The 110,500-nt window shown below is 70.9% G+C and carries 116 protein-coding genes and 1 tRNA gene (2 of these 117 cut by a window edge); 53 read left to right on the top strand and 64 right to left on the bottom strand.

Going from position 1 to position 110,500, the window contains the following annotated elements; translation table 11 throughout:
- The 7 genes from ACGFIB_RS09205 to rpmG all read right to left on the bottom strand — a co-directional run.
- Positions 1-1,069, bottom strand: partial view of a tyrosine-type recombinase/integrase gene (locus ACGFIB_RS09205; protein ID WP_393369888.1) — the 5' portion only. 284 nt of this gene lie to the left of the window's left edge; 1,069 of the gene's 1,353 nt are visible here — the first part of the coding sequence; its start codon is at positions 1,067-1,069; the stop codon falls past the left edge of the window.
- 269 nt (positions 1,070-1,338) lie between these two features.
- Entirely contained in the window at positions 1,339-1,794 is a 456-nt protein-coding gene (locus tag ACGFIB_RS09200; protein WP_357263888.1) for a YkvA family protein, read from the bottom strand.
- Positions 1,795-2,004: 210 nt separating this feature from the next.
- The gene (gene rpmF, locus ACGFIB_RS09195) at positions 2,005-2,172 is read right to left on the bottom strand and encodes a 50S ribosomal protein L32 (RefSeq protein ID WP_030508570.1); all 168 of its coding nucleotides are present in this window, start codon (positions 2,170-2,172) and stop codon (positions 2,005-2,007) included.
- Positions 2,173-2,174: 2 nt separating this feature from the next.
- Positions 2,175-2,474, bottom strand: a complete 300-nt coding sequence (gene rpsN / locus ACGFIB_RS09190) for a 30S ribosomal protein S14 (RefSeq protein ID WP_191053190.1) — start codon at positions 2,472-2,474, stop codon at positions 2,175-2,177.
- Positions 2,474-2,710, bottom strand: a complete 237-nt coding sequence (gene rpmB / locus ACGFIB_RS09185; RefSeq protein WP_191053191.1) for a 50S ribosomal protein L28 — start codon at positions 2,708-2,710, stop codon at positions 2,474-2,476. Before rpmB ends, rpsN begins: the two co-directional genes overlap by 1 nt.
- Positions 2,710-2,955 carry a type B 50S ribosomal protein L31 gene (locus ACGFIB_RS09180; RefSeq protein ID WP_142573358.1) on the bottom strand — a complete coding sequence of 82 codons (246 nt, stop codon included), beginning with the start codon at positions 2,953-2,955 and terminating at the stop codon, positions 2,710-2,712. Before ACGFIB_RS09180 ends, rpmB begins: the two co-directional genes overlap by 1 nt.
- The gene (gene rpmG, locus ACGFIB_RS09175) at positions 2,952-3,116 is read right to left on the bottom strand and encodes a 50S ribosomal protein L33 (RefSeq protein WP_142573357.1); all 165 of its coding nucleotides are present in this window, start codon (positions 3,114-3,116) and stop codon (positions 2,952-2,954) included. Before rpmG ends, ACGFIB_RS09180 begins: the two co-directional genes overlap by 4 nt.
- A gap of 81 nt (positions 3,117-3,197) precedes the next feature.
- Here rpmG and ACGFIB_RS09170 point away from each other — a divergent pair, with 81 nt between their 5' ends.
- The 5 genes from ACGFIB_RS09170 to ACGFIB_RS09150 all read left to right on the top strand — a co-directional run bounded on the left by ACGFIB_RS09170 (position 3,198) and on the right by ACGFIB_RS09150 (position 7,446).
- Entirely contained in the window at positions 3,198-4,337 is a 1,140-nt protein-coding gene (locus ACGFIB_RS09170) for a CobW family GTP-binding protein (protein WP_393369884.1), read from the top strand.
- Entirely contained in the window at positions 4,334-4,561 is a 228-nt protein-coding gene (rpsR, locus tag ACGFIB_RS09165) for a 30S ribosomal protein S18 (protein WP_357238411.1), read from the top strand. Before ACGFIB_RS09170 ends, rpsR begins: the two co-directional genes overlap by 4 nt.
- A 190-nt stretch (positions 4,562-4,751) precedes the next feature.
- Positions 4,752-5,723, top strand: a complete 972-nt coding sequence (locus ACGFIB_RS09160; RefSeq protein ID WP_393369881.1) for a metal ABC transporter solute-binding protein, Zn/Mn family — start codon at positions 4,752-4,754, stop codon at positions 5,721-5,723.
- Positions 5,720-6,571, top strand: coding sequence for a metal ABC transporter ATP-binding protein (locus ACGFIB_RS09155; protein ID WP_393369878.1), 852 nt, complete (start codon positions 5,720-5,722; stop codon positions 6,569-6,571). Before ACGFIB_RS09160 ends, ACGFIB_RS09155 begins: the two co-directional genes overlap by 4 nt.
- Complete coding sequence (locus ACGFIB_RS09150; RefSeq protein WP_142573349.1) at positions 6,568-7,446, top strand: metal ABC transporter permease; 879 nt, start codon at positions 6,568-6,570, stop codon at positions 7,444-7,446. The genes ACGFIB_RS09155 and ACGFIB_RS09150 overlap by 4 nt, the downstream gene beginning before the upstream one ends.
- Positions 7,447-7,507: 61 nt before the next feature.
- Here ACGFIB_RS09150 and nhaA read toward each other — a convergent pair whose 3' ends face one another.
- The 3 genes from nhaA to ACGFIB_RS09135 form a co-directional block, all read right to left on the bottom strand.
- Positions 7,508-9,385, bottom strand: a complete 1,878-nt coding sequence (gene nhaA, locus ACGFIB_RS09145) for a Na+/H+ antiporter NhaA (protein ID WP_393369873.1) — start codon at positions 9,383-9,385, stop codon at positions 7,508-7,510.
- A complete protein-coding gene (locus ACGFIB_RS09140) occupies positions 9,345-10,541 on the bottom strand; it encodes an MFS transporter (protein ID WP_393369870.1) in 1,197 nt (398 codons plus the stop codon). The genes nhaA and ACGFIB_RS09140 overlap by 41 nt, the downstream gene beginning before the upstream one ends.
- 591 nt (positions 10,542-11,132) lie before the next feature.
- Entirely contained in the window at positions 11,133-11,465 is a 333-nt protein-coding gene (locus ACGFIB_RS09135) for a TraR/DksA family transcriptional regulator (RefSeq protein ID WP_142573345.1), read from the bottom strand.
- A 126-nt stretch (positions 11,466-11,591) separates the two neighbouring features.
- On the opposite strand from ACGFIB_RS09135, the gene ACGFIB_RS09130 reads away from it, so the two are divergent.
- From ACGFIB_RS09130 to ACGFIB_RS09120, 3 genes are all read left to right on the top strand, one after another.
- Complete coding sequence (locus ACGFIB_RS09130) at positions 11,592-12,179, top strand: GNAT family N-acetyltransferase (RefSeq protein ID WP_357238398.1); 588 nt, start codon at positions 11,592-11,594, stop codon at positions 12,177-12,179.
- Between the two features lie 209 nt (positions 12,180-12,388).
- On the top strand, positions 12,389-12,862 hold the full coding sequence (locus ACGFIB_RS09125) for a hypothetical protein (RefSeq protein WP_393369867.1): 474 nt from the start codon (positions 12,389-12,391) through the stop codon (positions 12,860-12,862).
- A complete protein-coding gene (locus tag ACGFIB_RS09120) occupies positions 12,862-13,488 on the top strand; it encodes a TetR/AcrR family transcriptional regulator (protein ID WP_393370053.1) in 627 nt (208 codons plus the stop codon). The genes ACGFIB_RS09125 and ACGFIB_RS09120 overlap by 1 nt, the downstream gene beginning before the upstream one ends.
- 120 nt (positions 13,489-13,608) lie before the next feature.
- Here the strand turns inward: ACGFIB_RS09120 and ACGFIB_RS09115 are convergent, their stop codons facing one another.
- The 5 genes from ACGFIB_RS09115 to ACGFIB_RS09095 form a co-directional block, all read right to left on the bottom strand.
- Complete coding sequence (locus ACGFIB_RS09115; RefSeq protein WP_393369864.1) at positions 13,609-13,959, bottom strand: GNAT family N-acetyltransferase; 351 nt, start codon at positions 13,957-13,959, stop codon at positions 13,609-13,611.
- A gap of 47 nt (positions 13,960-14,006) precedes the next feature.
- Complete coding sequence (locus tag ACGFIB_RS09110; protein ID WP_142573338.1) at positions 14,007-14,312, bottom strand: DUF427 domain-containing protein; 306 nt, start codon at positions 14,310-14,312, stop codon at positions 14,007-14,009.
- Positions 14,313-14,354: 42 nt separating this feature from the next.
- On the bottom strand, positions 14,355-14,675 hold the full coding sequence (locus tag ACGFIB_RS09105) for a DUF6510 family protein (protein ID WP_393369860.1): 321 nt from the start codon (positions 14,673-14,675) through the stop codon (positions 14,355-14,357).
- Entirely contained in the window at positions 14,672-15,397 is a 726-nt protein-coding gene (locus ACGFIB_RS09100) for an FAD-binding oxidoreductase (protein ID WP_393369857.1), read from the bottom strand. The genes ACGFIB_RS09105 and ACGFIB_RS09100 overlap by 4 nt, the downstream gene beginning before the upstream one ends.
- A gap of 88 nt (positions 15,398-15,485) precedes the next feature.
- Positions 15,486-16,082, bottom strand: coding sequence for a sulfite oxidase-like oxidoreductase (locus tag ACGFIB_RS09095; RefSeq protein ID WP_357020807.1), 597 nt, complete (start codon positions 16,080-16,082; stop codon positions 15,486-15,488).
- Positions 16,083-16,428: 346 nt separating this feature from the next.
- Between ACGFIB_RS09095 and ACGFIB_RS09090 the strand changes: the two genes are divergently transcribed.
- Positions 16,429-17,292, top strand: coding sequence for an RNA polymerase sigma factor (locus ACGFIB_RS09090; RefSeq protein WP_393369853.1), 864 nt, complete (start codon positions 16,429-16,431; stop codon positions 17,290-17,292).
- Positions 17,293-17,371: 79 nt separating this feature from the next.
- Here ACGFIB_RS09090 and ACGFIB_RS09085 read toward each other — a convergent pair whose 3' ends face one another.
- The 6 genes from ACGFIB_RS09085 to ACGFIB_RS09060 all read right to left on the bottom strand — a co-directional run bounded on the left by ACGFIB_RS09085 (position 17,372) and on the right by ACGFIB_RS09060 (position 23,840).
- A complete protein-coding gene (locus ACGFIB_RS09085; protein WP_393369851.1) occupies positions 17,372-17,734 on the bottom strand; it encodes a nuclear transport factor 2 family protein in 363 nt (120 codons plus the stop codon).
- 220 nt (positions 17,735-17,954) lie between these two features.
- Positions 17,955-19,154 carry an RNA ligase RtcB family protein gene (locus tag ACGFIB_RS09080; RefSeq protein ID WP_393369848.1) on the bottom strand — a complete coding sequence of 400 codons (1,200 nt, stop codon included), beginning with the start codon at positions 19,152-19,154 and terminating at the stop codon, positions 17,955-17,957.
- 246 nt (positions 19,155-19,400) lie between these two features.
- Entirely contained in the window at positions 19,401-20,462 is a 1,062-nt protein-coding gene (locus ACGFIB_RS09075; protein ID WP_393369845.1) for a PDDEXK family nuclease, read from the bottom strand.
- 277 nt (positions 20,463-20,739) lie between these two features.
- Positions 20,740-21,738: an RNA polymerase subunit sigma-70 gene (locus ACGFIB_RS09070; protein ID WP_393369843.1), complete on the bottom strand. Its 999-nt coding sequence runs from the start codon at positions 21,736-21,738 to the stop codon at positions 20,740-20,742.
- Positions 21,739-21,802: 64 nt separating this feature from the next.
- The gene (locus ACGFIB_RS09065; protein ID WP_393369840.1) at positions 21,803-21,943 is read right to left on the bottom strand and encodes a hypothetical protein; all 141 of its coding nucleotides are present in this window, start codon (positions 21,941-21,943) and stop codon (positions 21,803-21,805) included.
- A complete protein-coding gene (locus ACGFIB_RS09060) occupies positions 21,927-23,840 on the bottom strand; it encodes a glycoside hydrolase family 15 protein (RefSeq protein ID WP_393369837.1) in 1,914 nt (637 codons plus the stop codon). Before ACGFIB_RS09060 ends, ACGFIB_RS09065 begins: the two co-directional genes overlap by 17 nt.
- Before the next feature lie 174 nt (positions 23,841-24,014).
- On the opposite strand from ACGFIB_RS09060, the gene ACGFIB_RS09055 reads away from it, so the two are divergent.
- Positions 24,015-25,418, top strand: a complete 1,404-nt coding sequence (locus ACGFIB_RS09055) for an FAD-dependent oxidoreductase (protein ID WP_142573328.1) — start codon at positions 24,015-24,017, stop codon at positions 25,416-25,418.
- 118 nt (positions 25,419-25,536) lie between these two features.
- On the opposite strand, the gene ACGFIB_RS09050 is transcribed toward ACGFIB_RS09055, so the two are convergent.
- The 8 genes from ACGFIB_RS09050 to ACGFIB_RS09015 all read right to left on the bottom strand — a co-directional run bounded on the left by ACGFIB_RS09050 (position 25,537) and on the right by ACGFIB_RS09015 (position 31,362).
- Positions 25,537-26,190: a TetR/AcrR family transcriptional regulator gene (locus tag ACGFIB_RS09050; RefSeq protein WP_357238377.1), complete on the bottom strand. Its 654-nt coding sequence runs from the start codon at positions 26,188-26,190 to the stop codon at positions 25,537-25,539.
- 43 nt (positions 26,191-26,233) lie between these two features.
- Entirely contained in the window at positions 26,234-26,698 is a 465-nt protein-coding gene (locus ACGFIB_RS09045; RefSeq protein ID WP_142573324.1) for a YkgB family protein, read from the bottom strand.
- Between the two features lie 160 nt (positions 26,699-26,858).
- On the bottom strand, positions 26,859-27,446 hold the full coding sequence (locus ACGFIB_RS09040; protein ID WP_393369833.1) for a sensor histidine kinase: 588 nt from the start codon (positions 27,444-27,446) through the stop codon (positions 26,859-26,861).
- On the bottom strand, positions 27,434-27,604 hold the full coding sequence (locus ACGFIB_RS09035) for a hypothetical protein (RefSeq protein WP_393369831.1): 171 nt from the start codon (positions 27,602-27,604) through the stop codon (positions 27,434-27,436). Before ACGFIB_RS09035 ends, ACGFIB_RS09040 begins: the two co-directional genes overlap by 13 nt.
- The gene (locus ACGFIB_RS09030; protein ID WP_393369829.1) at positions 27,568-27,969 is read right to left on the bottom strand and encodes a hypothetical protein; all 402 of its coding nucleotides are present in this window, start codon (positions 27,967-27,969) and stop codon (positions 27,568-27,570) included. The genes ACGFIB_RS09035 and ACGFIB_RS09030 overlap by 37 nt, the downstream gene beginning before the upstream one ends.
- 34 nt (positions 27,970-28,003) lie before the next feature.
- Positions 28,004-28,921 carry an NADP-dependent oxidoreductase gene (locus tag ACGFIB_RS09025; RefSeq protein ID WP_393369827.1) on the bottom strand — a complete coding sequence of 306 codons (918 nt, stop codon included), beginning with the start codon at positions 28,919-28,921 and terminating at the stop codon, positions 28,004-28,006.
- Between the two features lie 192 nt (positions 28,922-29,113).
- Complete coding sequence (sigJ, locus tag ACGFIB_RS09020; protein ID WP_393369824.1) at positions 29,114-30,004, bottom strand: RNA polymerase sigma factor SigJ; 891 nt, start codon at positions 30,002-30,004, stop codon at positions 29,114-29,116.
- A 143-nt stretch (positions 30,005-30,147) separates the two neighbouring features.
- The gene (locus ACGFIB_RS09015) at positions 30,148-31,362 is read right to left on the bottom strand and encodes a sensor histidine kinase (RefSeq protein ID WP_393369821.1); all 1,215 of its coding nucleotides are present in this window, start codon (positions 31,360-31,362) and stop codon (positions 30,148-30,150) included.
- A gap of 519 nt (positions 31,363-31,881) precedes the next feature.
- On the opposite strand from ACGFIB_RS09015, the gene ACGFIB_RS09010 reads away from it, so the two are divergent.
- Positions 31,882-32,856, top strand: coding sequence for a sensor histidine kinase (locus ACGFIB_RS09010; RefSeq protein WP_142576142.1), 975 nt, complete (start codon positions 31,882-31,884; stop codon positions 32,854-32,856).
- Positions 32,857-32,982: 126 nt separating this feature from the next.
- Positions 32,983-33,243: an SAV_915 family protein gene (locus tag ACGFIB_RS09005; protein WP_393369817.1), complete on the top strand. Its 261-nt coding sequence runs from the start codon at positions 32,983-32,985 to the stop codon at positions 33,241-33,243.
- Positions 33,244-33,327: 84 nt separating this feature from the next.
- Here the strand turns inward: ACGFIB_RS09005 and ACGFIB_RS09000 are convergent, their stop codons facing one another.
- Together ACGFIB_RS09000 and ACGFIB_RS08995 are read right to left on the bottom strand one after the other, a co-directional pair.
- Positions 33,328-33,957, bottom strand: coding sequence for an HD domain-containing protein (locus tag ACGFIB_RS09000; RefSeq protein WP_393369814.1), 630 nt, complete (start codon positions 33,955-33,957; stop codon positions 33,328-33,330).
- 155 nt (positions 33,958-34,112) lie between these two features.
- Positions 34,113-35,090 (bottom strand): L-threonylcarbamoyladenylate synthase, encoded by a 978-nt coding sequence (locus ACGFIB_RS08995; protein WP_357238359.1) that lies wholly within the window; start codon positions 35,088-35,090, stop codon positions 34,113-34,115.
- A 509-nt stretch (positions 35,091-35,599) separates the two neighbouring features.
- Between ACGFIB_RS08995 and ACGFIB_RS08990 the strand changes: the two genes are divergently transcribed.
- The 4 genes from ACGFIB_RS08990 (at position 35,600) to ACGFIB_RS08975 (ending at position 42,142) form a co-directional block, all read left to right on the top strand.
- Positions 35,600-39,787, top strand: a complete 4,188-nt coding sequence (locus tag ACGFIB_RS08990; RefSeq protein ID WP_393369809.1) for a SpoIIE family protein phosphatase — start codon at positions 35,600-35,602, stop codon at positions 39,785-39,787.
- The gene (locus ACGFIB_RS08985) at positions 39,787-40,089 is read left to right on the top strand and encodes an STAS domain-containing protein (RefSeq protein WP_393369806.1); all 303 of its coding nucleotides are present in this window, start codon (positions 39,787-39,789) and stop codon (positions 40,087-40,089) included. Before ACGFIB_RS08990 ends, ACGFIB_RS08985 begins: the two co-directional genes overlap by 1 nt.
- Positions 40,090-40,253: 164 nt before the next feature.
- Positions 40,254-41,459 (top strand): cytochrome P450, encoded by a 1,206-nt coding sequence (locus ACGFIB_RS08980; protein WP_393369803.1) that lies wholly within the window; start codon positions 40,254-40,256, stop codon positions 41,457-41,459.
- 53 nt (positions 41,460-41,512) lie between these two features.
- Positions 41,513-42,142: a TetR/AcrR family transcriptional regulator gene (locus tag ACGFIB_RS08975; protein ID WP_357263804.1), complete on the top strand. Its 630-nt coding sequence runs from the start codon at positions 41,513-41,515 to the stop codon at positions 42,140-42,142.
- 12 nt (positions 42,143-42,154) lie between these two features.
- On the opposite strand, the gene ACGFIB_RS08970 is transcribed toward ACGFIB_RS08975, so the two are convergent.
- Positions 42,155-43,003, bottom strand: a complete 849-nt coding sequence (locus ACGFIB_RS08970; protein ID WP_357170952.1) for a helix-turn-helix domain-containing protein — start codon at positions 43,001-43,003, stop codon at positions 42,155-42,157.
- Positions 43,004-43,088: 85 nt separating this feature from the next.
- Between ACGFIB_RS08970 and ACGFIB_RS08965 the strand changes: the two genes are divergently transcribed.
- The 5 genes from ACGFIB_RS08965 to ACGFIB_RS08945 all read left to right on the top strand — a co-directional run bounded on the left by ACGFIB_RS08965 (position 43,089) and on the right by ACGFIB_RS08945 (position 50,007).
- Positions 43,089-43,916, top strand: a complete 828-nt coding sequence (locus ACGFIB_RS08965) for an SDR family NAD(P)-dependent oxidoreductase (protein ID WP_393369798.1) — start codon at positions 43,089-43,091, stop codon at positions 43,914-43,916.
- 251 nt (positions 43,917-44,167) lie between these two features.
- Positions 44,168-45,364: an ROK family transcriptional regulator gene (locus tag ACGFIB_RS08960; RefSeq protein ID WP_142576157.1), complete on the top strand. Its 1,197-nt coding sequence runs from the start codon at positions 44,168-44,170 to the stop codon at positions 45,362-45,364.
- A gap of 89 nt (positions 45,365-45,453) precedes the next feature.
- Positions 45,454-46,902 carry an argininosuccinate synthase gene (argG, locus tag ACGFIB_RS08955; RefSeq protein WP_357238349.1) on the top strand — a complete coding sequence of 483 codons (1,449 nt, stop codon included), beginning with the start codon at positions 45,454-45,456 and terminating at the stop codon, positions 46,900-46,902.
- Positions 46,903-47,143: 241 nt separating this feature from the next.
- Positions 47,144-48,961 carry a glycoside hydrolase family 15 protein gene (locus ACGFIB_RS08950; RefSeq protein ID WP_457852307.1) on the top strand — a complete coding sequence of 606 codons (1,818 nt, stop codon included), beginning with the start codon at positions 47,144-47,146 and terminating at the stop codon, positions 48,959-48,961.
- Complete coding sequence (locus ACGFIB_RS08945; protein WP_393369793.1) at positions 48,961-50,007, top strand: glucose 1-dehydrogenase; 1,047 nt, start codon at positions 48,961-48,963, stop codon at positions 50,005-50,007. The genes ACGFIB_RS08950 and ACGFIB_RS08945 overlap by 1 nt, the downstream gene beginning before the upstream one ends.
- A gap of 29 nt (positions 50,008-50,036) precedes the next feature.
- Here the strand turns inward: ACGFIB_RS08945 and ACGFIB_RS08940 are convergent, their stop codons facing one another.
- From ACGFIB_RS08940 to ACGFIB_RS08920, 5 genes are all read right to left on the bottom strand, one after another.
- Positions 50,037-50,840, bottom strand: coding sequence for an STAS domain-containing protein (locus ACGFIB_RS08940; RefSeq protein ID WP_357238341.1), 804 nt, complete (start codon positions 50,838-50,840; stop codon positions 50,037-50,039).
- Positions 50,830-51,699, bottom strand: a complete 870-nt coding sequence (locus tag ACGFIB_RS08935; protein WP_357238339.1) for an MEDS domain-containing protein — start codon at positions 51,697-51,699, stop codon at positions 50,830-50,832. The genes ACGFIB_RS08940 and ACGFIB_RS08935 overlap by 11 nt, the downstream gene beginning before the upstream one ends.
- 102 nt (positions 51,700-51,801) lie before the next feature.
- On the bottom strand, positions 51,802-52,815 hold the full coding sequence (cydB, locus tag ACGFIB_RS08930; protein ID WP_393369789.1) for a cytochrome d ubiquinol oxidase subunit II: 1,014 nt from the start codon (positions 52,813-52,815) through the stop codon (positions 51,802-51,804).
- Positions 52,816-52,828: 13 nt separating this feature from the next.
- Positions 52,829-54,103, bottom strand: coding sequence for a cytochrome ubiquinol oxidase subunit I (locus ACGFIB_RS08925; protein ID WP_393369786.1), 1,275 nt, complete (start codon positions 54,101-54,103; stop codon positions 52,829-52,831).
- A 157-nt stretch (positions 54,104-54,260) separates the two neighbouring features.
- Positions 54,261-54,899: a TetR/AcrR family transcriptional regulator gene (locus tag ACGFIB_RS08920; protein ID WP_393369783.1), complete on the bottom strand. Its 639-nt coding sequence runs from the start codon at positions 54,897-54,899 to the stop codon at positions 54,261-54,263.
- Positions 54,900-54,994: 95 nt separating this feature from the next.
- Here ACGFIB_RS08920 and ACGFIB_RS08915 point away from each other — a divergent pair, with 95 nt between their 5' ends.
- Positions 54,995-55,639, top strand: coding sequence for an isochorismatase family protein (locus ACGFIB_RS08915; protein WP_393369780.1), 645 nt, complete (start codon positions 54,995-54,997; stop codon positions 55,637-55,639).
- A 104-nt stretch (positions 55,640-55,743) separates the two neighbouring features.
- Here ACGFIB_RS08915 and ACGFIB_RS08910 read toward each other — a convergent pair whose 3' ends face one another.
- The gene (locus tag ACGFIB_RS08910; RefSeq protein WP_393369777.1) at positions 55,744-56,862 is read right to left on the bottom strand and encodes a helix-turn-helix domain-containing protein; all 1,119 of its coding nucleotides are present in this window, start codon (positions 56,860-56,862) and stop codon (positions 55,744-55,746) included.
- A 371-nt stretch (positions 56,863-57,233) separates the two neighbouring features.
- Here ACGFIB_RS08910 and ACGFIB_RS08905 point away from each other — a divergent pair, with 371 nt between their 5' ends.
- Entirely contained in the window at positions 57,234-57,404 is a 171-nt protein-coding gene (locus ACGFIB_RS08905; RefSeq protein ID WP_393369775.1) for a hypothetical protein, read from the top strand.
- Between the two features lie 35 nt (positions 57,405-57,439).
- On the opposite strand, the gene ACGFIB_RS08900 is transcribed toward ACGFIB_RS08905, so the two are convergent.
- Positions 57,440-57,865, bottom strand: coding sequence for a DUF3147 family protein (locus ACGFIB_RS08900; protein ID WP_393369772.1), 426 nt, complete (start codon positions 57,863-57,865; stop codon positions 57,440-57,442).
- Positions 57,862-58,332: a DUF3147 family protein gene (locus ACGFIB_RS08895; RefSeq protein ID WP_393369769.1), complete on the bottom strand. Its 471-nt coding sequence runs from the start codon at positions 58,330-58,332 to the stop codon at positions 57,862-57,864. The genes ACGFIB_RS08900 and ACGFIB_RS08895 overlap by 4 nt, the downstream gene beginning before the upstream one ends.
- Before the next feature lie 357 nt (positions 58,333-58,689).
- On the opposite strand from ACGFIB_RS08895, the gene ACGFIB_RS08890 reads away from it, so the two are divergent.
- The 6 genes from ACGFIB_RS08890 to ACGFIB_RS08865 are packed head-to-tail and all read left to right on the top strand — an operon-like array spanning position 58,690 to position 66,851.
- The gene (locus ACGFIB_RS08890) at positions 58,690-58,779 is read left to right on the top strand and encodes a potassium-transporting ATPase subunit F (protein ID WP_051762707.1); all 90 of its coding nucleotides are present in this window, start codon (positions 58,690-58,692) and stop codon (positions 58,777-58,779) included.
- Positions 58,779-60,440 carry a potassium-transporting ATPase subunit KdpA gene (gene kdpA, locus ACGFIB_RS08885; RefSeq protein ID WP_393369766.1) on the top strand — a complete coding sequence of 554 codons (1,662 nt, stop codon included), beginning with the start codon at positions 58,779-58,781 and terminating at the stop codon, positions 60,438-60,440. Before ACGFIB_RS08890 ends, kdpA begins: the two co-directional genes overlap by 1 nt.
- A complete protein-coding gene (gene kdpB / locus ACGFIB_RS08880) occupies positions 60,440-62,599 on the top strand; it encodes a potassium-transporting ATPase subunit KdpB (protein WP_393369763.1) in 2,160 nt (719 codons plus the stop codon). The genes kdpA and kdpB overlap by 1 nt, the downstream gene beginning before the upstream one ends.
- A 14-nt stretch (positions 62,600-62,613) precedes the next feature.
- Positions 62,614-63,507: a potassium-transporting ATPase subunit C gene (locus ACGFIB_RS08875; protein ID WP_393370047.1), complete on the top strand. Its 894-nt coding sequence runs from the start codon at positions 62,614-62,616 to the stop codon at positions 63,505-63,507.
- A gap of 6 nt (positions 63,508-63,513) precedes the next feature.
- Positions 63,514-66,186, top strand: coding sequence for a DUF4118 domain-containing protein (locus ACGFIB_RS08870; RefSeq protein WP_393369761.1), 2,673 nt, complete (start codon positions 63,514-63,516; stop codon positions 66,184-66,186).
- Positions 66,183-66,851 carry a response regulator gene (locus ACGFIB_RS08865; protein WP_393369757.1) on the top strand — a complete coding sequence of 223 codons (669 nt, stop codon included), beginning with the start codon at positions 66,183-66,185 and terminating at the stop codon, positions 66,849-66,851. Before ACGFIB_RS08870 ends, ACGFIB_RS08865 begins: the two co-directional genes overlap by 4 nt.
- Before the next feature lie 15 nt (positions 66,852-66,866).
- On the opposite strand, the gene ACGFIB_RS08860 is transcribed toward ACGFIB_RS08865, so the two are convergent.
- Entirely contained in the window at positions 66,867-67,481 is a 615-nt protein-coding gene (locus ACGFIB_RS08860; protein ID WP_393369754.1) for a DUF6461 domain-containing protein, read from the bottom strand.
- A gap of 109 nt (positions 67,482-67,590) precedes the next feature.
- On the opposite strand from ACGFIB_RS08860, the gene ACGFIB_RS08855 reads away from it, so the two are divergent.
- Positions 67,591-67,818, top strand: a complete 228-nt coding sequence (locus tag ACGFIB_RS08855; protein WP_393369751.1) for a hypothetical protein — start codon at positions 67,591-67,593, stop codon at positions 67,816-67,818.
- Positions 67,819-67,915: 97 nt separating this feature from the next.
- Positions 67,916-68,209: a hypothetical protein gene (locus ACGFIB_RS08850; RefSeq protein ID WP_142568037.1), complete on the top strand. Its 294-nt coding sequence runs from the start codon at positions 67,916-67,918 to the stop codon at positions 68,207-68,209.
- Here the strand turns inward: ACGFIB_RS08850 and ACGFIB_RS08845 are convergent.
- Positions 68,137-68,376 (bottom strand): XRE family transcriptional regulator, encoded by a 240-nt coding sequence (locus ACGFIB_RS08845; RefSeq protein WP_223853817.1) that lies wholly within the window; start codon positions 68,374-68,376, stop codon positions 68,137-68,139. The two genes, ACGFIB_RS08850 and ACGFIB_RS08845, sit on opposite strands and share 73 nt — an antisense overlap.
- A gap of 95 nt (positions 68,377-68,471) precedes the next feature.
- Entirely contained in the window at positions 68,472-68,894 is a 423-nt protein-coding gene (locus ACGFIB_RS08840; protein ID WP_393369747.1) for a type II toxin-antitoxin system RelE/ParE family toxin, read from the bottom strand.
- Positions 68,895-68,968: 74 nt separating this feature from the next.
- Between ACGFIB_RS08840 and ACGFIB_RS08835 the strand changes: the two genes are divergently transcribed.
- Entirely contained in the window at positions 68,969-70,246 is a 1,278-nt protein-coding gene (locus tag ACGFIB_RS08835) for an NAD(P)/FAD-dependent oxidoreductase (protein ID WP_393369744.1), read from the top strand.
- Entirely contained in the window at positions 70,243-71,160 is a 918-nt protein-coding gene (locus tag ACGFIB_RS08830) for an RNA polymerase sigma-70 factor (protein ID WP_393369741.1), read from the top strand. The genes ACGFIB_RS08835 and ACGFIB_RS08830 overlap by 4 nt, the downstream gene beginning before the upstream one ends.
- A gap of 8 nt (positions 71,161-71,168) precedes the next feature.
- Here the strand turns inward: ACGFIB_RS08830 and ACGFIB_RS08825 are convergent, their stop codons facing one another.
- From ACGFIB_RS08825 to ACGFIB_RS08800, 6 genes are all read right to left on the bottom strand, one after another.
- Positions 71,169-71,876 (bottom strand): hypothetical protein, encoded by a 708-nt coding sequence (locus tag ACGFIB_RS08825; RefSeq protein WP_393369738.1) that lies wholly within the window; start codon positions 71,874-71,876, stop codon positions 71,169-71,171.
- Between the two features lie 15 nt (positions 71,877-71,891).
- A complete protein-coding gene (locus tag ACGFIB_RS08820; RefSeq protein ID WP_393369735.1) occupies positions 71,892-72,473 on the bottom strand; it encodes a GNAT family N-acetyltransferase in 582 nt (193 codons plus the stop codon).
- A 44-nt stretch (positions 72,474-72,517) separates the two neighbouring features.
- The gene (locus ACGFIB_RS08815) at positions 72,518-74,746 is read right to left on the bottom strand and encodes a penicillin acylase family protein (RefSeq protein WP_393369733.1); all 2,229 of its coding nucleotides are present in this window, start codon (positions 74,744-74,746) and stop codon (positions 72,518-72,520) included.
- Positions 74,747-74,821: 75 nt separating this feature from the next.
- A complete protein-coding gene (locus tag ACGFIB_RS08810) occupies positions 74,822-75,646 on the bottom strand; it encodes an ABC transporter ATP-binding protein (RefSeq protein WP_393369730.1) in 825 nt (274 codons plus the stop codon).
- 41 nt (positions 75,647-75,687) lie between these two features.
- A complete protein-coding gene (locus tag ACGFIB_RS08805) occupies positions 75,688-76,752 on the bottom strand; it encodes a FecCD family ABC transporter permease (protein WP_393369728.1) in 1,065 nt (354 codons plus the stop codon).
- 76 nt (positions 76,753-76,828) lie between these two features.
- On the bottom strand, positions 76,829-77,872 hold the full coding sequence (locus tag ACGFIB_RS08800) for a FecCD family ABC transporter permease (protein WP_208762074.1): 1,044 nt from the start codon (positions 77,870-77,872) through the stop codon (positions 76,829-76,831).
- A 152-nt stretch (positions 77,873-78,024) separates the two neighbouring features.
- Here ACGFIB_RS08800 and ACGFIB_RS08795 point away from each other — a divergent pair, with 152 nt between their 5' ends.
- From ACGFIB_RS08795 to ACGFIB_RS08775, 5 genes are all read left to right on the top strand, one after another.
- Positions 78,025-79,029 carry an ABC transporter substrate-binding protein gene (locus tag ACGFIB_RS08795; protein WP_393369725.1) on the top strand — a complete coding sequence of 335 codons (1,005 nt, stop codon included), beginning with the start codon at positions 78,025-78,027 and terminating at the stop codon, positions 79,027-79,029.
- 88 nt (positions 79,030-79,117) lie between these two features.
- A complete protein-coding gene (locus ACGFIB_RS08790) occupies positions 79,118-80,635 on the top strand; it encodes a pyridoxal phosphate-dependent decarboxylase family protein (protein WP_393369722.1) in 1,518 nt (505 codons plus the stop codon).
- A complete protein-coding gene (locus ACGFIB_RS08785) occupies positions 80,622-81,917 on the top strand; it encodes a lysine N(6)-hydroxylase/L-ornithine N(5)-oxygenase family protein (protein ID WP_357265868.1) in 1,296 nt (431 codons plus the stop codon). The genes ACGFIB_RS08790 and ACGFIB_RS08785 overlap by 14 nt, the downstream gene beginning before the upstream one ends.
- On the top strand, positions 81,914-82,582 hold the full coding sequence (locus ACGFIB_RS08780; protein WP_393369719.1) for a GNAT family N-acetyltransferase: 669 nt from the start codon (positions 81,914-81,916) through the stop codon (positions 82,580-82,582). Before ACGFIB_RS08785 ends, ACGFIB_RS08780 begins: the two co-directional genes overlap by 4 nt.
- On the top strand, positions 82,579-84,438 hold the full coding sequence (locus ACGFIB_RS08775; protein WP_393369716.1) for an IucA/IucC family protein: 1,860 nt from the start codon (positions 82,579-82,581) through the stop codon (positions 84,436-84,438). The genes ACGFIB_RS08780 and ACGFIB_RS08775 overlap by 4 nt, the downstream gene beginning before the upstream one ends.
- A gap of 7 nt (positions 84,439-84,445) precedes the next feature.
- On the opposite strand, the gene ACGFIB_RS08770 is transcribed toward ACGFIB_RS08775, so the two are convergent.
- The 5 genes from ACGFIB_RS08770 to ACGFIB_RS08750 form a co-directional block, all read right to left on the bottom strand.
- Complete coding sequence (locus ACGFIB_RS08770) at positions 84,446-84,730, bottom strand: DUF1540 domain-containing protein (RefSeq protein WP_191052780.1); 285 nt, start codon at positions 84,728-84,730, stop codon at positions 84,446-84,448.
- Positions 84,731-84,842: 112 nt separating this feature from the next.
- Positions 84,843-85,469 carry a GAF domain-containing protein gene (locus ACGFIB_RS08765; protein WP_142568023.1) on the bottom strand — a complete coding sequence of 209 codons (627 nt, stop codon included), beginning with the start codon at positions 85,467-85,469 and terminating at the stop codon, positions 84,843-84,845.
- Entirely contained in the window at positions 85,456-86,379 is a 924-nt protein-coding gene (locus ACGFIB_RS08760) for a S8 family peptidase (RefSeq protein ID WP_393369713.1), read from the bottom strand. The genes ACGFIB_RS08765 and ACGFIB_RS08760 overlap by 14 nt, the downstream gene beginning before the upstream one ends.
- The gene (locus ACGFIB_RS08755; protein WP_393369710.1) at positions 86,376-89,456 is read right to left on the bottom strand and encodes an AAA family ATPase; all 3,081 of its coding nucleotides are present in this window, start codon (positions 89,454-89,456) and stop codon (positions 86,376-86,378) included. The genes ACGFIB_RS08760 and ACGFIB_RS08755 overlap by 4 nt, the downstream gene beginning before the upstream one ends.
- The gene (locus ACGFIB_RS08750) at positions 89,453-89,665 is read right to left on the bottom strand and encodes an aroma-sacti cluster domain-containing protein (RefSeq protein ID WP_142568020.1); all 213 of its coding nucleotides are present in this window, start codon (positions 89,663-89,665) and stop codon (positions 89,453-89,455) included. The genes ACGFIB_RS08755 and ACGFIB_RS08750 overlap by 4 nt, the downstream gene beginning before the upstream one ends.
- Before the next feature lie 210 nt (positions 89,666-89,875).
- Here ACGFIB_RS08750 and ACGFIB_RS08745 point away from each other — a divergent pair, with 210 nt between their 5' ends.
- The gene (locus tag ACGFIB_RS08745; RefSeq protein WP_393369707.1) at positions 89,876-91,213 is read left to right on the top strand and encodes an MFS transporter; all 1,338 of its coding nucleotides are present in this window, start codon (positions 89,876-89,878) and stop codon (positions 91,211-91,213) included.
- On the opposite strand, the gene ACGFIB_RS08740 is transcribed toward ACGFIB_RS08745, so the two are convergent.
- A complete protein-coding gene (locus ACGFIB_RS08740; RefSeq protein ID WP_357265880.1) occupies positions 91,160-92,962 on the bottom strand; it encodes an AfsR/SARP family transcriptional regulator in 1,803 nt (600 codons plus the stop codon). The two genes, ACGFIB_RS08745 and ACGFIB_RS08740, sit on opposite strands and share 54 nt — an antisense overlap.
- A 38-nt stretch (positions 92,963-93,000) precedes the next feature.
- A complete protein-coding gene (locus ACGFIB_RS08735; protein ID WP_357265882.1) occupies positions 93,001-94,164 on the bottom strand; it encodes an ATP-grasp domain-containing protein in 1,164 nt (387 codons plus the stop codon).
- A 598-nt stretch (positions 94,165-94,762) separates the two neighbouring features.
- On the opposite strand from ACGFIB_RS08735, the gene crcB (ACGFIB_RS08730) reads away from it, so the two are divergent.
- From crcB (ACGFIB_RS08730) to crcB (ACGFIB_RS08720), 3 genes are read left to right on the top strand one after another with little or no spacing between them, the layout of a single operon-like run.
- Entirely contained in the window at positions 94,763-95,299 is a 537-nt protein-coding gene (gene crcB / locus ACGFIB_RS08730; protein WP_393369703.1) for a fluoride efflux transporter CrcB, read from the top strand.
- Positions 95,296-95,649, top strand: a complete 354-nt coding sequence (locus ACGFIB_RS08725) for a DUF190 domain-containing protein (RefSeq protein WP_191052772.1) — start codon at positions 95,296-95,298, stop codon at positions 95,647-95,649. Before crcB (ACGFIB_RS08730) ends, ACGFIB_RS08725 begins: the two co-directional genes overlap by 4 nt.
- Entirely contained in the window at positions 95,646-96,017 is a 372-nt protein-coding gene (gene crcB, locus ACGFIB_RS08720; RefSeq protein WP_357238275.1) for a fluoride efflux transporter CrcB, read from the top strand. The genes ACGFIB_RS08725 and crcB (ACGFIB_RS08720) overlap by 4 nt, the downstream gene beginning before the upstream one ends.
- Positions 96,018-96,053: 36 nt before the next feature.
- Here the strand turns inward: crcB (ACGFIB_RS08720) and ACGFIB_RS08715 are convergent, their stop codons facing one another.
- The 3 genes from ACGFIB_RS08715 to ACGFIB_RS08705 all read right to left on the bottom strand — a co-directional run bounded on the left by ACGFIB_RS08715 (position 96,054) and on the right by ACGFIB_RS08705 (position 97,972).
- A complete protein-coding gene (locus ACGFIB_RS08715; protein WP_142568013.1) occupies positions 96,054-96,887 on the bottom strand; it encodes an alpha/beta fold hydrolase in 834 nt (277 codons plus the stop codon).
- Between the two features lie 209 nt (positions 96,888-97,096).
- Positions 97,097-97,567 (bottom strand): MarR family winged helix-turn-helix transcriptional regulator, encoded by a 471-nt coding sequence (locus tag ACGFIB_RS08710; RefSeq protein ID WP_191052770.1) that lies wholly within the window; start codon positions 97,565-97,567, stop codon positions 97,097-97,099.
- 108 nt (positions 97,568-97,675) lie between these two features.
- Positions 97,676-97,972 (bottom strand): hypothetical protein, encoded by a 297-nt coding sequence (locus ACGFIB_RS08705; RefSeq protein ID WP_357238271.1) that lies wholly within the window; start codon positions 97,970-97,972, stop codon positions 97,676-97,678.
- 170 nt (positions 97,973-98,142) lie between these two features.
- Here ACGFIB_RS08705 and ACGFIB_RS08700 point away from each other — a divergent pair, with 170 nt between their 5' ends.
- A complete protein-coding gene (locus tag ACGFIB_RS08700; RefSeq protein ID WP_357238269.1) occupies positions 98,143-98,463 on the top strand; it encodes a hypothetical protein in 321 nt (106 codons plus the stop codon).
- A gap of 191 nt (positions 98,464-98,654) precedes the next feature.
- Here the strand turns inward: ACGFIB_RS08700 and ACGFIB_RS08695 are convergent, their stop codons facing one another.
- From ACGFIB_RS08695 to ACGFIB_RS08685, 3 genes are all read right to left on the bottom strand, one after another.
- A complete protein-coding gene (locus ACGFIB_RS08695; protein WP_357265886.1) occupies positions 98,655-99,941 on the bottom strand; it encodes an ArsB/NhaD family transporter in 1,287 nt (428 codons plus the stop codon).
- Positions 99,938-100,375, bottom strand: coding sequence for a CBS domain-containing protein (locus ACGFIB_RS08690; protein WP_142568008.1), 438 nt, complete (start codon positions 100,373-100,375; stop codon positions 99,938-99,940). The genes ACGFIB_RS08695 and ACGFIB_RS08690 overlap by 4 nt, the downstream gene beginning before the upstream one ends.
- A 120-nt stretch (positions 100,376-100,495) precedes the next feature.
- Positions 100,496-101,998: an NUDIX hydrolase gene (locus tag ACGFIB_RS08685; RefSeq protein WP_393369698.1), complete on the bottom strand. Its 1,503-nt coding sequence runs from the start codon at positions 101,996-101,998 to the stop codon at positions 100,496-100,498.
- Between the two features lie 112 nt (positions 101,999-102,110).
- Here ACGFIB_RS08685 and ACGFIB_RS08680 point away from each other — a divergent pair, with 112 nt between their 5' ends.
- The gene (locus tag ACGFIB_RS08680; RefSeq protein WP_393369695.1) at positions 102,111-103,046 is read left to right on the top strand and encodes an aldo/keto reductase; all 936 of its coding nucleotides are present in this window, start codon (positions 102,111-102,113) and stop codon (positions 103,044-103,046) included.
- Positions 103,047-103,271: 225 nt separating this feature from the next.
- Here ACGFIB_RS08680 and ACGFIB_RS08675 read toward each other — a convergent pair whose 3' ends face one another.
- Together ACGFIB_RS08675 and ACGFIB_RS08670 are read right to left on the bottom strand one after the other, a co-directional pair.
- Complete coding sequence (locus tag ACGFIB_RS08675; RefSeq protein ID WP_191052765.1) at positions 103,272-104,093, bottom strand: SAM-dependent methyltransferase; 822 nt, start codon at positions 104,091-104,093, stop codon at positions 103,272-103,274.
- 256 nt (positions 104,094-104,349) lie between these two features.
- Complete coding sequence (locus ACGFIB_RS08670; protein WP_167748106.1) at positions 104,350-104,754, bottom strand: ATP-binding protein; 405 nt, start codon at positions 104,752-104,754, stop codon at positions 104,350-104,352.
- A gap of 295 nt (positions 104,755-105,049) precedes the next feature.
- Between ACGFIB_RS08670 and ACGFIB_RS08665 the strand changes: the two genes are divergently transcribed.
- The 9 genes from ACGFIB_RS08665 to ACGFIB_RS08625 all read left to right on the top strand — a co-directional run.
- The gene (locus tag ACGFIB_RS08665; RefSeq protein WP_357238258.1) at positions 105,050-105,298 is read left to right on the top strand and encodes a DUF397 domain-containing protein; all 249 of its coding nucleotides are present in this window, start codon (positions 105,050-105,052) and stop codon (positions 105,296-105,298) included.
- Positions 105,299-105,375: 77 nt separating this feature from the next.
- Positions 105,376-106,281, top strand: a complete 906-nt coding sequence (locus ACGFIB_RS08660) for a helix-turn-helix domain-containing protein (RefSeq protein WP_393369692.1) — start codon at positions 105,376-105,378, stop codon at positions 106,279-106,281.
- Between the two features lie 143 nt (positions 106,282-106,424).
- Positions 106,425-106,820, top strand: coding sequence for an ATP-binding protein (locus ACGFIB_RS08655; protein WP_357238255.1), 396 nt, complete (start codon positions 106,425-106,427; stop codon positions 106,818-106,820).
- Positions 106,821-107,124: 304 nt separating this feature from the next.
- The gene (locus tag ACGFIB_RS08650; protein WP_208802288.1) at positions 107,125-107,244 is read left to right on the top strand and encodes a DLW-39 family protein; all 120 of its coding nucleotides are present in this window, start codon (positions 107,125-107,127) and stop codon (positions 107,242-107,244) included.
- A gap of 39 nt (positions 107,245-107,283) precedes the next feature.
- Complete coding sequence (locus ACGFIB_RS08645; RefSeq protein ID WP_142568003.1) at positions 107,284-108,000, top strand: HAD family hydrolase; 717 nt, start codon at positions 107,284-107,286, stop codon at positions 107,998-108,000.
- 150 nt (positions 108,001-108,150) lie between these two features.
- Positions 108,151-108,223: transfer RNA gene (locus ACGFIB_RS08640), tRNA-Ala, on the top strand.
- Between the two features lie 275 nt (positions 108,224-108,498).
- Positions 108,499-109,071, top strand: a complete 573-nt coding sequence (locus ACGFIB_RS08635) for a DUF6461 domain-containing protein (protein WP_393369687.1) — start codon at positions 108,499-108,501, stop codon at positions 109,069-109,071.
- Positions 109,072-109,547: 476 nt separating this feature from the next.
- A complete protein-coding gene (locus ACGFIB_RS08630) occupies positions 109,548-110,156 on the top strand; it encodes an RNA polymerase sigma factor (RefSeq protein WP_357238251.1) in 609 nt (202 codons plus the stop codon).
- On the top strand, positions 110,153-110,500 hold the 5' portion of the coding sequence (locus tag ACGFIB_RS08625) for a hypothetical protein (protein WP_357238249.1). 294 nt of this gene lie beyond the right edge of the window; 348 of the gene's 642 nt are visible here — the first part of the coding sequence; it begins with the start codon at positions 110,153-110,155; its stop codon lies off the right edge, out of view. The genes ACGFIB_RS08630 and ACGFIB_RS08625 overlap by 4 nt, the downstream gene beginning before the upstream one ends.

Raw genomic sequence — 110,500 nt, 5'->3', positions numbered from 1 at the left:
CGCGAATACGGCGCCCGCGAGGGCTGTTCTTGCCTTCGGTCTGGCGGCGCTGTGCTCGGTAAAGAGCGATGGCGGCACGGCAGTGCTCGCAGCGGCACTTGCCGGAGTTGTAGCCCATCAGCGTCCCGTGCTGATACTGCCGACCTGCCGCATTCGGGGGAGTGAGGCCCAGCTGCTCAGGATCGGGAACCACACGTAGCTTCGTGCGAGGAGCGGACTCCTGCCGCCACATGAAGAGCAGGTCGTTCGGTCCCAGCTCTCGCTCCTCGATGTGCAGGCTCAACTTGTCGACGAGTTGCCTCGTGAGCTTGAGACGCCGGAACTCCTTGTCCTTGGGGTATTCCTTCACCAGGAAACGGCCGCCGGTCGGGTGGAACTGAGGATTGACCTCGACGACTGCCCGGCTGACGGTAAGGATGCGCGAGCCTGTATCGAGATCCTTGACTCGTAGTTCGGTCAGCTCGCCCCAACGGAGGCCGGTCTCGATGTCGGTCTCGACCAGGAGCTTGGTGTCCGCGTCTAGGAGGGCCCTATAGAGCGTCTCGAACTGCTCCGGGGAGATGATCGTCCGCGGTTTGGCCACCACCGGTGGTGACTTGACCCCCTTGCAGGGGTGGATGAAGGTTACTTGGTCATTCAGTGCGGTCGTGAAGATCGCGCTCAGGACGATCTTCGTCTTCTGGATCGTCACGGGCGACGCGCCCTTCTTCTTCATCGCGACGATCCAGGCCCGGACATGTTCGGGCATGATGTCGATCATTCGCATGGCGCCGAACTCGGGCAGAAGATGCTTCCCGATCGCATAGGTGTAGGTCTGCCGAGTCGTTGCTTCCATCTCGTGGTTGGGCAGCCAGGTGCCTTCGACGTAGCTCTTGAAGGTCTGCCGTCCGCGCTTGGGATCGCCGATCCGGCCCTTGGCCACCTCTGCCTCGGCCATCTGCCAGGCTCTGTCGGCGTCCTTCTTATTGGAGAAGGTGCCCGCCGAGAGGATGTTGCCTTTCAGGTCTTGGTAGCAGGCCGTGTATCGCGGCTTGCCGTTGCGATCGAGCCGCTTGAACGAGTAGCCCACTCAACCTCGCCTTCATGATCCTTCGTTAGTGACTCGTTAGTGGAGCTCGCGTCAGTGGGTGACACTCCGCGAGATCTCCCGACACGAAATCATGGCTTCTACCTGGGATTATAAGCCGATAGTCACTAGAAGACCACGAAGGGTTGAACGCCAAGGCAAGGCTGATAAGGAAGAGGTCCCAGGTTCAAGTCCTGGTAGCCCCACCAACCAAAACGCCCCGGAGCGATTAAGCTCTGGGGCTTCTTGCTGCAACGGGTACTGCGACGGCCTCATTCAGGTGACCCCTCAGGCTCCTTGGCTGTGTCCCCAAGGCTCTGTTCGTTTCCTTGCCTGAGACCGGTGAGTCGGCACAGCGCGGCGAAGCCGTCGTCACTGCCGGGCCAGTGCTGCCGGACCGCGTCCAGGCCGGCCCGGCGCACCACCCCACGCAGTACGGCAGTAACGATGATCGCGTCGTCCGCGTAGCCAAGAACGGGGATGAAGTCGGGGATCAGATCGATCGGGAACGCCAGATAGGCGAGCAGTAGGCCAAGCCGGACCCTGACGCCACGGGGCAGGGAGCGGTCAGCGGCCAACCGGCGCAGCAAACGCAGGAGATCGGGCAGGATCCGAAGCGCTTCCTTCAGTAGCGGCCCCTTGGGGCGCACGACTGCCAGTGCGATGACCAGTGACGCCCAGCTCACCGCTACCGCGATGAGAACGGCGCGGAGAACCTCCCACCACATACCCGATCCCCTAGTCCTCGCAACCCTTGCACCCACCGGCGGACGATCGGTAGCCCGACAGCCGCAGGCGCCGTGCTCTCCCGCACTGGCGCACCGCGGCACCGAACTCGTGACGTTCCACCGCCCAATTGTGCGGGACTGTACGGTTTTCGCTTAACTCCCTCGGCTTCTGCTCACCCGCCCCGGCAGGCCGCGCGAGGTCGGCTGTCGTCAGTCGGGGACGATGAGCCCGCGCTGGTAGGCGCGGACCAGCCGGCGGGGCACCAGGAGCTCGCGTCCGTTCACAGTGATCGGCACCAAGTCAGGCGGAGTCGCCTTCCACTGGCTACGGCGATGCCGGGTGTTGCTGCGCGAGGTTCTGCGCTTCGGGACAGCCACGATCACCAGCTCGCCTTCGTCACACCCGGCAGCTCGCCCCGGTGGGCCATCTGCCGGAAACGGATCCGGGACAGCCCGAACGTGCCGAGATAGCCCCGCGGGCGGCCGTCCACCGCGTCCCGGTTGCGCACGCGCGTCGCGCTCGCATCACGCGGCTGGCGCGCCAGCTCGCGTACAGCCGAGGCCCGCTCCTCCGGAGCGCCGGTGCGTACGACCTCCTTCAGCTCCGCACGCCGTTGGGCGTAGCGGGCGACCACGGCCTTGCGCCTCTCGTTGGCGGCGATCTTGCTCTTCTTGGCCATCAGATCTTCTCTCCCCGGGCCCGGATCCGGGTGACGACGGCCTCGACGCCGATCTTGTCGACGGTTCTGATCGCACGGGCGCTGAGCGTGAGCCGGACAAAGCGGTTCTCGCTGGGCAGCCAGTAGCGGCGCTGCTGAATATTGGGGTTCCATCGCCGGCGGGTGCGCCGGTGGGAGTGGGAGACGCGGTTGCCGAAGACCGGCGCGGCTCCCGTGAGCTGGCAGTGCGCGGACATCAGGACCTTCCGTAGCGCTGGTTGAATCGCTCGACGCGCCCGGCGGTGTCGAGCACTCTGCTGCGCCCGGTGTAGAAGGGGTGGCTCGCGGAGGAGACGTCGACGTCCACCACGGGATAGGTGGTGCCGTCCTCCCACTCGATCGTCTTGCCGCTGGTGATGGTCGAGCGGGTGAGGAAGGCGAACCCGGCGCCCGGGTCGCGGAACACGACCAGGTGGTAGTCGGGGTGGATGCCCTTCTTCATCGTTCCTCCTTGAAGGCGACGTGTCTGCGGATGATCGGGTCGTACTTGCGGATCGTGAGCCGGTCGGGGTCGTTGCGGCGGTTCTTGCGGGTCACGTAGGTGTAGCCGGTCCCCGCGCTCGATCGCAGCTTGATCACGGGGCGTAGCTCGTTTCTGGCCACGGGCCCTTCCTCTCTCGCCATCAGCCTGTGCGATGATAACGATAATCATTGTCATTTCTATTCCGCAATTCGGAGGCCCTCATGTCCACCCCCGTCGTCCTGGTCGCGGGCCTGCATGCCTCTGCACGCACGGCCGTCGTCGACCGCCTCCTGCGCGACCACCCCGGCTCCGTCGCCGTCCACCACGATCTGCGGGAGGTGACCGCCGGCCGGGTGGAGCGCGTGGTCCGCGACGCCTCCACCGTGCTCGACCTGGCCGACGTACGGCTCGCGCACGGCTGTGTCACCTGCACCGTGCGCGAGGACCTTCTCCCTCAGCTGGTGCGGCACGCCGCCACCGCGTCACTGCTCGTGGTCGATCTGTGGGACTCGGTTGAGCCGCGCTCGGTCGCCGAGGCCCTCGATTGCGAGGAGGCACACGGCATCCTGCGGCTGACCTGCGTGCTGACCGCGCTGCACGCCGAGCACATGCCCATCGACATCACCCGCGGCGACCTCCTCGGCGAGACCGGCCAGCCGGCCGCGGCAGGCGACCAGCGCCATCTCGCCGAAGTCCTGACCCGGCAGATCGAGTACGCCACCGCCCTGACGTTGCACGGAGGCGATGAAGAGGACGCGGAGCTCTCCCGCGCCGTGCTCGCCCACCTCGCGCCCTGCACCCCGGTCTTCGCCGAGTCGCTGCCGGGCGTGACCGGCGCCCGGCTGTGCTCGCGGGAACTGGCCGAACGCGTCGACCCCGCCACCGCCCAGCTTCCCTGCGACGCGCAGACCGACGAGATCACCACGGTCGTCTGGCGCCGGCTGCGCCCGCTGCACCCCGCTCGCCTCTTCGAGGCCGTAGACGAGCTGGTCACCGGGTCGGTGCGCTCCCGCGGGCGGTTCTGGCTGGTCAGCCGGCCGGATCGGTTGCTCGCCTGGGACGCGGTCGCCGGCGTCGTGTCGGTAGAGGACGCCGGGCCCTGGCTGGCCGCGCTGCCGGAGGCCGCCTGGGACATGGTCTCCCCCGCCCGCCGCGCGGCCGCCGGCCTCGACTGGGACCACGTCACCGGCGACCGGGTCCAGCACCTGGTGTTCACCGGCCCCGACCTCGACCGGGAGCGCCTCCATTCTCTGCTCGACTCCTGCCTGCTCACCGAGGAGGAGGCCCTGGCGGGCTCCGACGTGTGGGCCGGCTACGACGACCCCTTCGCCCACATCCTCGACCTCAAGGAGATCGCATGAAGCCCCGCCGCACCCTACGTAAAAAGGGCAACCCGCTGCAGGGGGTGCACTACATCGACTACAAGGACACCGACCTGCTACGGAAGTTCATCTCCGACCGCGGCAAGATCCGCAGCCGCCGCGTCACCGGCGTCACGGTGCAGCAACAACGCCAGATCGCCCGTGCCGTCAAGAACGCCCGCGAGACGGCGCTGCTCCCTTACGCCTCCCGGCCGCGTTCATGACCGGCTTCCTGCTGTGGTCGGCTTCCATGCCGAGGAGATGTACGGCGTGCGCACGTCGTGCTGGACAGACGCGACGGAGCCCTCGACGGCCATGCGGTGACCTTCCGTGCCTCCTGCCCATTGCAGCCGGTCCGGATGGCGATGCTAGCTTTGGAAATGAAAACCATTGTCATTATCGACAAGGATCGACATGAACACCTCCCCCTTGCGTCGTCCCTCCCTGCTCGTCCTCACGGGCCTGGCCTCTGTGCTGCTGACCGGCTGCGGCGGCTCATCTTCTCCCTCGTCCTCTCCCTCGTCCTCTTCCTCGGCATCTCCCGAGCCGGCCGTGAGCGCGTCCACCGGCCCGGGCGCGGTCGCCGTGGTGACCTCCACCAACGTGTACGGCGACATCGTCCGGCAGATCGGCGGCGACAAGGTCGCGGTGACCTCGTTCATCGCCAGTCCCGACCAGGACCCGCACTCCTACGAGGCCAATCCGCAGAACCAGCTGGCGCTGTCCAAGGCCAAGGTGATCATCGAGAACGGCGGCGGCTACGACGACTTCATGGACACGATGCGCGACGCCGCCGGCAACACCTCGGCCCCGGTGCTGAACGCGGTCGACATTTCCGGGAAGACGGCGGCCGCCGGCGAGGAGCTCAACGAGCACGTCTGGTACGACTTCCCGTCCGTCGCGCGGCTGGCCGACTCGATCGCCGCCGCGCTGGGCAAGGCCGACCCCTCCGGGGCCGCCGCCTTCACCGCCGGAGCCGAGACCTTCAAGCAGAAGCTCAAGCCGCTGGAGGAGCAGGAGGCGGCCATCGCGCAGACGGCGAAGGGCACCGCCGTGGCGATCACCGAGCCGGTCCCGCTGTACATGATCGAGGCGTGCGGTCTGACCGACGCCTCCCCGGAGGAGTTCAGCGAGGCCATCGAGGAAGGCAACGACGTCTCCCCCCGCGTCCTGCGGGACACCCTGGCCCTGTTCACCGGCAAGAAGGTGCAGGCCCTGGTCTACAACTCCCAGACCGCCGGCCCGGAGACCGAGAAGGTCCGCGACGCGGCGACCGGCAACGGCATTCCCGTCGTCCCGGTCACCGAGACCCTGCCCTCCGGTGAGGACTACATCGGCTGGATGACCGCCAACCTCGATTCGCTCGGCAAGGCCCTGGGCCGATGATCGAGCAGTCGGGCACCATCGCACCGCAGGCCGCCCCCGCCGGCCGAACACCCGTCGTCCTCAGCCTGACCGATGCGGAACTGCGCCGTGGTGAGCGTGTGCTGTGGTCCGGGCTGGATCTGGAGCTGCGCCGCGGTGAGTTCATCGCCGTGCTTGGGCCCAACGGATCGGGCAAGACCAGCCTGCTGCACGCCATCCTGGGCCAGTTGCCTCTCTCCGCCGGGGCCCTGCTGATCGACGGCCGCCCGCCCCGGCGGGGCAGCGAACTGATCGGCTACATCCCCCAGCAGCGCGCCCTCGCCCCGCACACTCCATTGCGCGCCCGCGACCTGGTACGGCTCGGCGTCGACGGCCATCGCTGGGGCCTGCCCCTCGGCGGCAAAGGGCTGCGGCGGCGCATCGACGACCTGCTGACCGAGGTGGGCGCGCACGAGTACGCGGACATGCCCCTCGGCCTGCTGTCCGGAGGCGAGCAGCAGCGGGTGCGCATCGCGCAGGCCCTGGCCACCGATCCCGCGCTTCTGCTGTGCGACGAGCCGCTCCTCTCGCTCGACCCGCACCACCAGCACGCGATCGTCGACCTGCTCGACCGGCGACGGCGCGCCTACGGCACCGCAGTCCTCTTCGTCACCCACGAGCTCAATCCGGTCCTGCCACTGGTCGACCGGGTGCTTTACCTGGCCGGCGGCCGGTTCCGCGTCGGCACGCCCGACGAGGTGATGAGGTCTTCCGTTCTGTCCGAACTGTACGGCGGCTTGGTCGAGGTGATCCGGGCCCGCGGTCGCTACGTGATCGTCGGCGCTCCCACCCCGCACCACCCCGATCCCGCTGGAGGGGTCCAGCCATGAGTCCCGATATCTGGCACCAGATCTTCAACTACGACGACTACGGGCAGCTGCTGGCCCTCGTCGCCAACTCGATCATCGCCGCGGCCGTGCTCGGCGTGGTCGGCGGCCTGATCAGCACCTTCGTGATGATGCGAGATCTGGCCTTCGCCGTGCACGGGATCGCCGAGCTCTCCTTCGCCGGCGCGGCGGCCGCACTCCTGCTCGGGGTGAATGTGGTGGCAGGGTCCCTGGCCGGATCGGTCCTGGCCGCCGTGGTGATCGGCGCCCTGGGCGTACGTGTCCGGGACCGCAACTCCGCCATCGGTGTCCTGATGCCGTTCGGACTGGGACTCGGCGTGCTGTTCCTGTCGCTGTACAAAGGCCGCGCCGCCAACAAGTTCGGCCTGCTCACGGGGCAGATCGTGGCCGTGGACACCCCGCAGACGGCCTGGCTGATCGGCGTGTCGGTCGTCGTCCTGCTCGTCCTGGCGGTCATCTGGCGTCCGCTGACCCTCGCCAGCCTCGATCCCGACGTCGCCGCCGCCCGCGGCGTGCCCGTTCGGGCGCTGTCCCCCGTGTTCACCCTGGTGCTGGGTCTCGCCGTGGCCACGACCATTCAGATCGTCGGCGCTCTGCTGGTGCTCGCCTTGGTGGTCACCCCTGCGGCCGCCGCCACCCGGGTGACCGCCTCCCCTCGCCTGATCCCCCTGCTCAGCGTCCTGTTCGCCGTCACGTCCGTGGTCGGCGGCATCCTCATCGCGCTGGGCAGCAGCATCCCGATCAGCCCGTATGTCACCACCATCGCCTTCGTCATCTACCTGACCTGCCGCGCCGTCGGCGCTGTTCGTACCCGCAACGGCTGGGCGCGCAGACCCTCGGCCGCGGTCGCCGGTTGAGGCGACTGCCGTCGAGGTGGCGGTCGCATCCCGTCGCCAATCTGAGACGCGTCGTCGTCCGTCACTCGGCGACCGGTGTGCCGCCCGCGGTCGTCAGCGCTCGGAGCAGCGATCGCGCGTCGTACGGGCCGACGTGCCGGCGGCCGTTGATGAATAGCGTGGGGACGGCGGTGATGCTCATGGCCTCGGCGTCGAGCATGTCGTCGCGCACCCGGCCCGCGACCTCGGCCGAGATGAGGTCCTTCTCGAACTGATCGAGGTCCAGGCCCAGGTCGTCGGCGATCCGGATGATGTCGGACGGCCGCTGGTTGTCCTGATCGTCGAGGAGCGCACGCGCGAAGTCGAAGAATCTGCCCTGCGCCGCCGCCGCCTCGCTCGCCTCCGCGGCTGCGAGGGCGTTGGGGTGGATCTGCACGAGCGGGGCGTGGCGCCACACGTAGCGGAGCCGGTCTCCGAGCACGCCGCGCACCTCCAGGATCGATCCGGACGCCTTGAGGCAGAAACCGCACTGGAAGTCGCCGTACTCGACGATCGTGAAGGGGGCGTACGGGTCTCCGAGCACGTGGTCGCGCACCGGGTCGACCGGGCGCGCGAGCGTCATGCCGGAGTCGTCGTCGGGGCGCACGGCATCCGAGATCCGGAAGATGATCGTCGCGAGCACGAAGGCGATGACAGACGCCGCGAGCACACCCACCCGCGCCTCGTTCTGCGCGAGCTCGTCGTCGATCGCGAGGTCCACGATGAACAGCGAGATGGTGAATCCGATCCCGCACACCGCGGCGCCGCCGAGGACGCGATCGAGGGTGAGACCCGCTCCGAGCTCGCCGAGCTTCAGGCGTCGCAGGAGCGCGCTCGATCCGAAGACGCCGAGGAGCTTGCCGACGACGAGGCCCACGACGATGCCCCACGTCAGGGTGGAGCCGGCAGCGCCGGCGAGGACCTCGGGGGTCAGCACGACGCCCGCGTTGGCGAGGGCGAACAGCGGAAGGATGACGTACGCGACGTACGGGGCGTAGGCCGACTGGAGTCGCTCGTTGATCGAGATGGATTCGCGGAGGCTGTTGGCGGCGGCGCGGGCGTACTCGGTGGTGGGCGACTGGCGAAAGGTGCGCGCGAGTTCCAGCGCGCGCTCGACGTCGCTGCGGTTGGGGCGATACACGGGGACCAGCAGCGCGATCGCGACGCCCGCGAGGGTCGGGTGCACACCCGAAGCGAGGAAGGCCAGCCACACCACGATCGCGAGAGTTACGTACACCGGCCCGCGGCGGCTACGGAGATAGCGCGTGAGATAAACCCCCACGAGCCCGGCGGCGGCGATGAGGAGCGGCAGCGGAGTGAAGTGCTCGGTGTAGACCAGCGCGATGATGCTGAGCGCCCCAATATCATCGACGACCGCGAGCGCCAGGAGGAAGACACGCAGGCGTCCGGGGACGCGGGGGCCGATCAGGGCCAAGGCGCCCACGAGGAAGGCCGTGTCGGTCGAGATCACCAGTCCCCACGCCTGCTCGTTTCCGGAGCCCCTCGCGATGAGGACGAAAAGGAGCGCGGGCGCCACCAGGCCCGCGATGGCGGCGGCGACGGGCACCAGGGCACGGGACCAGCTCGTCAGCTCGCCGATCGCGAACTCCCGGCGCACTTCGAGCCCGACGGTGAAGAAGAAGACCGCCATCAGCGCGTCGTTCACCAGTGCGTGAAGCGTGAACTGCAGATGCAGGTCGCCGACGCCGGCCATCAGACGGGTCCGCCAGAACGTCCCGTACGACGCCAGGGAAACGTTGGCCCAGACGATCGCTGCAAGCGTCGCGACGAGGAGGAGCAGGGCGCCGATCCGGCTTTGGCCCATCGCGCTGATCCGCGCGGCGATCGACGGACGCCGGCGAGCGCCGACGGCGCCCTGCTCAGGGTCGAGTGAGGTCTGGGTGACGGTGAGGTTCGTCATGATTACTCCCGTGCTGGCTGTTCCCGCTCGGGTCCGGGTGCGGGTTGCGCGCAGCGATGACAGTGAACACGGTGGCGACGAGGGCGAGTACGCCGTATCCGAGGGCGATCTGCGGCAGTGAGAAGGTGGTGGACAGCCGGCCGGAGACCAGGGCGGGGACAGCGGCGCCGCTGTAGCAGAGTAGGTAGATCACGCTGAAGATCGGTGCCCGGTCGGCCAGGGTGCTGCCGTGCAGCAGGCCGCGGGTGGCGGCGCTGATGGCGATGCCTTGACTGGCGCCCGCGACGATGGTTGCGGCGATGAACAGCACCAGTGTGCCAGTGGCGATCGCTGTGATGATGCCGGCCCATCCGGCCAGGTAGACGATCACGCCGAGGCGTTGGGCGGCCGCGGACGTGAACCGGCCGCCGAGGGGAGCGCCGAGAGCGCTGGGACCCATGTAGGCGGCGAACACCAGCCCGAGGACGAGCGGGCTGCGCGTGTGGAGCTGATCTTCGACCAGCGCCGGCACGAAGGCTTGGTAGAAGGCCCCGGTCGCCCAGGTGGCCAGGAACACCGCTGCCGCGACGGGGAGTAGACGCCTCACCCGGGCCGGTACGCGGACCTGGGGACGCAGTGACGACCAGGCGCCAGGCGACGGAGTCGCCGTCTCCGGGCTGACAGCGACGAGGGCGGCGGACAGGAGCAGGAAGCCGACGGCGACCAGGTAGATGAGCTCACGCGGCCAGGGGCCGAACTGGACCAGGGCTCCGGACGCGACGGCGCCGACGGCGAGGCCGAGCATGACTGTCTGGCTGGAGGCGACGGTGGCCAACCAGGCCGGCCTGGCCGGTGCGGCATCGACGATGTAGGACGTGAGGCTGCTGCTGGCCAGCCCGGCACCGAGGCCCATCAGGAGCCGACCGGCGATCAGGATGCCGATGTCGTGCACGTTCAGCAGCAGCAGACAGCCCAGCACCAGGAGGCCGAGGCTCGCGATCGAGGTGGGCCGGCGGCCCAGATGATTCGACAGTCGCCCCATTGTCAACAGGGTGATGAGAGTGGCGGCGGAGTAGGCGACGACGGTCAACGAGATGCCGGCGTTGGTGAACCCGTCCTCGGCCCGGTAGATGTTGAAGAGCGGGATCGTCGACCCCACCGCGGCAAACGCGGCCACCAGGGATAACACCGCGGATATGAATGCCAGCCGGGTCGTTCTACCCCGACGGGCCTGGTTGAGCGCCGGTGTCACGTCGTGCATCGGGCCGTGCCTTTCTGTTGTTCTCAAGCGCCCGGAGTCTCTGAAGGCTTCGGATCGCGCAGCGCATGTCGACATGGCCGGACGTGGCCGCGCACCGCGGACAGCGAGCCACCTGGTCGCCCGACGGCCGGAAAGGCACGAACTTCCCGTCGGCCGACCACCCGGCAATCGCCCTGACCCGGCCGGCCACGATCCGTGTGGCCAGTGCGCCCGTCCGCGGTCAAGACCTGGTCGCACCGTCGCCGCACCCAGGCGGCCTGGCAGTCAGTGCAGCGGACATGTGATCAGCGGCGACGAGCTTGTCGTTGCCGGCCTGTCGTCCTTGAAGTGCCTCAGGCATGGACGCGCCCTGCTTTTACTAGCCCGGCTTTCACGAGCCCGGCGCGGAGCAGCGCGGGGAGCGGCTGGTGGGTTCGCACTGCACGAGGTTGATGGGTTCGCACTGCACGAGGTTGGTGGGTAATGCACCGCACGAGGTCGAGACGGCCACCTCTCAGCGATGCCGTCCTACCCGGCCTCGTCAACGAGAAGCTCCGCCGCGGGGTCGGCCTCAAGCCGCTCGTCGGGGATCGGCCGACCGCTGCGCAGCGAAACTCCGTAGGTGCCGGCGCGCAGGCGCTCGACGGCCCGATCGAGTGCGGCCAACCGTGCGCTGAGTTGCTCGGCTACAGCATCGTCAAGAAGCTCTTGGGCGAGCGGGTTCGCCGAATCGAAGAGCGAGGTCTTCGCATCGGCGGCCGCCTCCAGGTCAGCCGCCCGCCCAGCGGCTGAGTACGCGAGAAGCTCCTTGATGCGTTCCCGTTCACTCTCGATCAACTCACGCGCGTGGGCCGGGTCCATCGGCAACTCCCTGGTGGTGACGGTTGGTGATGGGTCTGGATGGACTAGTCAGTCCAATACAGCGTAGCGTTGTCAACCGCGAAGCGCGCCGTCGGGCGTGCCCTGTCCCCGCATCAAGGAGCAGCGTTGGCTCACGAGGTCACTATCGCCGGATCGACCATCAGCACGCCGCGGCTGCGGCTGCGTCCGTGGCATCACGATGACGCTGCCGGCGCGCTGGACATCTACGGCAGCTCGGAGGTCTCCCGGTGGCTGGCCCCGGCGATGGGTCACGTCGGCGACCTCGACCAGATGCGTACGGTGATCACCGGATGGATCGCCGCACCTCTGCGATCCGAAGGGCGCCCGAGTGGGCGGTGGGTGATCGAAGAGACCGAGAGCGGGCGCGTCGCAGGCTCGGGTCAGATTCTTCCGCTGCCGCCGGAGGGCGAGGACCTGGAGTTGGGCTACCAGCTCGCTCCGTGGGCGTGGGGGCGGGGGTTCGCGGCCGAGGCGGGTCATGCCCTGGCCCACTATGCCTTCAGCAACGGCGAGGAGGAGGTCTTCGCCGTCGTACGGCCCAAGAACGAGCGCGGCACCCGCGCCGCCCGCCGCATCGGAATGGAGTGGGTCGGGGAAACGGACAAGTACTACGACCTGCGTCTTCAGGTCTTTCGGCTGCGGAAGGGTGACTTGGACAACTCCGCGCTCGAGCCGGGCCCCGTCGAACGCTGATCCCCGTTCGCGCCTGGTCGTTCTCGCGCGGGACGGCCGCACTCTGCCCTGACCCCGGCACACGCCGAGAACGCCCCGGCGAGCGTTTCCGATGACCAGCGCCCCCCTTGTCTGCGGATTCGAGCATCGCGACACCGGAGATAAAGTGGACTAAATAGTCCGATAAAGCGGCGGGATGCGTGAGTGGTGTCGACTGGCCGGGAGGATTGATGAGGACGCACTTCACGGAAGTTTTGGCCCGCGAGAGCGCATGTCTGGCCGGAGTCACCGACGGGGCGAAGCTGGCCAGTTGGCGCCGCCGGGTCGTCGAGGAGCTCATGACCCCGCTGTCGCCGTACGAGTTCGCGCTGAGACATACAGGTGACGTCCCTGAGCGAGCCGACTTCCTTGATCGGTGGCGCGAGCTCATCGCCGAGACGGTGGACCGGTTGCTGCGGTCCGGCACGACGGGCGACACAGACTCCTCCTCAGGCCGGACTCGGAGGGCCGATGTCGACGCCCAGAAGACTGCGATGCTGATTCTTGCGGCGCTGCACGGGGGCAGCACCCTGAGCCGGATCGCAAAAGACCCTTGGCCGCTCAACGCCGCGCTTGACCTCGCCCTTGCGCCTTTTACGGCAGCCGAGGACGACAGCCCCGCAAGGACGGGAACGAGTAGCCTGATCGGTAACATAAAAGCGTGATGACGACCGCTGACTCGCACAATGGCAGACGCCTGACGGCGCGCGGTGCAAAGACGCGGACAAGGATCGTCGCCGCCGCGACCGACCTGATGTACGTAAAAGGAGTCCGGGCTACCACCCTCGATGACGTGCTGGCGGCGAGCGGCGTGAGCAAGTCGCAGCTGTACCACCACTTCGACGGCAAGGACGCGCTCGTGCGGGCCGTCATCGACAACGTGGGAGAACGCGTCATCGAGCGCGAGCGCGACGCCCTCGGCCATGTCTCGACGATCCGGGGCCTGCGACGCTGGCGGGACACGTTGGTCCAGAGCAATGCCCTTCGGCATGGCGCCTACGGCTGCGCTCTCGGCTCGCTGGCCTCCGAGGTATCCGATCACGACGCTCTCGCCCGCCAAGCCCTGTCCCGGTTGTTCACCGAATGGCAGGGACTCCTGGCAGGCGTGTTGCGACGGCTTCAAGACGGTGGTGCGCTGTCGCCCGAGGCGTCGGCAGACCAGCTCGCGACCGGGCTCATGGCCGCCCTCCAGGGCGGGTACATGCTGGCCCAGACCGCGCACGATGTCACCCCGATGGCGACAGCGATCGACATGGCACTTGCGCACATCGAGAGCCTGTCCGAACGTTGAGCTCATCGCCGAACGGTCCCGGGATGCGGCCGAAGTCGCTGCGACAGCCACGAGAGACGGATCAGAGTCGAGTGACGAAGGGCTCAGGCTCGACGGGTGACCTGCGGATCATCCATCGCGTCACCGCCCGCTGTTCGTGTCTCGCGCGGTGCGCGTGGCGATGAAGGCCGAGCGGTTGACGTCGACGACGTCCTTCCACTCGGGGTGGTCTTCGACGTACTCGGCAACGAACCCGCAGTAGACCCCCGCCTTGCTCTGACTCCGGCTCAGATCTTCAAGCGCGTAGCGCGCGAGTGCCGAAGCGACGCCTCGATGCCGGTGGTCGTGGTCCACGTAGGAGTGGGTGAGGGAGATCCGTCCGCCGGTCGTCTCGTAGGCCAGACTGCCGACGACCTGGCCATCGATCAGTGCCTCGTAAAGGCGGGTGGTCTCATCCTTGCGCACCTCGACGGCGGCCGGTGATCGCGTCATGCTCTCTTCTCGCCTCGTTCGTCCACAGTTGGTGGGTCCGTGATCGGTCAGGTCTCGATCTGCACCTGGCGCCCATCGAAAGCGACATAGCCACTGAAGTCGCGTCCTACACGGGCCGCCGCCGACTCCTTGATGCGCGGGTAGGACCACGCCCCGTCCCTGAGCACCGTCTCGCCGGCCAGGACGTCGTGATACTGCGCCTTCCCCTTCCAGGGACAGGTGTAGGGCGTCGGGCTGTCGCGGAGTGCGCCGGCCACGACTGAGTCCGGAGGGAAGTAGACATTCCCCTCTATCCTGACCACCGTATCGTTCGCGGCCTCGGCCACGACCGTCTCCCCGACCACTGCCTTCATTTCCGTTTCCCCTCATCGATCCGTTGGCCTGGGCGGTCGCGGTCAGGCGATACCCGGAGTGGGTGAGAACAACCACGAGCTGGAGCCGGAGATGTCGAGCCACGTCCCCCGAGGCGTCCGGGCCACTCGGGCGACCATCGCCGCACACTCGCGACAGCGCAGCACGGTTCCCGGCCCGCCCATGTAGGCCTGCAGCTGTCCGAATGCCTGTGCGACGCCGCAGCTGCCGCAGCGGACACTGACGTCGGTCGGGTCACTTGCGAGGATCCCGGAGAACTCGCCGGCGGCGGCGTTGCCGTCCAAGACCGCGGCGGACTCCGCGTCGCCGTCGGGCGCGGCCGGGGTCGGGAAATCCGAGGTCATCGTTCAACTCCTGTCGGTCCGAATCGTTCCGTGCGTATGCGATCGTCGGGGTATCCCACCCTGCGGAGCAGGCCTGTGGCGTGGTCGACGAAGCCAGAGGGGCCGCACACGTAGACCCGGGCCGCCAACGGCTCCGGCCACGCGGACGGAGGCTGGATGTCCTCGGCCGCGAGGTGTGAGGCGGGACGGGGATGCCCGTCGGGGACCTTGCGCGTGTAGACGAGGCGCACGTCGGCGGACCCCGGCCTGGACGGATCGGCCGACATCTCTTCCAGCTCGGGCCCGTACATGAGGTCGCGAGGGCCGCGAAGCGAATACACGAGCATCGTCGGCGTCGAGTCCCCCGCCCGCTTCCGGGCGCGCAGCATGGTGACCAGCGGTACCACCCCTGATCCACCGGCGATCAGCAGCACCGGGCCGTCCCCGATGGACGGGTCCCCCGGCTCCCAGACGAACCATCCACCGATGGGCCCGCGCACGTCGAGCTCGTCACCGATCTCCATGATCTCCGCCAGGTACGGCGAGACCTCGCCGTGGGGCAGGAGGTCGACGGTGACCGCGACGCGGTCGGGCGTGGCGGGCTCGGCCAACGAGTAGCTCCGCTGGGCCGAGTAGCCGTCCGGGGCGGTGAGACGTATGTCTACGTGCTGACCGGGCAGATGTCCGGTCCAGCCGGGGACGTGTAGTGCAAGTGTCCGGGAATGCCAGGACTGCGAGCGCACACCGATGAGCGTTGCCCTGCGCCAGTGATTCCCTGCCGGCGGAGTGGCTTCTACGGAGCTCCCGGCCGGGCCCTCGGTCGTGTTCGTGTCAGTCACCGGCGTGCCGCTCCTCGCGCCACGGGTCGCCGTAGTTGTGATAGCCGAAGCCTTCCCAGAAGCCCGGCTCGTCGAAGCGCTGCATCGTGATGCCGTTCACCCACTTCGCGGACTTCCAGAAGTAGAGATGCGGCACCAGTAGCCTGGCCGGTCCACCGTGCTCGATGTGAAGCGGCTCTCCTTCGTACTCGTACGCGATCCAGGCCTTGCCCCCGAGCAGGTCCTCCAAGGGGAGGTTCGTGGTGTAGCCCCCGTACGAACGCACCATCGCGTATTCGTAGGAGGTCTCGATGTCCTCGAAGAAGGTGTCGAGCGCGACGCCCCGCCAACGGGTCCCGAGTTTCGTCCACCGGGTCACGCAGTGGATGTCGACGGTGATCTCCTCAGCGGGCAGGGCCATCATCTCGTCCCAACTCCACCGCCTCGGCTCGCCGCTCTCCGGCGTGATCGTGAAGCTCCACTTCTCCGTCGAGATCAGCTGCGTCGGCCCAGCCGTCAGCACGGGGAATCCGTGCGTCAGATGCTGGCCGGGCGGCAGATCGGCGGCGCGCGGGTCGTGATGGCCGAAGAAGCCACGCGAGATTGTCACCCTGTGCTCTCTTCCAGACCCAACGGTCTCTAGTGGTGGGCGTCTCACGGTCGGGTCGATGGCGGAAGCCGTCCTATAAGTGGACCCTTTCGTCCAACTTAAGGTTCCGCTGCAACCGGTGTCAAAGCGCACGCGGCCCGTCGCGCGCACCCGCTCCCGGGCGTCGGCGGTGACCGCAGCCGCAGTCTCTCGCCCCGATAAACTACGAGAGAGGGCCGCCGTGAGCGTGTTAGATTATGGAACTTGGACTATATAGACCAAAGCCGCCGAGAGTGACGCGCCGTCGATCAATGCCCCTGGCCGGCCCTGTCGTGGTGCGACCAGGCGAACCGAGAAGGTGACCTCAATGACTGATGGCAGATGTTCCGACGTGGTGCGATTCGGCGGCGATCTCGGACTGGCACCCGAACACCTTCAGAGTTCGTTGACCGCCCATCTGGCTGACTGCCCGGACTGCGCGTCGTACGTCTCACAGATCGCCACGACCCGCGAGCTCCTTGGACGGCGCTCTGGTGCCGGCGGCGTCCAGAACGATCTGGCCGACGACGCGATGCCGGTGGCGGAAGAGCCTCCGGCGACGGACGCCGGGGCCTTGCGAAGCGCTCTCCTCGCGCGTGCCGAACTGCTTGACCCCGCGAACGCCGAGGACCTCGCCCAGCGATCCCTGGAAGTGGGCCTTGCGCTGCAACGCAGAGATTCCCGCCCGCGAGGGATCGCCGAGCTGACCAAAATCATGCACGCACTCAGCGATGCCCAAGTGCGGCTGGACGGCCGCTCGACGCCCGCCGTCGAGGTCGACGCGGCCGCCCGAGCCCGAGCGGACTCACTCGACGACCTCAACAGCGATGCCGATGAGCCCGAGCTCTTCTACCCGGATCTCTACCCGGGTGAGGACAGGATCGACGGGTGGGCCGGCAGCCCGAACCAGTGGCCCGGCAGTGCAGAGATCCTCGGCCCGGAGGAAGCCGACGAGACCGAGGAGGTGTACGACCTGCTCGACAAGGCGCTCGGCGAACTGCCCGAGCCGTTCGGCGAGCTTCTCGCGCTCGTCGATCTACAGGGCTACGCGCTTGCCGACTCGGCGCAGGCACTCGGACTCGACGAGCTCTCGGCGACGGCCGCCTTGGCACGCGCCCGGAACCACGTCCGTGGCCGCCTCGACGAGTACCTGCACGGTGCCGAGTCAACGGCGCAGGGTGTGTCCCGGTGAGCGAGCGATCGTCCAGTGCTCCGGTGCCGTTCTCATGCCACCTCAACCACGAGGACGGCGAAGTGTCCCTGGAGCACTACTAGACCGCGTAGACGGGGGCGAGATCGACGAATATGCGGTAGTCCGAGATCAGGCCATCGTCACGGGTGCGCCAGATCGATACGGCCACGGCGCTCGCGTCCTTGCCGTCGAGCCTCCGGTAGGTCACCTCGGTCTCGGCGATGACGTCGGCGTCCACCTGCCAGTTCCGGACGATCCGATGCTGCAGGCCGCCGATGGTGGAGTAGAACTTTCGGAGTCCGGCGACGATGGCCTCACGTCCCACAAGCGGTTCGGCGTTTCCGAAGACCATCGTGGCATCCTCGGCCAGCAATCGTCCGAACTCGTCAGGATCGAACGAATCGACTGATCGGAAAACGCGTCGCACCGCATCGTCGGACATGCCGGTCCCTTCTCGCGCAGACGAGATCACTCATGGGGACGATACGGGCCGAAGGCTGGCGTGCAACTAGCGCAAAGGTGGCGATTTCGTCCCCATCCCGGGTTGGAGATCTGTCTGCCATGACGCCGATGAGCGGCTCCGCGCCCGAGATCGAGCAGTTGGGCCGGCGCCCAGGCACACTCCTGTGGGCCGCGCCCGGCTTACAGGAGCAGGTGAACGCTCACGGCCGGCCTCGCTTGCGGCGGTGGTCCCGGTGGTTTGTTTGGGGTGTGGACCCGAGGTCGGGTGTCTTGTAGGTGACCAGGGGGATGGTGGTGGCCACGGGCGTGGCCAAGTCGTGGTCGACGAGGTCGGCGATGACTTGCTCGATGCGCTTGTAGGCCGTTGGTGCCTCCTCGAAGAGGAGTTGGCGGTCGCCGCACACCACCAGCGACCCCATCGGTGTGCGGCGTAGCTCTTCGACCGTGTGCTTGGCCCGGCCCCGGCGCAGGGCGTCCGCACGGGACATCTTCCGGCCCGCTCCGTGCGCCACGGAATGGTTGGCGTCCGGCCCGGCGTGGCCGGCCACCAAGTAGGAAGGGGTGCCTCGCGTACCGGCGATGAGCACGTCGCGGCCGTCGCCCGGCGCCGCCCCCTTGCGGTGCAGGTAGATCTCGTCGCGGACCTCGACCAGGTTGTGGCACTGGTCGAGGATCGGCTCGGTGGGCTCGGTCCCCAGCGCGTGGGCGACCCGGGCGGCCAGCAGTCGCCGGTTGAGCGCTCCCCAGCGTACGGCGTCGTCATGCATCGCCAGGTAGGCGCCGGGATCAGGGGCGGGGCCCGCGCCGTGGACTGCGGTGTGGGCTCGGAGGATGCGTTCGCCCAGCCCTCGGGAACCGCTGTGGACGATGAGGACCAGGTCGTTGGTGGCGAGTCCGAGACGGCTCGCGTGGCCCGGCTCGAAGACGGTTCCGATGCGCGCCAGCTCGACGAAGTGGTTGCCTCGGCCGACCGTCCCGAGGCCTTCGACGTGACCAGCGGGAATATCGCCCTTTACAACGCCCCAGGCCGAGTCGTCGGCATCCTCCTCGGGGTGCAACGCGCGATCCAGATCGGGGAACCGGGCGGCGAGTTTCTCGGGTACGGCGCGCTTGAGCTTGACGGGGAACACGGCGATGCCGCAACCGATGTCGGAGCCCACCAGGAACGGGTACAGCCTGGTCGACGCCATGGCGGCGCCGATCGGGGCGCCTTTGCCAGGGTGCAGGTCCGGCATGGCGGCGACGTGCGTCATTCCGTCGAGGGCGGCCACCTGGTGGCACTGGGCGACGGCATCGGACTCGATCCAACTGGTGGGGGAGGCGAACACGGCGACGGTGGCCGACCCCGTGGCCGGGACGGACGGCGGCAGAAACTCCTGCCGACTGCGTTGCTGAGACAAAGACGCTCTCTACTGAACAGGTTATGAATGGGCGGCATTACAGCGCGAGTCGGCGCCGTGGTATCTCGATGTAGCGGGGTGTTGTTCGTCAGAGCAGCATGGATACGAACGTTTCCTGAATCCGCCAGGCGAGGCAAGCGATTTTCGGCCGTACGGGCTTGCACTGCGGAGGAGTGCTGAAGGGCCCTGGAGCACAGTTCGGTGCCAAGTGCGAGCGCTTTTCGATCGGGATGCGTTCCCGACGCCTTACACAGTGGCAAGTTGATCCAGGAGCTTGACGACGTCGTCCCACTTGGCTACGGCATCGTGTGCGGGAAAGAACGGATAAGCCGATGTCAGCGGCTTGTTCGTCAGCGTGCGCAAGGTCGCCAGGCAGGCTTCGGCGAGTTCCTCGCGTCCCCGTCCCCGAAGCGGGTCAAGGTTGATGCACAGCGCTCGATTCTTTGGATAGAGCTGGGCGATACGCAGGTCGTTTCGGCCAGAGACGATTACGCCCGCAGCGGTGTTGGTCAGCAGCCGTCCCTCCTTGTCAGCCCACTGCTCGAGCAGAGTCCAGAGCGCGCGGACGTCTTCGTCGGCCTTGTCGCGAAGCTCCCGCAGGCTTGGCTGTGCAATGGATGACTTGGCGGAGGCGGCTGCGGTGCGTCCGTACACAGCCGGGGCGAGTGTTCGCAATCCGTGGCCCTCGGCGACGTACTGCTTGACCTCTACCGCGAGGACTTCTGCGGGATTCATTTGCTCGTTGAGGAACTCCACGATGCGGCGGAGATCATCAGGTATGGCGTCGGCGACGAAAACCATGCGAATCTTGCCTGCTCGCAGGTTGTCGCCCACCTTGGCGAAGAAGGTCTCCACGGTGACCGTGTCGTCCCCGCAGAGCTGCGCGACCATATCTTGAGGGTCATGGCCGGACTCGCGCTGGGTCTGCTCAAACAGCGCCTGCAGGTTGGGCACGGGCCAGTAGAGGACGCCGTTGGCGGCATAGTCGAGCATCTGGCCGACGACCTCGCGGCGGATGCGGCTATCACTGGCGCGCTTGACCTCGACCAAGGTGGGGATGCCGTCTTGGTCGACGAAGAGGTGATCGAGACTCCAGCGTCCACCACCTCCGTCACGGTCCGGAACGCCGGCCTCCCGCCGGATGAGCAGCCAGCGACGAGGGTCGCCTGGTGTCATCTGCCCGCCCGCTAGAAGATCCGGATGAGTGGCCAATAATGCCTGAAGCACCTCTTCGGCTTCGTACGGCGCCAGACGCATCGCGAGAAGGCGACCGGACTCGTCGATGTGGAACATTCCGTCGCTGTTCAAAGCACCTCCAGCCGATCGGTTCGTGTCTGGCCCACCGGAGAATCAACGTGGCCAGGAAGTACACCAAGGTGGCATCCAACTGGCCGATCAAACTACGGTTCCGCCGAACTTGTTACGGCTGTTGCCGTACCGACGCATCTGACCGGGCGTATCCCGCCTGTCCGACTCCAGTTCGTCGCGGAACACCCCCGGCGATCCGCTTCTGCGGGATGACACCGGCGGCGGCCGGCAGACGCTTCAGCCGCACTGGGACCACTCCGCGTCTACTCCATGCCGTTTACTCCGTGCCGTACGCCGGCAGGCGCTCCGGCAGCCCGAGCCGCGGGAACCGGTCGTCGTGGAAGATGACGATCTCGGTGATCGCCCCGCCGGTGATGCGCAGGACGTCGACCGTCAGCGGCAGGTACGCGCCCTCCCGCTCCCGCCAGAGGTAGAAGGCGACGGCGGGCTGCCGGTTCACCGAGGTGGGGACGGCGCGCAGGTTCTTCAGGCGACCGAAGCCGTCCTCGACCCAGTCGTTCACCACCGCGTAGCGGCCGACGCACAGGCCCGGGGTGGGCGGCATCGAGCAGCGGACGTCGTCCCGTAGCAGTGCGGCGAGCCTGTCGATGTCCGTGGCCACGCTGGCGTCGGTGAAGCGGCGCACCAGCTCGCGCGTCCCGGCGTCCTCCTCGCCGCCGGTCCAGTCCTGCCGCTCGGCGGGCAGGTGCTCCCGCATGCCGGCGCGGGCCCGCTGCAGCGCGCTGTTCACCGAGTTGACGGAGTCCCCGAGGGCCTCCGCGACGTCCTTCGCCGGCCAGCCGAGCACGTCCCGCAGGATCAGCACGGCCCGCGGGCGCGGCGCGAGGTGCTGGACTGCGACCAGGTACGCCAGCTCGATCGTCTCCCGCGCGACGGCGACGGTCTCCGGCTCGTCCGCCTCGCCCGCGGGCAGCTCGTCGAGCAGCCGGTCCGGGTAGGGCTGCAGCCACAGCACCTCACCGCCGGTCGCCGGCTCCGGCCGGCACTTGGCGAGCAGGTCCAGGCAGGCGTTGGTGGCGATCCGGTACAGCCAGGCCCGGAACGTCGACCGCCCCTCGAAGGTCTCCCGCCGCCGCCAGGCGCGGAGGAACGTCTCCTGCACGGTGTCCTCGGCGTCCTCGAACGACCCGAGCATCCGGTAGCAGTGCACGTGCAGCTCCCGCCGGTGCCGCTCCGCCAGCCCCGAAAACTCCGGCTCGCCGACCTCGCCCAGACCGCTCACGCCCAGCTCCTCCAGCCGCGTGTCCGCACTCATCACGTCATCCTTCCGCCTTGTCGTGTCCCGTCGTAGGTGTGACGGGTGCGGGCGCGACAACTCATCACCGGGGCCGGCCGGCATGGCGGATTCGGTGGCGGAGCACGACGCGCGGGTACGGCACGAGGACCACCGAAAGGGTGGGCTTGATCGTGGAGCTGAGGACGCCGGCGAACTCGGCGGTGACCTCACGCCACCTGCCCACCGCCTTTCCCGCGGTCCGCGCCGGCCGCCCCGCCGGCCGGTGCGGTTCGTTCGGCCTCGTCGATGGCCCAGGCGGCGTTGATGAGCCCGATGTGGCTGAACGCCTGCGGGAAGTTGCCGAGCAGTTCGCCGCTCCCGGGGTCGATCTCCTCCGACAGCAGGCCCACGTCGTTGGCGTACGCGGCGGCTCGCTCGAATGCCTCCTTGGCCCGGCCGACCTGCCCGGACATGGCGAGCGCCTGCGCCAGCCAGAACGAGCACAGCAGGAAGGCGCCCTCCTCGCCGGCGAGGCCGTCGACGCCGCCCTCGGTGTGGTAGCGGTAGACCAGGCCGTGGTCGTCGGTGAGCCGGTCCGCGACCGCGTCGATCGTGGCCAGCACGCGCGGGTCGTCGGCGGGCAGGAAGCCGATGATCGGCACCATGAGGGCGCTGGCGTCCAGCTCGTCCGAGCCGAACGACTGCGTGAACGCCCCCACCCGGTCGTTCCAGCCCTCGCGCAGCAGAGTGTCGCGGATCTCGGCGCGGGTCCGCCGCCAGGACTCCACACGATCCTGGGCGCGCAGGAGGCCGACGAGGGCGATGCCGCGGTCCAGCGCCACCCAGCACATGAGCTTGGAGTACAGGAAGTCGCGCGGCTCTCCGCGCACCTCCCAGATGCCCTGGTCCTTTTCCGTCCAGCGCTCGGCAGCGGTGTCGGCACAGGCGATGAGGAAGCGCCGGACGTCGTCGTCGATGTCGACGATCTGGGGTTCGAGGCGCGCGGCCGCGTCGAGCAGCTCGCCGTACACGTCGATCTGCCGCTGGTTCCACGCGTCGTTTCCGACGCGTACCGGGCGGCTGCCGCGCCAGCCGCGCAGGTGCGGAAGGGTGCGCTCGCTCAGGTCGTGCTCGCCGCAGACGCTGAACATGATCTGCAGCGCGCGGTCCTTGCCCAGGGACGGGGCCGCGGTGGTGAGGAAGGCGAAGAAGTCGCTCGCCTCGTCGGGGCAGGCCGCGACCCACAGGGCGCCCATGGTCAGCGACGCGTCCCGCACCCACGTGTACCGGTAGTCCCAGTTGCGCTCGCCGCCGGCCCATTCGGGCAGCGACGTCGTGGCGGCCGCGACGATCGCGCCGCTGGGCTGGAAGGACAGCGCCTGCAGCACCCGCCCGCTGTGGTGCACCAGGTCGCACCATGGGCCGTCATAAGCCTGGTGGAGGCTGGACCACGACTGCCAGGCGGCGATCGTGTGGTCCAGCCGGGCCGCCAGTTCCGCCTGGTCCCACACCCGCGCGGGAGCCTCCTCCAGCGTCGAGCGGTGCAGCCCGAAGTGCCGTGTCTCGCCCTCGCGCACCGTGAACACGCCGTATCCGCTGCAGTCGCCGATGCCGAGGGAAACCGGCGTGGTCAGCACAAGCCACTCGGCGCCGCCGCGGGCGGTCACGCCGCCGTCGACGACGGACAGGATCGGGTGGATCAGGCCGTACTCCGGCCGGGGCCGGTATTCGATCTCCATCGGCACCTCGCCGCCGAGGCCGGACACCCGCCGCGCGAGCAGGTGCGGCACACCGACGCCGAGCCGGTGGCCGCCGTCGTCCGGTCCGGTGAGCAGGGCGTCGGTGAGAACGACCGTGCCGCTCCCGGTGTGGAAGGTGGTCTCCAGCACCATCGTCCGCGGTACGTAGCGGCGCGTCGTCTCGTACGGGACGGCCGGGCGGATCGCCCAGTGCCCAGCCTCGTCGTCCAGCAGGCGGGCGAAGACGGACGGCCCGTCGAAGCGGGGGAAACACAACCACTCGGCCGATCCGTCCCGGCTGATGAGGCCGGCGGAATGACGATCGGACACCAACGCGAGGTCGGCGATGGGTGTGGTGCTCATCAGCGCCCGATACCCGGAGAAGACGTCGATGGCGCGCACGGGCCGGAAAATCGCGGTAAAGGCGGGAAGACCAAGCGCTCCGCTCGCCCGAGGCGAAGATCACGCGTTCCTCAAGCCGCACGTGCTCGGCGCTTCACCCTCCCCGTACGCGGGCACGTCCATCGCTGAGTCGCGGACATCGGAGACTGACACCCTGAACACCGGGGGAGAACCATGGACACCAGGGAGAACACTGCCCACGCTGATGTTCTCGTCATCGGCTTCGGCAAGGGCGGCAAGACCGTGGCCGCGAAAATGGGCCGTCTCGGCCGACGCGTGATACTCGTCGAGCAGTCGAACCGCATGTACGGCGGCACCTGCCCCAACATCGGCTGCGTGCCGACGAAGGCGCTCGTCCATCACGCGGGCAAACCCCGGATGAGCGACTCTCCGCAGGAGCATTACGAGCATGCGGTGAGAGAGGTTCAGGCGCTGACCTCGACGTTCCGCGCCGGCAACTTCGACTCCCTGAACAGCGCCGACAACGTGACGGTCGTCACCGGTCACGCCGCTTTCATCGACCCGCACACCGTCGGCGTCACAGCGGGCGGCGATCGTCTCACGATCACCGCCGAAACGATCCTGATCAACACAGGCGCCGAGCCCATCATCCCGGACATCCCCGGCTTGCGCGCGAGCAAGCGCACGCTGACCAGCACGGATCTGATCCAGACGACGACCCTGCCCGAGCGGCTGACGATCCTGGGCGGCGGATACCAGGGCGTCGAGTTCGCCTCGATCTACCGCAGGTTCGGCTCACAGGTCACGGTGTTCGAAGCCGCTGCGAGGATCCTGGGGCGTGAGGACGACGAGGCCGCCGCCGTCGTGGCCGACATCCTCCGGAACGAGGGCGTCGAGATCATCACGGGTGCGCGCGTCACCGAGGTACGCGACCGCGACGCCGTCACGATCGTCACTTACGAGAAGGACGGCCGGGAGCACACCCTGGAGACCGACGCCGTCCTCGCGGCCAGCGGCCGCGCGCCCGTGACGCGAGGCCTCGGGCTGGACGCCGCCGGTGTCCGCACCACCGAGCGAGGGGCGATCGAGGTCGACGAGCACCTGCGCACGAGCCGGCCGCACATCTACGCCCTCGGCGATGTACGCGGTGGGCGGCAGCACACCTATCTGTCCCTCGATGACAGCCGCATCGTCCTCGACCAGCTGATCGGTGAGGGCAGGCGCTCGACGGCCGACCGTGTCGCGATTCCCCACACCGTGTTCATGACCCCACCGCTGGCGGCGGTAGGGCTCACCGAGAAGGAGGCCCGCGAGGCGGGACACCGTGTGAAGATCGCAAGCGAGGCCGTCGCCGACATCGTCGCGATGCCTCGCGCGTACATCGTCGAGGAGACCCGCGGGCTCATGAAGTTCGTCATCGACGCCGACACCGACGAGATCCTCGGCGCCGTGCTGTTGAGCGTTGACGCGCAGGAGCTCATCAACACCGTCGCGCTCGCCATGCGGCACGGCGTCAAGGCGGCCGAACTCCGCGACGCCGTCTACACCCACCCGACGTCGACGGAGGCGTTCAACGAGGTCCTCGGGACGATCGTGCGTTCCGACGCGCGCACGTAGCCCGGAGCCCTACCCGCGCGCGCTCGCGACGTGTGCACGGGCCGGCGTTACCAGCGGGCCGGCTACCGGCTGCGGCCGGCGGAGAACGAGCCGGGCGCCTGTCAGGACATCGGATCCCTCAACCCGGACGATCCGGTCGTTTCTGGTGATCCGCCCTCGCGTGAGCCTTGACCCAGCCCAGCGCCATGTCGAGGGCGAGCACGAAGGGCTGTTCGTCCTGCATGGTCTCCGCGAGCAGATATCCGCCCTGCAGCGCCGCGACCACCTCCAGGGCGAGGTCCTCCGCGGCGACCTCGGAGCTCAGTTCACCGCTGTCCTGGAGGCGGGCGAAGGTGCTCGCCATATCGCCTGTCCACGTGCCGAAGGCGCCCGCCAGCGTACGGCGAGCGGTATCGCAGCGGCCGGCGAGCTCGTTGGCCAGTGAGCCGATCGGACATCGGTAGCCGCGCTCGCTCAGGCCTGAGACCAGCGCGTCACGCCACTTGTCGAGCTCCTGCATCGTGTGCAGCTGCTCAAGCAGCTGCTTCTGAGCGGAGAGCACGCGGTTCGCCTGCGTCGCGATCACTTCGGCGACCAGCGCCTCTTTGTCGGGAAAGTAGTGATACAGCTGTGATTTGCTGACGCCGCAGGTGTCCACCACCTGATCGAGGGTTGTCGCCGTGACCCCTTGCCTGTGCATCAGGTCCGCAGCGGTCGCGATGATGCGTTCGCGAGTGGCCGCGCCGCGCGCGGTACGTCGCGGAGGATCTTCTCCCGATCCTCGACCAGGCATAATGTCAAATTTATACCCGCGGGAATCGGAACCGGGCCGGCCGCTACCGGCGCTCGGCGGCGTGCAGGGCGTCCGCCGCCGTCAGCAGGGAGGCTCCGAGAAGCACGACGTCCTTCACCAGGAACTGCCCCGCGAGCGACAGCTTCGGCTCCCCGCGTGTCTCTTGCCACGCCTCGGGCGTCGTGGCCAGGAAGCTGAGGGTGGTGGCGAACATGCCGACGGCGGCGAGGCTGCCGAGGGCCGACGCTCTCGGCGCAATCGGTTTCGCGCCGATCAGCGAGCCCAGCACGATTTCGGTGACGCCGAGCAGTCTGGCGACGTTCTTCTCCCCCAGCCTGGCGATAAGCCACGCGAGCGGGGGGCTTGAGGTCACCAGGGGGCGAATGTTCTCCACCTCGTAGTCTTCGAATTTTATTCGCCCGATCTCCAGAAGGTTGATCACCAGTCCATACCGGATGGTGGAGATCCCCACGCTGTGCATTGTTTTTCTGATGCGGTGGATTTTCATCGAATCATCGCCTAACACGTCGCTTGTATGGCTCGATGTGGGACTCGAAACTTCAGCCAACGCCAAGCGTCAGGTCATGCCGCACCGTCGGTGTCGAGGCCGCCCCGATCACTCCTACGGCGACGATCACGCGGCCGGGCCGTGTCCGCGACGCCGCTCGCTACGCTTCCTCTACCCGTGAATCCCCCTGGGTGACCGGCCGATCAGGCGCGGAACCGGGGGTGCCGGGGGCCGGCGGACGCCGGTCCGTGATGGGAAGCCGGAGCACGAACCGGGCACCACGCGATGAGTCTTCGGTCGTGAGGGTCCCGTTGTGGGCGTGGGCGATGTCGCGCGAGATGGACAGGCCCAGCCCGCTGCCTCCGGGCTCCCTGCGCCGGCCGTCGTCCAGCCGGACGAAGGGCTCGAAGACGCGCTCCCGGTCCTGCGGCGCGATTCCGGCGCCGTCGTCCTGCACGGTGATGACGGCAGCGCCCTCCGCTCGTCGCACGGTGACCTCGACCGCTGTGTCGGCATGCCGCCGGGCGTTGACCAGGAGGTTGTCGATGACCCGGATCAACTGGATCCGGTTGCCCAGAACGCGCACATCGCGGTCGGCGTCGACGTGGACCGGGACGCCGCCCGTCAGAGCCGCCGCCTCCTCCGTCACCAGCGCGCCGACGTCGATCGGCTCGTACGCCGCCGGGTCACCGGCACGGAGCCGAGCCAGCACCAGCAGGTCATCGATGATCGTTTTCAGGCGACGCACCGGGCCAGGGTGAGCGCACCCAGCACCCGGCGCGGTGTGCGCAGCGGCGCGACGATGGCCGAATGGGCGCCCAGCTCCTTGTACGGCCGCCGCCGCAGGACGCTGCGCTCCTTCTCCGGGTCTATTCGCTCGGCCAGATCCTCGGGGCCCAGCAGCACCGCGGGGCCTCATCGACCTGCGGCGTGGAGGCCAGCACGGTGCTGGTCTCGGCCATCAGCGACATCCGGTCGGTCAGCTTCTCCATTGCCGCAAGGGCGGCCGCCTGCTTCTGCTCCACGGCCTTGTGCCGCCACAGGTCGTAGAACAGGACCACCGAGCCCCTGTCCTCCTCCCCGCCCAACGGGAGCGGAGCCACCATCACGCCCAGGGGGACCAGGCCGCCGGACCCGCGAGTGAACCACGACTCCTCGCTGCGGACGTACACCCCCTCGGAGAACGCGCCCGAAAGCGGGCAGTCCTCCCGGGAGATCGGGCTTCCGTCGGCGTTGCGGTGCAGCAGGTCGTGGGAGTCGGCGCAGGTCACCGGCTGTCATGGCGGTCCCCCTCACCCCGAGTCCTCATGGACGAACGCGGATGATCGTCTTCCCCTTGCGTCGCTCGGTCGGGTTGAGGGCGGCGACGGCGTCGTCGAGGGTCGCGATGTAGCCGATGTTCGTCCGCAGCCGTCCGTCACGCACCCGCTGGACGACCTCACCCAGTTGGGCACGGTCGGCCTCGACGACGAAGTCGACCGCCAGGCCGTCCGCGGGCCGCGCCTCGGGCGGCCCGACGACGGTCACCAGCGTTCCTCCGGCCCGGATCAGACCCGCGGATCGCCTCTGGATGTCTCCGCCGATGACGTCGAACACCAGGTCGACGCCGCCGACGTCCTCCAGCGCGTCGTTACCGAGGTCGACGAACTCCTGCGCGCCGAAGTCGAGCGCCTTCTGCCGGTCGGCAGCGCGTCCGGTGCCGATGACGTACGCGCCGAACTCCCGCGCGAGTTGCGTCACCATCGACCCTACTGCGCCGGCCGCCCCATGCACGAGGACGCTCTGCCCCGCCCGAAGGCGGCCGTGGTCGAACAGTCCCTGCCATGCGGTCAGCCCCGAGATCGGCAGGCTCGCGCCCACCGTGAAGTCGACGTCGCCCGGGAGCGGCGCGAGGTTGCGTGCCTCGACGGCCGCATACTCCGCCAGGGTGCCGTCGCGATGCCAGTCCGTGAGGCCGAACACCCGTTGTCCGACCGACAGCCCCGTCGTGCCATAGCCGAGGGCGGTGACCACTCCGGCCATCTCGTGCCCGGGGATCGACGGTGTCCGGTCACGGTCGCGGCGATCGGTCCAGGTCGAGGGCCACTCCGTCTCGGTCGGGACGAATCCCGACGCATGGACCTCGACGATGACGTCGTTGATCGCCGCCGGCGGCTCGGGCCGCTCCACCAGCGTCATCCCGGCCGTTCCCGCGGCCTGGTCCGTCACCACGATCGCTTTCATGGGAATCGCCTCCTCGGCTGTTCGTCTCTTCGGTGAATCGATGGGCTTGTGTGGCTCACGGAGCGAGCGCGGATGATCTGCTTCCTGCCGGTCCGCTCGGACAGGCCGGCGAGCGTTCGTCCGTCTGTCCTGTCAGAGCTCTCATCAGAGCTCTCATCAGGGAGACGAGGTGGCCCCCCGGGTTGTGACAGCTCAGACATGAGAAAGTTTGTCCGGGTTGATGACCCTGCGGTACGCGGTGATCAGACCGGCTGCGATCTGCAGCGTGTCCACGGAGAAGACACGGTCCTCCCGGTGGCACACGAGGGCGAGCTCGCCGCCGACCTCGACGAGGTCGATGCGGTCCGGACGCCACCGGCGGCCCACGCGCACCATCACCTCGGCGACACGTTCACCACCGCGGACGGGCTTGCGCATCGCGGCGACCTTGCCGCCGCCATCGGTGACGTAGACGGCGTCGGGGTGCAGCAGCCTGATCAGGCCGGCCAGATCCCCGGCCTCGTAGGCGGCGCGGAAGGTCGCCAGCACACGTGCACGCTCCGCCTTCGACGCCTGCGGCGACGACCGCTTCGCGTCGGCCACCCGCCGCCGCGCCCGCGAGGCCAACTGCCGGGCGCCCGGCACGGAGACATCCAGCACCTCGGCGATCCGGACGAACTCGAGGCCGAAGACATCGTGCAGGACGAAGGCCACCCGCTCCAGTGGGCTCAGCTCCTCCATGATCAGGAGCATCGCCGAGGCGACGGACTCGTCGACGAGGACCGGCTCGGACGCGTCCGGCCCCGTCAGCAGTGGTTCCGGCAGCCACGGCCCGACATAGATCTCCCGGCGGAAACGGGCACTCTTGAGAATGTCGTACGACCGCCGGGCGGCCACCGTGACCAGCCAGGCCCGCAGATCGTCGATGTCCTGCAGATCTGTTCCGGCCGCCCGCAGCCACACGTCCTGGGTCACGTCCTCGGCATCGGCCACGCCGCCGAGCAGCCGGTAGGCCACGCCGAAAACCGCGGGCCGGTGCCTCTCCCATTCGGCTCCGAACGTGTCCTCATGGCCAGACCGTCCAGGCGCGTTCTCGCTGCCCATAAAGATCGCAACCTCCTCCGGCTCGCGGATCGAGCGGTGGTCGTCCGAGCACGGCACGCCCCGGGGAAGGCTCGGGGGCAGGCCGGTGAGAGGAATTTCCGGCAGCACTTCCGGGGGAGCGCCGCGCCCGGCTGCGGGAGATCTCACTCGTCGATCGCGTTCCGGTCGAGGAGTGGCAGCCGGAGGACGAAGCGCGCTCCGTGGGGGGAGTCTTCGATTCCCAGGGTGCCGTGGTGGGCGTGGGCGATGTCGCGGGAGATGGCGAGTCCCAGTCCGGTGCCGCCGGTGTCGCGGCGTCGTCCTTCGTCCAGGCGGGTGAATCGTTCGAAGATGCGTTCGCGGTCGGCGGGTGCGATGCCGTCGCCGTCGTCGGTGACCGTGACGACGGCCTGGCCGTCGGTGGATTCGACGTGGACCGTGACGCCGGTCCTGGCGTGCCGCCGGGCGTTGGTCAGGAGGTTGTCCACCAGCCGGATCAGTTGGATCCGTGAGCCGTGCACCCACACGTCTCCGGTCGTGTGGAATGTCACCCGCGCGTCGTCGGAGTGTGTGCCGGTTTCGGTGGAGGCCAGTGTGGTGAGGTTGATCGGTTCGTGTGGTGCCGGCTGGCCTCCGCGGAGCCGGGTCATGGTCAGCACGTCCTGGACGATCGCCTCCAGGCGGCCGGTGACCGTCAGGGCTTTGCGGATGGTGTCGCGGGGATCGACGTGGTCGGGGTGGAGTAGTGCTTCTTCCAGTTGGACGCGTAGTCCGGCGATGGGTGTCCTGAGTTCGTGGGAGGTGACGGAGGCGAGGTGGCGTTGCTGTTCGGCCGGGCGTAGCGCCCGGTCGATGATGGTCCAGATGAGGCGGCCGCCGGTCAGGACGATCAGGAGGGTGGCTCCGGTGATGAGGTATTCGAGGCGGTGTGTCGCGAGGAGGGGTGGTTCGTCCGTTCCGGCGTAGACGACGGGTGCGTCGGGGGCCGGTGAGACGCGGTCGGCCATGAGCAGGACGCACGGCCCGCCGCCGGGGTGGCACTCGACGCGCTGCTGGAGCCGGTTGCCGGGTGCGGGCCGGAAGGTGCTGAGCGGCGGTCGTTTCGTCGCGGCCGGGCTGGCGACCATGACCATGCCGTGGGCGTTGACCAGTTGGACGAGGTTGACAGTGCCGGAGGCGGAGGCGGGATCGGGCAGCGCGCCGGCGCGCACCTGCGCGGTCCACTGGGTGGCGACCTGTTCGGCGGCGGAGAACACCTGGTCCTCGATCCGGTATCGGATCGCCAGGTCCAGGCTCACACCGCCCAAGGCCGTGAGCAGGAGCAACAGCATCGTCACCGCTGTGGTGTAGCGCGCCTGCAGCGAGTGCAGAGACGGCATCGGTCTCACCATTCTCCTGCCGCACCCGTGGACGGCCGGCACCTTCGAGGAAGACTTGGACGATTCGGTCCACTTTGGGGTCAGTCGTTCGACTGTGTCAAATTGATGACAAGGAGCCTTGACCTGCGCCTTCGCCTGGTCGACCGGCAAGCCGACGGGCGATCGTGAGGGGCGACCGCGAGGGCCGTTCGCGCCAGTGGCCGCGCCGCATGCGATGAGCCTCGGGGAATCCCTTCTCGGCTTTCGATCGGCCGTGCGACAAACCCCACCTTCGGCCGCGGGTCCCGCCGGGAGCCACGTCGGACGAGTAACCTTGACAACCGGTGGCAAATAGTCACAAGCTGGACGAAATCGTCCAGTCCTTCGCCGGGATCACCCGACGACCGCCCGGCGCGGTCGCGACCACACCGGTGTGGGGGGCCGACATCACGCCGGGCGGCACCGCGCTCGACGGCCCGCATCCGCGAGGCGCGAACTCGACTCCCGACAGTGCGACCAGTGGTGAGCAGGAGCGCGGTCATGACAGTGACCTTTCGCGGCGGCAACGAACACGTACGGGCACTCGTCGGCCGCCTGCGGAGGATCCGCGCCCGGCGGGCCGCCGACGCCCTCCTGCTCGGGGTTCCGTCCGCCCGGAGGGCGCGGCGAGCGGGGGAGAGGTCACTGCGGGCGGTGACGTCCCTCCGTATCGAACTGGAGGCCGTCAACCTCAGGGAATCGAGCACCCGGGTCTCCGAGGCAGGCGGGGACGAGGAGATCGCCCGGCTCGCCCGGGCCGTCAACAGGACACTGGAACGGCTGAGCGAGGCCGACGATCGCGCCGAACACGCCTGCAAGAAACAGCGGCAGTTCGCCGCCGACGCCTCGCACGAGCTGCGCACCCCCATCGCCGCACTGCGCATGCGGTTGGAGGAGGCGCAACTGCATCCGGACGAGACCGATCTGGACGACCTCCTCGGCTACATGCTGCGTGACCTCGACCGGGTGCAGGACATCGTCGCCGATCTGCTCTTCCTGACCCGGCTGGGGGCCGTCCCACGGACAGTGGAGCGGGTGAACCTCACGGAGCTGGTCCGGGCGCAGGCCGCCCGGCAGGTGGACGGGCACCACGTCTATCTCCGGCTCGACCCAGGAGTGATCGTCGACGGCGATCCCGATCAGATCAGGCAAATGCTCGGCAACCTGCTCGACAACGCCCGGCGGCACGCCGCCCGCGCGGTACGGATCGTCCTGTGCCGCGTCGGGGACGGCGCCGAGTTGACGGTCGCCGACGACGGAGAGGGCATCCCCCTGGCCGACCGTGAGCGGATCTTTCACCGCTTCGTGCGGCTGGACGCCGCCCGCAGCCGGGACCGGGGAGGCGCCGGCCTCGGCCTGGCCGTCGCTCGCGCCATCGCCTCCGCCCATCACGGCACCCTCCACGTCGAGGAGTCCCCGTGCGGTGGAGCGTGCTTCGTCCTGCGGATGCCGCTCTCGCCGGGCCGCCGCACGTGACCGCGGCGATCCGTCAACACCGCGTCAGCTTTCCGCGGCGCGGCGTCGGAATTCCGTAGCGATGGCGCTCCCGCTGGTCGAGTGGAATCTAACGTCGCCTTCGTAGAGTCCTCTGGAAGGCATGACATGCTCGAAGATCCGTTATATGTGCCGGTTCGCCGCAGTTCGTTCTCTCTGGCGCTACGCCTGTTCCGGACGGCCGCGGGCAAGCAGACGGCCGTGGCCTTCACCTCACCGCTCCGGCTGACGAAGGTGCTGGGCAGCGACCAGAACTGGGTCCGGCTGAGTGAGCCCGCGCTGCGGAGCATGATCAGAGATCTCGGCGTGATCGGCATCGTGATCGACCCCGCCGGCACGATGAGCCGGCCGATCTTCAGGACCGCGTGATGTGCATCCTCCAACAGAACCTCACCGACCAATATGACCAATTCGTGGAGCCGCCGACGACCGGGAACCGGCTTTCCGGCGGACCTACTCCGGCCAGGGGGAGCCGAGAATCGTGTCGACGAAGTTCCCCCGTCGGTAGCCGGGCACGTAGCGCTCCAGAACGTCGGCCTTGACGTTGCCGAACGTGGTCTCGGGCTTGGGTGCGATTCCCTCGGTGAACGCCTGCAGGATCGCCTCTTTGAAACCCGGCCGTGGATGCAGGGCGGTGATCTCGGCCCGCTGGGCGTCGTCGAGATCGTGATAGCCGATGCCGAGCACGTCGTACTCCACACCCGCGGTGACCAGCGCCACCTCCGGCTCCATGAACTCGGGGATGCCGGGGGTGGTGTGCAGGGCGATCGCCGTCCACACCCGGCGGACGCTGTCTTCGGGCACACCGCGCTCCTGCAGGAAGCGGCGGGCGGCATCGGCGCCGTCCACCTCGAAGCGCCGCCCGCTGCCGCGATGCTCCTCGTTGAGCCCCAGGTCGTGGAACATCGCGCCGATGTAGAGCAGCTCCGGGTCGAAACTCAGGTCCCGTCTCCGCCCCATCTGGCTGCCGAAGAAGTAGACACGGCGTGAGTGATGGTAGATCAGGTCGCTGGTGACCTCGCGTACGAACTCGGTGGCCTCCGCCGCCAACCCGGTATCGGGCACGGTCTGGTTGATCGTCATGGTTCTTCTCCCGTCCGGCTGTGCGCCCTTCGGGCTCTACTGTCACGTGCGGCGGCTGCCGGGACATCGCATGAACACGTGACGAAGGAATTGCTTGCCTCGTCTATGGCCTGGTCTCGAGGTGCGGGCGCAGGCGGGCGCGACCTGGCCACCGGTCACTGCGAGGGCCGGGGCCCCGCGGCGCGGCGGAGCCGGTTGGCGATCGCGAGTCCCAGCCCCTCCTCCACCGGCAGGGACGCGACGATGAGGTCGCACCCCCGCTGGTCGAGCTCGCGCAGGAACCCGTACAGCCCGCGCGCGTAGGCGGCCGTCGAATGCGGGACCGTCACCACGGCGTGCGCCTTCACCTGGGCGCCCGCGAAGGAGGGGGGAAGAAAGACGCCCACCTGGTGCCCTAGCTCCTGCGCGAGCTCGGCTTCGGCGACGACCTTCCCGGGCTCCACGAGGACGACCCGCGCGCGCGGTGCGTAGTGTGACGGATGCTGGCCGGGCACCCGGACGGCGCTCGTCGACGGAACCGCGAGCGGGTGCCCGAGCACCGCTTCGAGGTCCTCGCGCGTCACCCCGCCGGGCCGCAGGATGCTCGGAATGTCGCCCGTGGCGTCGACGATGGTGGACTCGACGCCGACTCCGCAGGAGCCGCCGTCCAGCACGAAGTCGACGGCGTCGCCGAGCTCCGCACGGACGTGGTCCGCCGTCGTGGGGCTGACCGAGCCGAAGCGGTTGGCGGACGGGGCCGCGACGCCTCCGCCGAAGGCCGACAGCAGCGCGAGCGCGACGGGGTGATCGGGCACGCGTACGGCCACCGTCTCCAGGCCGCCGGTCGCTTCGAGAGGCACCCGGGGACCGCGCCGCAGGACCAGCGTGAGCGGCCCCGGCCAGAAGCGTTCGGCCAGCAGGCGCGCCGTCTCGGGCACGTCCTCGGCCCAGTCGCCCAGGTGCTCGGCGCCGGCGATGTGGACGATCAGCGGGTGGGAGGGCGGGCGCCCCTTGACCTGGAAGACGCGCGCGACGGCGGCGGGGTTTTCGGCGTCGGCGCCCAGACCGTAGACGGTCTCGGTCGGGAGGGCCACGAGGCCTCCGGCGCGCAGCACATCGGCCGCCTTCTCGATGTCACCGGTTCCTGCCGTCACCCTCGCGATCCTTTCACTGTTCCGCTCTCCACATGCCGGGCTCTCGCCGGCGCGTGGCGGCGAACCACGGCCGGCGGCACCGCGTGGGCCGGGACGGACGAGATCCGGCACAGCGGCACAGGGGAACCACGGGGGAACATCGCCAGGACGGCCCCTGACTCAGCGTAGAACCCGCAGGTCCTCCCCCGGCCGCCCGGGCTGCGCCCGCTCGCCTCCCCGGACGCTTCCCGGGCCGTCACCCGGGCCGTCACGCGGGCCGTCACCCGGGCCGTCTCGCCACCCGGGACGCCGGCTCCCCCGCGCGGCCAATCCCGGGCGGCTGACGGGGCCGGCAGGCCGCCGGACCCGCGCTTCATGCGATTCATCCGGGTTCGACATCGCGGGAGTATCCTGCTGCGCACGTGTCACCGACCTCTCCCCGCCGCCTTGCGAGGCCTGCCGCGCGGCAACGGCGTGGTACGGAGTCCGGCGTGGCTGGGGTGGGCTCGGCGTGAACGAAAGGGTGTCAAGTGACGCGCTGTGAGGACGCTGAGCGGGGGCCGTCGACAGCGGCCGGAGCCGGGGTGTTCTCGGTCGACGACGAGGTCGGCCGGGACCTGGCGTTGGTGGACTGGCGGGCGACCCCGCTCGGGCCGCCGGAGGAGTGGCCGCAGAGCCTGCAGACGGCGGTGAGCATCCTGCTGTCGTCCCGGTTCTCCATGTGGATGGCGTGGGGGCCGGAGCTGACCTTCTTCTGCAACGCCGCCTACCGCCGCGACACCCTGGGCCGGAAATACCCGTGGGCGCTGGGCCGGCCCGCCAGCGAGGTCTGGGCGGAGATCTGGGACGACATCGGCCCGCGGATCGACACCGTGCTGGCCACGGGGGAGGCGACCTGGGACGAGGCGCTGCTGCTGTTCCTGGAGCGCGCCGGTTATCCGGAGGAGAGCTACCACACGTTCTCCTACAGCCCCCTCAGGGACGACTCCGGCACCGTGGTCGGCATGTTGTGCGTCGTCAGCGAGGAGACCGAGCGGGTCATCGGCGAGCGGCGCATGGCGACCCTTCGGGATCTCGGCTCCGATCCCAGCGTGGTCCGCACCGAGCAGGAGATGCTGGCCTTCGCCTGCCGGCAGCTCGGCCGCAATCTGCACGACCTTCCGTTCACGTTGACCTACCTGTTCCAGGACGGCGGCGGCGCACGGCTGGCGGGGGTGACCGGCGATGCCGCCGGGCATCCGGCCGCCCCTCTCACGCTGCCGGCCGACGCCCCGGACGCGATCTGGCCCGCGGCGGCGCTGGCCCGGGGAGAGTCGGTGATCGTGCCGCTCGACCCTGTCCCACTCGATGGGGCCCCGTTCACCGGTCTGCCGGCCGGAAACTGGCCGGAGCCGCCCACGCAGGCGCTGGTGGTGCCGCTGCTCCAGCAGGGCAGTGCGCCGTACGGGTTCCTGGTGGCCGGGCTCAACCGCTACCGCCCTCTGGACGAGGCGTACCGCGGGTTCATCGAGCTGGCCGCGGGGCACGTCGCGGCGGGCGTCGCGAGCGCCCGCAGCTACCAGGCCCAGCAGCGGCGGGCGGAGGAGCTGGCCGAGCTCGACCGTGCGAAGACCGTCTTCTTCTCCAACATCAGTCACGAGTTCCGCACGCCGCTGACCCTGATCATGGGGCCGGTGGAGGAACTGCGCGGGCGCCTGCAGGGAGCCGACCCGCAGGTGCGCGAGGAGCTGGAGGTCATCCGCCGCAACGGGTTGCGGCTGGGCAAGCTGGTCAACACCCTGCTCGACTTCTCCCGCATCGAGGCCGGCCGGATGCAGGCCAGCTATGAGCCGGTCGACCTGGCCACCGTCACCGCCGAGCTGGCCAGCCTCTTCCGCTCCGCCGTCGACAAGGCGGGCCTGGACTTCCGGGTCGACTGCCCTCCCTCTGACGAGCCGGTCTACATCGACCGCGGCATGTGGGAGAAGGTGGTGCTCAACCTGCTCAGCAACGCGTTGAAGTTCACCTTCCAGGGCGCGATCGGCGTCACCGTGCGCCGGGAGGACGACCACGCGGTGGTGACCGTCACCGACACGGGGATCGGCGTCCCGGCCGAGGAGGTGCCGCGGCTGTTCGAGCGGTTCCACCGCATCGAGAACGCGCGCTCGCGGTCCAACGAGGGAAGCGGCATCGGGCTGGCCCTCGTGCACGAGCTGGTGAGCCTGCACGGCGGCACCATCGGCGCCGACAGCGTCGAGGGCGAGGGCACCCGTTTCACCATCCGCCTGCCGTACGGCTCCGCGCACCTGCCCGTCGAGGGGATCACCACGGCCGGCGTCGGCGCCGGCGCCACCACCGCGGACCCGTACGTCGAAGAGGCGCTGCGCTGGCTGCCCGCCGACGACGGCCGTGAGCCCGCCGGGGACGCGATGGGGCTGCCGTCCCACGACGGCTCCACCACCCGGTCCAAGGGCTCGGCGGTCCCGGCGCGCGTGCTGGTCGCCGACGACAACGCCGACATGCGCGGGTATCTCGTCCGGCTCCTCAACGGCGCCGGTTATCTCGTCAGCACCGCGAGCGACGGGATGGAGGCCCTGGACGCCATCCGCGCGGACGCCCCCGACCTCGTGGTCAGCGACGTGATGATGCCGCGTCTGGACGGTCTGTCCCTGGTCGCGGCGCTGCGGTCCGATCCGCGCACCGCCGCCGTGCCCGTGGTGCTGCTGTCGGCCCGGGCGGGCCAGGAGGCGTCCATCGAGGGCTTGCAGGCCGGAGCCGACGACTACCTGGTCAAGCCCTTCGCCGCCGCGGAGTTGCTCGCGCGGGTGCGGGCGAACATGGACATGGCGCGGCTGCGCCAGCACCAGGCGCGCTGGCGCAGCGCACTGGTGGACTCGCTGCAGGAGGCGTTCTTCGTCTGCGACGAGCAGGGCGCCGTCATCGAGATCAACAACGCCTTCGCCGAGATCCTCGGCTACGGCCCCGAGAGCCTCCCCTACACGCCGATCCATCCGTGGTGGCCGGACGCCGCCACCGATCCCGCCGCTCACCAGCAGGTCGCCGACGCCTTCAGCGGCCTTCTCGGTCCCGGCCAGGGCAGCTACACCATCCCGGTCACCCACCGCGACGGGCACCGGCTGTGGATCAGCGTCACCTTCAACCAGGCGCAGGATCCCGACACCGGGCGGAACGTCGTCGTCGGCACCTTCCGCGACGTCACCGCCGAGCATTACGCCATCCAGCGCGAGAGCGCCCTCGCCTCGCTGAGCACCGGCCTGTCCCAGGCCGGGAGCCTTTCCCACGCGCTGACCGGCGCACTGCGGGAACTGCGGAGCCTGTGGCGCGCCCGGTCGGTTCTGGCCGCCGTCTTCGACCACGGCGAGGAGCCGACCCTGACCGTCGACGGCGAGCCGGTGGACTGGCACGGGCTGCCGGACGATCGCCGCCGGGTGGTCACCGATCTGCTGCGGCGGCCGCTGCTCACCCCGGTCGCCGACCGCGACGGGGTCGGCATCCTGCTGGAGCACCCCGAGGGCCAGATGGCCCTGCGCATCGGCTTCGGCGACCGCCGGCCCTTCACCGGCGAGGACCAGGTGCTGCTGTCGCTGCTGGCCGGGCGTCTCGCCCAGGGACTGGTGCGCGCCCACCAGATCGACCAGCAACGCGAGACCGCCATCGCGCTGCAGCGCGCCATCCTCGGCCCCGCCCGGCTTCCCGAGGGGTTCGCCGTACGCTACGAGCCCGCCACCCGGCCCCTTGAGGTCGGCGGCGACTGGTACGACACGATCGCCCTGCCGGGGGGACGCATCGGCATCGTCGTCGGCGACTGCGTCGGGCGCGGGGTGGACGCCGCCGCCGTCATGGGGCAGTTGCGCAGCGCGTGCCGCGCGCTGCTGCTGCAGGACGACAGCCCGGCCCGCGTGCTCATGGCACTGGACCAGTTCGCCGCCGGCGTCCCCGGCGCGAGGTGCACCACCGTCTTCTGCGCCGTCCTCGACCCGGAGACCGGGCGCCTGTCCTACTCCAGCGCCGGGCATCCGCCGGGGATCCTCGCCCACCCCGACGGCAGCACGGGCCTGCTCGACGGCGGGCGCTCCGTTCCCCTGGCCGTACGCCCTGGGGCGACCCGCCCGGAGAGCGAGACGATCATCCCCGCGCGCGCCACGCTCATGCTGTACACGGACGGCCTGGTCGAGCGCCGCCGCCGCCCGCTGTATTCGGGCATCGACCAGGCCAGCCAGGCCGTCCAGGACGGCAGGAACGTCGCCGTCGACGACCTCGCCACCCAGGTGATGATCCGCCTGGCGCCCGCCGACGGCTACGACGACGACGTGGCTCTGCTGCTCTACCGGCACCCGGCCCCGCTGGAGATGAGCTTCCCCGCCGAGTCGTCCCAGCTGGCGCCCGTCCGCAAGGCCCTGCGGAGCTGGCTCGGCCAGTGCGACCTGCCGGCCCAGATCGTTCAGAACATCCTGGTCGCCGCCGGTGAGGCGTGCGCGAACGCCATCGAGCACGGCCACCGCCACACCCCTGGCGACGTCGTCCGTCTGCGGGCCGAGGCGTCGGTCGACAACCTGCGTCTCACCGTCGCCGACACCGGCCGCTGGAAGTCCCCCGAGCCGGAGGCGAACGCCCACCGCGGCCGCGGTGTCGCGCTCATGCGCGCCATGATGCAGCAGGTCACCATCACCCCCGGCCCGTACGGGACCACCGTCGACATGCAGATGAGGATCGCCTGATGACCACGCCCCTGACCCTCACTCCTGGGGTTCGCCCGGACGGCGCCGCTCTCCTGACCGCGGCCGGTGAGATCGACATGAGCAACACCGACGCCCTGGAGGCCGCTCTCGAAAGCACGCCGGGGCCCGTCGTCCTCGATTTGACCTCCGTCGAATACCTCGACAGCGCGGGCCTGAGCGTCCTTTTCGCGCACGCCGACCGCATCACCCTCATCGCCAATCCGCTGCTGACTCCCGTCCTGACCATCTCCGGGCTGGCGGACATCGCGACCGTCCACGACGGCGACCCCGACGGCCGGTAGTTCCGGCGCTCCCAGGCGCTCCCAGGCGCTCCGGCCTGCGGTCCATCCCCTCGGTGAGATTTTGCCCCCACTTGCGTTGATCTATTTACACGAGTCATGTGATAGTTGACTATCAAGTGGCGCTCGACGGCTCGTGCTGAACGATGATCCGCTCTGGAGGCATCATGACCACTGCCGAACCCCGGACCTTCCCCTTCGGCCAGGTGGAGCGGCTGGAGGTGGACCCGCTCTTCTCCCGGTTGCGGCAGGAGGAACCGCTGAGCCGGGTCCGGCTGCCCTACGGTGAACCCGCGTGGCTCGCGACCCGCTATGAGGACGTCAAGGTCGTGCTCGGCGACCCGCGGTTCAGCCGGGCCGCGGCGATCGGCCGCGACGAGCCGCGGATGCGGCCCCACCGGTCCCGCCCCGGCACCATCCTCAGTTTCGACCCGCCCGAGCACAGCAGACTGCGCAGGCTGGTGTCGAAGGCGTTCACCGTACGGCGGATCGAGCTGCTGCGGCCGCGGACCCAGGAGATCGCCGACGAGCTCGTCGGCGCGATGCTGGTCAAGGGCGCCCCGGCCGACCTCGTCGAGGACTTCGGGCTGCCGCTGCCGATCACGGTCATCTGCGAGTTGCTGGGCGTTCCCGTCGAGGACCGGGTCGACTTCCGGACCTGGTCGGACGCGCTGCTGTCCACCACGCGGTTCACCCCCGATGAGGTGACGCGCTGCATGGGCCTGCTCCGCGAGTACATGGCCGGCCTGATCGCCGAGCGCCGGCAGGCCCCGAAGGACGATCTGCTCAGCGCGCTCGTCGCGGCCCGCGACAACGAGGAGAGGCTGTCGGAGGAGGAGATGCTGTCGCTGGCCGAGGCGCTACTGGTCGCCGGTCACGAGACGACGGCCACGCAGATCCCGAACTTCGTCTACGTGCTGCTCACCCACCCCGAGCAGATCGCGGCGCTGCGGGCGGACCTCGACCTGATCCCCAGGGCGGTCGAAGAGCTGATGCGCTTCGTCCCGCTCGGAGGCGGCGCTTCCATCGCCCGCTACGCGCTGGAGGACGTCGAGCTCGGCGGCGTCACGGTGCGCGCCGGGCAGGCGGTGGTCGTGAGCCTGGTGTCGGCCAACCGCGACGAGTCGGTCTACACGAACCCCGGCGAACTCGAATTCGACCGTCAGCAGGCCTCGCATGTGGGGTTCGGGCACGGGGCGCACCACTGCCTCGGCGCCCCGCTCGCCCGGATGGAGCTTCAGGTCGCTCTGCGTACGCTGCTCGCCCGGCTGCCGGGACTGCGCTTCGCCGGCCACGAGGACGACGTCGTGTGGAAGACGGGGTTGTCCACCCGAGGGCCCGAGCACATGCCGGTCACCTGGGACGAGCCCTGACGAGGGTACCGAGCTAATCGATAGTCACCTATCACTTTTGTTAACCTGTGGTGGTGACCACCGAGAGCTCACGGCGGCTGCGCGCCGACGCCGCACGCAACTCCGGCAGGATCCTGCGCGCGGCCCGGGAGGTCTGGGCCGAGCAGGGCCCCGACGCGCTGCTCGAAGACATCGCCCGCCGCGCCGGGGTCGGCATCGCGACGCTCTACCGTCACTTCCCCGACAAGGCGGGCCTGGTCCGGGCGGCCCTCGACCAGAGCTTCGCCGAGAACATCGCCCCCGCCATCGAACGGGCACTCGGCGACGACGATCCCCGGCGCGGTCTGACGGCCGTGCTGGAGGCGGCGATGTCCACGGCGGCCCGGGAACACAACACCCTGGCCGCCGCGCGGAACTCCGGCGCCGTCACCGCGGAGGCCAGCAGCCCGTTCATCGAGTCGCTGACCCTGCTGGCCCGGCGCGGGCAGGAGGCGGGTCTCATCCGTGCCGACCTCGTCCCCGACGACCTGCCGCGGATCATGGTCATGCTGATGGGCGTCCTGTGGACGATGGATCGCGGCAGCGACGGCTGGCGGCGCTACCTCGCGCTCGTCCTCGACGCCCTGTCTCCCGGCGCGGCCTCCCCGCTGTCGCCCGCCGTGCCGCTCAGGTCACCGCGCAAGCGGGGCGGCTGGCCCGTGTGACGCACGGGCGGCCTACGGCAAGCGGGTCGCGTCGTGATCCGGTCCGGGAGCGGTGAGCCTGGCGAGCGCGGCGGCCGAGGGCGTTCCGGGCTCGACCTGGTAGGCGATGACGACCTGGCCGTCCGTCCCGGCGACCGTCAGGCTGTGACGCCGCAGGACGAGCGGTCCGGCGACGGGATGGGCGAACTCCTTCGTCTCGTATCGCGTCGGGCGGACGTCGTGGCGTTCCCACAGGCGGCGGAAGTCCTCGGAGGCCGCCGACAGCTCCTCGACCAGCTCGCGCAGGGCCGGGTCGCCGAGGTCGGCGCCGGCCACGGCCCGGAGCGCGGCGACCGAGTCGGCGGCGACGGCGTCCCACTGGGGGAACAGCGCCCGAGCGTAAGGATCGAGGAAGACGTCTCGGACGAGGTTGCGGCCAGGCCGATACATGGGCGCGAGGGCCATCGCCGGCGCGTTGGCGGCCAGCACGTCGAACCGCCGTCCCCGCAGGTAGGCGGGTATGCCCACCCACGCGTCGAGGAGAGACCCGGCCCCCGGGGCCGGTCGCTCGCGCGCCCGGCGGGCCGGGCCGCCGTTCGGTCTCGACGCGTCACGGGCCAGGGCGTGGAGGTGGGCAGTGAGGTCGGCGTCGAGGCGCAGGGCGGCCCCGAGCGCGTCGAGCACCTGCTCGGAGGGGTTGCGGTCCCGGCCCTGCTCAAGCCGGGTCAGGTAGGCGAGGCTGACGCCCGCGAGCGCGGCCAGCTCGTCGCGGCGCAGCCCGGCCACGCGGCGCCGCCCGAGCGCGGGCAGCCCGGCGTCCTCCGGGCGTACGAGCGCGCGGCGGGCCTTGAGGAAGCTGCCGAGAGCGTTGGTGCCGGGCATGTCACCCGCCACTGTACGCAGCGCCCGATGGTGACCCTGTCACGGTGATGGCTGCGCCGTCCCGCGGGGAGGCAGAGTGATTGTCATGAGTACCGGAAACGCAATCACCTGGTTCGTCACGGGAGCGTCCCGCGGCTTCGGAAACGTGTGGACGCGGGCGGCGCTGCGGCGCGGCGACCGGGTCGTCGCGACGGCGCGCGACGTCGCCGCGCTGAAGCCGCTCGCCGACGAGTTCGGCGACGCGATCCTCCCGTTGACGCTCGACGTCACCGACCGGGAGGCCGCCTTCGCCGCGGTGGACCGGGGGGCCGAACGCTTCGGCGGGATCGACGTCGTCGTCAACAACGCCGGGTACGGCCTTTTCGGAGCGGTGGAGGAGGTCACCGAAGCCCAGGCGAGAGCTCAGCTGGAGACGAACCTGCTCGGCGCGCTCTGGATCACCCAGGCCGTGCTGCCCGGGATGCGGGAACGCGGACGGGGCCACATCCTGCAGGTGTCGAGCATCGGCGGCGTCGCCGCGTTTCCCATGCTTGGGCTCTACAACGCGTCGAAGTGGGGCCTGGAGGCGTTCAGCGAGTCGCTCGCCCAGGAGGTCGCCCCGTACGGCATCAAGGTAACGATCATCGAGCCCGGCCCGTACGGCACCGACTGGAGTGGATCGTCGGCCGTCCACGCCGAGCCGCATCCCGCGTACGAGCACGTCCGGGAGGCTCGCCGGGCCGCCGCGGCGGGCAGGAAACCGATCGACGCCGAGGTCACGGCGGAGGCGGTCCTCTCGGTCGTGGACGCGGAACGGCCCCCGTTGCGCCTGTTCCTGGGGAGTTACTGCCTGCCGATCGCCGAGCGGGCCTACGCCGAACGCCTGGACACCTGGCGGGAGTGGCGCGCCCTCTCCGAGTCCGCCGACGGGTGACCCGTCCCTCGGGCCGGCTCTCGGCGCCCGGCCGGAAGGGGAACCTTCGGCCGGGCCGCCGGCCACGGCCGATTAAAAGCGGAGTTCCGGCCCGAGCCCGGCAATGAAAGTTTCATCGCCGGGCGGTCTCCGGAGCCGACCGGACTTCCTCACAAAATCCTTCCCGGAAGAGTGGGCGCGGTGAAATTCCGGCCGCCGCCGGACTACGCGAGGATGCCCGGCGAGGCGCCGCCCGGTGAGAAACTTGGGAGGTGGAGACCTCGGTGCCAGGGCGAGCCGAAACACGGCTTCAGGCCAAAATACTTACGCGATTGCGTGACGCCGGTCCGCAATCACGCATTCAGCTGTCAGAACACTTCGAAGTGTCACGCACCACGATCGGGACGGAACTCAGCCGGCTTACGGCGCTTCAACTCGTCGAGGAAATCGGGCCCGCCGCGTCTCGTGGAGGGCGCCGGTCGACCGTTGTCGATCTCGCCGGGCGGGTCCGGTTCGTCGGCGTCGCGATCGGCGCGACCTCGGTTTCCGCCGCGGTCACCGACGGCAGGCTGCGCGTTCTCGCATTCGAGCGCGCCGAATGCGACGTACGCCAGGGTCCCGAGCCCGTGCTCGAACTCGCCATGGAACAGAGCCGCCGGCTGCTCCTGAAATCGGGAGTGGACCGGCCGATGGGCGTCGGCGTCGGCGTGCCCGGCCCGGTCGACTTCTCTCGCGGTATCCCGATCTCGCCACCGATCATGCCGGGGTGGGACGGTTATCCGATCCGCGATGTCTTCGGCATGCGGTTCGATTGTCCGGTCGTACTCGACAACCATGTCAATGCAATGGCCCTGGGCGAACAACACGCCGGTGCGGCCGGCACCGCCGAGAACTTCCTGTTCGTCAAGGTCGGCGCGGGCATCGGCTGCGGAATCGTCGCCAAGGGCGAGCTCTATCGCGGCATGGACGGGTGCGCGGGGTATATCGGGCACATACCGGTCGCCGATTCGGGCGAGATCTGTGTCTGCGGCAACACGGGATGCCTGGAGGCGTCCTTCGGCGGCGACGCGCTGGCCCGCGACGCGCTCGCCGCGGCCCGGTCCGGGCGCTCACCCCTGCTCGGGGAACTCCTCGAACGCGACGGCACGCTGACCGCCGTGCAGGTGGGCGAGGCGGTCGCCGCGGGTGACGCGACGTCCGTCCAGATGGTGCGCGACGGCGGACGGCGGGTGGGCGAGGTGCTCGCGGGCCTGGTGTCGTTCTTCAACCCGAGCCTCATCGTGCTGGGTGGCGGGCTCACGCTGCTGGGCCACGTGCTGCTCGCCGAGATCCGCGGTGCGATCTACCGCCGCTCGCCGCCCCTCGCCACCAGGAATCTGCCGATCACGATGAGCGACCTCGGCCCGCAGGCCGGCGTCATCGGCGCGGCCAGGCTCGTGAGCGAGGAGGTCTACGGCGTTCTCCGGTGATCGGCGCTCCCGCCCGGACGGTCGCCGATGACGACATCCGTGCCACACGGGATTGCATGATCATGCATTCCCGTGTATATATTCTACTCGTGTCCAAGGTGCTCACTTCTCTGCCTGTCGGCGAGCGTGTCGGGATCGCCTTCTCCGGAGGCCTCGACACCTCGGTAGCGGTCGCATGGATGCGGGAGAAGGGTGCAGTACCGTGCACCTACACCGCCGAAATCGGCCAGTACGACGAACCTGACATCGCCTCGGTGCCGGGGCGTGCCACCGCGTACGGCGCGGAGCTCTCCCGGCTGGTCGACTGCCGGGCGGCCCTGGTCGAGGAAGGTCTCGCGGCCCTCGCCTGCGGGGCGTTCCACATCAGGTCCGGCGGCCGCACGTACTTCAACACCACCCCGCTCGGGCGGGCGGTCACCGGCACCCTGCTGGTGCGCGCGATGCTCGAGGACGGCGTGCAGATCTGGGGAGACGGCTCCACCTTCAAGGGCAACGACATCGAGCGGTTCTACCGCTACGGTCTGCTCGCCAACCCCTCCCTGCGGATCTACAAGCCATGGCTGGACGCCGACTTCGTCAACGAGCTCGGCGGGCGCAAGGAGATGTCCGAGTGGCTGCTCGCCCACGGGTTGCCCTACCGGGACAGCGTGGAGAAGGCCTACTCCACCGACGCGAACATCTGGGGTGCGACCCACGAGGCCAAGTCTCTTGAGCACCTCGACACGGGCATCGAGATCGTCGACCCCATCATGGGCGTGCGTTTCTGGGACCCCGACGTCGAGATCGCCACCGAGGACGTCACGATCGGCTTCGAGCAGGGCCGTCCGGTGACGATCAACGGCAAGGAGTTCCCCTCCGCCGTCGATCTGGTGCTGGAGGCCAACGCCGTCGGCGGACGGCACGGCCTGGGCATGTCCGACCAGATCGAGAACCGGATCATCGAGGCCAAGAGCCGGGGCGTCTACGAGGCGCCGGGCATGGCGCTGCTGCACGCGGCCTACGAGCGGCTGGTCAACGCGATCCACAACGAGGACACCCTCGCCAGCTATCACAACGAGGGGCGGCGGCTGGGCAGGCTGCTCTACGAGGGCCGCTGGCTGGACCCGCAGGCGCTGATGCTGCGCGAGTCGCTGCAGCGCTGGGTCGGCATGGCGGTGACCGGGCAGGTGACCCTGCGGTTGCGGCGCGGTGAGGACTACTCCGTGCTGGACACGTCCGGACCGGCGTTCAGCTACCACCCGGACAAGCTCTCGATGGAGCGCACCGAGGACTCCGCCTTCGGCCCGGTGGACCGCATCGGACAGCTGACGATGCGCAACCTCGACATCGCCGACTCTCGCGCCAAGCTGGAGCAGTACGCCAGGATGGGCATGGTCGGCAGCCAGCAGCCGGCGCTGATCGGAGCCGCCCAGGCGGCCTCGACCGGGCTGATCGGCGCGATGCCCGAGGGCGGGGCCGAGGCGATCGCCTCTCGCGGTGAGGTCTCCACCGAGGAGGAGCTGCTCGACCAGGCCGCCATGGAGCTCGGCACCGACTGACCGGGCCGCCACGGAGCTCGGCACCGACTGACAATCACGATGGGGCGCCCGCTGTGCGGGCGCCCTTGTCGTGCCGACCTGCTCGCCCGCACCGTGAGACGCGCCGTCCCGGCGAACGCGCAAAGGTGGGTAGGCCGCGGAGCCGCTCGGGGCCACTGTTGATCAACCTGTGCATACGTGCCCTTTGCCCGGGTAGCGCGGGCCTTGTTCGCGAGATCGACCCCCGGAGGGGGGAGGCGCGGTGGCACTGCGGATCGAGGACTACGGGCTGCTCGGCGACCTGCACACGGCCGCGTTGGTGGGGCGCGACGGGTCGATCGACTGGTTGTGCCTGCCCCGGTTCGACGCCCCCGCCTGTTTCGCCGCCCTGCTCGGCGACGAGCGGGCGGGCCTGTGGCGCCTCGCCCCCGCGGCCGGCGGGCTGTGCACGCGCCGCCGCTACCGGGGCGACTCCCTGATCCTGGAGACGGAGTGGGACACCCCCGAGGGATCCGTACGCGTGATCGACGCGATGCCGCCACGGGGTGAGGCGGCCGACGTGGTGCGCGTCGTGGAGGGCGTCAGCGGGCGGGTGCCGATGCGCATGGCGCTGCGGCTGCGGTTCGACTACGGGCACATCGTGCCCTGGGTGCGGCACCAGGACGGGCGGCTCGCGGCCGTCGCCGGACCGGACGCCGCCTGGCTGAAGACACCGGTGCCGCTCCGCGGCGAGGATATGACCACCTATGCTGAATTCGAGGTGGTTGCCGGGCAGCGGGTGCCGTTCGTGCTGACCTATCGGCCTTCGCACGAGCGCATGCCGCGTCCGGTGGACGCGGACAAGGCCCTCGCCGACACGGAGGCGTTCTGGACGTCGTGGATGCGCGGCTTCCGGCACGAGGGCCGGTGGGAGGAGGCCGTGCGCCGATCACTGGTCGTGCTGAAGGCGCTGACCTATGCGCCGACCGGCGGCATCGTGGCCGCGGTCACCACATCGCTGCCGGAGCAGCCGGGCGGGCCGCGCAACTGGGACTACCGGTTCTGCTGGCTGCGCGACGCGACGTTCACGCTGCAGGCGCTGCTGGGCACCGGCTTCGTCGCCGAGGCCAGGGCCTGGCGGGAGTGGCTGCTGCGGGCCGCGGCCGGAGCCCCGGCCGACCTGCAGATCATGTACGGCATCGACGGCACCCGCCGCCTGCCGGAACACACGCTCGACTGGCTGGGCGGCTACGACGGCGCGGCTCCGGTGCGGGTCGGCAACGCGGCGTCCGGGCAGTTCCAGCTCGACGTGTGGGGTGAGGTCCTCGACGGGCTGCACCTGGCCAGGACGGCCGGCATCCACGCCGACGAGCAGGCGTGGGACCTGCAACGGGCGCTGCTGGACTTCCTGGAAGGCCACTGGGACGACCCGGACAACGGGCTGTGGGAGGTGCGCGGCGACCGCCGCCACTTCGTCCATTCCAAGGTCATGGCGTGGGCGGGCCTGGACCGCGCCGTACAGGCCGTCGAACGCTTCGGCCTGGACGGGCCGGTGGACCGGTGGCGCGCCACCCGCGACAAGATCCACGCCGAGGTCTGCGACCGCGGCTACGACGCCGGGCGGGGCACGTTCACCCAGTTCTACGGCTCCGAGGGGCTGGACGCCGCCCTGCTGCTGATCCCCCGGGTGGGGTTCCTGCCCTGGGACGACCCGCGGGTGGCCGGCACCGTCGAGGCGGTGCGACGCGAGCTGTGCTCCGACGGTTTCCTGCTGCGATACGAGCCGCGGGCCGACGGCAACGTGGACGGCCTTCCCGGCACCGAGGGGGTGTTCGTCACCTGCACGTTCTGGCTCGCCGACGCCTTGTACGGCATCGGCCGCCATCGGGAGGCGTACGAGTTGTTCGAACGGCTGCTGCTTCTTCGTAACGATCTCGGCCTGCTGAGTGAGGAGTACGACCCCGTCACCGGGCGGCAGCTCGGCAACACGCCCCAGGCGTTCAGCCACGTCGGGCTCGTGAACGCGGCCCGCCACCTGTCCGGGGCCCGGCCGGCCGAGCACGTCGCCCACGGCCGCCAACACGTTGGAGGTGAGCGCTGATGCGCGCTCTCACCGTCATACCGCTGCAGAAGGACTCCCTGGCCGTCACCGAGGTCCCCGATCCCGAGCCGGGCGAGGGGGACCTGCTCGTCGAGGGTCTCGCCGCCGGCGTGTGCGGCACCGACAAGGAGATCGCCGCCGGGGAGTACGGCTGGGCCCCGCCCGGCCGCGAACGCCTGGTCATCGGCCACGAATCGCTGGGCAGGGTGCGGCAGGCGCCTTCCGGCAGCGGCTTCGCCCCGGGGGACCTGGTGGTCGGAGTGGTCCGGCGGCCCGACCCGGTGCCGTGCGGCGCCTGCGCGCACGGGCAGTTCGACATGTGCCGCAACGGCCGCTACACCGAGCGCGGCATCAAGGAACTGGACGGATTCGCCAGCCAGAGCTGGGTGGTCGAGCCGGACTACGCCGTCCGGCTCGATCCCGGGCTGGCCGACGTCGGAATGCTCCTCGAACCCACCAGCGTCGTAGCCAAGGCCTGGGACGAGGTCGAGAAGGTCGGCGCCCGGGCCTGGTTCGCGCCGACGACCGCGCTGGTCACCGGCGCCGGGCCGGTCGGCCTGCTCGCGGCGTTGCTCGGCGTGCAGCGCGGGCTGGAGGTGCACGTCCTCGACCGGGTCACGGACGGCCCGAAACCGGCCCTCGTGCGGGACCTCGGCGCGGTCTACCACTGCGAGGACGCCGGGGAGGTCGCCGCGAAGGTGCGCCCCGACGTGGTCATCGAGGCGACCGGCGTGGGACCGGTCATCTTCGCCGTGGCCGCGAACACCGCGCCCTACGGCATCGTCTGTCTCACCGGTGTCTCCTCGGCCGGGCGCCGGATCACGCTCGACGCGGGCAGCCTCAACCGCGACATCGTGCTGGAGAACGATGTGCTCATCGGCTCGGTCAACGCCAACTGCGGCCACTACGCCACCGCGGCCGACGCCCTGGCCAAGGCCGACCTCGGCTGGCTGAACCGGTTGATCACCCGCAGGGTGCCGCTGGAGTCGTTCCGGGACGCCTTCACCGCCGGGCCGCAGGACGTCAAGGTCGTCGTCGAGCTGTGACGGCTCCACCGACCAGATGATCAGCCGCTTCAGGGGAGCGGGAACAGGTGGACCGCCTTGGCGGGTGTCTCGCGGGTCGTGAACGGAACCGGGCTGAGCGCGTCGAGGCGCTCGGCGAACTCGGCGGCGAGGCCGGTCAGGACCAGCATCCCCGCCGTCGTCTCCGCCACGCGCTGCTGCGCCACGATCAGGGCGGTGATGCCGGTGCTGTCCCAGTAGGTCACCGCGGAAAGGTCGATCACCAGCCCTGCCGCCGGTGTGCCGGAGACGAGCTCCCCGACCGCCGCAGTGATCCGGGGGGCCGCCTGCTCGTCGAGGGCGCCGTCCAGCTCCAGGACGGCGTGTGAGTCGAGACGGCGCAGCCGTGGGGTGGCGGACCGATGCGATCCGGGCCCGGGGAGGGCGAAGTCGGCCGTGGCGAGGGTGCCGTCCGGGCCGGAGGCGATTGTGAACCGGTCCGACAGGTAGCGGGCGAGCCACAGCCCGTGCCCGTGCTTGACCGGCCACGCGGCGGTGTCGTGGTCGGACGAGCCGGGGTCGCCGACCTCGCACCGCAGCACGCCGTCGAGCTGCCAGATCCTCGCCTGCCCGGTTCCCGAGCCGTGGAAGACCACGTTGGTGGCGAGCTCGTGGACGGTGAGGACCAGGTCCACGGACCGTCCATGGGGCAGCCCGGCGTGGACGACGTGCGCGTGCAGCGTCTCCCGCAGGGGGTAGAGGGACCCGCGGTCGAAGGGCTGGTCGAGGATCAGCACCGGCGTCGCGGCGTCCCGCTCGCCGCTGCCGGAGCCCGAGGCGAGGCGGGAGGCGTGGTTGGTTCCGTCATCGCTCATGCGCGGTCACCAGGCTGATCCCGGGAATGCCCTGCGCGCCGAGCAGCACGAACCGCGGCACGATGGCTGGGCTGCATCGCAGGACGACCCTGCGGGCCGGCGCCAGGCTCCGTGCCACGTCGATGATGGTCCGGGTGCAGGACAGGTCGATGAAGGACAGCTCGGCCATGTTGATCGTGACGGGGCCCTCCGTCCTGATCGCCTCGCTCAGCGCCAGGGCCAGGGCGTCCTCGGCCGCCCGGTCGATCTGTCCCGCCACCCGGATGCCGGGAGGCGCGTACTGGCGGCAGATCCGCAGCAAAGGGTCGTCGTGATAGGTGGCCGCGGCGACCGCCCGCGTGTGGAACGGGGAGACCGAGGCGAGGGTGACCGGGTCGAAGCGTTCCCGGTCGTACTGGCACAGCACCGACACGCTGCTGTCCGACAGGATCGTCGCGATCTGCTCCTCGAAGGCGGGCAGTTGCTCGACACCGTGGACCGGCCGCAGCGCCCAGCCCATGTCGAGGGCCACCCGCAGCCCCGAGTAGCCCTCGTGCGCGGTCAGCTCCATCTGGGAGCTCAGCCACCCCATCGCGTGATCCACCGTGAAGACCTGCCCGGACAGCAGGCCCTCCTGAGAGGCGACGACGTCCATCCGGCCGCTCGCGGTGGCGGACTGCACGGCTATCCCGCGGCGGTTCAGCTCGGCCAGCGCTCCCTGCGGCTCCTCGCACAACCAGACGACGCGCAGCCCTCCCGCCAGCCCGTCCCGTACGAACGCGGCCGTGAGGTCGAGCAGTTCTTCCGGCTCACCGAAGGTCAGGCACGCGTGATCATTGATTGCCAGATCCGTGATCTGCACCTCTGCACTGACGGTCACCGTGCCACCACCCCCGAGCGGTCCCGGCCGCCCACCGTCTCAACGGGCTACCCATCCTAGTGACCGGCATTCGTCAAGAATCGGTCTCGGTCGGCGGGAGGGCTACAGGTACGTCGGCGTACGGCCGGTTCGGTCGCGGAACATCCACCAGTTCCAGACCTGGGCGAGGAGCATCAGCGGCACCATGACCGCGGCGAAGCCCGCCAGCAGCCGCAGGGTGCTCGCCTCCGCCATCGCAGCGGCCAGTCGCAGGCCGGTGCCGGGGGCGCTGGAGGAGACCAGCGCGAAGGGGCGCAGGCCGGCGCCGAGGGCGACGACGGGCAGGGCGGCCGCGCACGAGGTCGCGGCGAGAGCAGGGCCCGTACGGCCCGCCCGCAGCAGAGCCGCCCCAGCGAGGAGCGCGATCACCAAGGCGGCGCCGGCCACGAAGGCGGGCCACGGGTGGACGAGGGCGTGCCGCGCCGAGGAGAGGGAGCCGGTGACGAGGACGGCGGCCGCCGCCGCGGCGGCCACGAGCAGGCCGCGGCGGCCGGCCCTCGCCGCCCGCGCGCCCGGCTCGCCGTCGGTCCGCCATGCCAGGAAGGCCGCCCCGTGCGCGAGGAACACCGCGGCGGTCGTGGCGCCGCACAGCAGCACGAACGGGTCGAGCAGGTCGGCCGGTCCGAGGGAGAAGGCGTTCCGGGCGTCCAGCGGCACCCCGGCGAGGATGCGGCCGGCCACGAGCCCCCACCCCACGGCGGGCACCAGCCCGCCCAGGAAGATCAACCCATCCCAGAGGCGGCGTGCCGCGGCGCCCCGGTGGCGGCTGCGCAGCTGTACGGCGGCGTTGCCGACGACGATTCCGGCCAGGATCGCCGTGAACAGGAAATACATCCCGGACAGCAGCCGTCCCTCCAGGAAGGGGAAGGCGCCGAACAGCACCCCGGACGCGGCCACCAGCCAGACCTCGTTGCCGAGGAAGAACGGGCCGAAGGCGTTGAGCAGCGCCCGCCTCTCGCGGTCGTCACGGCCGAGCCGGGGCGTGAGCATCTGCACGCCGTAGTCGAGACCGGCCAGGACGAAGTAGCCGGCGAACAGCAGCCCGAGCAGGGCCGGCCACACGAGTCCGAGAGTCACGAGGGCTCCTCTTTCACAGGGCGAGTGACGTTGTGGGCCGCTCCGCCTGCCCGTCGCCGGGTGATCCGCCCAGGTCGGTTTCGGCCGGGCCGCGGCGGGCGTACCGGACGATCAGCGCCACGTCGGCGACCCCCAGCGCGAGGAACACCCCGCAGAACAGGACCAGAGACGCCGCCATCGAGCCGACGGGCGACCGCGCGGCGGCCGTCGTGAGCTCGCCGTACACCGCCCACGGCTGGCGTCCCACCTCGCGCAGCAGCCATCCGCCGAGCGCGGCGACGAAGGGCAGGGGCACCGCGACCAGCATCAGGTACGCCGCCGGGCGGAACCGGAGGTACCAGTCCCGGTAGAGCAGGACGAGGGCCACGACGATCAGCAGGAAGATCAGATAGCCGACGTTCTGCATGACGTCGAAGGCGGTGGCGATCCAGGTGGGCGGCCGGTAGTCCCCCGCGCCGAACCGCTGCGCCAGTTGCGCCTGCACGTCCTCGACCCGCAGGGAGCCGAGGTCGTCGATGTGGCCCCGCAGGGTCGCCGCCTTCATCGGCTGGGTGTCCACGAGCGTCGGGATCTGCACGAACCCGTAGTAGAGCGCGACGAACGCCGCTGGCGTGGCCACGAACAGGCCGAGCCGCAGCGACGCGCGGAAGAACTCCCGCTCCGCCGTGCGCTTGAGGAAGTGGTAGGAGCTCACCCCCGCCACGAACACTCCACCGGTCATCAGCGCGGCGGTGGCGGCGTGAACCAGCGCGTTGATCGCGTTGGGGTTGGTGAGCATGGCGCCGAAATCGGTGAGGTAGGCGACGCCGCCGCGCACCTCGTGCCCCACCGGGTGCTGCAGGAAGCCGTTGGCCACCATGATCCAGTACGCCGAGGCGTACGCGGTGAGGGTGACCAGCCAGATCAACGTGACGTGCACCGCCTTGGGCAGCTTCCCCCAGCCGAAGATCCACATGCCCAGGAAGGTGGACTCGGCGAAGAAGGCGACGATCGTCTCGAGTGCGAGCGGGGCGCCGAAGACGTTGCCGGCGTACTCGGCCAGGCCGCTCCAGGCGAGCCCGAACTGGAACTCCATGACCAGGCCGGTGACGATGCCCAGCACGTAGTTCACGACGTAGATCTGCCCCCAGAACCGGGTCATGCGCTCCAGGAGCGGTGTGCCCCGGAGGGCGTGCCGGGTGTGCATCACCGCGATCAGCGGGGCGAGGCCGAGGGTGAGCATCACGAACAGCCAGTGGAAACCGGCGGTCGCCGCGAACTGGAGGCGCGCCAGCGTCTCGTCCGTCACCGCTGTGGGCCCGTCATCGACGTTCGCCCGTCACCGGCGGGGAGAGGTCCGGGCGTGGGGGGTGCGACAAATCAGCCCTTTTCTCGCAAAGTCCGCAAGAGTGGACGGATCATATCCTCACGCGTCCCGCGGCAGGTGCTCGGGGCAGCGGGCCCGATCAGGACGACGCGGGGGCCGTCCCTGCGGAGCCGAACAGGATGCCGTCGAGCGTCATCGTGAGGTAGCGGGTCAGCTCGCCGGCCGACATGGCCGCGATGGGGCCGTCAGCCAGGACGTACCGGCTGAACGTGACCCCGATGAGGTGCGCGCCGAGCAGGTCGACCCGCAGTGGGACGTCCGGGCCGGTGAGCGCGGTGCGGTAGGCGGCGATGCTCTCCTCGCGCATGGCCCGCAGCAGTGCCTTGGCGGCCGCCTGGTCACCGGCCGCGCTGCGTACGAGGGCGATGAAGGGGTCGGCGCTGTCGGCCGACTCCATGCGGGCGACGTAGGCGTGCGCGACCCGCCCGGCCAGGCCCTCGGCGTCCCCACGGACGCTGTCGGCGAGGTCGCGCGTCCCCGGCACGGCGGCGAGGAAGAGCTGCTCCTTGGAGGAGAAGTGCAGCACCACGAGCCCGTGGGTCACCCCGGCCCGCTGCGCGATCTCCCTGATGGTCGCCTTGGCGTACCCGCGCTCGGCGAAGACCGAACGTGCCGCGGTGAGGATCGCGGCTCGTCGGGCCTCGGGGTCGCGCACCCGCTTCCTCCGGGGGGCGGGCGCGGGCTCCGCGGCGCTGGACTGTGACGCGTCGGACACCATGCCGCTTACTGTACACATGGACATTAGCGGCGACGTCGGCGTACATTACTGACCACGTGGTCAGTAGTAGTCCCCGCATATCAGGAGTGATCGCGATGAACCTCGCCCCGCTCTCTCCCGACGACACCACCGTGGTCCTGGTCGACTACGCCGTCGGCTTCGCCAACCTGCTCCGCTCACACGACCTGCGCGAGCACATCGCCAACGTCGCCGGTCTTGCCAGGACGGCCACGGCGTACGGCAGCGGCCTGGTGGTGACCAACGGTGAGGCGTCCAAGCCCTCGGGCCCGCTCTATCCGGAACTGCTGGAGGTCATCGGCGACCGGCCGGTGATCGAGCGCACGACGGCGTTCAACTCGTTCCTCGATCCGGCCTTCGCCGAGGCCGTCCGTGCCACCGGCCGCCGCAGGCTGGTCATCGGCGGCATCGCCACCGACGGGTGCGTGCTGCAGACCGCGCTCGGCGCGTTGCGCGAGGGCTACGAGGCGTACGTCGTGGTGGACGCTACGGCGAGCCTCAGCAGGGAGGCCCACGACGCGGCGGTGCAGCGGATGGCGATGTCCGGCGTCGTGCCGGTCACCTGGTGGTCGCTGGCCGCCGAGTTCCAGTTGGAGCCGCGCTTCGCCGACGCGCCGTACCGCACGCAGTTGATGAGCGAGTTCCAGCCGGCCATGACGATGGCGGGCCGCACGTTCTTCGCCGGCGTGCACCAGGGGCGGCTGGCGCCCGCGACGGCCTGAACCGGGGCCTGAAACCCGGCGCCTGAAACCCGGGGCCTGAACCCGGGGGTCTGAGACGCAGCCGGGGCGCTGGGGATGAAGGGCGGGAACGGAGGCGCGACGGGCTATTCGGGGTCGATGAGGAAGGTCTGTCCGGGCGCTGAGGCGCAGGGCCGTTCCACGGCCTCCGCTCCGGGCCGGCCGTGGTCCCCGTTGATCGCGAGACACCGGCCGCTCGATGCCGGCCGGATGCGGTACCCGTCCCCGTTCGCCGGCTCCAGCCGGAAGCGCTGGTTGGGCCGGGCGCCGGTGCAGTCGTCCCAGGGCTCCAGCATGCCCGCCGCCGGGCCTGCCGGTATCACCGTCAGACAGCCGACGCCCTTCGCCGGATCGGGATGATCCCATTGCAGGTGGACCAGCCCGCCGCCTGCGGGCGTGAGGAAGGTACGCGGCGGAACCGCGGTGGCGCAGGGACGCAGGACCGCCACCTCGTCATCGTGCGCGACGTCCCTGGCACGCCCCGCCGTCAGGCACAGGGAGGGATCCGCGGCCGGCCGCACCCGCACCCACCTGCGGGCCGGTGCCGGTCCGTGCGACGCGGCGGGCAGGTTCGACGGTGCCGGGGCGGCCGAGATCGGCGAGGAGTCGCGGGAGGCCGCCTCACCGGTGGACAAGCGGTCGAACTGCCAGGCTCCGACCAGGCAGAGCAGGGCCAGGGCCGGGGCGCCGGCCACCAGTCTCCGAGACGGAGCCTTCCGCCCGGAGACCTCGCGCACGGACGGCGAGGCCGGGACCCGACCGGTGCCGCTCCCGCTCGCGACGATGCCCGGGGACTCGTCCGGTGGGCAGACGTCTCGTCCGGGAGCCGGCGAGGCGGACGCGGGCGGCATCCCGTCGGAGGCCACAACGCACGTCTCACCGACGGGCGCGGCAGGCGCGTCGCCGGGCAGCGGAGTGGTCATCTCTCGGGCGACGGCCAGGCGTCGGCGGACGCCCACCCACTCGGCGACGATGTCGTCGTCCACCCCACAGGCCCGCACGAACGCGGCGAGCAGGTCTTCGCGCGGCAGATCCTGACGACCGAGCGCGTCGGCCAGCGTGGCGCGCGGCAGGACATCGCCCACGGCCTCGGCGCGGCGTTCAAGCTGACGGTAGCTGCACCCGCTCCACGCCCGGAGCCGTCTCATCAAGGCGACGAACTCCGCGGGCGTGGCGGCCCGCGGCTGCGGCCGGGTGTCGGTCACGCGCACTCCATCCCGTAGATCCCTGCGCTTCCACGGCAGCCTATGCACGCTCCGGGGGTGTCCGAGATCGTCCGGAAGTGTCCGGGACGCCGCCCAGGTATGGACGTGGACCCGCGTGCCGGGCCACGGTGGCCGTGCACAGCCCGTCAGCGCCGGAGCACCCAGGTGCTCGGGGACGGCGTCACGGGGGCGGGCTGTGGCGGCGGACGTGACCGCTCATCGCGGCAGCGGGTGGCGGCGCACGCATCCTCTGCGGGTGACTGGCGCACGTCCGCCGCCGTATTTCTCTCGACGTAAGGGATACGCACCGTGGCACGCATAGTCCTGTCTGTTTTCACCACCCTTGACGGCGTCATCGAGAACCCGCACTAGTGGGCTTTCGGTTCGTCAGCGAGGACTCGATGCGGGCCGGCCTCGACCAGATCCGCGCGGCGCGGGCGTTCTCCTCCGGCGTGGTCCTGCTCACCTACGAGCCGACCGGCGAGGGCCTCGCCGACCCGGGCGCCGCGCGCCGGGCGGCCGAGGCGAACGCCAAGGGCTGATCGGCACCGCCGTGACCCGGCTCCGCCGATCGGGCTCAGCGACGGAGCCGGGTCACGGTGGCGTACAGGGCCAGGGAGAGGGCCGCCCAGGTGAGGGTGGCGATCGTGAGGGACAGCCACAGCGGCCAGACGGTCACCGTGAGCGCCACCACGACGGCGAAGCCGTACAGGCCGACGGTGCCGAAGGCCGCCCCCGCCACGTCCTGCGCGGCCTGGCGTGCGCCCTCCTCCTTGGCGACGAGGGTGACGCTCGCCAGCAGGATCGCCGGGAACGCGAGGAAGAGCCCGCCCGCGCGCGGGCCGGCCAGCACGGACACCACCCCGGCGAGCGCCGACACTCCGGCGCCGAACGCGAACCGGATCACCCAGTCGCGCATGGGCGGTCGCCTCAGCTCGCCGAGCCGCAGCCGCACCTTCCTGCCGTCGTCGGAGGCCGGGTCGCCGTCACGACGGGTGCTCACGACAGGCGCGCCGGTGGCGGGGGGAGCTCCGGGGCCGTCGGCGGGGGCTGGTCCGGGGAGGCCGGCTGGGGAAGCGAAGCGGGGACCGCCGTGGTCCGGACGCCGGGCAGGCCCTGCGGCGCCAGCGCGTATCCGGCGGCCACGGCGACGCCCCAGACCGCGAGCGCGGCCAGCGCCCCCCGCCAGACGCCCCACCTGCGCACCAGGGGAACGGTGATCAGGCAGTAGAGGGCGAAGCCGACCGCGCCGACCTGCATGCCCCGGGCCGAGGCGAGGACGTCGGGGACACCGGCGATGCCGGCGGTGACGATGAGGCTGGCCAGGGCCACCGAAGGGGCGGCGCAGAACACCCCGGCGAGTCGTTTCGGCGTCAGCGTCTCGGCCAGCGCGGCGAAGGCCAGCACGAAGACGCCCCCGGCCAGCGCCTTCAGGAGGACCTCCACGATCTGATCGGTCACCTCGCCCACGCCGCGTCCCCTCCCCGAAGCCGGCACAGGAAGCCGGCACAGATGCTCGGGGGGCGTCGCTCGCCGGTTGAACCGCGTTGATTTCCGGCACCGGTGCGCCCGAAACCCTCGGCGTGGACGGCGTACAGAGCTCGTCAATACTCGGTTCGAACCCGTATTAAAGCCGTCAAGAGCCACCAAATGCCACCGATCTCGGACTTTGCTTGTGCTGAGACCGTCGTGGTGCGGCGGACGTGAGTCACAACCGACGGACGTGAATCACAACCGGGGAGTGGGGATGGCGGACGTCATCTTCGTCGCTCTGACGATCGCGGTGTTCACGATCGTGGGGCTTGTCGTGAAGGCGGTGGAGCGCCGGTGAGCGTGATCAACGCCGTCGGTCTCGGCGTGGCCGCGGCGCTGCTGGTCTTCATGGTCGCGGCCCTGCTGTTCCCGGAGCGCTTCTGATGAGCGCGGCAGCGGCAGGGGCCGTGCTCGTGCTGTCCGTCGTCACGGTGCTCGCCGTCGTTTATCTGCTGCTGGGCGACTACCTGTACCGGGTCTACACCGGCACCCGCCACAGCGCGGCCGAGCGCCTCGTCTACCGTCTCGTCGGCGTGCGGCCGGACGCCGAGCAGTCCTGGGCGGTCTACGCACGCGCCCTGCTGGCCTTCTCCGCGGTCTCCGTGCTGGCCGTCTACGGCATGCAGCGCCTGCAGGACCGGCTGGTCCTCGGCCTCGGGCGGCCCGCGGTCCCCGCCCACGTCGCCTGGAACACGGCCGTCAGCTTCGTCACGAACACCAACTGGCAGGCGTACTCGGGCGAGTCCACGATGGGTCACCTGGTGCAGATGGCCGCCCTGGCGGTGCAGAACTTCGCGTCGGCGGCGGTCGGCATGGCCGTGGCGGTCGCGCTCGTGCGGGGCTTCGCCCGCAGGCAGGCCGACACCATCGGCAACTTCTGGGTGGATCTCGTGCGCGGCACGTTCCGGGTCCTGCTGCCGATCGCGTTCGTCGCCGCGCTGGTCCTGGTCGCCGGGGGCGTGGTGCAGAACCTCGCGTCGCCACACGAGGTGACGACGCTGACCGGCGGCACCCAGGCGATCACCGGGGGCCCGGTGGCGAGCCAGGAGGCGATCAAGGCCCTCGGCACCAACGGGGGCGGCTTCTACAACGCCAACTCCGCCCATCCCTTCGAGAATCCGGCCGGGTGGACGAACTGGCTGCAGATCGTCCTGCTCCTGGCGATCCCGGTCGCGCTGCCGCGCACCTTCGGCCGCATGGTCGGCCAGGTGCGGCAGGGACACGCGATCCTCGCCGTCATGGCGGTGATCGCCCTGGTGAGCGTGGTGCTGACGAACGTCTTCGAGGTCTCCGGCGGTGCCACGGTCCCCCAGGCCGCGGGGGCGGCGCTGGAGGGCAAGGAGGTCCGCTTCGGCGTGCCCGGCTCTGCGACGTTCGCCGCCGTCACGACGCTGACCTCGACCGGCGCCGCCGACTCCGCCCACGACTCCTTCACGCCCCTGGGCGGCATGATGACGATGCTGAACATGATGCTCGGCGAGGTCGCGCCGGGCGGCGCCGGTTCCGGCCTGTACGGCATGCTCGTGCTGGCGGTGATCACCGTCTTCGTCGCCGGTCTGATGGTGGGCCGTACGCCGGAGTACCTGGGCAAGAAGATCGGCTCGCGCGAGATCAAACTGGCCTCGCTCTACTTCCTGGTCACCCCGGCCCTCGTGCTCGCCGGCACGGCCGCGGCGATGGGCAACCGGGCGGGTCTGGCGGCCATGCTGAACGGCGGCCCGCACGGGCTCTCGGAGATCCTCTACGCGTTCACGAGCGCGGCCGCCAACAACGGCTCGGCGTTCGCCGGGATCTCGGCGGGCACGCCCTGGTGGTGTGTTGCGCTCGGCCTGTGCATGGCCTTCGGCCGGTTCCTGCCGATCGTCTTCATCCTCGCGCTGGCCGGATCGCTGGCGCGGCAGGCGCCGGTGCCGGTCTCCGCCGGGACGCTGCCCACCCACCGCCCCCAGTTCGTCGGGATGGTGGCCGGCGTCACGGTCGTCCTCGTCGCCCTCACGTTCCTGCCTGCCCTCGCGCTCGCGCCCCTCGCGGAAGGACTGTCCTGATGCCGGCGTCAGCGCGGCGTGGAAGCGGCGGGACCGGCGGCGGGGCCGGGGGCGGGGTCGGCGGCGGGGTCGGCGGCGGGGTCGGTGGCGGCCTGCTCGATCCCCGGCAGCTCGTGAGGTCGCTGCCCGACGCGCTGCGGAAGCTGAACCCCGTCACGCTGTGGCGCAACCCGGTGATGTTCGTCGTCGAGGTCGGCGCGGCGTTCACCACCGTGCTCGCGATCGCCGGTCCCTCGTTGTTCGCCTGGGCCATCGTGGTGTGGCTGTGGCTGACGGTCGTGTTCGCCAACCTGGCCGAGGCCGTGGCCGAGGGCCGGGGCAAGGCCCAGGCCGCCACGCTGCGGGCGGCCAAGCGCGACACCACCGCCCGGCGGCTGACGGACCCGCGCGACCCCGCCCGGTGGGAGGTCGTCGACGCCCAGGAGTTGCGGCAGGGCGACGTCGTCGTCGTGGAGGCCGGGGAGGTCGTTCCGGGTGACGGCGACGTGGTCGAGGGCATCGCCAGTGTGGACGAGTCGGCCATCACCGGGGAGTCCGCGCCGGTGATCCGCGAGTCCGGCGGTGACCGGTCGGCCGTCACGGGCGGAACCAAGGTGCTGTCGGACCGGATCATCGTGCGGATCACCCAGAAACCCGGCGAGAGCTTCATCGACCGGATGATCGCGCTGGTCGAGGGCGCCGACCGGCAGAAGACCCCCAACGAGATCGCCCTCAACATCCTGCTGGCCGCGCTGACGATCATCTTCCTGATCGCGACCGTGACCATGCAGCCACTGGCGATCTACTCCAAGGCGCAGAACCCCGGTATCCCCGACTCCCTGGCCCTGGACGGGCACGGCGTCACCGGCATCGTGCTGATCTCGCTGCTGGTCTGCCTCATCCCGACCACGATCGGGGCGCTGCTGTCGGCCATCGGCATCGCCGGCATGGACCGCCTGGTGCAGCGCAACGTGCTGGCCATGTCCGGCCGTGCGGTGGAGGCCGCCGGTGACGTCAGCACACTCCTGCTCGACAAGACCGGCACGATCACCCTGGGCAACCGGCAGGCGTCGCAGTTCGTCCCGGCCGAGGGCGTCTCCGAGCTCGACCTGGCCGAGGCGGCGCAGCTGTCCAGCCTCGCCGACGAGACGCCCGAGGGCCGTTCGATCGTGGTCTACGCCAAGAACGCCTACGGCCTGCGCGAGCGGCGGCCGGGCGAGCTGATCCACGCCGACTGGGTTCCGTTCACCGCGCAGACCCGCATGTCCGGCGTCGACGTCGACGGGCGCCGGGTCCGCAAGGGCGCCGCGACCTCGGTCATGACGTGGGTGCGCGACAACGGCGGCCATCCCACCGCGCACGTCGGGCAGCTGGTCGACGGGATCTCCGCCTCCGGCGGCACCCCGCTGGTCGTCGGCGAGGTGAGCGCCGGCATGGCCAGAGTGCTCGGGGTGATCCACCTCAAGGACGTCGTCAAGACGGGCATGCGGGAGCGGTTCGACGAGATGCGCCGCATGGGCATCCGCACCGTCATGATCACCGGGGACAACCCGCTGACCGCCAAGGCCATCGCCGACGAGGCCGGGGTGGACGACTTCCTGGCCGAGGCCACCCCCGAGGACAAGCTCGCGCTGATCCGCAAGGAGCAGGAGGGCGGGCGGCTGGTCGCGATGACCGGCGACGGCACCAACGACGCCCCCGCGCTGGCCCAGGCCGATGTGGGCGTGGCCATGAACACCGGCACCTCCGCCGCCAAGGAGGCCGGGAACATGGTCGATCTCGACTCCAACCCGACCAAGCTCATCGAGATCGTCGAGATCGGCAAGCAACTGCTGATCACGCGGGGGGCGCTGACGACGTTCTCCATCGCCAACGACATCGCGAAGTATTTCGCGATCATCCCGGCCATGTTCGCGGCGGTCTACCCCGGCCTGGACACGCTGAACGTCATGCGGCTGCACAGCCCGCAGTCGGCCATCCTGTCCGCGGTGATCTTCAACGCCCTGGTCATCGTCGCGCTGATCCCCCTCGCCCTCCGCGGGGTGCGATACCGCCCCTCCAGCGCGTCCCGACTGCTCAGCCGCAACCTCTCCATCTACGGACTCGGCGGGATCGTCGTCCCGTTCATCGGCATCAAACTCATCGACCTGTTCGTTCAGATCCTTCCGGGGATGTCCTGATGGCTGGGAACGTGATGGAACGCCTGCCGAACCCGCTCCGCCGGCACCTCGCGGCGGTCCGTGCGGTCGCCGTGCTGACGGTGATCCTGGGTGTGCTCTATCCCCTGCTGGTGACCGGCGTGGCCCAGGTCCTCCTCTCCCACCAGGCCGGCGGCTCGATCCTGCGCGCGGACGGCAGGGACGTGGGCAGCGCCCTCATCGGGCAGAGCTTCACCGGGCAGAGCTTCACCGGGCAAAGCTTCACCGGCGAGGACGGCGCTCCGATCAAGAAGTACTTCCAGAGCCGCCCCTCCACGGGCGGCTACGACCCGCTGGCCTCGGGCGCGAGCAACCTGGGCCCGCAGGACGTCGTCGACCGGCTGCCCGACCCCCGGGGAGTCGGCCAGGCCGCGAGGAAGGGCAGAATCTCCCTGCTCACCGAGGTGTGCGCGCGCTCCAAGGCGGTCGGCGAACTGGAGGGCGTCAGCGGGGCCAGGCCGTACTGCGCCGGCGACGGGGTCGGCGCGGTGCTGAAGGTCTTCCCCGCCGTGGGCACACCCACGAGGGTGGTCAGCGTCAACCAGGCCTGTCCCGCCACGCCGTTCATCCGGGTCTACCAAGGGGTGCGGGTGGAGTGCGGCCGGCCTGGAGAGGACTACTCGGCGGGGCGTACGGTGCCGGTACGCGGGGATGCCCGAGCGGTCGTCCCGCCGGACGCCGTGACGGCGAGCGGCAGCGGCCTCGACCCGCACATCTCCGTCGCGTACGCCGAACTCCAGGCCCCTCGGGTCGCCAGGGAGCGCGGCCTCGGCCTGGACACGGTGCGGGCGCTGATCAGGGAGCACACGACCGGCAGGGTGCTCGGCTTCCTGGGGGAACCCGGGGTGAACGTGCTGGAGCTCAATCTGGCCCTCGACAGGGAGAGGTGAGCGGCCATGCCACGCGGGCGGCTGCGGATCTACCTGGGGGCGGCCCCCGGGGTCGGCAAGACCTACGCCATGCTCTGCGAGGGGCACCGGCGGAGGGAACGCGGCACGGACGTCGTGGCCGGCCTGGTGGAGACCCACGGCCGCGCGCGCACCGCGCGACTGCTGGAGGGGCTGGAGATCGTCCCCCGCAGGACCCTGACGTACCGGGGGGCGGACTTCACCGAGCTGGACGTCGACGCGGTCGTCGCCCGGCGCCCACAGGTCGCCCTGGTCGACGAGCTGGCGCACACCAACGTGCCGGGCTCGCGCAACGCCAAACGCTGGCAGGACGTCGACGAGCTCCTCGACGCCGGGATCGACGTGATCTCCACGGTGAACATCCAGCACCTGGAGTCGGTCAACGACGTCGTCCGGCACATCACCGGCATCCCGCAGCGCGAGACCGTGCCCGACGAGGTCGTACGGCGGGCCGACCAGATCGAGCTGGTCGACATGGCCCCGGAGGCGCTGCGGCGGCGGCTCGCGCACGGCAACGTGTATATGCCGGAGAAGGTGGACGCCGCCCTGGCCAACTACTTCCGCGTCGGCAACCTCACCGCGCTGCGCGAGCTGGCCCTGCTGTGGCTCGCCGACGAGGTGGACGAGCAGCTCGACCGCTACCGCGCCGAGCACGGCATCGCCGACACGTGGGAGGCGCGGGAGCGCGTGGTCGTCGCGCTCACCGGCGGGCCGGAGGGCGACACGCTCGTCCGGCGGGCCGCCCGCATCGCCGCCAGGAGCAAGGGCGCCGACCTGCTCGCCGTGCACGTCACCCGGGCCGACGGGCTCGCCGGCGGCGACCCTGCGCTGCTGGCGCAGCAGCGCGCCCTCGTGGAGAGCATGGGCGGCACCTACCACCAGGTGGTGGGCGACGACGTGCCGCGGGCGCTGCTGGAGTTCGCCCGCGGCGTCAACGCCACCCAGCTCGTGCTCGGCGCCTCCCGGCGCGGCCGGGTCGCCCAGATCTTCAGCAGGGGGGTGGGCGTCGAGACGACCGCGAGGTCCGGCTCGATCGACGTTCACATGATCACGCACGAGCAGGCCAAGAAGGGACGGGAGAGCCCGCAGCGGTCGCGGGCGGCGCTCACCCGGCGGCGCAGGCTGGCGGGGTGGGCCGTCGCCCTCACCGGGTTGCCGCTGCTCACCGCCGTCCTGCTCCCCTTCCGGGGCACGCTGGCGCTGCCGAGCGTCATCCTGCTGTTCCTGACCAGCGTCGTGGGCGTGGCGCTGATCGGCGGCATGTGGCCGGCGATCACGGCGGCGGTCGCCGGCTCCCTGCTGCTCAACTTCTTCTTCACCCCGCCCACGCACACCCTGACGATCGCCAACCCGGAGAACTTCTTCGCCCTGCTCGTCTTCGTGTTCGTCGCTGCGGCGGTCAGCATGATCGTGGACGTCGCGGCCCGCCGTACGCGGGAGGCGGCCCGCGCCGGGGCGGACGCGGAGATCCTGTCCGCGCTGGCCGGGCACGTGCTGCGCGGAGAGGCCGCCGTGCCCTCCCTGCTCGCGCGTACGCGGGAGACGTTCGGCCTGGTCTCGGTCACCCTGCTGCAACGGCGGCCCGAGGCGGGACAGGGGCCGGACGACCGGTCCGACCCCGCCTCCTGGCGGATCGTCGCCACCTCGGGGGCGGAGCCGTGCACCTGCCCGGGCGCCGCCGGCACCGATGTGGACATCGACGGCGACCTCGTGCTCGCCGCGCGCGGGCGGCTGCTCGACGCCTCCGAACGGCGCGTGATCGAGGCGTTCGCCGCACAGCTGGCCGTAGCCCTGCGGCAGGTGCGGCTGGAGGAGGAGGCGGAGCGGGCCAGGCCGCTCGCGGAGGCCGACAGGATGCGCACCGCCCTGCTCGCGGCGGTCAGCCACGACCTGCGCACGCCGCTGGCCGCCGCCAAGGCCGCCGTGGAGAGCCTGCGCGCCACCGACGTCGAGTGGTCGGCGGAGGACCGCGCCGAGCTGCTGGAGACCGCGGACGAGTCCCTGGCCAAGCTCGACCGTCTGGTGGTGAACCTGCTCGACATGAGCCGCCTGCAGGCCGGGGTGCTCGGCGTGGCCGCCCAGCCGGTCGCCGTCGAGGAGATCGTGCCCCGGGCGGTCGACGACCTGGGGCCGCTCGCCGCCGAGGTGAAGATCGACATCTCGCCCGACCTGCCCGATGTCGTCGCCGATCCGGCGCTGCTGGAGCGGGTGCTCGCGAACGTCGTCGCCAACGCCGTCCGTTACACCCCCGCCGGGGAGAGCGTGCTCGTCACCGCCAGCAGGTACGGCGATCGGGCCGAGATCCGGATAATCGACCGTGGGCCCGGTGTGCCGCGCGACGCCTACGAGCGGATCTTCCTGCCCTTCCAGCGGCTGGGGGACCGGGACAACCACAGCGGGGTCGGGCTGGGCCTGGCCCTGGCGCGCGGACTGACCGGGGCGATGGGAGGAGAGTTGACACCGGACGAGACGCCCGGGGGAGGGCTCACCATGATCCTGACCCTGCCCGTCGCCGTGCACACCCACGACGTGATCGAAGGCCCGGCGGAGCTCGGCGGTCCTCGGGATGCCGCTGGTTCTACGGAGTGCCGCGGTTCTGGGGATGCCGGCGGTTCTCGGGATGCCCGCGGTTCTGGGGATGCCGGCGGTGCGGCGTCGTGAGCCGGATCCTCGTCGTCGACGACGAACCGCAGATCCTGCGCGCGCTGCGGATCAACCTGGCCGCGCGCGGATACGAGGTCGCCGTCGCGGCCGACGGCGGCTCCGCGTTGCGCGAGGCCGCCGACCGGCGTCCCGACCTGATCGTGCTGGACCTCGGGCTGCCCGACATGGACGGAGTCGAGGTCATCCACGGCGTACGCGGCTGGAGCAGCGTTCCGATCATCGTGTTGTCGGGGCGCAGCGGCAACCAGGACAAGATCGACGCGCTGGACGCCGGAGCGGACGACTACGTGACCAAGCCCTTCGGGGTGGACGAGCTGCTGGCCCGCGTACGCGCGGTGACCCGGCGCACCGGCTCCCGGGAGAGCGAGCCCGCCCGCGTACGGGTCGGGGAGCACGTGATCGACCTCGCCGACAAGACCGTCTCCGGCGACGTACGGCTGACTCCGACCGAGTGGCACATCCTCGAACTCCTCGTCCGCAACCCCGGCAAGCTGATCAGCCAGCGGCAGCTGCTGAGCGAGGTGTGGGGCGCGCAGTACGTCAAGGAGACGCACTACCTGCGGCAGTACATGGCCCAGCTCCGGCGCAAGCTGGAGAAGGAGCCCGCCCACCCCGTCCACCTGATCACCGAGCCGGGCATGGGCTACCGGTTCACCCCCTGACGCCCCGCCCGGGGCTCAGTCGTCGGGGTTCGTCGTGCCGGCGAGGAACGTCATCTCCAGCAGGGCGGGGGACAGGTCCACCCCGGTGATGACGCCCGCCAGAGCGAACGCGGCGCCGATGGGATCCTCGGGCAGGGGATCGTCGAAGCCGTTGAGGCCGAGCCCCAGGTCGCGCATCGCGCCGATCCACCGGTCGGGGTCGTCGCCGGACCGCAGATGCGGCGCCAAAGGTTCGAACTGCGTGATCAACCGGCCGTCGATCGCGTGGGCGAAGTCGTCGGAGGCGTAGTCGTGCCTGCTGACCGCCACGACCTCGGCCCCCTGCGAGAGGCGCTCGAGCACGCCCGTCCCGGCGGCGACCCGCCAGCCGCCGGGCTCGACGAGCACGGTCCAGTCGCCCATCCGCACGGCGCCGGCCCAACCGGCGTCAATGCCGTCCGAACTCTCCAGGCACTCCTCCGCGTTCTCGTCCAGCTCCTCGAACGTCATCTCGTCGATGGTGCTCTCGTCCACCCCCAGGCGGACGAGCGCCTCCCGGGGTGCGAGCCCGCGGACGAAGGACACCCCGAATACGGAGCCCAGCGGCCCGGCACCGGATAACCAGCCGAATTTCACATCAACGTCCGACATGGCGACCTCTTTCATCTGCTGCCGGACATCATGGCAGCGATCACCGTCCGGCGTCCGGCTGTCGCCGGAGGCGGGAATGTCAGTCGCGTGCGGAAGAATCGCTCTCATCATGACCACCACCACCGCGCCGACCATCCCTGCGCCGACCATCCCTGCGCCGACCGTCCCCGCGCCGACAGACGTGCCCACCCGTTCCCTGCCGGTCGAGCTGGTCGACGGCCCGGGGGGCGGGCTCTACCTGCTGCCCTTCGCGCCGCTCACCCCGGACGACTGCGAGGCCCTGTCCGTGCTCCTCGCCGCCCGGGCCGCCGCCGTACGACGGAACGAATCCGCGTGATCATCTGATCGATTGGCGTGGGGAAGACCGCCATGGCGGCGGAACTCGTGCGGTCGATCCCGGAGGCTCACTTTTCGACCCCGAGCAGGTGGGCGTCATGCTCACGCATGCCACGGGCCTGCCCACGGCCGGGAACTTCCAGGACTGGGCGTGGCGGACGCTCATCGTGGAGACCGTCACACGACTGGTCGGCCAGGTCGGCGGCGTCCTCGTCCTGGCCCAGACCGTCCTGGTCGAGGCCCCGATCGAGATCGCGGCCAACATCGCCGCCGCCGTCACACCCGATCCGGTCTGCCCCCCGCCTACTGATCACGGTGCTCAGGCGAGCGTGTATTCCGTGTCTCCAAAGTCGGCCACCACCCGCAACCTGCCGCCCAACGCCTCGACGTAGGACCGGAGAGTCGACACCTCGGCCCTGTCGATCTCCCCGTGCTCGATCGCGGACACCCGAGGAGCGGAAACACCCATCAGCGCGGCGACATCCCGCTGGGTCAAGTCCTGCTCTTGCCGAATCTCCGCAAGCCGGTGGGCGCGTACTTCTGCGGCCAACCGATCCATGGCGGCCTTTTTCTGTTCCTCCGACCGCACCGGAAGTCCTGCGGCCTCACGGCGCTCACGCACCCTGCGCTTGGTTTCCTCCCAACCCACAGAGGTCATTCGTACTCCCTGATCTCCAGCTCAATGAGATGAGCCTCGTAGCGCTTTTCGGCCTGCGGGATATTAACGTCGTACCATTTCTGCCAGTTCCCCGCTTTGTCGCCTGCGACCAAGAGCACCGCTCGGCGTACCGGATCGAAGGCAAACAGGATGCGGATCTCGCTGCCACCCGCAGATCCTGGTCGCAGCTCTTTGAAGTGGTGAAGCTCGGCGCCCTTGATGCGATCTACTAGTGGACGCCCGAGCGCGGGACCGGCCTCGGCCAGCATGTCTATGGCGTCCTCGACCTGCTCCGCACTATCCCAGTCCTCCTCGGCGAGTGCTTCGAACCACGACGCGCAGGTTAACGCAAGTGTTAACTTCGCTGGTTGGTAACGGGTGATCGGGTCAGCCGGCCGAGGCGCTGTGGCGCGGATCACATCGGACGCATGTCACGTATGGGCGGGCCGCTTCCATCTGCTGGTCGTCAACGGTCAGACGAGGAGGCAGAACGATGAGCGCACAGCACGAAGCCGGCGTGGCGACCACCCATCGGGTGGTGATCCTGGGGGCGGGGTACGCGGGCCTGTCCGCGGCGATCCAGCTCGCGTGCCGGGTCAAGCCGAGCGAGAACGTGCGGGTGACCCTGGTGAACGCGCAGGAGCGGTTCACCGAGCGGCTGCGGCTGCACATGGCCGCGAGCGGGCAGCCGCTCGCCGAGCTGAGCATCCCCGAGCTGCTTGAGGGCACGGGCGCGCACTTCGAGCGCGGGTGGGTGACGGCGGTGGACGCGAACGCGAAGACCGTGCGGATCGACGACGAACGTGTCCTGCCCTACGACACGCTGGTGTACGCGTTGGGCGGGGTGGCCGACACGTCGGCGGTCCCGGGCGCCGAGGACCACGCCCACACCCTGAACGGCGCCCAGGACGCCGAGGTGCTGGCCGACCGGCTGGCGCGGCTCGGCAGCGGCACGGTAGTGGTCGTCGGCAGTGGGCTGACCGGCGTCGAGTCGGCCGCGGAGATCGCCGAGCGGCACCCGGAGCTGACCGTCGTGCTGCTGGGCCGCGGCGAACCCGGCGCGGCCATGCACCCGAAGGCCAGAGCGTATCTGCGGGCCGCGCTCGACCGCCTGGGGGTGCGGGTGCGCAGCGGGGTCGAGGTGGTGAAGGTGCTCCCCGGCTCGGTCGAGCTGGCCGGCATCGTCGACGTGGCTGGCAGGGTCGACGTGGCTAGCTCGGTCGACCTGGCTGGCACGGGCGGGCCTGTCGGCGAGGAGAGCGTGGCGGCCGACGCGGTCCTGTGGACGAGCGGCACGCGGGTGTCGCCGCTGGCGGCCGCTGCCGGGCTCACCGTCGACGAAGGCGGCCGCATCGTGACCGACACCGCGCTGCGGTCGGTGTCCCACCCCGAGGTGTACGCCGTGGGCGACGCGGCGGCGATCCGCCAGGGCTACGGCGTCATGCACGGCACCTGCCAGGGCGGCATGCCGACCGGTGTGCACGCCGCGGTGTCGATCCTCCGGGAGCTGAGGGGCAGGCGGCCCAGGCCGTTCCGCTTCGGCTACTACCACACGCCGGTCAGCCTGGGCCGGCACGACGCGGTCGTGCAGTTCACCCACCCCGACGACAGCCCAAGGCGGCTGCACCTGACCGGCCGCGTCGCGGTCCGCTATAAGGAGACGGTGACCGCCGCACCCTGGGCCACGTGGGGCCGAATGAAGAAGATGCCGGCCTCGGGCGCGTTCTGGCCCCGCGGGGGCCGCTTCACCCGGGTCGGGGGTGCGCGGTGACCGGGACCTACGGCCTCGGCCAGGAGGTGTTCGTCCAGCACCGGAACCTGCTGTTCTCTGTGGCCTACCGCATCCTCGGCACCGCGGCCGACGCCGAGGACGCGGTCCAGGACGCCTGGCTCAACTGGTCGGCGGCCGACCGCTCGCAGGTGGCCGACCCGAAGGCGTACCTGACGCGGATCGTGTCGAACGTGGCGCTGGAGCGGCTGCGTTCCACTCATCGCAAGCGTGAGTCCTATGTGGGGCCGTGGCTTCCGGAGCCCATCCTGACCAGCGGGGACACCGCCGAGGCCGTCGCGGACGCCGAGTCGGTGTCGATGGCGATGCTCGTGGTGCTGGAGACGCTGAGCCCGCTGGAGCGCGCGGTGTTCGTGCTCAGGGAGGTCTTCGGCTTCAACCACGCCGAGATCGCGGAGGCGGTCGAGCGTTCCGAAGCCGCGGTGCGCCAGGCCGCGCACCGCGCTCGCGCGCATGTGCGGGCCCGGCGGCCGCGCTTCCCGGCCGACCGGTCCCGGCAGCGTGCGGTCACCGAGCGGTTCTTCGCCGCCGCGACCGGCGGCGACGTGAACGCCCTGATGGAGCTGCTGTCCCCCGACGTCACCCTGTGGACCGACGGCGGCGGCAAGGTCCGCCAGGCCCTGCGTCCGGTCGTGGGCGCGCAGACCGTGGCCGCCTGGTTCGCGGCCATCGGCGGCGTCAGCTACCAGGGCGTCGAGCCCGCCGACATGACCGCCGAGCTCGCCGAGATCAACGGCGGCCCCGGCATCGTCTTCGGCGGCGCGGGTCGGGTGATCGCCACCGTCACCTTCGACTTCGACGCCGACGGCCGGATCACCACCATCCACAACGTCGCCAACCCGGACAAGCTCCAGGCGGTCGCCGACGGCACCACCCGCGCCCTCGGGACGCGGTGAGCACCGGGTCAGCGTACGCAGCAGGTGGAGCAGGGGTCGGCGTCCGGCAGCGTGACCCACAGGCAGCACGTGCGGCGGCGGTATCCGTCACCGTCGGGCACGAGCAGTCCGGCCACCGGCGGCCCGATCTCGTCCAGCAGCCGGGCCGCCTCGGCGTACGACCCGAGCGTGAGCAGCGGGTGGGCGAACGCCTCCGCGGTGGAGCCCCACAGGGTGCGCTCGCCCACCTTGGTCAGGGTGCTGAGCGCCCGCACGAACGGATACTGGCTCTCCATGAGCGCCTCCCCGATGGCCGCCGCGAGGTCGGGGACGACGACGGCGCCCTCGGTCCCGGCCAGCGGGTCGCCGGGGAGCACGGCCACGGTCAGCCGCGACGCCGCCACCGTCACCCCGGCCGCGGACGACCTGACCAGCGTGTCCTCCAGGCGCATCAGCGGCACCCGGCGGCCGAGACGCCAGCCCAGGGCCATCGGCATCGTGTGCCAGTAGCCGAAGGTCTTCCACAGCAGCGCCGCCGCCACGTGACGCGGCGCGCTCCAGCGTCCGGCCGTCTCGTCCACCAGCGCGAGCAGACCCTCGTACGGCTCCCGCACGAGGGCGGCGGCGGGGATCCAGCCGGGGGAGTCGTCGGCGACCAGCCCGGGCAGGACCCCCAGCACGCCGTCCCGCTCCGCCGCGAGGCCTGCCAGATGGTCGGAAAGGGCGTCGAGCAGCACTCCGCACTCCTTGTGTCAGCGGTGGTCTCTGGTGAGGAAGAGCAGCCGGGCCCGCTTGCCCGGCAGGTCGATCTCGGGCCCGAGGGTGAAGCCGGTCCGCAGCAACCGGGTGGTCATCCTGTCGTTGCGGATGTCCGGCTCGGCCACGACCCGGGTGTGGCGCGGGTCGGAGAACACGTACGCGAGGAGCACGGACAGCAGGGCGGAGGTGAAGCCGCGCTCGCCCTCCCCCGTCGCCGGTCCGAGGAGCAGATGGACGCCGAAGTCGCCCGGCTGGACGTCGTAGCACTCCCCGACCGGGTCGGCCCCGGGATCGTAGGTCTGGAAGAGCGCCACCGGCCGGTCGTCGCGGTGGACGAGATAGGCGTGGTGGGTGGCCAGACCGTCCAGGTGGTCGTAGATCTCCTGAACCCGCGCCCGGCTCGCGTCGAGCATTCCCCAGAACCGGGCCCGCTCCTCGGTGACCCAGGAGTGGATCAGGCCGGCGTCGGCGGCCGGGTCCACGGGCACGACGCGGAAGGCGCCGAATCCCTCGACCGTCTGCTCCCATCGGGCCTCGCGCCGTACGGAGGCCGTTGGGGGTGCCTCAGGGGTCATGTCGCTCCTCGGTCTGCGGGGTCCAGGGTCAGTCGGGTCCAGGGTCAAGTCGGGTCCAGGGTCAGCCGGTCCCAGTCCGTGACCACCGGCACGAGTTCGCCGCGCAGCCACAGCGGGTGCTGGTCACGCCGATGGGGGTCACCCGGCACGCCGCTCGCGCCGAACGGGACGATCCACAGGCTCCCGTCGCGCCTGGCGAGGTCCCACACGTAGCGCGCCGCCGGGCCCCGGGCGCAGTGATGGGTCACGCCGGGCACGCTCGACGTGGACAGCACGCAGTCGTGGTCGCCCGCCAGGCCCGCCTCCACCGGCGCCGCGCCGTCGACAGGGAGTGAGATCGCGGGGGACGGCAGTGCCCGCCAGGGGGCGAGCCGGTGCAGGTCGCCCCACCGGACGCCGGTCAGCTCGTCGCGTGCCGCCACGTCCTCCAGCGCCGCCCGGGCCAGGTCCGCGAGGGCCGCCCGGCCGAGCCCGGGCAGCCGGTCGGTCGTCAGGAGGCCCTCCAGGGCGTATGCGACGCGGGGGGTGAGCGCGAGCCAGGGCCGGAAGACCTCGGGAACCCCCTCGGCCAGTCCGGCCAGGGGCGCCAGGGCGGGGTGGGCCGCCAGGCGACGCACCACCTCGGCCCGGACCACCGCGTACGCCGCCGCGCCGGTGCTGCCGGCGTCCATGCGCCGGTCCCAGGCCGACAGCCGGTCCCGCAGGCGTACGGCCTCGGGGCCGAGCCCGGCCAGCCCGTCCAGCCCGTCCAGCCCGTCCAGCCCCTCCAGCCCCTCCAGCCCGTCCAGCAGGTCGAGAAGGGCGCCGGCGCCGGGCAGCAGGGTGTCGGTGTGGACGGCCGCCATGTCCCCGGCCGACCAGCGCGCCGCCCCGTCGAGCAGGCGCCCGATCCGGTCGGCGCGGTGGGGCGGAGCGAACTCGACGCCGAGCGGCGCGGCGATCCCCCGTTCGTTGGCCATGACCGTGACGCCGCGGACCTCGCGGCGGGGCATCGGCGCGTGCCGGTCGCCCCACTCGTGGCCGGGCTCCCAGGCGGGCACGACCCGCAGCGCGTTGTCCGGGTGGCGGACGGGCACCGTCCCGGCGACCCGATGCAGCAGCCCGCCGTCGGTGTCCGCGGCGAGCACGACGTTGACGGGCTCGGCCCAGCGGTCGAGCGCCCGGTCCACGTCGGCCACGGTCTTCGCCCGCAGCAGCGCCGGCAGCGCAGCGAACCCCAGGTCACGGAGCACCCGGGGCGGGTAGCGCAGGCTCAGCGCCTCGCGCACGCGTCCACGGCCGGTCTCTCCCCGGGCGTCCGCCATGACGACCGGGCCGCGCTCGGTCTCGACGATCTCGACCTCTACTGGGGCCTCCCCCGCCACCTCGACCACCTCGACGTGGGCCGTGCAGGGACGCCAGCCGTCCGGTCCCAGCGCCTCGACGCGGCCGTCCCCGTGCCGGAGCCGCTCGCGGTAGAGGTCCTGATAGTCGGCCATGGCGTTGGTGATCGCCCAGGCGACCGAGCCGGCGTGCCCGAAGTGGGCGATGCCCGGAACGCCCGGCACGGCCAGTCCCACCACGTCGAACTCGGGACAGGCCAGGCGGATCTGCTGATAGAAGCCGGGGTCCTCGATGAACCGGTGGGGATCGCCCGCGATCAGGGCCGCGCCGGTGGCGGTGCGATCCGCGGGGACCAGCCAGCCGTTGCTCCCGCCGGTGCCCGGCCCGTCGTGCGCGAACAGCGCGACCGCCTCGGGGCCCAGCCGTTCGGCCACCGCCTCGCGCCACAGCTTGGCCGGGAAGTGCGCGAAGAGGATGTGGTGGGACAGCCAGATCGCCATCGGCGTCCACGGCTCCCACCGGCCCGGCACGACCCCGGCCGCGTGCTGTGCCCCATCGTGCCTGGCCGCACCGTGCCCGGCCGCGGGCTCTGCCACGTCGTGCTGATCCGCTTCGGCCGCGGTGAACTCCGGAGCCCGGCGCGCCCCTTCGGGAAGCCCCGCGTTGACGCCGTCCACGTAGGCGCTCACCCAGCGCGCCGTGTCATCGTCAAGGGCGTGCAGGCAGCGCTCGGCGGTGTCCGCGAGCCGGGCCTGCCGGGCGAAGCGGTCCCACGGGACGGCGTCCGGTCCGAGGACCGCCGCCGACGTGCCGGTGGCCCGGCGCCGCTCGACCTCGATCTGCCAGGCCCGGTCAAGGGCCGTGACACGCCCCTGGGCGAAGGCCAGTTCGTACGGATCGCCCGCGCGCAGGTGGGGGATGCCCCAGGCGTCCCGATACACGCTGCTCATAACGCCGCCTCCGGCACCGGGACGTTCATGACGCCGCCTCCGGCATCGGTGACGCCGTCTCCGGCGGGATCCGCGTCACCGTGGCGCCGATTCGCTGCGACGGCGGGCGGCGGGAACGACCAGCGGGGTGCCGGTCTCCGGGTCGTCGATCACCCGGCAGGGCAGCCGGAAGACCTCCTCCACCAGGCCGGCGGTCATGACCTCTCCGGGCGCCCCGGCGGCCACGACGCGGCCGTCGCGCATCGCGATCAGGTGGGTGGCGTAACGGGCGGCGTGGTTGAGGTCGTGGAGCACCGCCACGAGTGTGCGTCCCCGCTCCTCGTGCAGCCGGGCGCACAGGTCGAGGACCTCGATCTGGTGGGCGATGTCCAGGTAGGTCGTCGGCTCGTCCAGGAGCAGCAGCGGCGTCTCCTGCGCCAGCGCCATCGCGATCCACACGCGCTGGCGCTGCCCTCCGGACAGCTCGTCGACCAGGCGTCCGGCCAGGTCTGCGATCCCGGTGGCCTCCATCGACTCGCGCACCACCCGCTCGTCGCCGGCCGACCACTGGCGCAGCAGCCGCTGGTGGGGGTAGCGCCCGCGGCCGACGAGGTCGGCGACCGTGATGCCGTCCGGCGCGACGGACGTCTGGGGCAGCAGGCCGAGGGTCCTGGCGACCTTCCTGGCGGGCAGGGAGGTGATGTCACGACCGTCGAGCAGCACGGTCCCGGCGGCCGGCCGGAGCGTGCGTGCCAGCGCCCGCAGCAGCGTCGACTTGCCGCAGGCGTTGGGCCCGATGATCACGGTGAAGGACCGGTCGGGGATGGCGACGTCGAGGCCCTCCGCGACGACCCTCCTGTCGTAGGAGAGGGTCAGCGCGCTGCCGCTCAGCCGCGGCCCGTCCTCGTGCGTTCCTGCCACTGCGTTCTCCTGCCCGCCGGTTCCGTGCTCGATCGTCCGGGTCAAATGCGTCCCGCCTTCCGCTGGGCGGCGAGCAGCCAGACGAGGTAGCCGCCGCCGAGCACCCCCGTCACCACCCCGACGGGCAGTTGGTGGCCCGCGAACAGCCGCTGCGCGGCCAGGTCGGCGCCCGTCAGCAGCGCCGCGCCCGTGCACGTGGCGACGAGCAGGTTCGGCCCGGGCGCCCCGGTCATCCGCCTGGCCAGGTGCGGGGCGGTGAGCGCGACGAACGACACCGGCCCGGCGGCCGCCGCCGCCAGGGAGGTGAGCAGCACGGCCGCCGTCAGCAGGACCAGCCGCAGGCCCTGGACCCGTACGCCGAGACCGCGCGCCAGGTCGTCGCCCATCTCGGTGATCGCCAGCGGGCGGGCGCAGCCGAGCAGCACCACAGGCGCCAGCACCGCCATCGCGACGAGCAGCGGGAGGACGTCCTCCCAGCCGCGTCCGTCCAGGCTGCCGGTGAGCCACAGCATGGCCCGCGCCGCCTCCATCAGCCGTCCCCGGGTCAGCAGGTAGCCGTTGACGCCGGTGAGGATCGCGGTGGCGCCGATGCCCACCAGCACGAGGCGGTGGCCGTGCAGGCCGCCGCGCCAGGTCAGCGCGTAGACGACGGCTCCGGTGACGATCCCGCCGAGCACTGCGCCGCCCGCGAGCGCCGCGCTGCCGCCTCCCGTGACGACCACGAGGAGCGCCCCGGCCGCCGAGCCCTGGGTGAATCCGAGCAGGTCGGGGCTGCCCAGCGGGTTGCGTACGAGCGACTGGAAGACCGCGCCGGCCAGCGCGAGGGCGGCGCCCACGAGCAGCGCGGTGACCACGCGGGGCAGCCGGAGCTCGTGCACGACGAAGTCCTCGGCCGGGCCGCCGCCGCCCAGGACGGTGCGGACGACGTCGGAGGGGCTCATCGGATAGTCGCCGCCGCCGACCGCGAGCACGCCGAAGACGAGCGCGAGCAGCAGGCAACCGACCCCCACGGCGACGGCCCTGAACCGCAGCGGAACGCCGACGGCGATCCTCCGGAGGGGCCTTCTCCCGGGCCCTCGGAGGGGCATGGGCGGGGCCGCGCTCATGCCTCCCCCTCGCCTGACGGCTCGCAGTCGCATGAGCGAATCGCGCCGTGCCTGTGGATTCGCTCGCCACACTCGCTCACGCGCGGACCTTCCTTCGCACGAAGTAGAGGAACAGCGGGCCGCCCAGCACCGCCGTGACGATGCCCGCCTGCAGCTCGCCCGGTCTGGCCACCAGCCGCCCGAGCACGTCGGCGCCGAGCAGCAGCACGGGCGCGAGCAGCGCGCAGCAGGGGAGCATCCAGCGCTGGTCGGGGCCGGTCAGCGCCCGGACGAGGTGCGGCACCATGAGCCCGACGAAGACGATGGGCCCGCAGGCCGCCGTCGCCGCGCCGCACAGCAGCGTCACCGCCACGATGGCGCCCGCGCGGACCCGGGCGGGATGGGCGCCGAGCGAGCGCGCCGCGTCGTCCCCGAGCGCGAGCGCGTTGAGCGGCCGGGCCAGGGCCAGAGCCAGCAGCAGCCCCGCCGCGACGAACGGCGTCATCATGGCCGCGGTCCCGCCCTGCGCGCTCGCCAGCGAACCGACCGTCCAGAAGCGCATTGTCTCCAGCGAGGCCGCGTCGAGCAGCATCGTCCCGTTCACGTACGAGTAGAGCGCGGCGTTGACGGCCGCTCCCGCGAGCGCCAGCCGGGCCGGGGTGGCGGCGCGCCCGCCGCCCACCGCGTACACCAGCACGGCCACGACCGCCGCGCCGGCCAGGGCGAACCAGACGTAGCCCTGGAACGTCGCCACCCCGAAAAGCCCGGCGGCCGTGGCCACCGCCGCCGAGGCGCCCGCGTTGATGCCCAGCAGGCCGGGGTCGGCCAGCGGGTTGCGGGTGAGTGCCTGCATGACGCCGCCCGCGACCCCCAGCGCGACTCCGGCGAGCAGCCCGAGGAGGGTGCGCGGCAGCCGCATCTGGTGGACGACCGTGTACGCGGCCGAGTCGGCGTCGACGAGCCCATGCCAGACCTCGGCCGGGGAGAGCTGCCGGGCGCCGAGCCCGAGGCTGAGCACAAGGCTGAGCACGAGGAGGGCGGCCAGGACCATCGCCGAGCCCAGCAGCGCCGCGGCGCGCCGGCCGTTTTCCGCGCGTTCGCGCGGCGGCCCGGCGGGCTCGCTGATCTGCGAGGACTCCATGACGACCACGGCCGGCTCCGGTGGGGGACGGGGGCGATTTCCATCGCCCCTCTGGACAAGAACTTAGGTAAGGGTAACCTAACTAGCGATCAGCCCCCAAGACCCTGGGTCATGCGAGAGAAAGACGAACCGTGCGCAACCTGAACTCCCCCATGTCCCGTCGCGGCCTCTTCGCGGCGGGCGGAGCCGCCGTACTCACCCTGGCGCTGGCCGCCTGCGGGTCGAGCGATCCGGCGCCCTCCACCGCAGGTCAGAGCGCGAAATCGTGGTCCTTCACCGACGACAGGAAGGAGACGGTCACGGCCGGAGCCGTCCCCTCGCGGGTCGTGGCGTTCACCGGGACGGCGGCGGTGCTCGCCGACTATGGCCTGCAGCAGAAGGTCGTCGGCGTCTTCGGCGAGACGAAGCGGGCCGACGGCTCGCCCGAGCCGCAGGCCGGCGACCTGGACGTGAACAAGGTCACGATCCTCGGCAACGTCTGGGGTGAGTTCAACATCGAGAAGTACGCCGCGCTGCGTCCCGACCTTCTCGTGACGCACATGTACGACCCCGGGGCCCTGTGGTACGTCCCGGACGAGAGCAAGGACAAGATCGTCAAGCTCGCTCCTACCGTCGCCGTCAGCGTGGCCCGCGTCCCGATGACCGAGCCGATCGAGCGGTACGCCGCCCTCGCCGAGTCGCTGGGCGCGGACCTCACGGCCCCGAAGGTCGCCGAGGCCAAGGCCAGGTTCGAGGCCGCCGCCGAGAGCGTGCGCACGGCGGTCGCCGGCAACCCCGGCATCAAGGTGCTGGCCGCCTCGGGCAGCCCCGACGTGCTGTATGTGTCCAACCCGGAGGTCAACACCGACCTCATGTACTTCACCCAGCTCGGGGTCGACGTCGTCAAGCCGGAAAAGCCCGGCGACGGCGGCTACTACGAGAACCTGAGCTGGGAGAACGCCGACAAGTACGACGCCGATCTGATCCTGCTCGACAACCGCGGCACGGCGCTGCAACCCAAGGACCTGACGTCCAAGCCGTCCTGGGCGAAGCTGCCCGCCGTCAGGGCCGGTCAGGTCGTGGGCTGGGACCCGGTGCCGCGCTTCTCGTACGCCGGAGCCGCGCCGATCCTGGAGAACCTTGCCTCGGCGATCCGGAACGCCAAGAAGCTCGGCTGACCCCACCGTGAAGGAATTCACCCGGGGACACGTGTCGACCCCACAAAGTTAGGTTCGCCTAACCTAACTCCCAACGATAAGGATGACGATGACCTCTCCCCATGCCGGGGCCGCGCGGTCGTACCTGCTCAACGACCGGACGGCGGAGGGATACCGGCGGGCGATGACCTCGGCGACCGAGCGGGTGGCGGACCGGATCCGGCGCGCCGACCGGCCGTTCAGCGGTGTGGCCCCGGAACGGCTCGCGCCGGAGATCGCCGCGGTCGACCTCGAACGGCCGCTGCACGACCACGCCGCCGCCCTCGACGAGCTCGAACGGGTCTACCTGCGCGACGCCGTCTACTTCCACCACCCCCGCTACCTGGCGCACCTCAACTGCCCGGTGGTGATCCCCGCGCTGCTCGGAGAGGCGGTGCTGTCGGCGGTGAACTCCTCGCTCGACACCTGGGACCAGAGCGCGGGCGGCACGCTCATCGAGCGCCGCCTGATCGAGTGGACGGCCGGCCGGATCGGCTTCGGCCCCGCCGCCGACGGCGTCTTCACCAGCGGCGGCACGCAGTCGAACCTCCACGCCCTGCTGCTCGCCCGCGAGGAGGCTCAGGCGATCGCCGGAGCCGCTCCGTCGCGGCTGCGCGTGATCACGTCCGCGGCCGGGCACTTCAGCGTGCGCAGGGCGGCGAACCTGCTCGGCCTCGGGCCGGACGCCGTCGTCACCGTGGAGACCGACGACGAACGGCGGATGCGGCCGGACGCGCTCGCCCGCGAACTCGACCGCTGCCGCCGCGCGGGACTGGTGGTCATGGCCGTGGTGGCGACCGCCGGCACCACCGACTTCGGCTCGATCGACCCCCTGCCGGAGATCGCCGATCTGTGCGCGCAGGCCGGGGCGTGGCTGCACGTGGACGCGGCGTACGGCTGCGGGCTGCTGGTCTCCCGCAGACGGCGGCACCTGCTCGACGGCGTCGAGCGGGCCGACTCGGTCACCGTCGACTTCCATAAGTCCTTCTTCCAGCCGGTCAGCTCCAGCGCCCTGCTGGTGCGCGACGGCGCGGTGCTGCGGCACGCGGCCCACCACGCCGACTACCTCAACCCCCGGCGGATGGCCGAGCGGGGGATCCCCAACCAGGTGGACAAGAGCCTGCAGACCACGCGCCGCTTCGACGCGCTCAAGCTCTGGCTGACGCTGCGGGTGATGGGCCCGGACGCGGTCGGGGAGCTGTTCGACGAGGTCGTGGACCGCGCCGCCGCCTCCTACGCCCTGGCCGCCGCGGACCCGCGTTTCGAGGTCGTCACGCGGTCGCCGCTGAGCACGCTGGTCTTCCGCTACCTGCCGCCGGATCACCTGGAGCACGGGGATCCCGGCCGCGAGCTCGCCGACGACGCGAACCTGTACGCCCGCGAGGCCCTGGCCGCCTCCGGCGAGGCCGTCGTCGCGGGGACCACGGTCGACGGCCGCCACTACCTGAAGTTCACCCTGCTCAACCCGGAGACCACGCTGGACGACGTCGCGCACGTTCTCGACCTCCTCGCCGGACACGCCCAGCGGTACGTGGACGACCTCGCCCCGCTCGCCGGCCACGCGGAGGCGACGCATGTCCACGCATGACTTCGTCGCGATCGGGCTGGGGCCGTTCAACCTGGGCCTGGCCTGCCTCGCCGAGCCCATCGCCGAGCTCGACGGCGTGTTCCTGGAGGCGCGGCCCGGCTTCGCCTGGCACCCCGGGATGATGCTCGACTCCGTGACGCTGCAGACGCCGTTCATCGCCGACCTCGTCACGCTGGCCGACCCGACCTCGCCCTACTCCTTCCTCAACTACCTGAAGGAGATCGGCAGGCTGTATCCCTTCTACATCCGCGAGAGCTTCTACCAGCTGCGCGCCGAATACGACGCGTACTGCCGGTGGGCCGCCGCGCGGCTGCGGAGCGTCCGCTTCGGCCACCGGGTGACCTCGGTGACGTACGACGAGGCCGACGGCCACTACGTCGTACGCGCGGTCACCGGCGACGGCGGGGAGACCGAGCACCGGGCCCCGCACCTCGTGCTCGGCACCGGCACCCCGCCGTACGTGCCGGAGGCCTGCCGCGGCCTCGGCGGCGACCTCGTCCACAACGCCGGCTACCTCGACGCCAAGGCCGCGCTGCAGGCGAAGGAGAGCATCACGATCGTCGGCAGCGGGCAGAGCGCCGCCGAGATCTACCGCGACCTGCTGGCCGACGTCGACACGCGCGGCTACCGGCTGAACTGGGTGACCAGGTCCCCGCGGTTCTTCCCGCTCGAATACACCAAGCTGACCCTGGAGATGACCTCCCCGGAGTACGTCGACTACTTCCACGCGCTGCCCGAGGACACCCGCTACCGCCTCGAAGCCGAGCAGAAGGGCCTCTACAAGGGCATCGACGCGGCGCTGATCAACGACATCTTCGACCTGCTGTACGCCAAGACCGTCGGCGGCCCGATCCCCACCCGGCTGCTGACCTGCACCGAGCTGCGCGAGGCGGCCTATGACGCCGGCCGGGGCGAATACACGCTCGGGCTGCGCCACGTGGAGCAGGAGCGCGACCTCACGCTCGTCACCCAGGGGCTCGTGCTGGCCACCGGCTACCGCTACGAGCCCCCCGCCTTCCTGGAGCCCGTACGCCACCGGATCCGGTGGGACCGGCACGGCCGGTTCGACGTGGCCAGGAACTACAGCGTCGACGTCACCGGCCGGGGGATCTTCCTGCAGAACGGCGCCGCCCACGCCCACGGCGTCACCTCCCCCGACCTCGGCATGGGCCCCTACCGCAACTCGTGGATCATCGGCCAGATCCTGGGCCGGGAGCACTACCCCGTCGAGAAGTCCATCGCCTTCCAGGAGTTCGGCGCGCCCGAGGGCGTGGTGGCATGAACGAGCGAAGCGAGCCCTTCGACAGGCACAGCGAGGTCCTCTTCCGCCGCACGGACGCCCGGGTCGGCGAGCTCGCCGTACGCCGGCTCGACCCGGAGGCCGACGCGCCGACGGTGCACGCCTGGGTCACCCACCCCAAGGCCGTGTTCTGGATGATGCGGGACGCCGACGTCGCCGATGTGGCGAAGGAGTATCGCGGGATCGTCGATCACCCGCACCGCGACGCGTTCCTCGGGCTGGTGAACGGCCGCCCGGCCTTCCTGGTGGAGCGCTACGACCCCGCCCGGGTCGAGCTGGCGGGCCGCTACGACGCCGAGGAGGGCGACGCCGGCATGCACTTCCTGTGCGCGCCCGCCGAGACCCCGGTCCACGGCTTCACCCTGGCCGTGATCACCACGGTCATGGAGCTGCTGTTCGCCGATCCCGCGACCCGGCGGGTGGTGGTCGAGCCCGACGTGCGCAACACGGCGGTGCACGCGCTCAACGCGGCCGTCGGTTTCGAGGTCGCCGGCATCGTCGCACTGCCGGACAAGGACGCGCTGCTGAGCGTCTGCACCCGCGCGCGGTTCCTCGCGGCGACCGGCGCCGCCGTCAGCCCCGCCGTCAGCCCGGCGGTCAGCGCCGCCGTCAGCGCGAGCGCCGCGGAGAAGGGAGTGCGCGAGTGAACCGCCACGCAGACACCGTGGGCGATCCCGCGCAGGCGGTCTCCCACCTCACGCCGGAGCTGTGGGAGCGGGCCAACCGGCGGTTGGTGCGCAAGGCGCTCGCCGAGTTCGCCCACGAGCGGTTGCTCACCCCGCGCCCCGCCGGCGACGGCCGATGGGCGGTGCGCGCCGACGACGGCACGGTGGAGTATCGCTTCGCCGCGACCGTGATGTCCCTCGACCACTGGCACATCGGCGAGGTCACCCGCCACGGGTCCTCCGGCGAGGCCCTGCCGCTCGACGCGCTGGAGTTCGTCACCGAGATGCGCGGCTCGCTCGGGCTGAGCGACGAGATCCTCCCGGTCTACCTGGAGGAGATCACCTCCACGCTGGCGAGCCTCGCGTACAAGCTGGGCCGGCGGCAGGCCGGGGCGGCCGAGCTGGCGACGGCCGGTTTCCAGGAGATCGAGGCCGCCATGACCGAGGGCCACCCGTGCTTCGTGGCCAACAGCGGCCGGATCGGCTACGGCGTCGACGACCACCACCGCTACGCTCCCGAGGCCGCCGCGCCCGTACGGCTGATCTGGCTGGCCGCCCACCGCGACCACGCCACGTTCACCTGCTCGCGCGACATCGACTACGAACGGCTGATGCGCGGCGAGCTGGGCGAGGAGGTCCTGGCCCGCTTCGCGGGCACGCTGGCCGGCCTGGGGCTCGACCTGGCCGACTACCTGCTCGTGCCGGTGCACCCCTGGCAGTGGTGGAACCGGATCTCGGTGACGTTCGCGGCGGAGGTCGCCGGGCGGCGGCTGGTCTGCCTGGGGCCGGGCGACGACGAGCACCTCGCCCAGCAGTCGGTCCGCACGTTCTTCAACGCGAGCGAGCCGTCCAGGCACTACGTCAAGACGGCGCTGTCGGTGCTGAACATGGGCTTCATGCGGGGCCTGTCGGCGGCGTACATGGAGGGCACCCCGGCGATCAACGACTGGCTCGCCGACCTGATCGAGGGCGACGAGGTCCTCCGCGCGACCCGGCTGACGATCATTCGCGAGCGGGCGGCCGTCGGCTACCGCAACCGTCTGTACGAGGCGGCCACCGACCGCCACTCGCCCTACCGGAAGATGCTGGCGGCGCTGTGGCGGGAGAGCCCGGTCGCGGGCCTGGAGCCGGGCCGGCGGCCGGCCACGATGGCCTCCCTGCTGCACACCGACGATGAGGGCCAGTCGTTCGCGGCGGCGCTGATCGAGCAGTCGGGCCTCACCCCCGAGGTGTGGCTGCGGCGCTACCTCGACGCCTACCTCGTCCCGTTGCTGCACGCCTTCTACGCCTACGACCTGGCGTTCATGCCGCACGGCGAGAACGTCATCCTGGTCCTCGACGGCGGCGCGGTGGAGCGGGTGATCTTCAAGGACATCGCCGAGGAGATCGTGGTGATGGATCCGGACGCGGACCTGCCGCCCGAGGTCCGGCGGATCCGCGCGGAGGTGCCCGAGGAACACCGGCTGCTGTCGATCTTCACCGACGTCTTCGACTGCTTCCTGCGTTTCCTCAACGCGGTGCTCGCCACGAACGGCGTGCTGGACGAGGACGCCTTCTGGCGGACCGTCGCCGGGTGCGTGGCGGCCTACCAGCGGTCGGTCCCGCGTCTCGCGGACCGGTTCCGGCGTTACGACCTGTTCGCCGGGACGCATCCCCTGTCGTGCCTCAACCGGCTACAGCTGCGCGACAACCGGCAGATGGTGGACCTGACCGACCCGTCGGCCGCGCTGCAGACGGCCGGCGAGCTGGTCAACCCCATCGCCCGCTTCGCCCCGGTCGCTCAGGTCGTCTCGGTCGCTCCAGTCACCCCGGTCGCTGCGGTGCGGCCGGAGAGTTGAGCGCCGCCTACGCCGGGGCGTAGGTGACGCACTCGGCCTCGTCCTGGGAGTAACCGATGTCGATGCCGGGCGCCTGGCACTCCAGCACCACGTTGTGCCGGCAGTCGGACATCTTGCAGGCGCCGACCCGGCCCACGGTCTCCTGGTCGCCTCCCCGCGTGGAGGCGGTGAAGAACGTGTCGCAGTGCGCGTGGGACGCGTCCCCGACCGTGATGGCGGTGGCGTGGCACATGCCGTCGCGGTTGTACGCGCACGATGTGGCCTCGCAACGGTTGACTACGGGCATCTCCATGAGCGACGGTTCCCCCCTGACGATCGTGGCTTTCGTCCTGGCTAATACCGCCTTCGACCAGGTCGGCAATCTCCGTCCCGGTCCCGGACTCGGCCAAGTCGCGTCAGGGGATTCAGTGCAACAGCTCCTCGGCCACGGCGAGGAGCTTCAGGGCGGTCGGGTCGGCGGCCCCGCCGCCGCGCGGCACCCGGTCGGAGATCCGCTGCAGCAGCACATGGACGTCGTCGCCGCCCGGCGCGGCCGGGAGCGCCTCCTCGGTCTGCCGCAGCCGGAGCAGGAGCTCCAGCCCGTACGCGGCCTGGGCGGCGAGCATCGCGAGGAGGTCCACGTCGGCGAGGTCCCCCCGCCAGGTGGCGGACCTGTCGAGCACCTCCAGGACACCGATGCAGCTCTCCTCCCGGATCACCGGCGCCGCCATGATGCTGCGGGGGACATAGCCGGTGGACTCGGCGGCGTCCTGGGCGAACTGCGGCACCGCGGCCACCTCGTCGGCGATCATCGGCTGGCCGCTCGCCGCGACCCAGCCCGCGATGCCCGTGCCGGCCGCGAAGCGCGTCCCGACGAGGTGCTGCTCTCCCTCGCCCGACACGGCCTCGAAGATCAGGTCGCCGGTGTCCTGGTCCACCAGGAAGACCGATGCCGCGGCAGAGGAGAAGACGTGCCGGGCGACCTCGACGGTGGACTGCAGCAGCCTGCGCTCGGTGATTTCGCTGTCGGAGCGCCGTTCATGCACGGACATGCGCGCCTCCCTTGGATGTGACGACGTTGCTGGCGGCCAGGTAGAGCACGGACTTGAGCTGGAAGGGGGTCATCCACGGGTGCCTGCTCAGGATGAGCGCGCAGATCCCGGTGATGTGCGGCGCGGCGAAGCTGTTCCCGGTGCTGCGGATCTCCCTGCCTCGGCGCCACGCCACCGGGACCCGGACGCCCCGGGCGAGGAACTCGGCCGGCGGCGCGGGGTTGTAGTAGTAGGTCATGGGGTCGGGTTCGTCGTGGCTGGCCACCGAGATGACCGAGGAGAAGGTCCAGGGGAAGCTGACGACCGGCATGTTGTGGGCCGAGGCCACCAGCAGGCAGCGCCGGAAGTACGCCTGGTCGGCCAGCTCGTGCAGCGCGGGCAGATACTGGCTCCTCGTGGTCGACAGGCTGAGGTTGACGAGGTCGAACCCCTCCTCGACGGCCCAGCGCAGCCCGGCCAGGAGGGCGGCCCCGCTGCCGGAGCGCCCGTCGGTCAGCACCCGCACCGAGGTGAGCGACACGGCCGGGGCGATGGAGCGGATCACGCCGGCGCACGCGGTCCCGTGCCCCACGGGATCCACCGGGTCGCAGTCGACGACGGTCAGGTCGTCGCCGTCGGCGACCACGAGCGAACGCTCCAGGCCGCCGACTCGCGGATGAGCGGCGTCCACCCCGGTGTCGAGCACGCAGACGCGCACACCGGCTCCGTCGGCGCGGCCCGCGCGGCCCGCGCCGCCCTCACCAGCGCCGCCCTCGCCAGCGCCGTCCCCACCCCATGCCCACTCCCTGGTGACGTCCTCCAGGCGGCTCACACCGAACTCCTCTGGGGCCAGCCGGGAGGTCGCCAGGCTCCAGGCCGGCACGCCGGGGAAGTGCTCACGCCGCTCCCGGCGCCATGGGGGCTGCGTCACGATGGCCTCTCCTCCTCGGTCCACCGGCGTACGCGCCGGGCGGGCAACTCCGCTCCCTTGGCCGCGTAGTCGCGCAGCGCGCGGGTCGCGGCCAGAGCCGCCGGGCCGGTGCGCCCGGCCGCACGGTGCGCCACCGCCAGGTCGGCCAGCACGTCCCCGCGCAGGCAGGGGTCGTCGGTGCGGGCGAGCAGCTCCTCCGCGCGGGCGGCGAGGTCGCCCGCCACGCCGTGGCCGCCGTCGAGGGCCGCGACCCGGGCGCCCAGCGCGAGGAGGGTCAGCTCGCCGCGGGTCTGCAGCCGTCCGCCCGCGGCCCGCAACCGGTCCAGCTCCCGCGCGGCCTCGGTGTGCCGCCCCTGCCGGAGCAGCTCGCGCACCGCGTAGAGCTCCAGCGTCCTGGCCGGCTCGGACTGGCCCGCCCGATGGAGGTCCGCCGCCGCCCTGCGGAACAGCGCCTCCGCCTCGGCGTGCCGGTCGACGAGCGACTCCACCAGCCCGCGCACCTGGAGAGCCGCGGTCGCCGCGAGGTCGAGATGGAGGTCGCCGGCGTACCGGTCGGCCTTGTCGAGGACGGCCCTGGCGGAGGTGACGTAGCCGGCCAGCGCGAGCAGCCGCGCCTCGGTGACCAGAACGGGCAGGAGCATCGCCCGGTCGGCGCGGAACCTGGCCGACACCCCGACGCACAGGCTCAGCCCCTCGGCCAGCGGCGTGGGGGACCACTGCGCCAGCTCGCAGAGCCCGCTGAGCAGGCGGTTCTCCTCATATCTGTCGCCGAGGGAGCGGGCCCGGGCGAGGGCGTCGCGCAGCGCCGCCTCGGCCGCTCCGAACCGTCCCTCGCCTACGCGTACCAGCGCCTCGAGATGGTGGAAACGGCACCAGCCGAGGTTGTCGCCGGGGTCGGCGGCCAGCAGCTCGCGGAACGGCTCGCCCGAGGCGGGCCGGGTGCCGAAGCGCACCGCCAGCGTCTCGCGCTGGATGGCGCAGATCAGCCGGTTGCGCGGGTCGTCCGGCAGCATCCGCTCGGCCACGTCCAGCGCGTCGTACGGCCGGTCGGCCTCGCCGCGAGCCAGCCCGGCGTCGCAGATGCGCACCGCCAGCACCCGGTGCTCGGCGTGGCCGGCCGGCAGCAGGTCGCGTCCCCGCTCCAGCAGGGCGATGGCGGCGGGCAGGTCCTTGCGGTGCAGCGCCTGGGTGCCCTCGCCCACCAGGGCGCGGGCGGCCCGCTCGGTGAGCGCCGGCAGCATCGGGTCGTCCGGCCGCACCTCGCGTTTGAGCAGGCAGGCGGTCTCCAGATGGTGGGTCAGGTCGCCGTGCGAGCTCTCCTCGCCGGCGCGGGACGAAACGGCGGCGCCGGCCCCGGCCTGGCCGGCGATCCGGTCGGCGAGGGCCAGATGCCAGGTGGCCCGCAAATCCTTACGGGTCATGGCGTAGACCGTGTCCCGGGTCAGCGTCTGGGCGAAGCGGAAGGACTCCGGCGCCTCCCCACGCCGGACCATGCGCGTGCGGATCAGGCGCCCGAGCAACTCGTCGACGTCGAGCCCCGCCTGCGGGTCGGCCGCGCACAGGACGCCGAGCTGGTCGCGGGTGAAGACGTGGCCGATCGTCGCGGCCCGTTCGAGCACGTCGCGCTCCCCCTCGTCGAGCCGGTCGAGGCGCGCGCCGAGCAGCGCCTGGATGGTGGGCGGCAGCGGGGCGTCCTCCCCCTCCTCGGCGAGCGTCTCCAGCAGCAGCTCGGCGAACAGCGGGTTGCCGTCGGAGCTCCCCGCGACCCGCAGGCACAGGGCCGGGCCGGCGGCCAGGTCGTGCGCGACCACCTCGGCGTCCGGCAGCCGGTGTGCGGCCAGCTCGGTGACCAGCCGTGTCATCTGGGCGGCGTCGAGCGCCCCCAGCTCGAACGCGGCGGCACGCTCCGCCTCCTCCCCCCAGGCGGGCCGCGCCTCCAGCAGCTCGGGCCTGGCCACCCGTACGACCAGGACGGGCACGTCGGCGAGCCACGCCGCGAGATCGTCGATCAGATCGAGCAGGGTCGGCTCGGCCCAGTGCAGGTCCTCCCAGACCGCCACCAGCGGCCCACGCCGGGCCAGCGCCTCGAACAGCGCGCGCACCGCCCGCGAGATCTCCTCGACGCCCGCGTCCTCACCGGTGCGCGGGGCGCGCGAGGCGTCGGCGGTCGCCAGGCCGCGCAGGGTGGAGCCACTCGACGCCTCCAGGGCCGGCTGGACGTCCCGCCAGTCGTCGCCGAGGGACTCGACCATCTCCACGATGGGGCGATAGGTGATCCCCACGCCGTACGAGCGGCACCGGCCGGTGATCACGGTGGCCCCTGCGGGCAGCTCATGGACGAAGTCCCGCACGAGCCGGGACTTGCCGATGCCCGGCACGCCGAGCACGGTCACCACCCGGCATCGGCGGTCCCGCACCGCCTCGCCGTACGCCGCGCGAAGGCGCCCGATCTCGAGGTCGCGGCCGATGAGCGGGATCGGGGCGTCGTCGTGGCCGGTGCCGGGCTCCAGGGAGGTCACCCGCCAGGCCCGTACGGGGTGGCTCTTGCCCTTCAGCGTGAGCGGCGGCACGGGTTCGAGCCGCGCCTGGGCGCGGACCATCCGCGCGACCTCGTCCCCGACGAGGATCTCGCCGACGCCCGCGGCCGACTGCAGGCGGGCGGCGGTGTTGACGGTGTCGCCGATGACGCGCAGGTCCGCTCCCGGAGTGGCGATGACCACCGCCTCACCGGCGCTCACGCCGCAGTGCACGTCGAGCCGGATGCCGTGCGTGGGGGCCAGGTCCTCGCTCAGCTCGCGCACCCGCTGCAGCGCGGCGTGCGCGGCGCGGACCGCCCGGAGCGCGTCGTCCTCGCGGCCCGCGGGGATGCCGAAGGCGGCCATGATCGCGTCCCCGATGTACTTCTCCACCACGCCGCCGTGCTCCTCGATGCCGGAGGTGCACGCCCGGTAGTAGCGGTCGAGGACGTCCCGGAGCAGCTCGGGGTCGAGCCGCTCGGCGAGCTCCGTCGAGCCGACCAGATCGATGAAGACGACGACGACGTTCCGGCGCGCAGGGCGGGCCGCCCCGGCGCTCATACGAGCTTGAGCTCCTGACCCTCGACCTCGCCGGCCGCGGCGTCCAGACGGGTCTTGATCGAGTTGAGCAGCTCGACCTCCGGCCTGCTCAGCTCGGCGAACACCTGCCGCTGCCGCTCGTTGAGCAGGTCCACCGGGTGGCCCGCCTCGCGCAGGGCCGTCAACGGGTCGTACGGCGCCGGCCCGCCCTGAACCTCGCGGCTGTTCATCGGCCACCTCCTGGTCGTGCGGGGACTGGTCGTACGGGACATATCGGCCACTGGGGTACGCCGCCAACGGTAAGGACGGAGGGTTCAGGGCCAGTATGGCGACGCCATGCCGTCGCCATACTGGCTCCGATCGCGCCTGGTCCGGCCGCGCATACCGGCCCCATACCGCGTCCCTACTGGACGCCAACCGCCGGTTGGGACGCTCCGAACATGAGGGTGCGGAGTGAGCGGAGCGGCGGGCACGGTGAGCTGCCGCCGCTGCGTCGCAACTCCCGGTTCCAGATGCTCTGGATGGGAGCGGCGGCCTCTGAGCTGGGGACCACGCTCACCTGGGTGGCCTTTCCGCTGCTGATCCTGGCCGTCACCGGCTCCGCCGCGCTGGCCGGGCTGGTCGGCGCCTGCCGGATCACGGCCAACCTCCTGTTCTCCCTGCCCGCCGGGGCGTGGGTGGACCGGTGGGACCGGCGCCGCATCCTGATCGCCGCCGAGGTCGTCCGGTGTCTCGCCCTGGCCGCGCTCGCCGCCGCCGTCCTGACGGGCCGGGTGGCGCTGTGGCAGATCGTCGCGGTCGCGGTGGTGACCGGCGCGGCCGACTCCTTCTTCGGCCCTGCCAGGGCCGCCGCGATCCGCGCCGTCGTGGCCCCCGGGCAGCTCCCCGAGGCGTACGCCCGGGAGGAGGCGCGCGGGCACGCGGCCTCCCTCGCCGGGCCGCCACTCGGCGGCTTCCTGTTCGGCTTGGGCCGGGCCCTCCCGTTCGCCGTGGACGCGCTCACCTACCTGGTCTCGCTGGTGTGCGTGGTGCGCGCGCGGGTGCCGCGCCGCCCGGCGGAGGCGGCGGAGGCGGCGGAGGCGGCGGCGGAGCGGCGCGAGACCGGGATGCGGGCCGACGTCATGGAGGCGGCGGGGTGGCTGTGGCGCCATCGCGGCCTGCGCGCCGGGCTGGCGTTCGCCCTGGTCGCCAACCTCGCCGCGAACGCGCTGCTGCTGCCCGTCATCGTCATGGTGGAGGCGCGCGGCGGTGACGCGGCCGCGACCGGCGTCGTGCTGGCCGGGCTCGGCCTGGGCGGCCTGCTCGGCGCGACCCTGTCGGCCAGGATCGGACGCCTGCTGCCGCCGGGCAGGCTCATGCTGGCCGTGGTCGGGTTCTTCGCGCTGGCCGTCTGCGCGACCGCCCTGCCGTTCGGGCCGTACTGGCCGGTGGTCCCGCTCTTCCTCGCGATGGTCGCGGCGCCGGCGCTCAACGTGGTCCTGCGTGTCCTGCTCGCCCGGCTCGTCCCGGACGCGATGACGGGCCGGGTGGTCTCCGTGTTCACCTTGGCCACCATGGGCCTGACCCCGGTGGGGCCGCTGCTCGGCGGCCTGCTGGCGCAGTACGCCGGCGGCGCCGGCGCACTGGTGGCGGTGGGCGGCCTGCTCGCGGCGGGCTGCGCGGTGGCCGCGATCAGCCCCGCGCTGCGCGGCCTCGACGTGCCGGCCACCGCCGGGTCCGCGCCCTCAGCGGTTCCGGTCCTTGCCGAGCTCGGCCGCGAACCGGTGAGCGAGCGGTGACATCGCGTACGACAAGGAGTGGGCGACCACCTCGGCGCCGGTCTCCGGCTGCGGGATCGACAGGACGCCGGCCTCCAGCAGGGACTCGACGACCCGCTCGCCCGGCCCTTCGGTGCCGTCCAGCGCCGCGACGAGCTCCTCGTGCCCGAAGACCGGGCCGTCGAGCGTGCCCAGGGCGAGGAACGCGGCGCGGTGCGGCCACGACGGGTGGGCGTAGGACTCCTCGAACCGCATGCGCAGCGACACGTCCCCCGCGACGAACTCGTCCAGCACGTCCTCGGTCCGTTCCAGCCGCTCCGCCAGCGCATCGAGCGGCAGGTGCCGCAGCCCGGCGAGCCGGGCCCCGAGCAGGCGCAGAACCAGGGGCGACGGCCCGCACCTGCGGAGGATGCGCAGGACGGCGGGCAGATCCGCGGCCACCCGTTCGCAGCCGATCAACCGGCCCAGGAACTCGACGCACTCACTCGTGGACAGGTCGTCGAGATCGATCCTGGCCACCGACTCCAGCCCGCTGAGCCTGCTGCGGCTCGTCACCAGGACCCTGCTCGACGTGGTGCCGGGGAGCAGCATGCGGACGCTCGACTCGTCCGGCGAGTCGTCGAGGACCAGCAGGACCTTCCGGTCGGCGAGCCATGACCGCCAGACGGAGGCCAGCACGTCGTCCTCGCGCACGCCGGCGATCTCCAGCCCGACGCCCTCCAGGATCTCCCGCTGGACGTCGGCGGCCGGTCTCGGAACGCCGTGGCGCCGCAGCGGGATCACCACTGCGCCGTCCGGATAACGAGGGGCCAGCAGGTGCGCGACGTGCACGGCGAGGGCGGTCTTGCCGGCGCCGAGCGCGCCCGTGATCACCGTGACGGGCGACGGCTCGTCCAGGACGCGCCGCACCTGCGCCTCCCGGCCCACGAAGTCGACGGCGCGGGGCAGCCGGTTGGCCAGGGCGCGTACGGGCCGGGGGCGGGCGGCGCCGGCCAGGCCGGGCAGACGCGCGGGCGGGGGCCCGTCGCCGCGGAGGATGGCCTGGTAGAGCTGCCTGATCACCGGGCTGGGATCGATGCCCATCTCGGCGGCGAGGTGCCGGCGCAGGCCCTCGAAGTGGGCCAGGGCCTCGGCGGCCCGCCCGCACCGCGACAGCGCGGTCATCCTGGCCGCGGCGACGCGCTCGCGGGCGGGGAACCGCGCGGCGACGACGTCGAGGGAGCCCAGGGCCTCGACGTGGCGGCCCAGCTCGATCTCCAGCTCGACCCAGTCCTCGTAGATCGACAGGAAGAGCTCGGTGAAGCGGCCCACCTCGGCGGCCACGAGCCGGACATGGCAGAACTCCTCCAGCGGCCGTTCCCGCCACATGCGGACGGCGTCGCCCAGCAGCTCGGCGGCGGTGGCGAGGTCTCCGCTCCGGACGGCGGCGCGCCCCGACCTGCCGAGCTCCAGGAAGCGCAGCAGATCGAGCTCCTCGCGATCGGCGCTGATGCGGTAGCCCCATCCCTGGAAGCTGATCCGGTCGCCCACGATCTTGCGGAGCGCGGACATGTAGACCTGGAGGTTCTTGCGGGCCGTGCGCGGCGGGGTCTCACCCCACAGCGAGTCGATCAACTGGTCCGACGGGATGACCGCGTTCGCGTGGCACAGCAGTATCGCCAGGAGAAGCCGCTGTTTCGGAGCGCCGATGACGGCTCTGCGGCCCGCGACGCGGACCTCCAGCGAACCGAGAATCGAGCAGTGCAGTCGCGGCGAGCTCACGTCACCCATGGCGCTTTCCTTGGTCCGGGTCTGTGCGGCGACCCCGGTCACCGGCCGGAGCCGTGTGTCCGGGTGCCCAGCAGGAGGAAGTCGACGAGATCGAGCGGTGATGGCGGTCCGGTGTTCCCCAGGGCCGTCAGGTGAAGCGTCCTGACCGCGAGCGCGACGGCCGTGGAGACCGCGCGCCCTCCGGCCTTCGTCTCGAACCAGCGCCAGTCGCCGTCGGTGTTGACCTCCAGGAACACCACCTCGCCCGCGCTGAGCAGCAGGTCGAAGGCGCCGTAGGTCAACCCCCACAGGCTCGCCAGCCTGCGTACGGCGTCGGCGGCCGCGGGCGGGGCGGCGACCGGGGTGACCGTCACCTCGGCCTCCTCCCGCCACGGCGAGTCGGGGGCGCGCTTGCCGACGGCGTAGGCGTGCACGGCCCCGGCGACGTGGTAGACCCGCAGCTCGGCGTCGTGCTCGACGTGTTCCTGCACGATGACCGGATAGGCGAGCGCGGGCCGGCGCAGGACCTCCGCACGTGCCGCGACCTCGGGGAGCACCCCGGTCAGGAGGCCGGGCGAGGTCTCGACGAAGTGCTCCCCGACGACCTTGACCACGACCCGGCGGCCCGGCATCGCGGCGGCGGCCCGCGCCGGGTCGGTGGTGACGACCGTCCGGGGGACGCGGATGCCGGCCGCCGCCGCGCCGGCCAACTGCTCCAGGCGGCCGGGACGGTCACCGGGACGGTCGCCGGGCAGGCTCGCGGGCGCGAGCGAGCAGAGCTGGCGGACGAACGCGTGCCAGGACTCGGCGAGCAGCAGGGTCTGCGCGGCGTCCGCCGTCGCGGGCATGGCGTGGGGGGAGAAGTGGCGCGCCCAGACGACGGTCGGAGCGATCCGGCGGCCGTCCAGGTCGAGCACGCACCCGGTGCGGCCGTGCCCGGCCCCGCCGGTCACGGTGGCGGACAGCCGCAGCGCGGCCACGCTCTCGGCGTCGACGCGTACGCTCGGCACGCCGAGGTGGTGGAGAGTGTCCTGGAGGACGGCGAACTCGGCGCAGCCCGCGCGGTCGGCCAGCACGACGCAGGGAGCGGGGTCCGCGACCGGCTCGTTCTCCGGGAGCCGCCACGTCACCGAGCCCGGCGCTCCGCGCAGATCGACGGTGAGGCGAGGGTCGCACGGACGGCCGGGCCCGGCCCGGCCGGGGACGCCGGTGGCGCTCAGCAAGGCGTGACCGCAGCCGTGCGCGCCCCGAATCCGTCACCTCGCGCCGGTGACGCTTCGACCGGCATCATTTTCCTGATCGCGCCCATATCCCACCAGTCAACGGTGGCACCGGTTTGTTGTCAATAGAACCTATTTTGGTTAATCGATAGGTTTGTTGTGAAATGTGGGAGTTGTATTCAAGCAGGTCAGCAGAGGTATATGTCCGGAAAGCGGGGACTGTCGGAAGCGCTGTCTGCTGTTCTGTCCCGGCCCGCAATTTGTGGTCGTCAGCAATTCCTGAATAGGGGCATACCGCTGCTGATCGCGAATCGCCCGGCCCGCGACGACCGCGGCGGCCCGGACGGCCGTTCCGGTGTGGCATCTAAACTGGGATGCGTTCGTCCGGAATCCGCTCTCCCGCCCAACCGTCGTGACGACCGTCGCACAGGCCGCCGCACGGGCCTTCGTACAGGCCGCCGCACGGGCCTTCGTACAGGCCGCCGCACGGGCCTTCGTACAGGCCGCCGCACGGGCCTTCGTACAGGCCTGCGGACGGCCCTGCGGACGGGCAGGGCGACGGGCTGGACGACAGGCCGCACGGTGAGGTGAGGAGGACGGCGTGAGCCGGCGCGTACGCGGCGATCGGGAAGAGGCTGATCTGCCGGTCGACCCCGACGCGGACCTCCGCCACGAGCGGGACATGTTCCGCGGCCCGGCGGCCCCGGCCCCGGCTCGCCGCCGGACCTGGGACATCCTCGCGGTGATCGCCGTCGGCGGCGGGGCCGGCACCGTGGCGAGATATCTGCTCGGCGAGGCCTTCCCGGCCTCGCCCACCGGTTTCCCCTGGGGGACGTTCCTCGTCAACGTCACCGGCTGCTTCGCGCTCGGGGTCGTGATGGTTTTCGTCATGGACGTCTGGCCGCCGCGCCGCTACGTCCGTCCGTTCGTCGGGGTCGGCTTCCTCGGCGGATTCACCACGTTCTCCACCTTCACGACGGAGATCGTGGACAGGGTGGCGCGCGGCGCGTGGCCGGTGGCCGGCGCGTACGCCGCGGGCAGCCTGGCGGCCGGACTGGCCGCGGTCTGGTGCGGCATCGTCCTCGCCCGCGCCCTGACGGGCCTCCCCGTACGGCGACGCGGGAGGAGGGACGGATGAGACTGCACGGCCCCGCGCAGCGACTGACGATTTTGATAGGGGAGAGCGACCAGTACCGGCACCGGCCGCTCTACACCGAGATCGTTCATCGGGCGCGCGCGATGGGACTGGCCGGGGCGAGCGTGTTCCGGGGCATCGAGGGCTTCGGGGCCTCCTCGCGCATCCACACCAGCCGCCTGCTGTCGCTCAGCGAGGACCTGCCCGTCGCCATAATCATCGTGGACGTTCCGGAGAGGATCAGTGCGTTCGTGGCAGAACTGGACGAACTGGTGACCGAGGGCCTGGTGATCGTCGATCCCGTGGAGGTCTACCGCTACGTGGGGCGTGAGCCGGGACGGGCGGAGCCGTGACCCTGCTGCTCGTCTTCCTCGGCGGCATGGTCGGCGCCCCCGCCCGTTATCTGATCGATCGGCTGGTGCAGCGCCTGCACGACAGCGTGTTCCCCTGGGGCACGTTGGTGATCAATTTGTCCGGGTCGCTCGTGCTCGGGCTGCTGCTTGGCGCGCGCGACGACCTCGGTCTGCCCGCCGCGATGGCCGCCCTGCTCGGCACCGGCGTCTGCGGCGCGTTCACGACGTTCAGCACGTTCGGCTTCGAGACCGTGCGACTGCTGGAGGAGGGCTCGGTCCTGGAGGCCGGGCTCAACGCGCTCGGCAGTCTGGTCCTCGGCCTCCTCGCCGCCGCCGCCGGATTCGCGCTGGCCGCCCTCCTCGGCTGAGACACCGGGCGGCCCTCCTCGCCGTCCCGCCAGGGATCACTTCGCCAGGAAGGCGAGGAGCACGTCGGTGACCTCCTGGGCGTGCGTCCACAGCAGGCCGTGCGGGGCGCCCTCGATCTCGACGTACTCGGCCTGCGGGAGCGCCCGGTGGAACGGGCGGCCGGTGGACTCGATGGGCAGGATGCGGTCGGCGGTGCCGTGCACGATGAGCGCCGGAACGTCGATCTTGGGGATGTCGGCCCGGAAGTCCGTCGTCCAGGTGGGGACGGCCGCGGACGAGGCATACCACGACGCTCCCGCGGCGGTGTTCCAGCCGGCCCGGACGACCTCCTCGCTCAGGCGCGTGCCGAGGTTCTCGTCGGCGTTGTAGAAGGCGTTGTAGAAGTCGGTGAAGTAGGCGTAGCGGTCCTTGGTGACGGCATCGAGGATGCCCTCGAACACGCTGCCGTCCACGCCCTCCGGGTTGTCCTCCGTCTTGAGCAGGAACGGTTCGAGGGAGGCCAGGAACGCGGCCTTGGCCACCCGCGCCGAGCCGTACGCGCCGAGGTAACGGCCGACCTCGCCGGTGCCCATGGAGAAGCCGACGAGGATCACGTCACGCAGGTCGAGGGTCTCCAGCAGCGTGTTCAGGTCGGCGGCGAAGGTGTCGTAGTCGTAGCCGACGGTGGGCTGGCTCGACTGGCCGAAGCCGCGGCGGTCGTAGGTGATGACGCGGTAGCCGGCGTCGAGCAGGGCGGGTATCTGCTTCTCCCACGAGTGCCCGTCCAGGGGGTAGCCGTGGATGAGCACGATGGGCTGCCCGCTACCGTGGTCCTCGTAGTACAGGTTGATGTCGGTGCTGTTCTCCTGCCCGACGGTGATGTACGCCATGACCCGCTCCTTCTGATCCCTCGTCCGTGATCCCGGCCTATGAAACCGGTTTCCCCATACGCCCGAGAGGCTAGGGGACAATTAGATCGCGCGCAAGGTAACTGTGCGTAGTGATGCCCCATGGGCCCGCGGTCGACACGGTCATGAAGGGCGCGGTAGAGCGGCGCCGCTCACCTCGCCCGCATCGCCCTTGAACGAGGGTTGGCCCCTCAGTCCCGCCGGTTCGCGTAGGCGGTGACGTTGGCGGTCAGGCGGCGCAGCGTGGCGAGCGTGCGGGCGAACTCCTCGGGTTCGAGCGCCATCGCGTCGCCGGCGGAGGCGAAGATGCCGTCGCTGCGCTCCCGCAGCCCGGCGCCCTTCTCGGTCAGTGTGATCTGCACCGTGCGCTCGTCGTCGGTGCGGCGCTGCCGGCGCACCAGGCCGTTCGCCTCCAGGCGCTTGAGCAGCGGCGTCATCGTGCCGTAGTCGAGGTGCAGCGCGGCGCCGAGCTCCTTGACGGCGACGCCCTCCTCGGGGCCGTCCCCCAGGACCAGCAGGACCAGGAACTGCGGGTACGTGAGACCCATCTCGTCGAGAAGTGGCCGATAGAGGGCGGTCACGGCGCGGGAGGCGGCGTAGAGCGCGAAGCACATCTTGTCGTCGAGGACGTGGGGGAGCCGCTCGCTCGTGGTGCCGGTCATCCTTCCACCCTAGAAGCCTGGCCTGCCATATGCACGCGAGCGGTCCAATCGTGCACGAGGTTTTATGGGGTGGCGTGACCCGGCGCGGGCCGGGTCACGCCGGGCCCGTCAGTGGCACCGGCGCAGCACCGTGGGCTTGCCGCAGCTCATGGTCCCCGCGTTGGTGCCCGCCTGTGCGTTCAGGCCGAGGTCGAGGCCCAGGTCGAGACCGACGTTGAGGCCGACGCCGAGGCCGACGCCCACGTTGAGGCCCGCGTCGGCCCTGGCGCCGAGGTCCGCGGCGGCGGCCGCGGGCTTGGCGGCCTTCGGTGCGTCACAACCGCAGCCCGCGTAGGCGGGCGCGGTGGCGAGCAGGCCCGCACAGGTCAGGGCGGCCAGGGTCATAAGACGGATAGGGCGGCGCATGAAGATTCCTCATCTCAGATATGACTGCTCGTGCTCGATCGTCACTCTTCGTATCCGTGTCCAGGTTGTGACAAACTCGGGCCGCGCCCGGCGAAGCACCAAAAGCTCGGCGAGATCCGATGGCGAAGGGGCCGTTGCCCGCCGTGGAATCCGGACGTACCGTCGATGGCGTGGCCGTCATCCACAGGGAGCGCGTGGCGTGGGAGAGCGCCAGGGTGTTCGTCGCGGCCGCGATGGACGACGCCTACTGGTGGCTCGGTGAGACGCTCGGGCGCCGTCTCGGGCAGACGTACGAACGGGACCTGGCCCGCACCCGCGCGCGGCTGCGAGGAGACGACGCCGGGCCTGGGCAGGGCGTTCGCGAGGACGTGTTGTCCGCCGAGGCCGGCGCCTGGCGCGCCCGGATCGAGGACCTCCTGACGGAGCGTCCGGAGCTCGCGGCGGTCCTGCGGCAGGTGATCGAGGAGACCGGCCGCCGTCTGGGCCGGTGACGCCCGGCCGGGCCGGGCCGGCGCTCCGCGGACGACCGAGGGCTGGTCGTCCACAGGCTGTGGACAGCCCGGCCTTATCGGACAGCCCGGCCTCGTCGGACAGTCCCGCCTCGTCGGACTGTCCAGCCTCGTCGGACAGTCCGGCCTCGTCGCCGCGTCGGACGGGCTCCCGGCCCGGGGGCCCGCCGGGCCTACATGAGGTAGCGCAGCCAGAGGTACGGCACGCACAGGGCCACCGTGACGACGGTGACCACCAGGCCGTATTTGGTGAACTGCCAGAAACTGATCCGTGCGCCGTTGCGCTCGGCGATGCCGAGGATGACGACGTTGGCGGAGGCGCCCACGGCGGTGGCGTTGCCGCCGAGGTCGGCGCCGAGCGCGAGCGCCCACCACAGCACGTTGTGGTCGCCGGGCACATGCTGCGCGAGATCGGCCACGATCGGGCTCATCGTGGCGACATAGGGGATGTTGTCCACGATCGCGGACAGCCCGGCCGACGCCCAGAGCAGGACCATGGTGGTCACGCCGGGTCGTCCGGCCGTCGCCTCCGCCGCGGCCCGCGACACCTGGCTGATGACACCGGTCTCCACGAGCGCGCCGACCATCACGAACAGCCCGGCGAAGAACACCAGCGTCGGCCACTCCACCTCGCGCAGCGCGTCGTCTGTGGTGATCTTGGTGACCAGCACGAGCAGCCCCGCCCCCAGCAGCGCCACGACCGACGGCTCGTAATGCAGCACCGGGTGCAGCACGAACGCCGCGATGACCACGCCGAGCACGGACAGGCTCTGCACGAGCATGACCTTGTCCTGGATGGCCGCCCGCTCGTCCAGTTGCATGATCTCGGCCGCCCGCTCGGGGTCGTACCGGAACGCCTTGCGGAACAGCAGCCGGCACAGTCCGATGAAGACCGCCGTCAGCACGATCACCAGTGGTGCGAGGTGGACGAGGAAGTCGTTGAAGGTCAGCCCGGCGCGGGAGGCGATGATGATGTTCGGCGGATCGCCGACGAGGGTCGCGGTGCCGCCGATGTTGGACGCCATCGCCTCGGCGATCAGGAACGGCGCGACCGGCAGCGCGAGGCGCTCGCAGACGAGGAACGTGACCGGCGCGATCAGCAGCACGGTCGTGACGTTGTCCAGCAGCGCCGACGCCGAGGCCGTGATCACCAGGAGCAGCACCATGAGCCGGAACGGCCGGCCCCTGGCGCGTTTGGCGGCCCAGACCGCGAGGTATTCGAACACGCCGGTCTGCCGCAGCACGCCGACGATGATCATCATGCCCAGCAGCAGGAAGACGACGTTCCAGTCCACGCCGGACTCCTGCGAGAAGAACGCGGAGCCGGCCGCGGTCGCGTGGACCAGCAGCATGATCGCGGCGCCGCCCAGGGCGGCCTTGACCCGGTGGACCTTCTCGCTGGCGATGAGGACGTACGTGGCGGCGAAGACGATCACCGCCACCCATGCGGTCACGGTCATGTGAGCCGTTCGAGCAGCGCGGAGAGCGTGACCGCGCCCAGCAGGCGATCGCCGTCGAGCACTGCGACCAGGGGGCTGCGGGTGCGCGCCATCAGCGCGGCGACCTCCAGAAGCGTGGCGTCGGGATCGGTCACCGGGAGCTCGCGCGGCCGTTCCGGCATCGCCTGGCGGACCGTGCGCTCGCCCAGCGCGCGGACGAACGCGTCGGCGTGCGCCTCGTCGACCACCCTTGCCAGCGCGGGGTCGTCCTGGCAGTAGCGGGGCACGGCCAGGCGCAGCACCTGCGTCCCCGGCAGGATCGACACCGGCGCCCCGCGCTCGTCCAGCACGATCAGCCCGGGGAGCGCGCGCTCGGCCATGAGGCGAGCGGCATCGGCTACGGGGGAGTCGAGGTCCACCGTGGGGTAGGGCGCTACGAGATCCCGGGCACGCATGCTTCCACCTGCCTGGCACGTGCGGCTGTGCTCACGTCTGCCTTCCGGTCGCCGGTGACGGTCCCCCGGGCATGGGAGACCCCTTCGCCGACCAGACTTCCCGGCACACCCCACATAAGGCTATCGGCCGGACAGGTCGTACAGAAGCCCCGAAGAGGCGCGGCGGACGAACACCCCCTCGCCGTACGGCAGGCGCCCGAGCGACCCGGCCGGCAGCGGGACCATGCCCTCGGGCGCCTCCGTCAGCCGGGCGGAGAAGGCGAGACGGCGTCCGGCGAGTCCCCGCGGTGAGACGTAGTCGTCCGCGCCGGCGAAGGCGACCTCCCTCACCGGGGCGAGCCGCGCCAGCGCCGCCGCCACTCCCTCGCCCGGCCGTACGACCGTGGCGGGCAGGCGGTCGGTCTCGTCGTCGGAAAGGACGAGCACCGCGTCGTCGAGCCGGCCGAGCAGGCAGACCGTGACCTCCTCGAACCCGGCGCGTACGGCCTCGGCCGCCAGATCGGCGGAGTCGGGCACGTCCCATCCGTGCAGGGAGAGGATCGGCGGCCGGGAGGCGACAAGGGCGGCACCGGCGGCGTCGGCACCGGCGGCGTCGGCGGCACCCGCGAGGAGCTCGGCATCGGCGGCATCGGCGGCCGCGGGGAGGGCCGGCAGGGTCGTGGGGAGGGCCGGCGGGGTCGCGGCGAGCGCCCGCCGCACGGCCTCGATGCCCGCCCGCGCGTACGGCACGGTCCGCTCGGGCAGCCGGTCCAGCGGAAACCAGGCCAGCTCGGCGCACTTGTGCGGCTCGGCGTTGACCGGAGTGCCGGTGATGGAGCGCGCCACGAGGAATATCCCGATGCGCGCCGTCCCGCCCGCGTTGCGGTGGTGCATCACGTGGACCACCTCGCAGTCGTCCACCTCGACGCCGAGCTCCTCGCGGGCCTCCCGGACGGCGGTGTCCACCACCGACTCCCCCTCCTCCAGATGCCCGGACGGCATGATCTGCCACTCTCCGTCGGCGTAGCCGGTGCTCCGGCGGCGGCCGAGCAGCACCTTCCCGCCGTCCGTGGGCACCCTGCTCTCCGTGAGCACCTTGCTGTCCGTGAGCACCCCGCCGTCCGCGGGCCCCCTGCCATCGGTGAGGCCCCCGCCGTCTATGAGCAGCAGGTGCACGTCGACGACCGGCCGATAGCGGCCCGGGGCGTACGTCGCGGCGTCGAGCAGCGCGGGCAGGGTCGCGGCGTTCGCGGAGATGAACTCCCCCAGCTCGGGCGGGACCATGGGCAGCGTGCGCACCTCCTCCGGGCGTACGCGCCGCACCTGGTGCAGACCGATGTCCGGTTCGAGGAACTCCGGGCCGCTGCGGCGCGACAGGTCGAGCGATACCAGCCGGCAGGCGAAGACCATGCTCAACCGGCCGGGCTCGACAAGGGTGAACACATGCAGCGCCGGTCCCGTCGTCGCTCCGAGCTCCTCGTCGAGCTCACGCCGCAGCGCCGCCTCGGGAGAGGCGTCGGTCGGCTCCACCCCGCCGCCCGGCGTGATCCAGTACGGCTCTCGCCCCGGCCGCAGGCGCCGGAACAGGACGACGTCGTCGCCGTCGAACAGGATGGCCCGGACGCTGTGCCGTACGGAGGTCATGTCCGGCATCCTCTCGCGGGCGGTCCGGCGTCCGCTGCCGAAGGGGACCGAAATACGGTGAGGAGAGCTCCCCCCGCCGGGGAGGGGCTCCGTGAGAAAGGGATGCAGAGGCATGACCGAAATGACCTACCGGCGGCTGGGCGACTCGGGACTCGTCGTCTCGGCTCTCGGCCTCGGCGGCAACAACTTCGGCCGCAGGATCGACCTCGACGCCACCCGCGCCGTCGTCGACGCGGCGCTCGACGCCGGCGTCACGCTGATCGACACCGCCGACATCTACGGCGAGTCGGAGGCGCTGCTCGGCGAGGTGCTGAAGGGGCGGCGTGAGCAGGTCGTCATCGCCACCAAGTTCGGCGGGGACGTGAACGGCGCCAACGGGCCCGACTGGGGTGCGCGGGCCTCGCGGCGGTACGTCCGCCTGGCGGTCGAGCGGTCGCTGCGCCGCCTCAAGACCGACTGGATCGACCTCTACCAGCTGCACTTCCCCGACCCGTCCACGCCGATCGAGGAGACCCTGTCGGTGCTGACGGACCTGGTGCGGGAGGGCAAGGTCCGCTACGTGGGCTCGTCCAACTTCGCGTCCTGGCAGGTCACCGACGCGGACTGGATCGCCCGCACCGGCGGCTTCGAGCGTTTCGTGAGCGCGCAGAACGAGTACAGCCTGCTCGACCGGCAGGTGGACAAGGAGCTCGTCCCGGCGCTGCTGCACCACGGCGTCGGACTGCTGCCCTACTTCCCGCTGGCCAACGGCCTGCTCACCGGCAAGTACCGGCGCGGGGAGGAACCGCCGGCGGGCGCCCGCCTCGCCGGCCGGCCGCAGTATCTGACCGACGCGCGGTTCGAGGTGGTGGAGCGGCTGCGGGAGTTCGCCGAGCGGCAGGGCGTGTCCCTGCTGGACGTCGCGATCGGCGGCCTGCTCGCGCAGCCGTCCGTCTCCTCCGTGATCGCGGGGGCGACCCGGCCCGAGCAGATCAAGGCCAACGTCGCGGCGGCGGCATGGCGACCGGACGACGCGGCACTGGAAGAGCTGAACGAGATCACGAGCTGACAGGCGGCGCATCCTCGACCTGCTGCTCGAATGTCCCCGCCTGTCGGGGAGCTCGCCGGGCGGCTCGGCCTGACCCAGCCCGGCACTTCCGGGCACCTCAAGGTGCTGTGGGAGGCCGGGCTGGTCAGTCTGCGCAGGGACGCCCAGCGCCGGTGGTCACGAACTGCGTTCTCGGTGCTCCCAGTGCTCTCGGTGCTCCCGGTGCTCGCTGTGCTTTCCGTGCTCTCAGCGCTTGCGGCCGACGCCGCCGACCGCCCAGACCGTGTCCTTCGGCGGTCGCAGCTCGTCGGGCTCCGGCCGCCATTCGGGCACCCGGACCAGGCCGGGCTCCACCATTTCCAGGTCGCCGAACAGCGGCAGGATTTCGGCCTCGGTGGGCAGCCGCAGGCGGCCGTCGTCCTTGGTCGCCCATTCGTCGGCGAAAAGCAGGGCGAGCTTGTCCGTCGCCTCCGGCCGGAGGTCGGAGATCGCGTGGCTGATGACCATGTAGCTGCCGGGTGCGATCGCCTCGCGCAGCCGCGTGGTGACGGCCATCGTGAGGTCGTCGTCGTTGATCGCCGCCAGGACCGCGACGAGCAGGACGGCCACCGGCTCGTCGAGGTCGACGAGCTCCCGCAGCCGCGGATGCGTGAGGATCGAGTCCGGGTCGCGTACGTCGCCGCGGATCACCACGACGCGCTCGTTGTCCTCCACCAGCGCCTGGCCGTGATTGACCACGACAGGGTCTTTGTCCACGTAGACCACGCGCGCGTCGGGGGCGCACTCCTGGACGATCTCGTGCACGTTGCCCTGGGTCGGCAGGCCGCAGCCGATGTCGATGAACCGGCGGATTCCGGCGGCGGCCAGAAACCGAATGGTCCTGCGCAGGAACTTGCGCCCCTCGCGGCACATCAGGGGAAGCTCCGGCGCGATCAGCAGCGCCGCCTCTGCGGCATCGCGATCTGCGGCGAAGTTGTCCTTCCCGCCGAGCCAGTAGTCGTAGACCCGGGCCTCGTTCGGGATGGACGGGTCGAAACCCACCGGCTCGACCGGGGGGAATACCGGCATGATCCTCCGTTCAGCCCTGATTACCGATATTACCGGTGTGGGATGGGCCTAAGTGAGGATGGGTACGGCTGCTGGTCCTATGGCATAGGGGATTCCGGCGGCGGGGCCGGCCTTCGGACCTTCACCGGCGGCCTTCGCGGGCAGCCTTCACGGGCGGCCGTCGCGGGCGGCCTTCCAAGGCGGCCTGCACCGACGGCGGGGCCGGCTTCGGGCCTGCTCGGGCGGCCCTCTCCGGTGGCCTTCTCGACTGGAGGGATCAGCGGTAGCCGGCGGCCTCGGCCGTGAATCCGGCCCAGACGGCCTTGCCCACGGGGCGTAGCCGCGTCCAGCCCCACATTTGGCTGACCCCGGCAACGACCTGCAGACCGCGCCCGGTCTCCGCGACGTAGTCGGGCTCGCGCAGCACCGGCGCGTCGGTGCTGGGGTCGGTCACCATGCACAGCAGCGCGCGGTACGAACGGAACATCAACAGGCGTACCGGCAGGGGATGGATGGCCTGGTGGCGCAGGCCGTGGCGCAGCGCGTTGGTGACCAGTTCGCAGACCGCGAGCGCGGCGTCGTCGGCCACGTCCTCCATGGACCAGGTCTGCAGCACCCCGGTGGTGAAGTGCCGCGCGGTGCGCGCGGCGAGACTCTCACGGTGGAACTCGTGCACGGCCACCTGGGGAACACCGCACGGCTGCTGGCCATAGGTCCAAGGCCAGCGCTTGCCTTCCGGAAAGACCTGCTCAAGCGTGCCCAGCCAGGGATCCCGGGCAACGCTATCGGCTTCTGCGAGGGAAGCGCGGTCCGTCCGATAACCAGTCATTGAGAGCCCTATGAGGTTGATGTCGACCATGTGGCGGGATGACTCTGTAAGTCATACTGCTCCCATTGATGCTCCTGTGCAAGTACAGATGCACGTGCAAACGCACGAATGTCGCTCGTTGGGCTCGGATTCCGAAACGAGGCGCCGCGTGTCCCTGATCTACAACGGAATGCCCTCATCTCATCTGGGGCAGCAGGCCTGGCGCAAGAGCCGGCACAGCAATCCGAGCGGCAACTGCGTCGAGATCGCCGCGCTCCCCGACGGCCGGGTGGCACTGCGCAACTCCCGGCACCCGTCCGGGCCGGCGCTGATCGTTCCACTTCAGGACATGACCGCATTCCTCCGCGCCGCCAAGGAGGGCGAATTCGACGACCTACTCCGTGAAGTGGAGAAATGATCTCACCACTTGCGCGGGCCGACGTGGGGAGTATCGTGAACGTGGCGTAAACGTCGGTGCACCTCAAAGGACCCCATATGACTGCGGCCCCTACCGAGGGTGTGCCTCACCCGATCGACCTGGCGGCACGGTCGCGCCGCAGCCCCACGGTCCTGCGCATTCTGCTCGGCACCCAACTGCGACGGCTCCGTGAGAGCAGGCACATCCGCCTGGAGGAGGCCGGTCACGCCATCCGCGCCTCCCACTCGAAGATCAGCCGGATGGAACTCGGGCGCGTCGGGTTCCGTCGCCGCGACGTCGCCGACCTCCTCACCCTGTACGGCGTCACCGACGAGAGCGAGCGCGAGGCGCTGCTCTCGCTCGTCGCCCAGGCCAACGCCCCCGGCTGGTGGCACAAGTACGACGACGTCCTGCCCTCCTGGTTCGAGGCGTACGTCGGCCTGGAGCAGGCCGCGAGCGCCATCCGCTGCTACGAGGTGCAGTTCGTGCCCGGGCTGCTACAGGCCCCCGCGTACGCCGAAGCGGTTGTGCGCCTCGGCCATCCCGACGCGTCGGGCGAGGAGATCGAGCGCCGCGTCCGGCTGCGGATGGACCGCCAGGAGGTGCTGGTCCGCCTGGACCCGCCCATTCTGTGGGCGGTGATCGACGAGGCCGTGCTGCGGCGTCCGGTGGGCGGGGCCGAGGTGATGCGGGCCCAGATCGAGCACCTGCTCGAGATGATCGCCCAGCCTCGTGTAACGCTCCAAATCATCCCGTTCAGCGCCGGGGGGCACGCGGCCGCCGGAGGGCCGTTCAGCATCCTGCGCTTCGCGGGGGTCGGGCTGCCGGACATCGTCTACCTCGAACAGCTCACCAGCTCCATCTACCTGGAGAAACGGGAGGACATCGACCGCTATCTCGCCGTCATGGAACGCCTGTGCATGCAGGCCGGACCGGTGTCGGAGACCAAGCGGATGCTACGGCAGATCATGACGGAGCTGTGACGATGCGCTAGCGTCACGTGCGCGAACCCCCCGCTGCCGCGCGCCGCAGAAGAGTGTGGCGCGAACCGTACCTGAAAATACGTGTCAGGTGCGCGTGTGCGGTAAATGGAGTACCACCACACCGTGGGGCAAGCAGGAGGGCGGTGAGAACCTTGGCGGGCAGCCTGCTCAGCCTGGAGTTCGACCGAAGTTCGGTCACCAGGGTGCGGCATCTCGTCATGGTGTCGGCGCAGGAGGCCGGGCTCAAGGGCGTGATCCTGGAGGATTTCGTGCTTGCGGTGCACGAGGCGGTCACCAACGCCGTCCGATATGGCTCCCCGCCGCGGGGAATCGCCATGTGGCGCGAGGCGGGATTGCTGGTGGCTGAGATCACCGACAAAGGTCCCGGCATTCCCGACGAGGCGCTGGAGCGCGAGGAGACGACGACGCGGTTCGGCTTCGGGGGACGCGGACTGTGGCTCATGAACCGCCTGGCCGACCTCGTCGTGCGTACGGGGGCCGAGGGAACGACGATCCGCCTCTCCGTGGCGCTTCCCTGATCGACATCTGACTTCCGCTGAGAGCGGAGCGCGGACCGCCTGACCGAAACCAGGCCTCCCTCTTTCTCCGGACGCCGCCCGCAGGCATGGTTAGCGCCACTGTGAGCTGGGCACTTCTGATCTCGCCGCCCTGCCGCCAGGGTCGGACGGCGGGCCAGACAGGCGAGCCGTAATCATGATTGTGGTGCAGCGAGATTTCGGGCAATCCGGGCCGGGCGTCGAAGCCTTGCTAGGCTGCAGGGAACCGTAGAACCGGGCGTTGTCTCACCCGGCAGGTGAGACCGTCGAGAAGTGGGGTCACACCGTGAAGAAGCTGCTTGTTCTCGCTCTGGTCGCCGTCGGCGGACTTCTGGTCTGGCGCAAGGTGCAGGCCGACCGTGCCGAGCTCGACCTGTGGACCGAGGCCACCGGCAGCGAGAACTGACCACCAGGGATGGTGCTTGATCGTGGCAAGGGTACGGGAATGAGCCCCGTGAAGCTGGCCTGTCTTGACTTGGCCGGGACCACGATCGGTGACATCGAAATGGTGGAACGGGCGTTCGCCGAGGCGATCGCCACGCAGGGCATCGTCCCCGGGACCAGCGCCTATGCCCGTGCCATGGTGCATGTGCACAGGTCCCGGGGATGTCCCCAGATCGAAGTCTTCCGGGGCATCTTCCCCGGGAACGAGGCCCAGGCGCAGGCCGCGAACCTGACCTTCGAGCGCTCCTACGAGGGAGCAATCGAACGGTCCGGTCTCGTGCCGCTGCCCGGGACCGTCGAGACCATCGCGAAGCTGCGCGACGCAGGCTTGAAGATCGCCCTGATCACCGGATTCAGCCGTGCGACGCTGGGACGGGTGCTGAGCAGCCTCACCTGGGTCGACATGCTGGACCTCGCACTGTGTCCCGAGGACGCCGGACGTGGCCGTCCCTACCCGGACATGGTGCTCACCGCCGTTCTGCGTTCCGGTGTCGACGACGTACGGCAGGTGGCCGTGGCGGGCGACTCCGAGAGCGACATGCTGTGCGGCCGGCGCGCGGGCGCCTCGATCGTCGCCGGAGTGCTCACCGGCGTCCACAGTAAGGACCGTCTGCTCGGCGGCGGCGCCACCCACATCATCGATTCCATCGCCGGCTTCCCCGGGCTCGTCCTGGGCAACGGGGTCAGCGCGTCGCCGGTGGTCACCTCGGCCTCCTGATCGCCGGCTCGTTTCTGAAGATCTCCCCCGATGCCGAGGGCAACGTGGGCGGCGCGGCGCCTATCGAGTGGCGCTCGGGTGCGGGCTGTTGCTACGGTGTACGCACCGGCGGCCTGTGGATCTGCGCCTTCGCGCATTCGCGCCCGCCAAGGGGCCTTAGCTCAGCTGGCAGAGCGCCTGCTTTGCAAGCAGGAAGTCAGGGGTTCGAATCCCCTAGGCTCCACCTCGCAAAACACCGCCTCCCTGATCTTGGGAAGCGGTGTCCGGGCCATTAAGGGGCCATTAGCTCTCAGCACTGCTCTCCTTCTCGCCGTTGGCCATCTGTCGTTCGGCCTCCACCCGGCGCTCAGCTTGCCAGCGGAATCTGGGGGAGGCGAGGTTCGCGCCCGACCACAGCGGCGAGCATGCCGGGGGCAGCCCAGTGACTCCAACCTCACTGGAGGGCGTTCGACTAATTTGTCCAGCGTCACCAGGAGCGACGAGCAGGGGAAAGGGACAATGGTCGAGCTGAGTCGCGCCGACTTCAATTGGCTGGACGAGGATGGCGTTCTCGGGCATGCGTGGAGTCTGACCTTTGTCCGAGGTGTCGACGAGGCCGAGGCGCTGCGTCGGCTGGGTGCGGAGCAGGCGGATATCCATCTCTTCACCAACGAGGATTGTCCCTTGCCTGAGGCGGTCCGGGCCTGGCGGTCAGGCGACTGGACCGTGATCATCGAAGTGGCCGACTGCAATCTGGTTGACCCGGACGTCACCGATGCTCTGTCCGCGCAGACCGAGACCATCACGATCTTCAGCAACGTCAACGGGTGGAGCAGGTTCGAGCACGTGATCGACGGCCGGGTGACGACCTCGTTCGACCCTCTCAGCGCATACTTTCGAGAGGGGGACGAGCCCGATCGCTTCGTCGTAGAGATGCGTGCAGCCGGGTTCGACCCGGACAGTGATCCTGACGGAGATTTCGATCTCCCGGACGACCACGGATCGTTATTCGTACTGACCGCCCTGCTCACTGGTGTCGTTCTCACTCGGCAGGTCTTCGATGGACCGCTTCCGGGTGCCCTTGTGAAGTAAAGGTGTCTGCTGTGCAGCAGCAGTACAGCAGCCGGGCCTCTGACGTCTCGTAGTGACGGGCGCCACCGGATGTCACAACGGGCCGGTTGGGAGCCATTAGCTCTCAGCACGGCTCTCCTTCTTGGCGTCGACCTCGTAGGTGAAGGTGCCCGAGGCATATTCGTGGCAGCAGGCCGACATGACCTCGATCCCCTATGAGATCCGGGCTCTTATCTCGGAGTCGACAGCGATCTTCCACCTTCCTGGTTCGATGACCACGGACCAGTCGCCGACCTTCACAGCGCCCGATGTAACCGGCCGCGTCCTCCGCGTCCTCCATCGAGCGCTCGTCCAGCTCATCGAACGTCACTTCCTCCGGTTTGGGATCCCACTATCGAAACTCCTCGCAGAGGTGTTGTGGTGCCACTGCCGCCAGGCTTCTTCTTTGTGCTTTCTGGGAACCCGGGGAGCGCTGCGGACAGTTCCTGTGTGTGGATATGTCGATACGTGCCCGGATACGTGGCGGGGATACAGAGGCGTTTGAGCAGCTCTTCGATGAGTTTGCCCGATCAGTGTACGGCCATGCCTTCCGGCTGACGGGAAACTGGTCGGTCGCCGAGGACGTGGTGTCCCTGACCTTCCTGGAGGCCTGGCGGCTGCGCCACCGGATCGACGCCGATGGCGGTTCGCTGCGGCCGTGGTTGCTGGGCATCGCCACTAACGTCGCGCGCAATACCCGGCGGGCCGCCTACCGCTACGACGACGCCCTGGCCCGCATGCCCAGAGCCGAGCAGGTTCCCGACCTCGCCGATGAGGTGGCGGGACGCATCGACGACGCCGACCGGCTGGCCGTGATCCGGTGGGCTTACGGCACGCTGCGCCGCCAGGAGCAGGAAGTGTTCGCGCTGGTCGTCGGGTCGGGTCTCGGTTACGTCGAGGCCGCCGAGGCGCTGGGTATCTCGGTGGGCACGGTCCGATCCCGGCTGTCTCGGGCGCGAAAGAAGCTGGAGAAGTTCGCGGCTGAAAGGGAACCGTCCCGGCCGTCACGACAGGTAAGAGGTGACCGCGACATCGCGGCCCGGTTCACGAGGGAGGAGTACCGATGAACGAGGACGAGCGAGAAAGGCTGACCCGGCTGCTGCCGTACCAGGTGGAGCCCGAACTCTCGTGGAACCGGCACCGACAGCTCAAGGAGTTTGTGATGACCGAGATTCACCAGGAAGCTCAGCCGGCCAAGCCGAAGCGGCGGCTGCTGCGCTCTGCCCTCCTGGCCCCGGTGCTGGCTGCCGCCGCTGCCGTGGCGATCGCCGTCCCGCTGATTCTGGGCGGTGGCGCGGCCTACGCCGTCTCCAAGAATGACGATGGCACCATTTTCATCACCATCAACGAAGCCAAGGACCCCAAGGGCTTGCAGGCGGACCTGCAAGACATGGGGCTCAACGCGGTCGTC

This window comes from Microbispora bryophytorum (genome assembly GCF_043197435.1).
GTDB lineage: Bacteria > Actinomycetota > Actinomycetes > Streptosporangiales > Streptosporangiaceae > Microbispora > Microbispora bryophytorum.
The sequence above is the reverse complement of the archived record's forward strand: the minus strand, read 5'-3'. Positions and strand labels throughout refer to the sequence as shown.

What these genes read in the sequence shown, in the direction of transcription:
- ACGFIB_RS09200 (WP_357263888.1), bottom strand. Translation starts at nt 1,794, where the DNA reads ATGTGGTGGGAGGTTCTCCGCGCCGTTCTCATCGCGGTAGCGGTGAGC.
- rpsN (WP_191053190.1), bottom strand. Translation starts at nt 2,474, where the DNA reads ATGGCCAAGAAGAGCAAGATCGCCGCCAACGAGAGGCGCAAGGCCGTG.
- rpmB (WP_191053191.1), bottom strand. Translation starts at nt 2,710, where the DNA reads ATGTCCGCGCACTGCCAGCTCACGGGAGCCGCGCCGGTCTTCGGCAAC.
- ACGFIB_RS09180 (WP_142573358.1), bottom strand. Translation starts at nt 2,955, where the DNA reads ATGAAGAAGGGCATCCACCCCGACTACCACCTGGTCGTGTTCCGCGAC.
- ACGFIB_RS09170 (WP_393369884.1), top strand. Translation starts at nt 3,198, where the DNA reads ATGTCCACCCCCGTCGTCCTGGTCGCGGGCCTGCATGCCTCTGCACGC.
- rpsR (WP_357238411.1), top strand. Translation starts at nt 4,334, where the DNA reads ATGAAGCCCCGCCGCACCCTACGTAAAAAGGGCAACCCGCTGCAGGGG.
- ACGFIB_RS09160 (WP_393369881.1), top strand. Translation starts at nt 4,752, where the DNA reads ATGAACACCTCCCCCTTGCGTCGTCCCTCCCTGCTCGTCCTCACGGGC.
- ACGFIB_RS09155 (WP_393369878.1), top strand. Translation starts at nt 5,720, where the DNA reads ATGATCGAGCAGTCGGGCACCATCGCACCGCAGGCCGCCCCCGCCGGC.
- ACGFIB_RS09150 (WP_142573349.1), top strand. Translation starts at nt 6,568, where the DNA reads ATGAGTCCCGATATCTGGCACCAGATCTTCAACTACGACGACTACGGG.
- nhaA (WP_393369873.1), bottom strand. Translation starts at nt 9,385, where the DNA reads ATGACGAACCTCACCGTCACCCAGACCTCACTCGACCCTGAGCAGGGC.
- ACGFIB_RS09135 (WP_142573345.1), bottom strand. Translation starts at nt 11,465, where the DNA reads ATGGACCCGGCCCACGCGCGTGAGTTGATCGAGAGTGAACGGGAACGC.
- ACGFIB_RS09125 (WP_393369867.1), top strand. Translation starts at nt 12,389, where the DNA reads ATGAGGACGCACTTCACGGAAGTTTTGGCCCGCGAGAGCGCATGTCTG.
- ACGFIB_RS09120 (WP_393370053.1), top strand. Translation starts at nt 12,862, where the DNA reads ATGACGACCGCTGACTCGCACAATGGCAGACGCCTGACGGCGCGCGGT.
- ACGFIB_RS09115 (WP_393369864.1), bottom strand. Translation starts at nt 13,959, where the DNA reads ATGACGCGATCACCGGCCGCCGTCGAGGTGCGCAAGGATGAGACCACC.
- ACGFIB_RS09110 (WP_142573338.1), bottom strand. Translation starts at nt 14,312, where the DNA reads ATGAAGGCAGTGGTCGGGGAGACGGTCGTGGCCGAGGCCGCGAACGAT.
- ACGFIB_RS09105 (WP_393369860.1), bottom strand. Translation starts at nt 14,675, where the DNA reads ATGACCTCGGATTTCCCGACCCCGGCCGCGCCCGACGGCGACGCGGAG.
- ACGFIB_RS09090 (WP_393369853.1), top strand. Translation starts at nt 16,429, where the DNA reads ATGACTGATGGCAGATGTTCCGACGTGGTGCGATTCGGCGGCGATCTC.
- ACGFIB_RS09085 (WP_393369851.1), bottom strand. Translation starts at nt 17,734, where the DNA reads ATGTCCGACGATGCGGTGCGACGCGTTTTCCGATCAGTCGATTCGTTC.
- ACGFIB_RS09070 (WP_393369843.1), bottom strand. Translation starts at nt 21,738, where the DNA reads ATGAGTGCGGACACGCGGCTGGAGGAGCTGGGCGTGAGCGGTCTGGGC.
- ACGFIB_RS09055 (WP_142573328.1), top strand. Translation starts at nt 24,015, where the DNA reads ATGGACACCAGGGAGAACACTGCCCACGCTGATGTTCTCGTCATCGGC.
- ACGFIB_RS09050 (WP_357238377.1), bottom strand. Translation starts at nt 26,190, where the DNA reads ATGCCTGGTCGAGGATCGGGAGAAGATCCTCCGCGACGTACCGCGCGC.
- ACGFIB_RS09045 (WP_142573324.1), bottom strand. Translation starts at nt 26,698, where the DNA reads ATGAAAATCCACCGCATCAGAAAAACAATGCACAGCGTGGGGATCTCC.
- ACGFIB_RS09025 (WP_393369827.1), bottom strand. Translation starts at nt 28,921, where the DNA reads ATGAAAGCGATCGTGGTGACGGACCAGGCCGCGGGAACGGCCGGGATG.
- sigJ (WP_393369824.1), bottom strand. Translation starts at nt 30,004, where the DNA reads ATGGGCAGCGAGAACGCGCCTGGACGGTCTGGCCATGAGGACACGTTC.
- ACGFIB_RS09015 (WP_393369821.1), bottom strand. Translation starts at nt 31,362, where the DNA reads ATGCCGTCTCTGCACTCGCTGCAGGCGCGCTACACCACAGCGGTGACG.
- ACGFIB_RS09010 (WP_142576142.1), top strand. Translation starts at nt 31,882, where the DNA reads ATGACAGTGACCTTTCGCGGCGGCAACGAACACGTACGGGCACTCGTC.
- ACGFIB_RS09005 (WP_393369817.1), top strand. Translation starts at nt 32,983, where the DNA reads ATGCTCGAAGATCCGTTATATGTGCCGGTTCGCCGCAGTTCGTTCTCT.
- ACGFIB_RS09000 (WP_393369814.1), bottom strand. Translation starts at nt 33,957, where the DNA reads ATGACGATCAACCAGACCGTGCCCGATACCGGGTTGGCGGCGGAGGCC.
- ACGFIB_RS08985 (WP_393369806.1), top strand. Translation starts at nt 39,787, where the DNA reads ATGACCACGCCCCTGACCCTCACTCCTGGGGTTCGCCCGGACGGCGCC.
- ACGFIB_RS08980 (WP_393369803.1), top strand. Translation starts at nt 40,254, where the DNA reads ATGACCACTGCCGAACCCCGGACCTTCCCCTTCGGCCAGGTGGAGCGG.
- ACGFIB_RS08970 (WP_357170952.1), bottom strand. Translation starts at nt 43,003, where the DNA reads ATGCCCGGCACCAACGCTCTCGGCAGCTTCCTCAAGGCCCGCCGCGCG.
- ACGFIB_RS08965 (WP_393369798.1), top strand. Translation starts at nt 43,089, where the DNA reads ATGAGTACCGGAAACGCAATCACCTGGTTCGTCACGGGAGCGTCCCGC.
- ACGFIB_RS08945 (WP_393369793.1), top strand. Translation starts at nt 48,961, where the DNA reads ATGCGCGCTCTCACCGTCATACCGCTGCAGAAGGACTCCCTGGCCGTC.
- ACGFIB_RS08940 (WP_357238341.1), bottom strand. Translation starts at nt 50,840, where the DNA reads ATGAGCGATGACGGAACCAACCACGCCTCCCGCCTCGCCTCGGGCTCC.
- ACGFIB_RS08920 (WP_393369783.1), bottom strand. Translation starts at nt 54,899, where the DNA reads ATGGTGTCCGACGCGTCACAGTCCAGCGCCGCGGAGCCCGCGCCCGCC.
- ACGFIB_RS08915 (WP_393369780.1), top strand. Translation starts at nt 54,995, where the DNA reads ATGAACCTCGCCCCGCTCTCTCCCGACGACACCACCGTGGTCCTGGTC.
- kdpA (WP_393369766.1), top strand. Translation starts at nt 58,779, where the DNA reads ATGAGCGCGGCAGCGGCAGGGGCCGTGCTCGTGCTGTCCGTCGTCACG.
- kdpB (WP_393369763.1), top strand. Translation starts at nt 60,440, where the DNA reads ATGCCGGCGTCAGCGCGGCGTGGAAGCGGCGGGACCGGCGGCGGGGCC.
- ACGFIB_RS08875 (WP_393370047.1), top strand. Translation starts at nt 62,614, where the DNA reads ATGGAACGCCTGCCGAACCCGCTCCGCCGGCACCTCGCGGCGGTCCGT.
- ACGFIB_RS08870 (WP_393369761.1), top strand. Translation starts at nt 63,514, where the DNA reads ATGCCACGCGGGCGGCTGCGGATCTACCTGGGGGCGGCCCCCGGGGTC.
- ACGFIB_RS08860 (WP_393369754.1), bottom strand. Translation starts at nt 67,481, where the DNA reads ATGTCGGACGTTGATGTGAAATTCGGCTGGTTATCCGGTGCCGGGCCG.
- ACGFIB_RS08855 (WP_393369751.1), top strand. Translation starts at nt 67,591, where the DNA reads ATGACCACCACCACCGCGCCGACCATCCCTGCGCCGACCATCCCTGCG.
- ACGFIB_RS08850 (WP_142568037.1), top strand. Translation starts at nt 67,916, where the DNA reads ATGCTCACGCATGCCACGGGCCTGCCCACGGCCGGGAACTTCCAGGAC.
- ACGFIB_RS08845 (WP_223853817.1), bottom strand. Translation starts at nt 68,376, where the DNA reads ATGGATCGGTTGGCCGCAGAAGTACGCGCCCACCGGCTTGCGGAGATT.
- ACGFIB_RS08835 (WP_393369744.1), top strand. Translation starts at nt 68,969, where the DNA reads ATGAGCGCACAGCACGAAGCCGGCGTGGCGACCACCCATCGGGTGGTG.
- ACGFIB_RS08820 (WP_393369735.1), bottom strand. Translation starts at nt 72,473, where the DNA reads ATGACCCCTGAGGCACCCCCAACGGCCTCCGTACGGCGCGAGGCCCGA.
- ACGFIB_RS08815 (WP_393369733.1), bottom strand. Translation starts at nt 74,746, where the DNA reads ATGAGCAGCGTGTATCGGGACGCCTGGGGCATCCCCCACCTGCGCGCG.
- ACGFIB_RS08805 (WP_393369728.1), bottom strand. Translation starts at nt 76,752, where the DNA reads ATGAGCGCGGCCCCGCCCATGCCCCTCCGAGGGCCCGGGAGAAGGCCC.
- ACGFIB_RS08800 (WP_208762074.1), bottom strand. Translation starts at nt 77,872, where the DNA reads ATGGAGTCCTCGCAGATCAGCGAGCCCGCCGGGCCGCCGCGCGAACGC.
- ACGFIB_RS08795 (WP_393369725.1), top strand. Translation starts at nt 78,025, where the DNA reads ATGTCCCGTCGCGGCCTCTTCGCGGCGGGCGGAGCCGCCGTACTCACC.
- ACGFIB_RS08790 (WP_393369722.1), top strand. Translation starts at nt 79,118, where the DNA reads ATGACCTCTCCCCATGCCGGGGCCGCGCGGTCGTACCTGCTCAACGAC.
- ACGFIB_RS08785 (WP_357265868.1), top strand. Translation starts at nt 80,622, where the DNA reads ATGTCCACGCATGACTTCGTCGCGATCGGGCTGGGGCCGTTCAACCTG.
- ACGFIB_RS08780 (WP_393369719.1), top strand. Translation starts at nt 81,914, where the DNA reads ATGAACGAGCGAAGCGAGCCCTTCGACAGGCACAGCGAGGTCCTCTTC.
- ACGFIB_RS08770 (WP_191052780.1), bottom strand. Translation starts at nt 84,730, where the DNA reads ATGGAGATGCCCGTAGTCAACCGTTGCGAGGCCACATCGTGCGCGTAC.
- ACGFIB_RS08765 (WP_142568023.1), bottom strand. Translation starts at nt 85,469, where the DNA reads ATGTCCGTGCATGAACGGCGCTCCGACAGCGAAATCACCGAGCGCAGG.
- ACGFIB_RS08755 (WP_393369710.1), bottom strand. Translation starts at nt 89,456, where the DNA reads ATGAGCGCCGGGGCGGCCCGCCCTGCGCGCCGGAACGTCGTCGTCGTC.
- ACGFIB_RS08750 (WP_142568020.1), bottom strand. Translation starts at nt 89,665, where the DNA reads ATGAACAGCCGCGAGGTTCAGGGCGGGCCGGCGCCGTACGACCCGTTG.
- ACGFIB_RS08745 (WP_393369707.1), top strand. Translation starts at nt 89,876, where the DNA reads ATGAGGGTGCGGAGTGAGCGGAGCGGCGGGCACGGTGAGCTGCCGCCG.
- ACGFIB_RS08740 (WP_357265880.1), bottom strand. Translation starts at nt 92,962, where the DNA reads ATGGGTGACGTGAGCTCGCCGCGACTGCACTGCTCGATTCTCGGTTCG.
- ACGFIB_RS08725 (WP_191052772.1), top strand. Translation starts at nt 95,296, where the DNA reads ATGAGACTGCACGGCCCCGCGCAGCGACTGACGATTTTGATAGGGGAG.
- ACGFIB_RS08715 (WP_142568013.1), bottom strand. Translation starts at nt 96,887, where the DNA reads ATGGCGTACATCACCGTCGGGCAGGAGAACAGCACCGACATCAACCTG.
- ACGFIB_RS08710 (WP_191052770.1), bottom strand. Translation starts at nt 97,567, where the DNA reads ATGACCGGCACCACGAGCGAGCGGCTCCCCCACGTCCTCGACGACAAG.
- ACGFIB_RS08705 (WP_357238271.1), bottom strand. Translation starts at nt 97,972, where the DNA reads ATGCGCCGCCCTATCCGTCTTATGACCCTGGCCGCCCTGACCTGTGCG.
- ACGFIB_RS08695 (WP_357265886.1), bottom strand. Translation starts at nt 99,941, where the DNA reads ATGACCGTGACCGCATGGGTGGCGGTGATCGTCTTCGCCGCCACGTAC.
- ACGFIB_RS08690 (WP_142568008.1), bottom strand. Translation starts at nt 100,375, where the DNA reads ATGCGTGCCCGGGATCTCGTAGCGCCCTACCCCACGGTGGACCTCGAC.
- ACGFIB_RS08685 (WP_393369698.1), bottom strand. Translation starts at nt 101,998, where the DNA reads ATGACCTCCGTACGGCACAGCGTCCGGGCCATCCTGTTCGACGGCGAC.
- ACGFIB_RS08680 (WP_393369695.1), top strand. Translation starts at nt 102,111, where the DNA reads ATGACCGAAATGACCTACCGGCGGCTGGGCGACTCGGGACTCGTCGTC.
- ACGFIB_RS08675 (WP_191052765.1), bottom strand. Translation starts at nt 104,093, where the DNA reads ATGCCGGTATTCCCCCCGGTCGAGCCGGTGGGTTTCGACCCGTCCATC.
- ACGFIB_RS08660 (WP_393369692.1), top strand. Translation starts at nt 105,376, where the DNA reads ATGACTGCGGCCCCTACCGAGGGTGTGCCTCACCCGATCGACCTGGCG.
- ACGFIB_RS08645 (WP_142568003.1), top strand. Translation starts at nt 107,284, where the DNA reads ATGAGCCCCGTGAAGCTGGCCTGTCTTGACTTGGCCGGGACCACGATC.
- ACGFIB_RS08635 (WP_393369687.1), top strand. Translation starts at nt 108,499, where the DNA reads ATGGTCGAGCTGAGTCGCGCCGACTTCAATTGGCTGGACGAGGATGGC.
- ACGFIB_RS08630 (WP_357238251.1), top strand. Translation starts at nt 109,548, where the DNA reads ATGTCGATACGTGCCCGGATACGTGGCGGGGATACAGAGGCGTTTGAG.